Source organism: Chitinophagales bacterium, assembly GCA_017303835.1.
GTDB lineage: Bacteria > Bacteroidota > Bacteroidia > Chitinophagales > Chitinophagaceae > JAFLBI01.
The window spans coordinates 2,650,343-2,765,685 of record JAFLBI010000001.1; the positions used below are offsets into that span (position 1 = coordinate 2,650,343).

The 115,343-nt window shown below is 42.9% G+C and carries 109 protein-coding genes (2 of these 109 running past the window's edge); 56 read left to right on the forward strand and 53 right to left on the reverse strand.

Annotation, left to right across the window (positions count from 1 at the left end):
* The 6 genes from tatC to J0L83_12065 form a co-directional block, all read right to left on the reverse strand.
* On the reverse strand, positions 1 to 453 hold the 5' portion of the coding sequence (tatC, locus tag J0L83_12040) for a twin-arginine translocase subunit TatC (GenBank protein MBN8665302.1). It extends 402 nt beyond the left edge of the window; the window shows 453 of its 855 coding nt (coding positions 1–453); its start codon is at positions 451 to 453; the stop codon falls past the left edge of the window.
* Between the two features lie 54 nt (positions 454 to 507).
* Entirely contained in the window at positions 508 to 1,767 is a 1,260-nt protein-coding gene (locus tag J0L83_12045) for an HlyC/CorC family transporter (GenBank protein ID MBN8665303.1), read from the reverse strand.
* A gap of 121 nt (positions 1,768 to 1,888) precedes the next feature.
* The gene (locus tag J0L83_12050; protein ID MBN8665304.1) at positions 1,889 to 3,142 is read right to left on the reverse strand and encodes a hypothetical protein; all 1,254 of its coding nucleotides are present in this window, start codon (positions 3,140 to 3,142) and stop codon (positions 1,889 to 1,891) included.
* 13 nt (positions 3,143 to 3,155) lie between these two features.
* Positions 3,156 to 3,887 carry a hypothetical protein gene (locus J0L83_12055; GenBank protein ID MBN8665305.1) on the reverse strand — a complete coding sequence of 244 codons (732 nt, stop codon included), beginning with the start codon at positions 3,885 to 3,887 and terminating at the stop codon, positions 3,156 to 3,158.
* Positions 3,880 to 4,431 (reverse strand): sigma-70 family RNA polymerase sigma factor, encoded by a 552-nt coding sequence (locus J0L83_12060; protein MBN8665306.1) that lies wholly within the window; start codon positions 4,429 to 4,431, stop codon positions 3,880 to 3,882. Before J0L83_12060 ends, J0L83_12055 begins: the two co-directional genes overlap by 8 nt.
* A gap of 127 nt (positions 4,432 to 4,558) precedes the next feature.
* Positions 4,559 to 5,863, reverse strand: a complete 1,305-nt coding sequence (locus tag J0L83_12065) for an aminotransferase class V-fold PLP-dependent enzyme (protein MBN8665307.1) — start codon at positions 5,861 to 5,863, stop codon at positions 4,559 to 4,561.
* 76 nt (positions 5,864 to 5,939) lie between these two features.
* Here J0L83_12065 and J0L83_12070 point away from each other — a divergent pair, with 76 nt between their 5' ends.
* Positions 5,940 to 6,170, forward strand: a complete 231-nt coding sequence (locus tag J0L83_12070) for a hypothetical protein (GenBank protein MBN8665308.1) — start codon at positions 5,940 to 5,942, stop codon at positions 6,168 to 6,170.
* Here J0L83_12070 and J0L83_12075 read toward each other — a convergent pair.
* From J0L83_12075 to meaB, 6 genes are all read right to left on the reverse strand, one after another.
* Positions 6,167 to 6,814, reverse strand: a complete 648-nt coding sequence (locus tag J0L83_12075; GenBank protein MBN8665309.1) for a response regulator transcription factor — start codon at positions 6,812 to 6,814, stop codon at positions 6,167 to 6,169. The two genes, J0L83_12070 and J0L83_12075, sit on opposite strands and share 4 nt — an antisense overlap.
* Positions 6,815 to 6,816: 2 nt before the next feature.
* Complete coding sequence (locus J0L83_12080; GenBank protein ID MBN8665310.1) at positions 6,817 to 7,560, reverse strand: hypothetical protein; 744 nt, start codon at positions 7,558 to 7,560, stop codon at positions 6,817 to 6,819.
* A gap of 10 nt (positions 7,561 to 7,570) precedes the next feature.
* Positions 7,571 to 8,215, reverse strand: a complete 645-nt coding sequence (locus J0L83_12085; protein ID MBN8665311.1) for a hypothetical protein — start codon at positions 8,213 to 8,215, stop codon at positions 7,571 to 7,573.
* Positions 8,215 to 8,688, reverse strand: a complete 474-nt coding sequence (locus J0L83_12090) for a hypothetical protein (GenBank protein ID MBN8665312.1) — start codon at positions 8,686 to 8,688, stop codon at positions 8,215 to 8,217. Before J0L83_12090 ends, J0L83_12085 begins: the two co-directional genes overlap by 1 nt.
* Positions 8,689 to 8,983: 295 nt before the next feature.
* Positions 8,984 to 9,253 carry a CDGSH iron-sulfur domain-containing protein gene (locus J0L83_12095; GenBank protein MBN8665313.1) on the reverse strand — a complete coding sequence of 90 codons (270 nt, stop codon included), beginning with the start codon at positions 9,251 to 9,253 and terminating at the stop codon, positions 8,984 to 8,986.
* Positions 9,254 to 9,270: 17 nt separating this feature from the next.
* Positions 9,271 to 10,167, reverse strand: a complete 897-nt coding sequence (meaB, locus tag J0L83_12100; protein MBN8665314.1) for a methylmalonyl Co-A mutase-associated GTPase MeaB — start codon at positions 10,165 to 10,167, stop codon at positions 9,271 to 9,273.
* 41 nt (positions 10,168 to 10,208) lie between these two features.
* On the opposite strand from meaB, the gene J0L83_12105 reads away from it, so the two are divergent.
* Positions 10,209 to 11,405: an O-antigen ligase family protein gene (locus J0L83_12105; protein MBN8665315.1), complete on the forward strand. Its 1,197-nt coding sequence runs from the start codon at positions 10,209 to 10,211 to the stop codon at positions 11,403 to 11,405.
* On the opposite strand, the gene J0L83_12110 is transcribed toward J0L83_12105, so the two are convergent.
* Positions 11,371 to 12,135, reverse strand: a complete 765-nt coding sequence (locus J0L83_12110; GenBank protein MBN8665316.1) for a glycosyltransferase family 2 protein — start codon at positions 12,133 to 12,135, stop codon at positions 11,371 to 11,373. The genes J0L83_12105 and J0L83_12110 overlap by 35 nt on opposite strands.
* Positions 12,136 to 12,202: 67 nt before the next feature.
* Between J0L83_12110 and J0L83_12115 the strand changes: the two genes are divergently transcribed.
* The 5 genes from J0L83_12115 to J0L83_12135 are packed head-to-tail and all read left to right on the forward strand — an operon-like array spanning position 12,203 to position 16,539.
* Positions 12,203 to 12,844 carry an LON peptidase substrate-binding domain-containing protein gene (locus J0L83_12115; protein MBN8665317.1) on the forward strand — a complete coding sequence of 214 codons (642 nt, stop codon included), beginning with the start codon at positions 12,203 to 12,205 and terminating at the stop codon, positions 12,842 to 12,844.
* A 7-nt stretch (positions 12,845 to 12,851) separates the two neighbouring features.
* Positions 12,852 to 13,580 (forward strand): type III pantothenate kinase, encoded by a 729-nt coding sequence (locus J0L83_12120; protein MBN8665318.1) that lies wholly within the window; start codon positions 12,852 to 12,854, stop codon positions 13,578 to 13,580.
* Positions 13,552 to 14,931: a hypothetical protein gene (locus tag J0L83_12125; GenBank protein MBN8665319.1), complete on the forward strand. Its 1,380-nt coding sequence runs from the start codon at positions 13,552 to 13,554 to the stop codon at positions 14,929 to 14,931. Before J0L83_12120 ends, J0L83_12125 begins: the two co-directional genes overlap by 29 nt.
* A complete protein-coding gene (gene lptC / locus J0L83_12130) occupies positions 14,924 to 15,499 on the forward strand; it encodes an LPS export ABC transporter periplasmic protein LptC (GenBank protein ID MBN8665320.1) in 576 nt (191 codons plus the stop codon). The genes J0L83_12125 and lptC overlap by 8 nt, the downstream gene beginning before the upstream one ends.
* A gap of 50 nt (positions 15,500 to 15,549) precedes the next feature.
* Positions 15,550 to 16,539: an aldo/keto reductase gene (locus tag J0L83_12135; protein ID MBN8665321.1), complete on the forward strand. Its 990-nt coding sequence runs from the start codon at positions 15,550 to 15,552 to the stop codon at positions 16,537 to 16,539.
* A 71-nt stretch (positions 16,540 to 16,610) separates the two neighbouring features.
* Here J0L83_12135 and J0L83_12140 read toward each other — a convergent pair whose 3' ends face one another.
* The 5 genes from J0L83_12140 to J0L83_12160 all read right to left on the reverse strand — a co-directional run bounded on the left by J0L83_12140 (position 16,611) and on the right by J0L83_12160 (position 19,850).
* The gene (locus J0L83_12140; protein ID MBN8665322.1) at positions 16,611 to 16,724 is read right to left on the reverse strand and encodes a 30S ribosomal protein THX; all 114 of its coding nucleotides are present in this window, start codon (positions 16,722 to 16,724) and stop codon (positions 16,611 to 16,613) included.
* Positions 16,725 to 16,809: 85 nt separating this feature from the next.
* Positions 16,810 to 17,079: an HU family DNA-binding protein gene (locus J0L83_12145; GenBank protein MBN8665323.1), complete on the reverse strand. Its 270-nt coding sequence runs from the start codon at positions 17,077 to 17,079 to the stop codon at positions 16,810 to 16,812.
* Positions 17,080 to 17,375: 296 nt separating this feature from the next.
* Positions 17,376 to 17,681, reverse strand: coding sequence for a DUF4286 family protein (locus tag J0L83_12150; protein ID MBN8665324.1), 306 nt, complete (start codon positions 17,679 to 17,681; stop codon positions 17,376 to 17,378).
* 2 nt (positions 17,682 to 17,683) lie between these two features.
* Positions 17,684 to 18,454: an exodeoxyribonuclease III gene (xth, locus tag J0L83_12155; GenBank protein MBN8665325.1), complete on the reverse strand. Its 771-nt coding sequence runs from the start codon at positions 18,452 to 18,454 to the stop codon at positions 17,684 to 17,686.
* A gap of 1 nt (position 18,455) precedes the next feature.
* Positions 18,456 to 19,850 carry a hypothetical protein gene (locus tag J0L83_12160; protein ID MBN8665326.1) on the reverse strand — a complete coding sequence of 465 codons (1,395 nt, stop codon included), beginning with the start codon at positions 19,848 to 19,850 and terminating at the stop codon, positions 18,456 to 18,458.
* A 56-nt stretch (positions 19,851 to 19,906) separates the two neighbouring features.
* Between J0L83_12160 and J0L83_12165 the strand changes: the two genes are divergently transcribed.
* Positions 19,907 to 20,647 carry a TIGR00730 family Rossman fold protein gene (locus J0L83_12165; GenBank protein ID MBN8665327.1) on the forward strand — a complete coding sequence of 247 codons (741 nt, stop codon included), beginning with the start codon at positions 19,907 to 19,909 and terminating at the stop codon, positions 20,645 to 20,647.
* A gap of 64 nt (positions 20,648 to 20,711) precedes the next feature.
* Entirely contained in the window at positions 20,712 to 23,819 is a 3,108-nt protein-coding gene (locus J0L83_12170) for an AsmA family protein (GenBank protein MBN8665328.1), read from the forward strand.
* 42 nt (positions 23,820 to 23,861) lie between these two features.
* Here the strand turns inward: J0L83_12170 and metH are convergent, their stop codons facing one another.
* From metH to J0L83_12230, 12 genes are all read right to left on the reverse strand, one after another.
* A complete protein-coding gene (gene metH / locus J0L83_12175) occupies positions 23,862 to 26,573 on the reverse strand; it encodes a methionine synthase (protein ID MBN8665329.1) in 2,712 nt (903 codons plus the stop codon).
* Between the two features lies 1 nt (position 26,574).
* Positions 26,575 to 27,594: a homocysteine S-methyltransferase family protein gene (locus J0L83_12180; GenBank protein MBN8665330.1), complete on the reverse strand. Its 1,020-nt coding sequence runs from the start codon at positions 27,592 to 27,594 to the stop codon at positions 26,575 to 26,577.
* 254 nt (positions 27,595 to 27,848) lie between these two features.
* Positions 27,849 to 28,367, reverse strand: coding sequence for a YceI family protein (locus J0L83_12185; protein MBN8665331.1), 519 nt, complete (start codon positions 28,365 to 28,367; stop codon positions 27,849 to 27,851).
* 26 nt (positions 28,368 to 28,393) lie between these two features.
* Positions 28,394 to 28,810, reverse strand: a complete 417-nt coding sequence (locus tag J0L83_12190; protein ID MBN8665332.1) for a hypothetical protein — start codon at positions 28,808 to 28,810, stop codon at positions 28,394 to 28,396.
* Positions 28,811 to 28,896: 86 nt separating this feature from the next.
* Positions 28,897 to 29,802: a hypothetical protein gene (locus J0L83_12195; protein ID MBN8665333.1), complete on the reverse strand. Its 906-nt coding sequence runs from the start codon at positions 29,800 to 29,802 to the stop codon at positions 28,897 to 28,899.
* Between the two features lie 11 nt (positions 29,803 to 29,813).
* A complete protein-coding gene (locus tag J0L83_12200) occupies positions 29,814 to 30,356 on the reverse strand; it encodes a YceI family protein (GenBank protein MBN8665334.1) in 543 nt (180 codons plus the stop codon).
* 424 nt (positions 30,357 to 30,780) lie between these two features.
* Entirely contained in the window at positions 30,781 to 31,629 is an 849-nt protein-coding gene (locus J0L83_12205; protein ID MBN8665335.1) for a c-type cytochrome, read from the reverse strand.
* Between the two features lie 12 nt (positions 31,630 to 31,641).
* Entirely contained in the window at positions 31,642 to 32,970 is a 1,329-nt protein-coding gene (locus tag J0L83_12210) for an outer membrane beta-barrel protein (protein MBN8665336.1), read from the reverse strand.
* A complete protein-coding gene (locus J0L83_12215; protein MBN8665337.1) occupies positions 32,963 to 33,541 on the reverse strand; it encodes a sigma-70 family RNA polymerase sigma factor in 579 nt (192 codons plus the stop codon). The genes J0L83_12210 and J0L83_12215 overlap by 8 nt, the downstream gene beginning before the upstream one ends.
* An 88-nt stretch (positions 33,542 to 33,629) precedes the next feature.
* Complete coding sequence (gene recR / locus J0L83_12220) at positions 33,630 to 34,244, reverse strand: recombination protein RecR (GenBank protein ID MBN8665338.1); 615 nt, start codon at positions 34,242 to 34,244, stop codon at positions 33,630 to 33,632.
* Between the two features lie 53 nt (positions 34,245 to 34,297).
* Positions 34,298 to 35,734: an Ig-like domain-containing protein gene (locus J0L83_12225; GenBank protein ID MBN8665339.1), complete on the reverse strand. Its 1,437-nt coding sequence runs from the start codon at positions 35,732 to 35,734 to the stop codon at positions 34,298 to 34,300.
* 53 nt (positions 35,735 to 35,787) lie between these two features.
* Positions 35,788 to 38,940 (reverse strand): ATP-dependent helicase, encoded by a 3,153-nt coding sequence (locus tag J0L83_12230; GenBank protein ID MBN8665340.1) that lies wholly within the window; start codon positions 38,938 to 38,940, stop codon positions 35,788 to 35,790.
* A gap of 62 nt (positions 38,941 to 39,002) precedes the next feature.
* Between J0L83_12230 and J0L83_12235 the strand changes: the two genes are divergently transcribed.
* Positions 39,003 to 39,500 (forward strand): SRPBCC family protein, encoded by a 498-nt coding sequence (locus J0L83_12235; GenBank protein MBN8665341.1) that lies wholly within the window; start codon positions 39,003 to 39,005, stop codon positions 39,498 to 39,500.
* Here J0L83_12235 and J0L83_12240 read toward each other — a convergent pair.
* The 4 genes from J0L83_12240 to J0L83_12255 form a co-directional block, all read right to left on the reverse strand.
* A complete protein-coding gene (locus tag J0L83_12240; GenBank protein ID MBN8665342.1) occupies positions 39,497 to 40,546 on the reverse strand; it encodes a porin in 1,050 nt (349 codons plus the stop codon). The two genes, J0L83_12235 and J0L83_12240, sit on opposite strands and share 4 nt — an antisense overlap.
* Positions 40,547 to 40,575: 29 nt before the next feature.
* Positions 40,576 to 42,036, reverse strand: a complete 1,461-nt coding sequence (locus J0L83_12245; GenBank protein MBN8665343.1) for a family 10 glycosylhydrolase — start codon at positions 42,034 to 42,036, stop codon at positions 40,576 to 40,578.
* A 75-nt stretch (positions 42,037 to 42,111) separates the two neighbouring features.
* On the reverse strand, positions 42,112 to 42,606 hold the full coding sequence (locus tag J0L83_12250; GenBank protein MBN8665344.1) for a DinB family protein: 495 nt from the start codon (positions 42,604 to 42,606) through the stop codon (positions 42,112 to 42,114).
* Positions 42,607 to 42,702: 96 nt separating this feature from the next.
* Complete coding sequence (locus J0L83_12255) at positions 42,703 to 43,734, reverse strand: SPASM domain-containing protein (GenBank protein MBN8665345.1); 1,032 nt, start codon at positions 43,732 to 43,734, stop codon at positions 42,703 to 42,705.
* 91 nt (positions 43,735 to 43,825) lie between these two features.
* Here J0L83_12255 and J0L83_12260 point away from each other — a divergent pair, with 91 nt between their 5' ends.
* From J0L83_12260 to J0L83_12310, 11 genes are all read left to right on the forward strand, one after another.
* The gene (locus tag J0L83_12260) at positions 43,826 to 44,650 is read left to right on the forward strand and encodes a glycoside hydrolase family 25 protein (GenBank protein MBN8665346.1); all 825 of its coding nucleotides are present in this window, start codon (positions 43,826 to 43,828) and stop codon (positions 44,648 to 44,650) included.
* 261 nt (positions 44,651 to 44,911) lie between these two features.
* Positions 44,912 to 45,622, forward strand: coding sequence for a Crp/Fnr family transcriptional regulator (locus J0L83_12265; protein MBN8665347.1), 711 nt, complete (start codon positions 44,912 to 44,914; stop codon positions 45,620 to 45,622).
* A gap of 105 nt (positions 45,623 to 45,727) precedes the next feature.
* Entirely contained in the window at positions 45,728 to 46,279 is a 552-nt protein-coding gene (locus tag J0L83_12270; GenBank protein ID MBN8665348.1) for a hypothetical protein, read from the forward strand.
* 8 nt (positions 46,280 to 46,287) lie between these two features.
* Positions 46,288 to 48,687 carry a heavy metal translocating P-type ATPase metal-binding domain-containing protein gene (locus J0L83_12275; protein ID MBN8665349.1) on the forward strand — a complete coding sequence of 800 codons (2,400 nt, stop codon included), beginning with the start codon at positions 46,288 to 46,290 and terminating at the stop codon, positions 48,685 to 48,687.
* A gap of 141 nt (positions 48,688 to 48,828) precedes the next feature.
* Positions 48,829 to 48,981, forward strand: coding sequence for a cbb3-type cytochrome oxidase assembly protein CcoS (gene ccoS / locus J0L83_12280; protein ID MBN8665350.1), 153 nt, complete (start codon positions 48,829 to 48,831; stop codon positions 48,979 to 48,981).
* A 47-nt stretch (positions 48,982 to 49,028) separates the two neighbouring features.
* Entirely contained in the window at positions 49,029 to 51,164 is a 2,136-nt protein-coding gene (ccoN, locus tag J0L83_12285) for a cytochrome-c oxidase, cbb3-type subunit I (GenBank protein ID MBN8665351.1), read from the forward strand.
* Between the two features lie 10 nt (positions 51,165 to 51,174).
* The gene (locus tag J0L83_12290) at positions 51,175 to 51,351 is read left to right on the forward strand and encodes a CcoQ/FixQ family Cbb3-type cytochrome c oxidase assembly chaperone (protein ID MBN8665352.1); all 177 of its coding nucleotides are present in this window, start codon (positions 51,175 to 51,177) and stop codon (positions 51,349 to 51,351) included.
* A gap of 21 nt (positions 51,352 to 51,372) precedes the next feature.
* On the forward strand, positions 51,373 to 52,551 hold the full coding sequence (locus tag J0L83_12295; protein MBN8665353.1) for a c-type cytochrome: 1,179 nt from the start codon (positions 51,373 to 51,375) through the stop codon (positions 52,549 to 52,551).
* A gap of 52 nt (positions 52,552 to 52,603) precedes the next feature.
* Positions 52,604 to 54,022, forward strand: a complete 1,419-nt coding sequence (gene ccoG / locus J0L83_12300) for a cytochrome c oxidase accessory protein CcoG (protein MBN8665354.1) — start codon at positions 52,604 to 52,606, stop codon at positions 54,020 to 54,022.
* 13 nt (positions 54,023 to 54,035) lie between these two features.
* Entirely contained in the window at positions 54,036 to 54,476 is a 441-nt protein-coding gene (locus J0L83_12305) for a FixH family protein (GenBank protein MBN8665355.1), read from the forward strand.
* Complete coding sequence (locus J0L83_12310) at positions 54,476 to 55,186, forward strand: sulfite exporter TauE/SafE family protein (GenBank protein ID MBN8665356.1); 711 nt, start codon at positions 54,476 to 54,478, stop codon at positions 55,184 to 55,186. The genes J0L83_12305 and J0L83_12310 overlap by 1 nt, the downstream gene beginning before the upstream one ends.
* Before the next feature lie 217 nt (positions 55,187 to 55,403).
* Here the strand turns inward: J0L83_12310 and J0L83_12315 are convergent, their stop codons facing one another.
* The 5 genes from J0L83_12315 to J0L83_12335 all read right to left on the reverse strand — a co-directional run bounded on the left by J0L83_12315 (position 55,404) and on the right by J0L83_12335 (position 58,094).
* Positions 55,404 to 55,808, reverse strand: coding sequence for a VanZ family protein (locus J0L83_12315; GenBank protein MBN8665357.1), 405 nt, complete (start codon positions 55,806 to 55,808; stop codon positions 55,404 to 55,406).
* Between the two features lie 102 nt (positions 55,809 to 55,910).
* Positions 55,911 to 56,687, reverse strand: a complete 777-nt coding sequence (locus tag J0L83_12320) for an anti-sigma factor (GenBank protein MBN8665358.1) — start codon at positions 56,685 to 56,687, stop codon at positions 55,911 to 55,913.
* Complete coding sequence (locus J0L83_12325) at positions 56,687 to 57,184, reverse strand: sigma-70 family RNA polymerase sigma factor (protein ID MBN8665359.1); 498 nt, start codon at positions 57,182 to 57,184, stop codon at positions 56,687 to 56,689. The genes J0L83_12320 and J0L83_12325 overlap by 1 nt, the downstream gene beginning before the upstream one ends.
* A 120-nt stretch (positions 57,185 to 57,304) precedes the next feature.
* Complete coding sequence (gene gcvH / locus J0L83_12330; GenBank protein ID MBN8665360.1) at positions 57,305 to 57,682, reverse strand: glycine cleavage system protein GcvH; 378 nt, start codon at positions 57,680 to 57,682, stop codon at positions 57,305 to 57,307.
* 67 nt (positions 57,683 to 57,749) lie between these two features.
* On the reverse strand, positions 57,750 to 58,094 hold the full coding sequence (locus J0L83_12335) for a hypothetical protein (GenBank protein ID MBN8665361.1): 345 nt from the start codon (positions 58,092 to 58,094) through the stop codon (positions 57,750 to 57,752).
* A gap of 58 nt (positions 58,095 to 58,152) precedes the next feature.
* Here J0L83_12335 and serS point away from each other — a divergent pair, with 58 nt between their 5' ends.
* Entirely contained in the window at positions 58,153 to 59,424 is a 1,272-nt protein-coding gene (gene serS / locus J0L83_12340) for a serine--tRNA ligase (protein MBN8665362.1), read from the forward strand.
* 62 nt (positions 59,425 to 59,486) lie between these two features.
* Here the strand turns inward: serS and J0L83_12345 are convergent, their stop codons facing one another.
* The 6 genes from J0L83_12345 to mqnC form a co-directional block, all read right to left on the reverse strand.
* Positions 59,487 to 60,005 carry a L,D-transpeptidase gene (locus J0L83_12345; GenBank protein MBN8665363.1) on the reverse strand — a complete coding sequence of 173 codons (519 nt, stop codon included), beginning with the start codon at positions 60,003 to 60,005 and terminating at the stop codon, positions 59,487 to 59,489.
* 157 nt (positions 60,006 to 60,162) lie between these two features.
* The gene (locus tag J0L83_12350; protein ID MBN8665364.1) at positions 60,163 to 61,032 is read right to left on the reverse strand and encodes a hypothetical protein; all 870 of its coding nucleotides are present in this window, start codon (positions 61,030 to 61,032) and stop codon (positions 60,163 to 60,165) included.
* Positions 61,033 to 61,050: 18 nt separating this feature from the next.
* On the reverse strand, positions 61,051 to 62,160 hold the full coding sequence (locus J0L83_12355; GenBank protein ID MBN8665365.1) for a hypothetical protein: 1,110 nt from the start codon (positions 62,158 to 62,160) through the stop codon (positions 61,051 to 61,053).
* Positions 62,161 to 62,162: 2 nt separating this feature from the next.
* On the reverse strand, positions 62,163 to 62,648 hold the full coding sequence (locus J0L83_12360; GenBank protein MBN8665366.1) for an RNA polymerase sigma factor: 486 nt from the start codon (positions 62,646 to 62,648) through the stop codon (positions 62,163 to 62,165).
* A 146-nt stretch (positions 62,649 to 62,794) separates the two neighbouring features.
* Positions 62,795 to 63,232 (reverse strand): hypothetical protein, encoded by a 438-nt coding sequence (locus J0L83_12365; GenBank protein MBN8665367.1) that lies wholly within the window; start codon positions 63,230 to 63,232, stop codon positions 62,795 to 62,797.
* Between the two features lie 169 nt (positions 63,233 to 63,401).
* Positions 63,402 to 64,526 carry a dehypoxanthine futalosine cyclase gene (mqnC, locus tag J0L83_12370; protein MBN8665368.1) on the reverse strand — a complete coding sequence of 375 codons (1,125 nt, stop codon included), beginning with the start codon at positions 64,524 to 64,526 and terminating at the stop codon, positions 63,402 to 63,404.
* Positions 64,527 to 64,704: 178 nt separating this feature from the next.
* On the opposite strand from mqnC, the gene J0L83_12375 reads away from it, so the two are divergent.
* The 4 genes from J0L83_12375 to J0L83_12390 are packed head-to-tail and all read left to right on the forward strand — an operon-like array spanning position 64,705 to position 68,844.
* Complete coding sequence (locus tag J0L83_12375) at positions 64,705 to 65,904, forward strand: aspartyl protease family protein (protein ID MBN8665369.1); 1,200 nt, start codon at positions 64,705 to 64,707, stop codon at positions 65,902 to 65,904.
* A 45-nt stretch (positions 65,905 to 65,949) separates the two neighbouring features.
* Positions 65,950 to 67,188, forward strand: coding sequence for an insulinase family protein (locus tag J0L83_12380; protein MBN8665370.1), 1,239 nt, complete (start codon positions 65,950 to 65,952; stop codon positions 67,186 to 67,188).
* A gap of 14 nt (positions 67,189 to 67,202) precedes the next feature.
* Entirely contained in the window at positions 67,203 to 68,483 is a 1,281-nt protein-coding gene (locus tag J0L83_12385; GenBank protein ID MBN8665371.1) for an insulinase family protein, read from the forward strand.
* Between the two features lies 1 nt (position 68,484).
* Complete coding sequence (locus tag J0L83_12390) at positions 68,485 to 68,844, forward strand: phage holin family protein (protein MBN8665372.1); 360 nt, start codon at positions 68,485 to 68,487, stop codon at positions 68,842 to 68,844.
* A 5-nt stretch (positions 68,845 to 68,849) separates the two neighbouring features.
* Here the strand turns inward: J0L83_12390 and J0L83_12395 are convergent, their stop codons facing one another.
* Positions 68,850 to 69,269 carry an EamA family transporter gene (locus J0L83_12395; protein MBN8665373.1) on the reverse strand — a complete coding sequence of 140 codons (420 nt, stop codon included), beginning with the start codon at positions 69,267 to 69,269 and terminating at the stop codon, positions 68,850 to 68,852.
* A gap of 283 nt (positions 69,270 to 69,552) precedes the next feature.
* On the opposite strand from J0L83_12395, the gene J0L83_12400 reads away from it, so the two are divergent.
* The 19 genes from J0L83_12400 to J0L83_12490 all read left to right on the forward strand — a co-directional run bounded on the left by J0L83_12400 (position 69,553) and on the right by J0L83_12490 (position 94,479).
* On the forward strand, positions 69,553 to 69,738 hold the full coding sequence (locus J0L83_12400; protein ID MBN8665374.1) for a hypothetical protein: 186 nt from the start codon (positions 69,553 to 69,555) through the stop codon (positions 69,736 to 69,738).
* A gap of 45 nt (positions 69,739 to 69,783) precedes the next feature.
* Positions 69,784 to 70,152 carry a PadR family transcriptional regulator gene (locus J0L83_12405; GenBank protein ID MBN8665375.1) on the forward strand — a complete coding sequence of 123 codons (369 nt, stop codon included), beginning with the start codon at positions 69,784 to 69,786 and terminating at the stop codon, positions 70,150 to 70,152.
* Positions 70,153 to 70,170: 18 nt separating this feature from the next.
* Positions 70,171 to 72,360: a PspC domain-containing protein gene (locus J0L83_12410; GenBank protein MBN8665376.1), complete on the forward strand. Its 2,190-nt coding sequence runs from the start codon at positions 70,171 to 70,173 to the stop codon at positions 72,358 to 72,360.
* Positions 72,361 to 72,439: 79 nt separating this feature from the next.
* Positions 72,440 to 72,823: a hypothetical protein gene (locus J0L83_12415; protein MBN8665377.1), complete on the forward strand. Its 384-nt coding sequence runs from the start codon at positions 72,440 to 72,442 to the stop codon at positions 72,821 to 72,823.
* A 105-nt stretch (positions 72,824 to 72,928) separates the two neighbouring features.
* Entirely contained in the window at positions 72,929 to 74,014 is a 1,086-nt protein-coding gene (gcvT, locus tag J0L83_12420; GenBank protein ID MBN8665378.1) for a glycine cleavage system aminomethyltransferase GcvT, read from the forward strand.
* A 52-nt stretch (positions 74,015 to 74,066) separates the two neighbouring features.
* On the forward strand, positions 74,067 to 74,432 hold the full coding sequence (locus J0L83_12425; GenBank protein MBN8665379.1) for a septal ring lytic transglycosylase RlpA family protein: 366 nt from the start codon (positions 74,067 to 74,069) through the stop codon (positions 74,430 to 74,432).
* Positions 74,433 to 74,460: 28 nt separating this feature from the next.
* Positions 74,461 to 75,180, forward strand: coding sequence for a 2-phosphosulfolactate phosphatase (locus J0L83_12430; protein MBN8665380.1), 720 nt, complete (start codon positions 74,461 to 74,463; stop codon positions 75,178 to 75,180).
* Positions 75,181 to 75,312: 132 nt separating this feature from the next.
* Positions 75,313 to 79,086 (forward strand): SNF2 helicase associated domain-containing protein, encoded by a 3,774-nt coding sequence (locus J0L83_12435; protein ID MBN8665381.1) that lies wholly within the window; start codon positions 75,313 to 75,315, stop codon positions 79,084 to 79,086.
* A 113-nt stretch (positions 79,087 to 79,199) separates the two neighbouring features.
* Positions 79,200 to 82,142, forward strand: coding sequence for an outer membrane beta-barrel protein (locus J0L83_12440; protein ID MBN8665382.1), 2,943 nt, complete (start codon positions 79,200 to 79,202; stop codon positions 82,140 to 82,142).
* 388 nt (positions 82,143 to 82,530) lie between these two features.
* Complete coding sequence (locus tag J0L83_12445; GenBank protein ID MBN8665383.1) at positions 82,531 to 83,163, forward strand: GNAT family N-acetyltransferase; 633 nt, start codon at positions 82,531 to 82,533, stop codon at positions 83,161 to 83,163.
* 16 nt (positions 83,164 to 83,179) lie between these two features.
* Positions 83,180 to 84,379 (forward strand): argininosuccinate synthase, encoded by a 1,200-nt coding sequence (locus tag J0L83_12450; GenBank protein ID MBN8665384.1) that lies wholly within the window; start codon positions 83,180 to 83,182, stop codon positions 84,377 to 84,379.
* Positions 84,372 to 85,352, forward strand: a complete 981-nt coding sequence (locus J0L83_12455; GenBank protein ID MBN8665385.1) for an N-acetyl-gamma-glutamyl-phosphate reductase — start codon at positions 84,372 to 84,374, stop codon at positions 85,350 to 85,352. Before J0L83_12450 ends, J0L83_12455 begins: the two co-directional genes overlap by 8 nt.
* Positions 85,353 to 85,388: 36 nt before the next feature.
* On the forward strand, positions 85,389 to 86,534 hold the full coding sequence (locus J0L83_12460) for an aspartate aminotransferase family protein (GenBank protein MBN8665386.1): 1,146 nt from the start codon (positions 85,389 to 85,391) through the stop codon (positions 86,532 to 86,534).
* 2 nt (positions 86,535 to 86,536) lie between these two features.
* The gene (locus J0L83_12465; GenBank protein ID MBN8665387.1) at positions 86,537 to 87,505 is read left to right on the forward strand and encodes an N-acetylornithine carbamoyltransferase; all 969 of its coding nucleotides are present in this window, start codon (positions 86,537 to 86,539) and stop codon (positions 87,503 to 87,505) included.
* Positions 87,498 to 88,286, forward strand: a complete 789-nt coding sequence (gene argB / locus J0L83_12470; GenBank protein ID MBN8665388.1) for an acetylglutamate kinase — start codon at positions 87,498 to 87,500, stop codon at positions 88,284 to 88,286. Before J0L83_12465 ends, argB begins: the two co-directional genes overlap by 8 nt.
* Positions 88,279 to 89,400 (forward strand): M20 family metallo-hydrolase, encoded by a 1,122-nt coding sequence (locus J0L83_12475; protein ID MBN8665389.1) that lies wholly within the window; start codon positions 88,279 to 88,281, stop codon positions 89,398 to 89,400. Before argB ends, J0L83_12475 begins: the two co-directional genes overlap by 8 nt.
* On the forward strand, positions 89,397 to 90,737 hold the full coding sequence (gene argH / locus J0L83_12480) for an argininosuccinate lyase (protein MBN8665390.1): 1,341 nt from the start codon (positions 89,397 to 89,399) through the stop codon (positions 90,735 to 90,737). The genes J0L83_12475 and argH overlap by 4 nt, the downstream gene beginning before the upstream one ends.
* A 99-nt stretch (positions 90,738 to 90,836) precedes the next feature.
* Complete coding sequence (locus tag J0L83_12485) at positions 90,837 to 93,644, forward strand: outer membrane beta-barrel protein (protein MBN8665391.1); 2,808 nt, start codon at positions 90,837 to 90,839, stop codon at positions 93,642 to 93,644.
* A 121-nt stretch (positions 93,645 to 93,765) separates the two neighbouring features.
* Entirely contained in the window at positions 93,766 to 94,479 is a 714-nt protein-coding gene (locus tag J0L83_12490) for an FKBP-type peptidyl-prolyl cis-trans isomerase (GenBank protein MBN8665392.1), read from the forward strand.
* 41 nt (positions 94,480 to 94,520) lie between these two features.
* Here J0L83_12490 and J0L83_12495 read toward each other — a convergent pair whose 3' ends face one another.
* A complete protein-coding gene (locus J0L83_12495; protein ID MBN8665393.1) occupies positions 94,521 to 95,315 on the reverse strand; it encodes a GLPGLI family protein in 795 nt (264 codons plus the stop codon).
* A 144-nt stretch (positions 95,316 to 95,459) separates the two neighbouring features.
* Here J0L83_12495 and J0L83_12500 point away from each other — a divergent pair, with 144 nt between their 5' ends.
* From J0L83_12500 to J0L83_12530, 7 genes are all read left to right on the forward strand, one after another.
* Positions 95,460 to 97,184 carry a HAMP domain-containing histidine kinase gene (locus J0L83_12500; protein MBN8665394.1) on the forward strand — a complete coding sequence of 575 codons (1,725 nt, stop codon included), beginning with the start codon at positions 95,460 to 95,462 and terminating at the stop codon, positions 97,182 to 97,184.
* Entirely contained in the window at positions 97,181 to 97,867 is a 687-nt protein-coding gene (locus tag J0L83_12505; GenBank protein MBN8665395.1) for a response regulator transcription factor, read from the forward strand. Before J0L83_12500 ends, J0L83_12505 begins: the two co-directional genes overlap by 4 nt.
* Positions 97,868 to 97,956: 89 nt before the next feature.
* A complete protein-coding gene (gene kbl / locus J0L83_12510) occupies positions 97,957 to 99,144 on the forward strand; it encodes a glycine C-acetyltransferase (protein MBN8665396.1) in 1,188 nt (395 codons plus the stop codon).
* Between the two features lie 8 nt (positions 99,145 to 99,152).
* Positions 99,153 to 99,989, forward strand: coding sequence for a class D beta-lactamase (locus J0L83_12515; protein MBN8665397.1), 837 nt, complete (start codon positions 99,153 to 99,155; stop codon positions 99,987 to 99,989).
* A 50-nt stretch (positions 99,990 to 100,039) separates the two neighbouring features.
* Positions 100,040 to 102,052: a (E)-4-hydroxy-3-methylbut-2-enyl-diphosphate synthase gene (ispG, locus tag J0L83_12520; protein MBN8665398.1), complete on the forward strand. Its 2,013-nt coding sequence runs from the start codon at positions 100,040 to 100,042 to the stop codon at positions 102,050 to 102,052.
* Positions 102,053 to 102,066: 14 nt separating this feature from the next.
* On the forward strand, positions 102,067 to 103,671 hold the full coding sequence (gene nadB, locus J0L83_12525) for an L-aspartate oxidase (protein MBN8665399.1): 1,605 nt from the start codon (positions 102,067 to 102,069) through the stop codon (positions 103,669 to 103,671).
* A 37-nt stretch (positions 103,672 to 103,708) separates the two neighbouring features.
* Entirely contained in the window at positions 103,709 to 104,593 is an 885-nt protein-coding gene (locus tag J0L83_12530; GenBank protein ID MBN8665400.1) for a lysophospholipid acyltransferase family protein, read from the forward strand.
* A 37-nt stretch (positions 104,594 to 104,630) separates the two neighbouring features.
* Here the strand turns inward: J0L83_12530 and J0L83_12535 are convergent, their stop codons facing one another.
* From J0L83_12535 to J0L83_12550, 4 genes are all read right to left on the reverse strand, one after another.
* Positions 104,631 to 106,046 carry an MBL fold metallo-hydrolase gene (locus J0L83_12535; GenBank protein ID MBN8665401.1) on the reverse strand — a complete coding sequence of 472 codons (1,416 nt, stop codon included), beginning with the start codon at positions 106,044 to 106,046 and terminating at the stop codon, positions 104,631 to 104,633.
* Positions 106,047 to 106,135: 89 nt separating this feature from the next.
* Positions 106,136 to 106,471 (reverse strand): helix-turn-helix transcriptional regulator, encoded by a 336-nt coding sequence (locus J0L83_12540; protein ID MBN8665402.1) that lies wholly within the window; start codon positions 106,469 to 106,471, stop codon positions 106,136 to 106,138.
* Positions 106,472 to 106,573: 102 nt separating this feature from the next.
* Complete coding sequence (tsaB, locus tag J0L83_12545; protein ID MBN8665403.1) at positions 106,574 to 107,248, reverse strand: tRNA (adenosine(37)-N6)-threonylcarbamoyltransferase complex dimerization subunit type 1 TsaB; 675 nt, start codon at positions 107,246 to 107,248, stop codon at positions 106,574 to 106,576.
* Entirely contained in the window at positions 107,248 to 107,856 is a 609-nt protein-coding gene (locus J0L83_12550; GenBank protein MBN8665404.1) for a hypothetical protein, read from the reverse strand. The genes tsaB and J0L83_12550 overlap by 1 nt, the downstream gene beginning before the upstream one ends.
* 72 nt (positions 107,857 to 107,928) lie before the next feature.
* On the opposite strand from J0L83_12550, the gene J0L83_12555 reads away from it, so the two are divergent.
* The 3 genes from J0L83_12555 to J0L83_12565 all read left to right on the forward strand — a co-directional run bounded on the left by J0L83_12555 (position 107,929) and on the right by J0L83_12565 (position 109,707).
* Positions 107,929 to 108,315: a RidA family protein gene (locus J0L83_12555; protein MBN8665405.1), complete on the forward strand. Its 387-nt coding sequence runs from the start codon at positions 107,929 to 107,931 to the stop codon at positions 108,313 to 108,315.
* A 317-nt stretch (positions 108,316 to 108,632) separates the two neighbouring features.
* Entirely contained in the window at positions 108,633 to 109,517 is an 885-nt protein-coding gene (locus J0L83_12560) for a hypothetical protein (protein MBN8665406.1), read from the forward strand.
* Positions 109,518 to 109,524: 7 nt separating this feature from the next.
* Positions 109,525 to 109,707, forward strand: coding sequence for a hypothetical protein (locus tag J0L83_12565; protein ID MBN8665407.1), 183 nt, complete (start codon positions 109,525 to 109,527; stop codon positions 109,705 to 109,707).
* Positions 109,708 to 109,787: 80 nt separating this feature from the next.
* On the opposite strand, the gene J0L83_12570 is transcribed toward J0L83_12565, so the two are convergent.
* Both J0L83_12570 and J0L83_12575 read right to left on the reverse strand, forming a co-directional pair.
* Complete coding sequence (locus tag J0L83_12570) at positions 109,788 to 111,158, reverse strand: Gfo/Idh/MocA family oxidoreductase (GenBank protein ID MBN8665408.1); 1,371 nt, start codon at positions 111,156 to 111,158, stop codon at positions 109,788 to 109,790.
* Positions 111,159 to 111,183: 25 nt separating this feature from the next.
* Positions 111,184 to 112,125, reverse strand: coding sequence for an aldose 1-epimerase (locus J0L83_12575; GenBank protein ID MBN8665409.1), 942 nt, complete (start codon positions 112,123 to 112,125; stop codon positions 111,184 to 111,186).
* Positions 112,126 to 112,229: 104 nt separating this feature from the next.
* On the opposite strand from J0L83_12575, the gene J0L83_12580 reads away from it, so the two are divergent.
* Positions 112,230 to 115,343, forward strand: the 5' portion of a protein-coding gene (locus J0L83_12580) for a methylmalonyl-CoA mutase family protein (GenBank protein MBN8665410.1). The gene runs 216 nt beyond the window's last position; 3,114 of the gene's 3,330 nt are visible here — the first part of the coding sequence; it begins with the start codon at positions 112,230 to 112,232; its stop codon lies beyond the right edge, outside the window.

The following is a 115,343-nucleotide window of genomic DNA, read 5'->3' on the forward strand; positions in this document are numbered from 1 at the left end:
CAAGAAAAAGAAGGTAACCCAGAAGATCACAAAGCGTGTGCCCTTGAGTTCATTATCCTTCAAAGCAGGTTTTACAAAACGCCAGAACTCCCAAAACACATAAGGGAAGGCAATGATGAAACCGCCTACAATAGCCACGGTGATGCTGCTAACAAATTGGCCGCCAAAAGTGGTGGTCTGCATGCTTACACTTACCGGTGGCATGCAGAGTGCATCTCCTAAATGCAGCCAATGGCTTAAATCGCAGAAGAATTTGTAGCTAACGAAATCGGGGTTAACCGGTCCAAAGATGATATTGTCAAAAATCCAGTCGCGGTAAACAAAAATTACCCCACCCATGAAAAAAACAGCCAAAACAGAGCGGATGACGTGCCAACGCAGCTCTTCCAGATGATCCACAAAGGTCATCTCTGCTTTAGGTTCTTCCTGTTTTTTGCGAAAGGGTAATGCCATCCAGTGCTGCTTTTGCGGTGCCAAAGTTAATGGCTTAAGCCTGCTTGCTGCAAATTATCTTAACAGCTTCATTTTCACCATCTCTATGCGTGTGTCGCTTACGCTGAGCACATCAAACTTGTAATGGTCAATAATGATTGAGGCCTTGGCTTCTGGTATGCTGCCATGTTCATTAATGATATAGCCAGATAGGGTCTCTGATTCATGCTCAGGGAAATCAAGCTGGTATTTCTCATTCAGGTAATCTAGTTCCAGTCGGCCGCTAAAGATGTATTCGTCTTCAGCCAATTGCTTGTCTACAAACTCTTCTGTATCATATTCATCCTGAATTTCCCCAAAAATTTCTTCCAATACATCCTCCATGGTCACTATTCCTGCAGTGCCGCCAAACTCGTCTACTACCCAGGCAATGCTCTTACGCTCTTTGGTAAATTTATTCATCAGATCTGTTGCACTCATGCTTTCGGGCACGGCAATCAAGGGTTTGATGATGGACTTAACATCAGTAGGTTTTTTGAAAAAATCCAATTGGTGAATATAGCCCTGTAAATCATCGATACTGTCTTTGTATACAATGAGTTTGCTGAGTTTGGTTTGAATAAATTTCTGTCGGATGGTTTCCAGTGGCGTATCCAGCTCTACTGCTTCAATTTCAGTTCTGGGCACCAGACACTGACGAATTTTTACCATCGGCAGGCTGAGCGCATTTTCAAACAGCTCTGTATTCAATTCTGTGTTTTCCTCGTCTTGATTACGGGTTTGCTGAAAGAAATGCTCCAGATCTACTTTGCTGAAAGCTTCACTTTTATCATCCAATCGTACGTTGAAGAGATATTTCAATACCCATTGTGAAATGTTTACAAAGAATCTTGCCAGTGGCTGGAACAGCGTATGAAACAAATTAGCCAATGGTGCAAAGAAGTGAAGCAGGGTATCATTCTTTCCCCTGAAAATAGCTTTTGGTATAAACTCGCCCAGCACCAAAACAATCAATGTTGAAAATAAAGTAGCAACAAACAGTTTCAGGTATTCATTTTGAATTTGGAATGGATTCCACAAAGTTTTCTTGAGCAATTCATCTACCAGTAAGCCGTAAATAACTAGAAAGAAATTGAGGCCAATTAAGCAAGTGCCGATAAAACGTGCAGGATGTTCCAAAAATCCGGCAATGATGATGCCGCTGCGTTTGCCTTGCTTTTTGCGCAACTCAATGTTCAGTCTGTTACCGCTCACAAAAGCAATTTCATAGCCCGCAAAAAAGGCAATGAACAATAATGTCACGAAAATCCAGCCAATGGTATACAACTCACTCATAGTACTAACTTACGAAATCTGTGCAAAGCTACAGAAATAAAGAGGTCCCGCTAAAGAGCGGGACCGTGCAGTCATTGCACAAACAACAACTGTGTGAGATATATGCACATGAGAAATATGCTTATTTCAGGTCAACCGTACAGTTCTGGCACTTCAGTACCAGTTTGGCGCCACCGTCACCTACTTTAGCTGTAAAGCTGCTTGGGTTGCTACTTTCTGCGGCAAGTTGATTGAGTTGAGCAATTGTAGTATTTTCAGTCTCTTTCATTGTATCCACTTTATACTTCTTCTCAAAATTGCCGTACACCGTGCTATATGGTCCGGTAAAGTCTATGGCATAATTTTTAACATTACGCATAGGGATGCGGATATCAGCATATTTGTTATCGACGGTAATATTGTCAACAGAAGCGCTCACGTTGCGCACTTTGATATCAGCATTGGTGCCATCCATTTCCAATGAAGTGTTCAGCTTCGTAATACGCAGGTTGCCATAATTTTTTCTGCCACTTAAACTACCAACTTCTTCTAATTCATATTCATCGTTGGTGCTGCGCATGGTAATTTTCTTGCTGCTTCCTACTTCAATAGTTGCGTACTTACTGTCAATATCTAATTCATCAGCGCCAGCCATAGTAAGTCTACCATTGGTAAACTCTACTTCAGCATACTTGCTGTTACCAAAGTTGGCATTGCCGTAGCGTGCACGCAATTTCAGTTCATTCACATTGCCACCTTCCACATTACCATTGGTGATGTCCAGATTAAGACTTGCCATATCGCCCAATTCAATATCTGCATAGCGGGTTTCAATATCCATTTTGCTGTTGGCAGGTATATACACTGTTACAATACGACGGGTATTGCTCTTGGTACCGATATTTTGGCCTTGTCCGTTAAATACGGCCACACCTTCTCCACCCCAGTTCCAGCCATAAGTATTGCCCAATACCGTATAGCTGCCACCGCTTACGTTACCAGATTTTATTTTTACGGAATTACCCAAAGTGCGTAGTGAGAGATTGAGTTTTTCGAACCATTCTTCATCGCTCAGTTTGCCTTCGCCTTCAAAGAAAACAGTGGTGACAACTTTTACTTTTTGTTCTGCCCAAGTCTTCACTACAATGGGACGATTGTTATTCTCCAGAAAAATCTCTCCACCCTTGGGTGCAATTACTTCCTGGCTCACTTCCTTGCTCTTCAGGTCCTTAATGTCTTCCCTATACAGTTGTTCACCATTTACCGTTACGGCACCACGTGCATTTTGAGGAACTCCGGCAGCTCTTGGCGCAGTAGCGCGATATTGTTGTGCAGTAGCAGCAGTGCTGAATAGTAAACCTGTGCAGGCAATAAGGGTTTTGATTGATGTATACATGATCATGCTGATTTTAAATATTGATGAAATAGGTTTTGGTGGTGTCTATCGGACCACGATTTTGTTTGTAACGGTTATTGAGTTTGTTCATTTCTAATTGCAATTGTTTCAGTACATCCAGTTTTTGCTGATATACATTAATGAGTTGCTCAATCATTTCAGGTTGTAATCCCTGCTTGCGGATATCTGTTCTGATTTGCTTCTCATCTTTGTCCATCTGGCTCAGCTGTTTGGTGAAATCATCGAAATACGCAGGACTTTCAGCAAACAATGGGGTAGTGCTGATGCGGCTGCGCTGTAGGTTGATGACTTGTACAAAACTGCCCGATAATTGATCCAAGACCTGCATAGGATCTACAGCTGGTGTACTATTGACTGCCTTATTTCTGTAGGCAGGCTTTTTATTTGCAGCATATAGCGGCTCAGTAGTTACATGATTGATAGCAGGCTTTTGCTCGGAAGCTTTGCTGTCTGTTGTATCATTTTTTACTGCTGGCGGAATAGCTTTTGGTGAATTGATGGCTGTTTGTTCAGGAATTGTATCATGATGAGTCATGCTCCAGATGCCCACACCAGCAAGAGCTACCACACAGGCAGCAGCTGCCCATTTGATTAGGGTTGTCATCGTCAGCACTTTGCCAGCTGGTTTTACTTCGGCCTGTATGGCTTTCCATACTTTAGGCCTGGGTGTATCCGCATCTAATGCTTCGCGATTGTCTTGCAGGTATTTTTTTAACTCATCCATGTGTGTGCATTTCCTGAGTGATACGTTCTCTCAACAGTTGTTTAGCGCGATGGTATTGGCTTTTGCTAGTGCTTTCGCTGATACCGAGGTTTTCTGCAATTTGTTTGTGGCTGAAATCTTCCAGTACAAACAAGGTGAATACTTGTCGGCAACCATCAGGCAGATTTTTGATGGCTTTGTGTACCAGTTGCAGGTCAACCGTTTTCCACCAAGCCACTTGATTGTCCTCTGCTACATCATGCCATTGCTCATCCCATTCACTCCAGTAAAAACTTTTTTTACTGTGTTGTATGCAGGCATTCACTACAATCCTTTTCAACCATCCGCCAAACTGCGGTTCTTCCTTCAGCTGGTGCAGATTCTTGAAAGCCTGAATGAAAGCTTCCTGTAACAAATCCTCTGCATCGCTTCTGTTGCCCGTCATCCGTATGCAGGTGTTAAACATGGCTGTACTGAACTGCTCATAGAGCCATGCCTGCGCAGCACCATCGCCGTGGCGGGCTTTTCTCACTACAGCCGTCAGTATGTGGTTTGCCTGTTCCAAAAGCTGATTCCGGTATTAAGAGTGTTGCAGCAGCAAAAGGTTGGAAGATTGGCGCAAAAAAATGTCCATCCTGGCCGGATGGCATCGGCTTGCCCAGCTTAAAACGCTGAAAAACAGCAATACTTGCCTAAACTTTGCTCTTTTTTGTAGTAGCGATCTCCGTAATGGCTTTTACCAGTCGGTCCAGATCAATGGTTCTGGTATAAACATGAGGGGTAATGCGTACGCAGCTGATATTCTCCCATACGATGCCTACTGTGTGAATCTTGTATTTGCTGAACAGGGCACTATCCAGTTCGCCGGGAGTCATGCCATCAATGCTAACGCCACAGATAGAACAGGCATAATCAGGTTTAAAGGAGGTATGAATCTTAACGCCTGGTACATCTTTCACTTTGGTTGCCCAATAATCTTTGAGGTAGCGAATACGGGCTTCTTTCCTTTTGCTGCCAATGGCTTCGTGGAAATTGATGGCTTCGCCGATACCCTGTTCAATCGGAAAACTGCGTGTGCCCAATGTCTCAAACTTTCGGATATCAGTACTGCGCGGCTTGTCATTACATACTAATGGCCAGATATTGGCAATCTTGTCTTTACGAATCCAGAGCATGCCACTACCGATGGGTGCACTCAGGAATTTATGTAAGCTGGTTCCAAAGTAGTCGCAACCCAGTTCCGGTATCTTGAAATCCAATAGTCCAAAGGAATGCGCTCCATCCACAATGGTGGTAATGCCTTTGCTGCGGGCCATATCGCAGATCTTGCGTACCGGTAGAATTTGTCCTACCCAGTTGATAACATGTGTGATGTGCAGCACTTTGGTTTTGGGTGTGATGGCTTTGGCAAAAGCATCTACAATGGCTGCATCCTCTTCTATCGGGAAATTGAAACTGATTTGTGTGTACTTGATGCCTTCCCGCATTTCGCGCTGGCGCCATGCCTGGATCATGTTGGGATAATCTTGCTTGGTGCCGATGACTTCATCGCCTGCTTTCAGGTCTAAGCCAAAAATGACCGTATTGAGTGCTTCGGTAGCATTTCTGTTCACAGCAATTTCTTCTGGGTCAGCACCAGCCAAATTGGCGAGCTTCATGCGCAAGGGTTCACGTCCCTGATCCAGAATACGCCACATATAGTAGGAAGGCGCTTGATTAGACAGTTGATTAAATCGTTCCACAGCATCCTGCACCACTTTAGGTGAGGGAGAAACACCGCCATTATTCAGGTTAATGATACTTGGGTTAACGGTATATGCCTGGCTAATCACCGACCAAAAATCCTCATCGGCAGCAGCTTGTTCTGGGCTGAAACCAGAAATGGCCTGTTGTGCACGTTCAATATCTGCTGCATAAGCCTGCTGAAACAGGTTGTTGGCAGTAAAAGCACTGGTCATCAGACCCAATTGCTTCAGGAAAACTCTTCTCTGACTCACATGTGGTATTTAAGAGCTATTAAGGTAAAACTTTTCAGGCCGGATTCGGTTATATATTTGCGTAGAAATTTTGTGTATGAAGCAACTGTGGATGGTGATAATCGTTTTGTGTCTTATTGCTCCTCTTTCGAGTGAAGCGCAGTGTTCCATCTGTACAAAGACAGCGTCTCAGCTGGGTGAGGGTCCTGCTAAGGGCATGAATTCAGGGATTGTTTACCTGATGATTGCGCCACTAGCGTTGATTGGCGTGGTAGGCTGGCGCTGGTGGAAGCGCGAAAAGGAACTGGCTGATGCCGGAGAAATTTAAAGCGAGTAGATTTTTCTTCTTACGGCTTCTAAAGCCATACCTGTGCGGGTATTAACACCCAGCTTCTCAAATACTTTTTCCCGGTACATATCTACCGAACGTTCAGACACGCTCATTTTTACAGCAATCTCCCGATATGTATTATCGCTGCAAGCCATTCGAATAAACTGTAACTCTTTTTCAGAGAAAAGATCATTCGTGTTTTGAGTAATCAGCTTATGCATGTTCAGCTGCATGGTATCCGTGTTGTAATAGCCTTTTTCGTGTACTTCGTGTAAGGCTTTTTGCAATTCAGCTGGACTGATATCTTTCATTAAATAAGAACAACAGCCATTGCGAATCATACCAATCAGACTCATATCATCTGTATTCATGCTCAATGCCACAAGTTTTAACAAGGGATAGTCTTTGAGCAATGCTGCAGCTGTTTCCATCCCATTCATGATGGGCATATTCACATCCAGTAAAATGATATCAGGAAGATCTTTGGTTCGACTGAGTTGTTGTAGTAAGTCTTTGCCGTTAGCTGCTTCCAATACCACTTCAAAGCCACCAATAGCACTAAGTAAAGAGGAGACAGATTTAACAAAAAGCTGGTGATCGTCTGCAATACCGATACGGATAGTAGATTTCTTTGGTTTCATGGTCAACGCAGGGGGATGTCTAACTCCACAATCGTACCCGAAGGTACATTGTTCTGCCATTGAATATTGCCTTTTAACAAAGCAATTCTTTCACGCATGTGTAATAAACCACTTCCTGTTCCGGATTTTACGGAATCTGTCATTCCTTTACCATTGTCTGCAATACGGATGACCAAAGAGCCAGTTTTTTCCATGCATTCGAGCGTCATCACGGTAGCTGCTGCATGCTTCATAGCATTCTGCATGGCTTCTTGTGCTACACGGAAAATGATAAGTTGCTGGTCATTGTGTAAACTGATTGTTTCAAGTGCATCAAGATCTGCTTGTACTGCTACCACATGCTGAAGTCTGGAAATTTCCTGTTGCAAGTTTTCCCTAAGACTGAATTGTTCCAGCCATTTTGCATTCATCATTTTGCTGAGGCTGCGCACTTCCTGAATGGCTTTGCCTAAGGTAGCTTGCGCTTCATCTAGGGATTGGGCTGTTTCAGGCGACTGCAGCATTGCAGCATTGATCATCATTTTGCTACTGCTGAGTAATTGGCCAACATTGTCGTGCAATTCCATCGCAATAGCCTGATAGGTTTGTTCTTGTACTTCGTGACGGATAGTAGCTAACTGTGCTTGATAAGCTTGTTCTAATAATGTTTGTTTCTTTCTGCTGGTTGATATAATCAGCAACAGTACAAATCCCAGAAAAATAATCAGGAACCCAATTGCGCCTACGATTTGTGGTAAGAAACCCATAATTGCAACTTTACGATTTTCTGGAATTCAGAAAAACGGTAATTATAGCTGCGTAGTAGATAAGATTGGCCGAGAGCTGTAATAACTGAAAAATTAGCATGGCTGAAGGCAATTCCCAATAGCCGGGTATACTTACGGTAGTGAAATTGATGAACAATAAAGCATGGTAAACAAACAAGCCGGTACAAAAAATGAAAACAGTGTCTTTTCTCAGAGAAAGTTTGTGCTCAAGAATCACTTTCCTGAAATAATACAGGCAAATCAGCATATTGCTGATATTGTATAGACGAAAGCTTTGCGCATGCATTTGCAGCCATCCTGCGTAAAGTTGTGCTTCAAGAAAATTAGCGATTAGGTTGATCGCAATTGAAAAAAGGATAAAGCGCCGGATTTTGTGAAAGGCTTCAATTTGATAAAATATCCATTGCAAAACAAGCATGTCTATAATGGCATATGTATTATAAAGCAGGTTATTGTTTAGCCTTAAAGAAGGGATGCGATGATCCGTTAAAATGCTTTCATTCAATACAGTTAAGAAAAGCAATAGAATCAACCAGCGAAAAGCAGCAGGCTTTGTTCTTCTCCAATAGAATGCTCCCACAGCCAATGCGCTGATCTGAAGAAAATGAAGTGCTTGAGAATAATCCGGTAACATTAGTTGCAAATAAAAGGTGGACAGGGCTTCCCGAAGTTTTCAATGTTAACTGCTTCTCCGTTGTTATTACGAATTATAGTTTTACCCATTGATTTTCCTTCTATAGGTTGTTTGGCACCCCAAAGAATGATGGTGTATTGGTTATTATAAATATGTTTCGGGTCTTTATTGGGTGAATCATATTTCGCAAAATACGCCCACATGCCGTCTATTTGTCCGGTTTTCACCAAGTCTGCCATATTATTAATGGTTGCCGCATCAAAGTAAATGGCTTTGGTAGCATCTTTATCAACTTCATTCATGGCTTTATAGGCTGCGGATTGTTGAAAATTTTGAATATAACGATCTGCTGCTTCAGGGCTGATTGGACTTACTTTTTCGCTAGTGTGTTGAGGGCGTTCAATAAAACTGGTTAAGCCGTAGTGAATACTAAAGAATGCCAAAAGCATGAGTATTGGGGAGAGTCTGCGCATAAGTGGGGTTTTTGGCAATCTCCGTTCTTTTACTGGCTTTGCCTATGGGAAATTTCCCGTAAAAAAATGGGAAATTTCCCATTGTTTGATATTCCCACCTTGTACATATTTGTTGTACAAATCCTGATTGCAAAATCACTCACGATAACGACCCTGGGAGTTTTCTCAGCGAGGGATTCACAGGCGAAAGCCGGCGCGGTCAAACGGGGGTAGGGCCGCGCTTTTGAATCCTGATTTAAAAAAATTATGGGGGCTTCAAAAAAACAAACCGGTTCCATTTGGAGCCGGTTTCGTTTTAAAGTGTTTTATGTGATCCATCGCAAAACGGCGGATTCTTAGTATGCTTACATTGGCAGAGCCATACTTCACCATCTTCTTCTGCTGTAAACTTTAAACTCTTGAAAGGCATAATGGTTTCACCATTTTCTTCGCGGGCCAAGGTTTTGTGTTTGCCATCACATAAAGGCTGTTTCTCACTGAGGCCGCAGGTACACCAGGCATAAGTTTTGCCTTTCTCTACTTTTACAGCTGCGGGAAATTTTTGTGCAATTGTTGGTTCGGTCATAACATAAAAACATTGGTTTATTGAAATTGTTCTATCAGTGCATACAAGTTGAACTGATCATTGTATTGGGCAGCAATACTTTTCTTTAATACAGCTTTGTCAATATCCTTCATTCGATCCTGCTGAATAATGTGGTAGGCGCGCTCTGCTAATAACCAGAATTTACGTTCGTTTTGTTTGGCTAGGTGCTGATGTGCCAATAATGCAGCATACAATTCATTCGTTCCTTCCTTCCTAGATGCCACTGTTTTTACAATCGCAATCTCATGCTTTGCTGTCTGAAAAGCTGGGGCCATCATCAAGCGAAGATTGCGGACAAACATATCCGCATCGGGCCTGTCGGCCTTGTTCACCACAAAGATGTCGGCTATCTCCATCAGGCCAGCCTTCATGGTCTGCACTTCATCGCCTGCTTCAGGTACCACTACCACCACTGTTGTATCCGCAAGGCCGGCAATTTCAATCTCACTTTGCCCTACACCAACCGTTTCTACGATGATGTGATCAAAACCAGCTGCTTTCATCACATCAGTGATCTCAATAATCTTGGGATGTAATCCACCCAAACTGCCTCTGGTAGCTAAGGAACGTATAAATACATCCGGATGGGTATACCATTCATTCATGCGAATACGATCGCCGAGCAAAGCGCCGAGATTAAATGGAGAAGAGGGGTCTACACAGAGTACACCCACTTTTTTCGATTGCGCTGTGAGTTCTGCAATCAACGCATCCACTAAAGTGCTCTTGCCAGCACCCGGCGGACCAGTAATGCCGATTACATTGGTATGGGCATTGGGTAATTGCTTCAGAAAATCATAATAACCTTCATGCGCATTTTCTACCAGAGAAATGGCGCGTGCCAGTGCTTTTCTGTTGCCTGCCTGCAGTTCAATCAATAGTTCCTGCCACATACTTTGCTAAAGTAGTGCTGAAGTACGAATTTCGGGACCACATGGCCCAGCTGTTGAAAAATAAATCCGCTGATTACTGGCTGCTTAGCTGCACAATACTGCTCTGTGCAGGTTTGTTATACAGCAGGGCACTTTTATCTGTTGGTAGTATCTTGATTGTGCTTCCATTGGTTTTTCAATTGCGAGCGTATAAATATTGGCTAATTGGTGGGTTACTGCTAATCCTGCCAGTGGTGATTTCATTGATTTGGACAACACATACAGACCTGCTCTGGCGCAGCGTGGAAGTGAAACTACCTATATTGAGTATTGGATTGGCTTTTGCAGCTGTATCACTGAATAAGCAGCAGCTACTCCAGTTGATTTGGGTCATGCATGGCTTTCTGCTGAGTGCGATTGTGTACACCTTGATTCAGTATGCGGCTGATCCTGCTGCTATCAATGCCAGTTATCAGTTTGCCAAAGTGATGCCCGTACCAATGGATAGCGATCACATTCGCCTGAGCTGGTGGATGGTGTTGTGTATGTTGGCTTTGCTCTACAGTGTACATCAATTGGCCTCTATGCAACAGCGTTATCTGGCTTATGCAGTTGTTGCGATTGAAACTATCTTCTTACATTTTCTGGCTGCAAAGACCGGCTTGTTAGCCTTGTATCTTGCTGCGGGTGTTTGGATTGTACAAGCACTCTTGCAAAAAACGTATCGCAAACAAGCGGTTCAGTTATTGGTGTTCTTAATATTCATCGCAGTTGCAGCTTATGCATTTTTGCCTACACTGCAGATGCGTGTACAATATGTATTGTACGATTTGAGTCATTACACCAATGGTATTTTTCAGCAAGGTTCCTCAGATGGTGCCAGGGTATTATCTTGGAAAGCAGGCTGGGCTATTGGCAGCGAAAATCCTTTGCTGGGTGTGGGTTTTGGTGATATTCGATTTGCTATCGATGCCTGGCATCAGCAATACTTTCCACATACATTGCAGGCAGAACGTTTCCTGCCCACCAATCAATGGTTGATCTATTTTGCCGGCGCGGGTTTATTGGGTGTATTGAGTTGTACACTTGGTCTGGTATTCCTGTTGCGTCAGCTATCGCTTCGGTATTTACCAGCGATACTCGTGTTAATATTACCTCTGATCACAGATGATAGTTTGGAAGGGCAGTTTGGTGTGGTGATTTTCGCACTTAGCGCATCAGTCTTCATACAGCTTTCTGCTGCAGATCGTAAAGCTTGATGTATTTGAGAAATGTATGGTAAGCGACAGCTCGCGCGATAAAGAATCCATTCATACCATCTAAAAAACCCAGCTTGAAAAAATAGCCTGATACAAATGCAACGAGCGGGCTGAATAAAATCTTGAACCAATTAGAACGCTTACCTCTTTCAAACATGGCTTTCGCCTGAATCGTAGTAAATCGATTATTCTGCGCCACAACTTCATCCATGCTGTTATAACTGTAATGCAGAATATCGCCTTTTAGTTTACTTGTGCGAATACCTTGATTTAGAACAATACTGTCATGCGGATTGATGCTACCCCATTTACCTGCATCTTTTCGTATCAGCCTGATTTTGGTATCGGGATACCAAGTGCCATGTTTGATCCATGTACCGTTAAAATGTGTACAACGATTCATAGCATAGGCCGCAGATGGAAAGCCCTGTTGCTTTTCTGCAACAATGGATTGCAATAACGCATCACTCAATGCCTCGTCTGCATCCAGCATCAGTACATGTGTATGTGTTGCCAGACTGAGTGCCAGATTTTTTTGTTCAATATACCCCAGAAATGCCTGATCAATGATGCGCACATTAGGAAAGCCAGCTGCAATAGTCTTGGTCGCATCCGTTGATAGCGAATCAACCACTACAATTTCATCTGCAATAGACTGCACCGACTGCAAACTACGTGCAATATTTTTTTCTTCGTTGAAGGTGATGATCACAATCGAGAGTGCAGACATGAACAAGATTTCGAATCGAAGATAACAAGGCTCTTGCACAAATGCAGTCAAAGACTACATTTGTTGCATGATGAATTTTGTTCCCATTTTTCCTTTGGGCATCGTGGTTTACCCCGGTGAAACATTGAACCTGCACATCTTTGAACCCCGCTATAAACAACTCATTCAGGAATCTTATGCTGAAGCCAAGCCCTTTGGTATGCCAGTTGTTTTAGCGAATGGTATTGCTGAGTTGGGTACATTGGTAGAAGTGTCTGAGATTGTAGAAGTGTACGAAGATGGTAAGATGGATATTCGCTGCAAAGGGCTGCGCATCTTTAGGGCATTGGAATACATCAAGCAGATTCCGGATAAATTATACAGCGGTGCCATTGTAGATTATATGCCCTATCAAACAGCACAGTTTGCGGCTATGATGCAGCAGGTATTGAATCAGGTACGTGAATTGCATCGTCTCTTGCAAGTACAGAAAGATTTCAAGAAGCCGGATGCGGACTTAATCAGTTATGATGTTGCCCATCATACCGGCCTTACTTTAGAAGAAGAGTATGAGTTGCTAGGCTTGATGCGGGAAGAGCAGCGACTGGAATACCTGAAGCGACATTTGCAAAAAACCATTCAGGTGGTAGCTGGTACCGAAAGCCTGAAAGAGAAAATTCAGCTAAACGGGCATTTTCGTGAGCTGAAAGGTTTCAACTTTGACCTATAATTGTGCTATGGAAGTAACCCTTTGTTTTGATTTTGGCAATTCCAGAAAGAAATGTGCGGTTTTCGCAGGGCGCGAAGTGCATGAAGTGGTGGTATTGGCAGATGATCATACAGATACGATTCAGGATCTAATCACCCGCTTTCAGCCGCAAAAATCGATTCTCTCTTCCGTGATTGCCCATAATCCGGAAATAGAAATATTGTTGGCCAAAACAACAAGATTTCACCTGCTGAGCGCTTCCAGTAAACTACCCATTACCACACCAGTGGGAAAGCCTGAAACCATTGGGGCAGACCGTTTAGCCATCTGTTCTGCAGCTGTAGATCAATTTCCGGGCACACATACCCTGGCCATTGGTTTGGGCACTTGTATTACCTACAATTACACCAATAATCGCCACGAATTCCTCGGTGGTAGCATTTCTCCCGGTATGCAAATGCGTTTCCGGGCCATGCACGAACAAACAGCTCTGCTGCCATTGGTGGAAGCTGCCAGCGATTTTCCGCTGATTGGTTACGATACCCGAACCAACCTCCTGAGTGGGGTAATCCTGGGTGTGGCCAAGGAAATCGATGGTATTATTGATGCTTACGCATTGAAATACAGCAACTTTAACGTGCTGTTAACCGGGGGGGATATGCCTTTTTTTGTGCCTCACCTGAAAAACAAGATATTTGCCGACCCTTATTTAATCTTCAAGGGTTTGTATGCGATCAGTGAGCAAAACAACCATTAGAACAACTGCACTTTTCCTGTCATTGTTGGCTGTTGCCTCCCTGACTGCCCAGGAGAACTCTCCTTACTCTCGTTACGGTATTGGCGACTATTTCTACGGCCAGCATTTTATCCATAAAGCCATGGGTGGCATGTCGGCTGCTTATGCAGATGGGTTAACCAATAACAATGGCCAGACCATCAACTTTAATAACCCTGCTTCATACAGTAATTTCTTTGTTACCTCCTATGACTTGGGTTTGTCAATTGATAGCAGAACATTGCGTAGCCAGGGTGGTGCAAGCTCATTTAATTCAGTCAACTTCACTCCAGCATATGTTGCTTTGGGTGTTCCATTGAGCAAGAAGAAGAAAATCGGCTTTGCTTTTGGTATGCGTCAATTAAGCCGTATTAATTACGATATACAGAATGGAGAAAAAGTAGGTGGCATCGATAGCCTGATCACCACATACAAAGGCAGTGGCGGTTTAAACCAGGCGTTTATTGGTATTGGCAAGCGCTGGGGCAAGTTTAGTTTGGGTGTAAATACCGGATACAATTTCGGTCGTAAAGAAACCAATACGCGTAAAGATTTTGTGAACGATACTGCTTTCTACTATTCATCCAACTCTCAGTCACTTATCTCATTCTCTGCTCCATTTGTAAATGCTGGTACACAGTACGAAACGAATATCAGCAGTAAGGATGATACCAAAGCTGGTCTCACACAAACTGTTGCTTTAAGGTTTGGTGCAACAGTCTCACTGGGTCAATCGCTTTCCGGCACACAGGATATCAGAAAGGAAACCATATTGTACGATAATAACGGCGGCTTCAGCAGATTGGATAGTGTTTTAGGTGTTACCGGCGTTAGAGGTAAGATTGCTTTACCAGTGAGTTATGCTGCAGGCTTTATGTTGATAGGCAGATCATCCAACTCACGTGGCCTTTTTGAAAGATGGAGCTTCGGTGCAGAGTATAGCAGCACACAGTGGAGCAGTTACCGTTCAGATTTCGAACCCAATGACCGTCCCTTTAATAGTTGGATGGCAAGAATGGGCGGACAGTTTTGTCCTGATCCCGTTACAGGTCGTTCTTACTGGAGTTCAGTAAACTATCGTTTAGGGTTTAATTTCGGTAAGGATTATATCAATGCCAACGGAAACCAGTTGAATCTTTGGTCTGTAAGCATGGGTGCAGGTATGCCGATCAGAAAATGGCGTTCTTATGATTATCAGTTCACTATTTTGAATACTACTTTGGAATATGGCAGACGTGGTGGCAACAACAGTGTTGTAACAGAGAATTTTTTCCGTTTTGCTTTAGGTGTTAGCTTAAGCGATATTTGGTTTATCAAGCGTAAGTATGATTAATGCATGCTTCCATAGCAAAAGATTTCTGGCAGCTCTGATTATGGGCTGCTTTTTTCTTTACAGTTGTGAGAATGATATCAATGAGGTTCGGGGATTGAGTACAGCCAGGCTTGGTGTAGAAGAAGGGAAGCAAATAGAGAGTTTTATGAGCCAAGGTGGCCGAATCAAAGCCCGGCTTACAGCACCATTGATGTTGCGATATCAGCTGGATTCCACCATGGTGGAGTTTCCTAAAACTTTGCATGTCGATTTTTACGATAGCTTAAAACAAGTAGAGAGTCAGTTGAACGCCCGCTATGGCCGCTATGTAGAAAATCAAAGCAAAGTCTTCTTGCGCGATAGCGTAGTGGTATTTAACCGTATGGGTGATACGCTATGGTGTAAAGAGTTATGGTGGGATCAAAATCGGCAATTGTTTTATACAGACAAGCCTGTCAAGATTAAATATGCCAACCCTTGGCAATTAAAATATGGTACCAATGGTATGCAGGCTGATCAGTCTTTCAGCAACATTACCATCTTCCAATCCAGCGGTACCATGATTCTGCCTGACAGCACTTACTATTAGTGAACAAGCGGGCTTTTTGTTGGTAATATTGCAGTACTAAATCACACAACATGGAATATAGAAGAATGGGCAGAACGGGCCTGCAATTGAGCGTACTCAGCTATGGTAGCTGGGTTACTTTTCACAAGCAGATTGATGACAGCATAGCCGATGAATTAATGGGTGTGGCTTATGACAGCGGTATTAATTTCTTCGACAATGCAGAAGTATACGCATTGGGTGAAAGTGAGAAAATGATGGGGCGTGTGTTGAAGAAGAAAGGATGGGACCGTACATCCTATACAGTTTCTTCCAAAGCCTTCTTTGGTTGGCGAGGTAAGAACAATAAGCCCAACCAGACCGGCTTAAGCCGTAAACATCTCACAGAAGCCTGTCATGAAGCTTTGCAGCGTTTGCAAACAGATTACCTGGATTTGTATTTCTGTCACAGACCTGATAAAAACACGCCGATTGAAGAAGTGGTGTTAACTATGAATACCTTGATTCAGCAGGGTAAGATTTTGTATTGGGGTACGAGTGAGTGGAGTGGTGTGGAAATCATGGAAGCACATCGCGTAGCGGCTGATTATAGATTAATTGGCCCGTCTGTAGAACAACCCGAATACAACTTGTTTAACAGGCATAAACTGGAGAATGATTACCTGCAGGTGTTTAAGAATGTGGGTTTAGGCACTACTATTTGGAGCCCGCTGGCCAGTGGCTTACTTACCGGTAAATACAATAACGGCATTCCTGAAGATGCACGCTTATCGATTCCTGGTTTTGAATGGCTGAAGGATAGAACATTTGTAGAGGAGAAGCTGAATAAGGTTCGCGCATACCAACAGTTGGCAGATGAACTGGGTTGCAGTATGGCTGCCCTTAGCATTGCTTGGTGTGTGAAGAATCCCAATGTAACAACAGCAATTTTGGGTGCTACCAAACGTCACCAGTTGGAAGAGAACCTGAAGGCATTAAATGTATTGCCTTTGCTGACTGAAGAGATTATGACCAAGATTGATAGCATTTTCGGTACAAAGCCGGTTTTGCCTGAGTATTAATCTGCTGGTACATAAAGCAAAAAAGTCCCGTACAAATTGTACGGGACTTTCTATTGCTAGAAAGATCTTGATTAAGCAGCTTTTTCTGCTTTCTTGGTTGCTTTTTTGGTTTTAGCAGGTCTGCTTTTACCGAAAGAACCTTTGAATCTTTTTCCTTTTGCAGTCTTTTTATCGCCTCTGCCCATGGTTGTAGATTTATTTGTGAAGGGCAAAAATAAAAAAATCCCGCTCAACATCAGCTGAGACGGGACTTTTTAATTCTTTAAAGCCTTAGAGCTTGGCGCTTAATTCTTTACCAGCCTTGAAGCGAGCAACCTTCTTAGCCTTGATCTTGATAGTTTCACCAGTCTGAGGATTGCGGCCTGTACGGGCAGCACGCTTAGAAACTGAGAAAGTACCGAAACCAACCAGGGTTACTTTGTCACCTTTCTTCAGGGTCTTGGTTACTGCATCAACAAAAGAATCCAGAGCGGCGTTAGCCTGTGTCTTGGTGATGCCTGCATCGTCAGCGATCTGGGCGATCAATTCAGCTTTGTTCATAGATGATTTTTTAATTGTTTGAATTAACGTCAACAAATTTATTCGCTTTCGCTTACCAGCAAAATATTTTTTGTCATTTTTCTGTTTGGCATGATTGGCTGAAAACCTTGTACAGAAAGGGTTTTACACGAAATCGTCATTTTGTGAAAAAATCAAATTTTGAATGCAAATCGCTGAAATCCTTTGCTGTAAAGGGTTTCAGGGCATATTCGCTGAAATGCAGGCAGGATAAGCGTTTGAAAGGAATATAGGGAAGTTTTTGATAGCACTGTGTGAAGATTCAAAACTATCCACAATCAATTCACAACTTGCATTAAAGAGCGGAATCCTACAAAATTATCACCCCATGTATCAGTGCCGTCTTTGCGCAAAACTTGCGCATGTTGCGCTATGTAGCGATTATAATCTGCTTTTGATGCTGCATAATACTGCGTAGCATAAGTGGGCCCTTCAGTTTCATCTGTATCTAAAAGACGTACAAATTGAAACTTTTCGAAACATCCTGTGGCCATTACATCGGGAATATGTTTTTCCTGCATCCATTTTACCCATCCATCATGGATGCTCCATTTGACCATTATTGTAACATTATAGATAAACATGACTAAGCTTTTAATTCGCAATAAATTGGGCAGTGATCACTGTGTTTTACATCAGGATAGATGCTCGCTGCCACCAGTTTTTTGGCCAGGGTGTCGGTTACGCTGATATAGTCAATGCGCCAGCCCTTGTTTTGCAATCGTACACTCGGGAAGCGCTGACTCCACCAGCTGTAAGCGCCTGTAGCATCCGGGTTAAGGTAGCGGAAACTATCTACCCAACCATTGGCAACCCATTTGTCCATCCAGGCTCTTTCATCAGGTAAGAAGCCAGATGATTTTTTATTGCCTTTTGGATCATGAATATCTACTTCTTTGTGTGCTATGTTATAGTCGCCTGTTACAATAATTTGTGGTCTGGTTTTACGCAGTTCCTGTACAAAATCGAAGAACTCATCCAGCCATTGGTATTTATAGGTTTGCCTTTCATCGCCACTGGTTCCAGATGGGAAATAGGCATTGATCAGGGTTGTCTTTCCAAAATCAAGGCGAATTACTCTGCCCTCCTGATCACTCATCGCATGGCCTGTGCCCATAATCACCTGATCTGGTTTCTGCTTCGTAAGCACACCTACGCCACTATAGCCTTTCTTTTCTGCAGAAAACCAATAAGTATGAAATCCTAATGCTTCAAAAGCTGCAGCATCAATATCTGATACGTGTGCTTTTGTTTCTTGAATACAAATAATATCAGCAGGATCAGTCTTCAGCCAATCAAGTAAACCTTTGTTAATAGCTGCACGAATACCATTGGTATTGTAGGAGATGATGCGCATCTTATAAGTTTTTAAAACCCATCATGGGCTCTGTTTCTATAAAAGCCAAAACTAATAAAGCTTCAACGATTGAGGCGGGAAGTGTTGTATCCATGATAATCATGGATTCAGGGTATCTGTTCCCCTTAGCTAGTATTACCAAGTGATTATTAAAATAGATTTCACGATACGCAAAAGTCGGTGCTGCAATAATCTTGAAGGCTTGACCGAAAACCAATCCCTCAAATTCCTGTGGCGCTTCGTATTGTGTGTTACGGATATTGGGCATATCCACTTCCAGCATGGTATTGCTATCCACACCATTGTAAACGCGGTTAAAATAAAATTTTCTTTCGGGGTAGGCTTTCCAGACTGTTATTTGAAATCTTGCAATGGTATCATTGTTGCGCAATAGTACATGATCGTTTCCCGGCATATACTTCAGATAGCTGCTATAGCCATCTAAATATGCCGGATCAGCCATTTCGATGATTGAGCTAACATAATTATTGTCAGCAAGTACACTTCTGAATTCTTGTTGTCGAACCGCAAATTGGTAACTCCTGTTTTTTCTGCCCAGCTCAATTGCTTTTCTAATTTGCTGAGGGAAACGAGTTGTATTTTTTGCTTCCAGATTAATTCCAAAAAATCTACTGCTGTCAAATCGCATCATTACTGTAGTGTCCGCGGTAAGATTAAAGCGGAAATATGCATTGTTGGCCATTGTCTGAATTCGGCCTCTACCCACCTGATATTGCATCATGAAGTTATCTGCATAAACAGCAGGTTGAGCGCCAACAACTTGAATCGTACCATTCGCAGATGCAGTGTCGAGTAATACCTGTACAGCCCTTTGCAGCATGCTTTGAAAACCTGTAGGAGATGTGTCATATTCAGGGCTATACAAGCCAAAGCCTACACCAGGCCTGCGTTGCACCAGAAAAAAGCCTGTTTTGAATGAAGCAGATCCCTCAACCGGCGCATATTGTACGATTACTTGGTAGGTAGCTGTGGTGGCAGCCAGTAAACCATTAATCTTTTGTACATCTTCTGCATCTTCAGCAGCTTTTTGAAGAAGTTCTGAGGCGGTGAGTTCGGTAATTGTAATGTTAACTGAATGCTGCTTATTCGCCGTGCGTGTTGGTGCTGGTTTGTCGCCTCTTTTGAGTAATTGAAAATTTGTAGGGTAGCTGGAATCAGGTTGTACATCCCATCGTTTGCTGCATATTCTATAGAGTTCTTTCAGCATTTTTTGCTGAACTTTTTCATACTTCAGGTATTCAAGGGTTTTGTTGGGGGTGCCAACATAATTTTCATCACGAAAACTGATACCTGTTATTTCAGTAATAACGAGTGATTGAGCAGTTGCGTAATTGCAGAATAAAATGATAAAAGCCAGAAATCGTAATAGCCGCATTGTATAAACATATCTTATTAACAAGATACAATCAAATTTTGTGCTACTTTTTCACTATGGGTAAGAAACATAAGATTAAGCGGATTATTCCGTCAAGCGAGTCAGTTTATTTAGATGGTCCAAAACCCAGAATTAATGAACTGGGATTTGCCTGGGAGATTTTCCGGCAATTCATTAAGGGCTTCAGAAACCTGCACTTTACCGGACCCTGTATTACGGTCTTTGGTTCTGCAAGATTTAAGGAGGAACATAAATATTATCAGGCTGCCATGCAGTTTGGTAAGCGTATTGCTGAGTTGGGCTTCACTACCATGACAGGTGGCGGTCCTGGCATTATGGAAGCGGCAAACAGAGGTGCATTTGAGCATGGCGGACAATCCGTAGGCGTGAATATTCAACTGCCTTTTGAACAACATGCCAATCCATGGGTGCACAAGTCATTTACACTCAATTATTTCTTCATTAGAAAAGTATTGCTTGTAAAGTATTCTTATGCATTCATCATCATGCCGGGTGGCTGGGGTACCATGGATGAATTGTTCGAAACACTCACCCTGATTCAAACCAAGGTGATTAACGATTTTCCGGTAGTCATTTATGGAAGAGAATACCATAAGCCATTGTTGGACTATATCCATTTAATGGAGAAAGAGGGTACAATCTCTCCAGAGGATATGAACTTACTCTTGGTTACTGATAATATTGATGAGGCCATGCTGCACATTCAGAAATACGTACGCAAGAATTATCAAGTTAAGCCAAGGCGAAAGCTCTGGTGGCTATTTGAAAAGCGCTGATAATCTGTTTCGCATAAAGCATGCTGCCTGATTCTTAATTATCTTTAAAGGGTAATACCGTTTTATGCCCAATCTCATCAAGAGATTGGTAAGAATAGCCAAATGGTTTCTTGGTATCATTGTAGGCCTCTTACTAATCTTAGTTTTAATCCCTTATCTCTTTCCCGAACGTGTTTCTCGGGAAGTGAAGCAGCTGGCTAATCAGCATATCGAAGGCAAGTTTGATTTTGGAAAAGTACGGCTGTCTTTTTTCAGCCATTTTCCTGCACTCACTTTGTCTTTGTATGATTTCAGTCTGAAAGGTTCTGCACCATTTGAAAAAGATACCCTGATAGCCGGGCATGAATTGGCTTTCGGTATTCACCTAATGGATCTGCTGCGCAGCAAAGTAACCGTTGATCAGTTCTTTATTACCAAAGCAGATATCCATGTTCAGGTAAATGAAGCCGGTGCTGCTAATTACAATGTCTATAAATCAGGGAGCGATACAAGTAAAACCAGTTCAGACAGTAGTTCTGCCAGGCTGGAAATAGAGCATATCGTGATTCAGGATAGTAAGCTGGTATATGATGACCGTTCTATCCCCATCCGCATTGCTGCTGAAGGGCTGAATTATTCCGGTAAAGGCGACCTGAGTAAAGCCATTTTCGATCTGCACACATCGATTGATATCGCCAATTTTGATCTCAACTACGATGGAACCGATTATATGAAAGATAAGCGGGTGCGGGGTAACCTGATTACACAAATCAATACCAATTCACTGGCTTTCATATTTCAGGAAAACAAATTACGCATCAATAAGCTACCTGTTGAGTTCAATGGCAAATTTGAATTTTTGAAGAATGGGTATGCTATGGATTTCAGTCTTAAATCGCTGGAAACAGATCTGGAAGATGTACTCACAGCTTTGCCGCCGGCATACAAGCAATGGCTGGAAGATACCCGTGTAAAGGGTTATGTGGACATGAATGCTTCACTAAAAGGTTTGTATAGTACTGCAGACAATAAAGCACCAGATCTTGCTTTTAATCTGAAAGTGCGCGACGGCTATATCCGTTATGCAGATGCACCCATGCCTTTGAGTAAACTATTTGTCAATCTGGAAACAGCCCTGCCTTCACTCAACACAGATAGCTTTCGCGTACAACTGGATTCCATTTCTTTTCAGTTAGAGAAAGACTATTTCGGTGGAAGGATCAAAACAATTGGTATCGATAACCCCTTTGTGGATATGCGTATCCGCTCAAATATTGATCTGGGCAACTGGGATAAAGCATTGGGTATACAACAGTTTGATGTGAGCGGGCAATTGAAGTTGGCTATTGATGCCCAAGGTCAATTTATGCGCAGACCCGATTACAAAAAAATACATCCTGATACCATCATTACCAGTATTCCCGCATTCAATGCATTAGCAGTTCTGGAAAATGGTAGTTTCCATTACAATACATTACCCGGTAAGGTGGAGCAGATTCAACTGAATCTTGCAGTCAACTGTGCCGATAGTCTTTACCAACACACACGTATCGCGCTCAATAATTTGTCTGTGAAAGCGGGTAAAAATTATCTCAAGGCAAAGGCTGTTATTGGCAATCTGGCTCAAACACCGGTAGATGCCAGTCTGGATGCACAAATTCAATTACAGGAATTGCAACAGTTTTATCCGCTTGAGCAAATACAGCTGAAAGGGAAACTGCAAGCGAATGGATTGGTCAAAGGCAACTATCAGCCTGAAAAAAAGCAATTCCCGCTCACAACACTTGAGGCAAAGCTTACAGACGGCTGGATTAAAACACCTTATTATCCCAACCCAATTGAGCAAATACAGGTAACAACTAAAGTGGCATGCCCTACTACCAATACCAAAGACCTCAGTATCGATATTCCTACTGCAAGTATGCTGTTTGAGCAATCACCCTTCCAGCTGAAAGCAAACTTTGCAGATCTTACAGATATCCGTTATTTACTTGATGCAAATGGGGTATTGAATATTGGTAAGATCTATCAGGTTTTTGCTATCAAGGGCTATGATGTTAATGGAACAGTGATTGCTGATGTGCATTTACAAGGCAGGCAAAGTGATGTACTCAAGAAGCGCTATACGCAATTGAATAATTCGGGTAGTATTCGTGTGAAGGAACTGGACTTGCGTACTGATTTATATCCGATGCCTTTACACATACGTAATGGCGTCTTCAGTTTTGTACAAGATAAATTACGCTTCGATGCTTTTCAGGCTGATTATGGACAAAGCGATATTCAGCTAAATGGATCAGTCTCAAATTTGTTTGCTTATATCTTGGATCAAGGTGCATTAAAAGGGCAATTCAATTTCACCTCTAACAAGCTCTTGCTAGATGAATTGATGGCCTATCAAGGCGATACAACTGCTACACAAACCGAGTCAACTGGCGTTATCATGCTTCCTAAGAATCTGGAGCTTCAGTTGAATGCATTGGTACAGAAGGCCTCCATACAAGACATTCCTTTGGCACAAATCAAAGGGGCAGTGTTATTGAAAAATGGGATACTGCAAATGAAAGATGCTGGCTTTATAATGGCTGGCGGACAAACTACGATGAATGCTAGCTACACACCAGTTACCCCACTAAGTGCCAATTTCGATTACCATATACAAACGGCAGATTTGGATGTACAAAAAGCATACAAAGATATTGGACTGCTGCGCGAAATGATGCCTGCAGCTAAGAAAGCACAAGGATTGATTTCGCTCGACTATCAACTAGCTGGTAGACTTGGTGCAGATATGTTTCCAGTAATGCCCTCACTGAAAGGTGCTGGTGTGTTGTCTGTGAAGCAGGTGAAAGTATATGGCTTTAAACTATTCAATGCTGCTGCGAAAGCTAGTGGCAAGAATGATATCAAAGACCCTGATCTGAAAGATATTCAGTTAAAGTCAACCATTCGCAACAATATCCTCACGATTGAGCGTACGCGTATGCGTGTTGCCGGTTTCAGACCAAGAGTTGAAGGACAGGTATCATTGGATGGTAAACTCAACCTTAAGTTCAGGCTTGGATTACCACCGCTCGGCATTTTTGGTATTCCTATGACAGTAACAGGAACCAAGGACAATCCCATCATTAAAATGAAGCGCGATAAATCCGGTCAGGTTTTGCAAGAAACTTCAGATGAAACGGAACAATAAAAAATCCCCACATCCCGATGTATTGGGCTATGGGGATTGAATTTATTCGATGTTTGAACTTAACCAGCGTTCAACTAATTCTAGTGGCATGCCTTTTCGCTTAGCATAATCTTCCAGCTGATCGCGTTGAATTTTACCAATACCAAAATACTGGCTTTGTGGATGTGCAAAATACCAACCGCACACCGAAGAAGCGGGGAACATAGCCAATGATTCTGTTAATGAAATACCTGTTTGGTTAGTAGCATCCAGTAAAGCAAAGAGTTTGTATTTCTCTGTATGATCAGGACAGGCAGGATAACCCGGTGCCGGACGAATACCCTGATATGCTTCTTTGATCAAAGCTTCATTGCTCAGCGCTTCGTCAGGTACATAACCCCAGTATTGCTTACGCACAGCTTCGTGCAGGTATTCTGCAAAAGCTTCTGCCAAACGATCAGCCAATGCTTGCAACATGATTTTATTGTAATCATCATGCTGTGCTTCAAATGCTTTTACATGTGGTTCAATGCCATGAATGGTTACAGCAAATGCACCAATATAATCTTGTTTGTTTGCAGCTGCAGGTGCAATGAAATCTGCCAATGATAAATTGGGTTGATCTGCCGCTTTCTGAATCTGCTGGCGCAGGAACTGCAGGGTAGTAGTTTCACTACCATTTTTCACTAGTACAGAATCCCCATCGCTGGCTGCCTGCCAGAAACCAATCACACCTTTGGGTGTTAACCAGTTTTCTTTGCTGATTCTATCCAATAAAGCATTGGCATCATTGTACAATTTGGTTGCTTCTGCGCCAACAACTGCATCATTCAGGATATCAGGGAAATTGCCATGCATTTCCCAAGCGATAAAAAATGGCTTCCAATCGATGTATGGGCGCAGTGTTTCTACACTAACACCTTCCATTAATTTGGTGCCGGTAAATTGCGGCTGCACTGGTTGAAAGTTCGCCCAATCAATCGCAACTTTCTTTTGCAAAGCATCTGCGTAGGGCAGATAGTTCTTAACAGACTTCTTGTTATCGAAACTTTCTTTGAGTTTGGTGTATTCTGTTTTCAGTTCAGTTAGAAATCCACCTTTCTGTTCCTTATTCAGCAATGAACCAGCAACGGTTACGCTACGGCTGGCGTCCAATACATGTATCACGCCATTGGCGTATTCAGGTGCAATTTTCACTGCAGTGTGCATGCGTGAAGTAGTAGCGCCACCAATCAACAAAGGCTGCTTCATGTTGCGGCGCTTCATCTCTTTGGCAATATGGACCATTTCATCCAGCGAAGGTGTAATCAAACCACTCAGGCCAATGATATCTACATTTTCTTTTTCTGCTGTATCCAAAATCTTATCGGCAGGCACCATCACACCCATATCGATGATATCGTAGCCATTACAGCCCAATACCACACCTACGATGTTCTTACCAATATCGTGTACATCACCTTTTACGGTGGCGAGCAGAATCTTAGCTGCACCTGCACTTTCTGTATTGGTGGTTCCTGCAGCTTCGTGTGCAGCGCGACGTTCTTCTTTCTCAGCCTCGATAAAAGGTGTTAAGACAGCAACAGCTTTCTTCATTACACGTGCACTCTTCACTACCTGCGGCAGAAACATTTTACCACTGCCGAAGAGATCACCCACGATATTCATACCATCCATGAGCGGACCTTCAATCACGTCTAATGGTCTGGGGTATTTGAGTCTGGCTTCTTCTGTATCAGCATCAATATGTTCAGTAATACCATTGATGAGTGCGTGTGCTAATCGTTTTTCAACAGGCTCACTACGCCAAGCTTCATCTTTCTTTTCTTCCTTGCCTTTTGCTTTTACGGTTTCAGCAAAAGCAATCAGTTTCTCAGTGGCTTCGTTGTTGTCGTTATTGCGGTTGAGGATCACATCTTCGCAGAGATTGCGCAGCTGTGGTTCAATTTCATCATAAACCTGGAGTTGACCCGCATTCACAATACCCATATCCATGCCGGCTTTGATGGCATGGAAGAGAAATACCGCATGCATGGCTTCGCGTACATGGTCGTTACCACGGAAAGAGAAAGAAAGATTGCTGACACCACCGCTTACTTTGGTCAGCGGCATCAATTGTTTGATCTCGCGGGTAGCTTCAATAAAATCAACACCATAGTTGTTGTGCTCTTCCAAGCCTGTGGCAACAGCGAAAATATTGGGGTCGAAAATGATGTCTTGCGGATCGTAGCCAACTTGCTCCGTCAGAATTTTATACGCCCTGTGGCAGATTTCTACTTTTCTTTCTTTGGTATCTGCCTGGCCTTTTTCATCAAAAGCCATCACGATCACCGATGCGCCAAATGCTTTACAGATAAATGCTTGCTCAATGAATTTGGCTTCACCTTCCTTCATGGAGATGGAGTTCACGATACATTTACCCTGCACGCATTTCAATCCTGCTTCAATGATCTCAAACTTAGAGCTATCGATCATGATCGGAATACGGGCAATATCCGGTTCGCTCTGCAAGAGGTTCAGAAATGTGGTCATGGCTTGTACACCATCCAGTAGTGCATCATCCATGTTCACATCTAATACCTGTGCACCGTTCTCTACTTGTTGGCGGGCAACAGATAAAGCTTCTTCGTATTTATTCTCTTTAATGAGGCGTGCAAATTTCTTGGAACCGGTTACATTGGTTCTTTCACCTACGTTTACAAAATTGGTCTCCGGGCGAACAATTAGTGGTTCAAGTCCGGAAAGGCGCAGGTATGGTTTGATTGTTGTTGGCATACTAATAAGCAGTTTCTACAACAGGTAATGGTCTTGGTGTAATGGTGCGCACATGCTGTGCGATGTGGCGAATATGGTCGGGCGTAGTACCGCAGCAACCACCTACAATATTTACAAAGCCTTCTTTGGCCCATTCTTCTAAGAAATGACCAGTTTGATGCGGTTCTTCATCATATTCGCCCATGGCGTTAGGTAAACCGGCATTGGGATAAGCAGATACATAGCATGATGCGATCTGCGAGAGTTCCTCAATATGGCTGCGCATTTCCTTGGCACCGAGTGCACAGTTGAGACCAACACTCAATGGTTTGGCGTGCATCACAGATACATAGAAAGCTTCAAGTGTTTGTCCGCTCAATGTTCTACCCGATGCATCGGTGATGGTACCGCTGATCATGATCGGCAGCTCAGGCTTACCTGTTTCGCGGAAGAATTGCTTGATAGCGAAGATGGCTGCTTTGGCGTTGAGGGTATCGAAGATGGTTTCAATCAATAAAATATCTGCACCACCGTCAACCAGTCCGCGAATTTGTTCTGTATAAGCTTTTACTACTTCATCAAAAGTAACTGCACGGAAGCCGGGATTGTTGACGTCTGGTGAAAGGCTCAGTGTTTTGTTGAGCGGACCGATAGCACCTGCTACATAAGCGTGGGTTCTGCCTTCAACTGGACCATTAGCAAAGAATTCAGCCACAGCAGTTTTTGCACATTGTGCAGCAGCTACATTGAGTTCATAAGCCAGCTCCTGCATATCATAATCTGCTTGCGCGATGAAGGTGCTGCTGAAGGTGTTGGTTTCGATGATATCGGCACCTGCAGACAAGTATTGCTTATGGATATCGATGATGATGCGCGGATTGGTGATGCAGAGCAAGTCGTTATTGCCTTTTACATCGCAATGCCAATTTTGGAAACGCTCGCCGCGGTAATCGGCTTCTTCCAGTTTGTGCCGCTGGATCATAGTGCCCATGGCACCATCTATGACCAGGATGCGTTTACTCAGTTCTTCTCTGATGTTCATTCGTTTGTATTTAGCTGGGCTGGTTGTTGCCGATGCAGTGAGTGACACAACAGGTGTTGGGCCATGCTGTTCAGCCGGCAACCAAATAGAACCTAATTAACGCAGGAAACTGACGGGGGGGCAGTAGTCGGGCGTTTATTAGTTCTGTTGGTTGCGGTACAACCATGAAAAACCGGAAGGCCGAACAATAAACAAATCCGCCTTCCGGTTGCGAAATTAGGCTGTTTGTACAGAACAGCCAATACTTGGGGGTATTAATATGCTGCTGTAACAGTGATTTCCAGCTCTTTGGCGATGGCTTTGCCGATCTCGCTGCCGCTGATATTGAAATCTGTTATCTTAATCTTGAACACACTCTTGAGGGAAACTTTACCCTTGGTAATGGTAATGCTACCGGTTGCTTTGGTTTTCTTGGTTACACCATGGATAATCAAATCACCTTCTGCAGTGGCAGGATAAGTACCGTCTTTCGCGAAATTGATGGCAGCGATATTGGTGATCTTGCCTTTGAACTCACCCTTGGGGAACTTACTGCTCTCCAGGTAATCATCGTTGAAGTGCTGCTGCATCAATTCATTTTCAAAGCGAAAACCTTTAATGAGCACCATAAACTGCATGGCGCCGGTCTTTGTATCCAGCTTGGATACGGCTTGGTTATTAGTGGCTTCAATGTCTTCAGTTGGGGTAGAAGAAAAGAAGCGGATTTGTCCGGCTTTCGTCTGTAAAACCTGTGCCTGAACGGTTGTTGTAGCGGCCATCAGTAGCAGGCCCATCCAGAATTGCTTGTACATACTTGATCTTATTGTTTGGTTACTATCGCATCAATTACAACTACATCACTCAAGAAGCCTGTACAAACCCCTTTGATGGTGATTGTTTTACCCGTTTCAATACCGGGTGTTTCTTGCTTTAATGTGCAGTACACATTAGAGAATTCATCCTCACTTTTAAGTGTAATCGTTGGTTTGCCTTCCGCATCAGGCTTTACTTCACTTACTGTTCCGGTGATTTCAAGTGCTTTGTTGAGGTACTGCACATTGGCATTGGGCTCATTCTCCTGATAGGCTTTTACCAGTGCTGCCGCGGTAACAGCTATCCCTTTTTCATCAGCCACATCTCTTTTAAAGTGTGTAGGACGGTAGAAGATAAAATACCAGATACCAAGAATACCTAATGCTACAACAGCCAGGAATCCCAGAATTAGTTTCTTTTTCATGTGAGCGGTTTGCGGTGTAAAGATACGAATACAATAATTACATGTATGTACATGAATTGTTCGAAATCCGGAAAATTAACAGGGTATTACCAGTTCTGCTTGAGTTCTTTGGATTTTACCAAAGTGAATACTCTGGAAATATTGAAGCCAAAATGGATATCGCCTTTGCCCCAGCGGCCGGTAGTTTCTGTAATAAACGTACGTTCTGTCATACCCGTTGAGTTGGTAAGTTGCAATTGGAAAACATGGCCCCCAGTTTCTATATCAAAGCCGAAAGAGAGCGAATTGTAATAGCCGCTGAGTTGATTGATTTGATGGTAATACTCACTGGTGAGATGCACTCTTTTAGAAAGTCTTTGTCTGCCGGCGATGCCTATTGAGAAAAGGTCGTTTGGATCGTTGCTTTGCGGTACATAATTATAGTGTATGATGGTTGGCATCAATTGTATGGCAGTGGCTTCTGAAAACTTTCTGGCAATGATTAACTGGTGGGCATAATAGAGTCGATCTGAAAAACTCCATTTCACGGCTGGATCTGGTTCCTTAAGCGTTTTCAGCATACCTGTGAATACATAGCTCAAAGAGATAGGCATGGCATGTTCGCCTGTGGTTTGGCGAAGAATCTTGTATTTCAGAAAAGCATCAAACTGTTTTTCAAAAGTGCTTCTGCCAAAGCCAACCATGAGCCTATCTGATATTCCATAATCTAGCCCCATACGCATACTGGCATTGTCTAAACCAAAGAGATCATATGCGCCTTGGTTCAGTCTGCCGAAACGGTGGCTGATTTTAAAATCCAGAATACCCTTGCCCACATTTTCAATGGTATGTCCGTTAACCAATCGAGTTGTTTTAAATGTAGCAATAACCAGTTCTTTTGGTTGGTTGGACTTTTGCGCTTCATCCATCTCTTTAAAAAGATCGCGCTCCTGCGCTATCAGCGGAGCTGTGATGCCAGAATAGAATAACAATAGTGTTATGATTTGCTTCATAATAGGTTTGTTTAGTCGAATTTGCATTTTACGCTCACTTCTACTTCGCGTGCAATTTTATCGCCGATATAGGAACCGTTAATGTTGTAATCTCTCAAAGCAACTTTAAATATGCTTTCAATGGTTACTCCGCCGCTGTTCACCATGACATTACCTTTTGTGATCACACGCTGGCTTACGCCGTGTAGGGTAAGTGTGCCATCTGCTGTGATTGGATAAATGCCATTTTTAGAAAGATCAATTTCTTGCATCTTATTAATGTATCCCTTGAAAACTGCACTTGGATACTTAGTGCTTTCCAGATAGTTTTCATTGAAATGGTCTTGCATCAATTGATTGTCGAATTTGAATCCTTTAATCAAAACAGATACCACCAATTGACCGGTTTTCTCAGCTAGTTTACTTTCAGCCTGTAGATTAATGGCACGTATAGTTTCAACTGGTGTACTCGCGTTGAATTTAATTATGCCATTTTTAGAGCTGAGTACCCTTTGGGCTGATAATCCTAAACAGTTAGTTAGCAATAGTATGCTCAATAATATTCGTGTGATCATACAAGTTTTGATGGTTAATTATTTAAGCTGCCTCTATTGATCCATGCGCGAATCTTATTGATAGAGCAGTCTGGTAATTTGCTTGTATTTTTGGGCATATTCGATGCTAGGCCGTTGTGTAGAATCGAATTAAGTAGCAAACCATTGGTTGCGTAAGTACGAACACTAGTATAAGTATCCAGCTTAATGCCTGCTCCAAGACTGGCACTTCCACTGTGGCAGCTATAGCAGCTGGCTTGTAGAATCGGAACAATATTCGTCTGATAACTTATGCTGGTTGTGTCGCAGCTATTATTTCCTGGCAAGCTAATTGCGCCCTTCTTGTACGTGCAGGCATAGATCGCCGTAAAAAACAAAAATGTCGCGCATTTTAAAAGATCAGCAGTCCTCATAGTTATGTTGATTGTTAGTCTAGCTGGATTGATTAGTCAATGAATCTACCTCCTGCATTAACCCAGGCGGTAATTTTATTCTTGTCTGCTGCTGAGAGTTGTCCGCCTGTAGGCATGAATGAGGGGTTACCATCAACTGCCCTTGCTTTAATGCGGTCTTTTTGTTGCACAATTACACAGTCTTTGCTAAAGTCAATACCATTTTGCGGACTGGAGCCTCCATGACAGCTCACACAGTTTGTCTGAATGATTTGTCTTACGTCTGTAAAACGAGTTCCTGCAGCAACTGAGCTTACGGTGAAACTATTTGTCTTCAAGCAGCCATCAGCATCCTTAACACCAATTGTGTGTGTGCCAGCAGCAATATTGCTGAATACATTGCTCGATTGAAAAGTGCCATTATTCACGTTATAAGTGAAGCCGGTACTTCCACTTGCTGAAACAGTGATACTGCCCGTTCCTGCACAGGGGTCTGAATTGGTTGTATTGGCAGTTATCGTAATAGTCTTACCAGTACATACATCTGGCGCAGTAATGGTAAATGAACCAGTTCCGGTACAGCCATTACTGTTACGTGCCGTAATTGTGTACACACCTGCTGTGAGATTGCTAAAAGTACCGGATGACTGGAAACTGCCATTGTTGATACTAAAGCTGAATCCGCTGCCACCGGTAGCGCTTGCTGCAATACTGCCGTTATTTCCATTTATGGTTGTCACATTCGAAACTGTTGCTGTAACTGTAACGGTAATACCAGCACACGGGTTTGGTGTTGGTGCTGGGGTACTGTCTCCGCCAGATTTTGAACAGCTGTACACTAGACATACGATGAGTATGGGCAATAAGGTTTTGTATAACCTTTTCGGGTTATTCATCTTCATGGTTAGTTGGTTTTATTGTTTCTTACTTTGGTTGAATGGTCGAATGATCAGGCTGGTGTAAACGCCTAAGCTCATCAGTTTGATATTGCCGGAACCTACACCTCCGAGTGGCAGTCGTGCAAAAGGCTCTACTTCAAAAAACAATCTTTCATGAATTCGTGCACGTAAGCCTGCTGAGAAAGATGCTATCCCCATCGGATAATTCCTGCTTGTATCATACGCAACATGTCGTAGGTATGGTTGCCCGTTATTGACAGATAAATAATAATTGTAGTTTTCTTTTTTCATCAAATAACTACTTAAGCCTGCTGCTGTAAACCAGCTCCATTTTTTCTCGGGCTGAGCGGTATATCTAAATTGTATTGGAATTTCCCACATATCGCAGAAGCCATTTACCCAATAAAGTTTAGCATTGGGCCAGTAGGCTTTCAAAGTGTAGTCTTCACCTGCAACTTTGTATTGCTTTCTCGTCATGATAGCACCTGTTCTTAAGCTCCAGTGATTGTTGAGCGGAATACCTATAACAATACCTGCGTTGGTTCCAGGTTGGTCCCAATACTTAAACTTTACAGTGCTGGCATCCATTCCATAAACAAGCCCGATTTCCCATTTGGAAGGAGTTTTCTTGGTTGTTTTTGGTTCAATCTTTTTTGGTGATGAAGGCGTTGTGTCTAAGTTATTAGCTGGGTTTTCTAAGGCACTCTTTTGTAAAGTGCTACTTGCAATAGAAGTGTCAGTACTTTGCTCAGTGCTCGTACTTTTTTCCTCAACCTTATTGTTTAGTTTAGACGGTTTTGTATCGTCCATAAATACTGAGCTATTTCGGGATATGCCTTTAACTGAAACTGCGGTAGTGTTCGTGTTTGTTTTTCTACTGCTGTATGAAGCATCAGAAACTTGTGCTTCAGGGGTTATGTTTTTTCGGATATTGATTGAAAAGACTTTTTTACTTGTGCTATTTTTATCCGGCTGAGCGGTGATAAAAGTTGAAGCTTGCGTTTGTGCAGTATTGTTCTGTGTTATTGAAGTTCTGACTTTTTCTATGTTGACAGATTTAGTAGGTGTCGTATTCTGTGTCTCTGCAGCTTTGCTTGCCGCAGGCTGTGCATCAGGAAGTACCGTAGTTGGATTCAGTTCATAAATACCATAAGCAATGCAAAGGCTGATACCGGCGAATAACCAGAAAAAGATGGCTCTTCTGCGTTTCTTTTTCTCTACCGGCATAACCAGGTCAAGCTTTTGCTCAATCAATTGCCAATCGGGTGCAGCCGCATCCGGATGATAGTGCTCGGCAGCTTGTCTGCCCAGACGTTCTATATCGTCATTCCATGCTTCAGGCATATGCTTGGCGATTAAATTTTTTTTTCAAAATAGCCCTCAGCGCTTCCCGGGCTTTAAACAAGTTGGATTTAGATGTACCAATAGAAATCCCCAGCATGCTTCCTATTTCCTCATGTGTATGACCTTCAATCACAAACAGGTTGAATACGGTTCTGTACATCGGCGATAATTCCCGCACTGCTTCGATGATTTCTTTGTAACTCAGCTGGTCAAGTGCATCAGCAGTCTTATCTGCACGATCAACCAGCTCCAACTCTGTAAACTGACTTGCAGGCGGATGCTTTTTACGTAGCCAGTCGATGCAATTATTGATCAAAACCCGTTTAAACCAGCCTTTGAAGGAGGCTTCGCTTAAGCCGTACAAACTTGCATCATACAGATGGATATTCTTATAAACCTTGATGAAACCTTCGCTCACCAATTCTTCCAGGTCCTGCTGATTGGATGCGTAACGGTAGCAAATATTCACGGCATACACTTTCAGCCATTCATAAAATCGCTGTTGTGCCTTCCGGTTATTGCTTTTGCAACCTTCCAGCAGTTCGTGTATTTCTTGTAAGCTCAGCTCCAATTTGATTCAGCAGCAGTTGGTGGTACAGTTAATACGTATTTTGTTAAAGGCTGGTTGCCTTTTGTAAGCTACAACTTAATCAGCAAGCTTATTTTACGTACTGCTGCACGGGCAGGCGGTTGGCAATGCTACGTGCCAGGGTCATTTCATCAGCAAATTCCAGTTCGCCACCAAAAGCAATGCCTCGGGCAATTGTCGTAATCCTGCATGGCAGGTGTTGAATCTTTTTCTGGATATAATAGATAGTCGTATCGCCCTGAATGGTTGGATTTAAAGCAAAAAGCAATTCTTCTGTACCTTCTTTACTGATCCGGTTCACCAAGCTTTCTATGTTCAACTGATCTGGTCCAACTCCATCCAATGGAGAGATAATCCCCCCGAGCACGTGGTAAATACCATTGTATTGCTGGGTGCTTTCAATAGCAATAACATCGCGTATGTTCTCCACCACACAAATCAGCTTTTGATTACGCATGGTATTGGCACAAGTGGCACAAATATCTCCGTCAGATATATTGTGGCAGCGATTACAAAAACGGATATCGCGACGCATTTTGGCAATAGTTTCACCAAAATGCTGTACTTCTTCCACCTCAGTTTTCAGCAGATGCAATACCAGTCTTAAGGCTGTTTTTTTACCAATACCCGGCAGTTTGGCAAACTCGGCTACGGCATTTTCCAGAAGGGTGGAGGGTAATTGCATGCCGCGAAGATATTATGATGGTTGCTGAATGAAAAGGGAATACAGAAATGTTTTTACTCATTGCTGAGTGAGAGATCCACTTCGTTATCCCAATTGGGCCTTACTGCTAATCGCTTTGCAAGCTGTATCACGATTTCAGGTTGTTGTTTGGTTCGGTAGTTGCCACTATCCCAAACACCATTTTGGTTGCGGTCAGAAAGTATCCGCAGCTCGTATTCTCCGGGTTTGTAGAGTTTGCGAACCAATTCTTTGCTGCGCATGGGTATTGCCTCAACGATTTTATCGTTTTGAACAAATTGAAGAACCGGGTTTGTATTCAGATCGAGATTGGTGATTCGAAGACGGATGGCGCCATATTCACTTTCTTTTTTAGTTCTAAAGCGGATAGTATCTGTCTTGGCTAAAGTATTACCCAAACTGTCTTTTAGCGCTTCCTTGGTGATAAGTAAGATCATCTGCTGATCTGTCTTCCAGGGATATTTCAGCGTGATGCTGCTTTTATTGCTATCGAGCTGTAGTTGATACCCTGTGTAGGATTTGAATAATGTATCCGTCAGGCGAATACCATTGGTATCCATAGATACGATGCGCTTACTGAGATTAATCTGCATGTTGCTCAATACATCTTGTGCTCCATTTTCCAGATTAGGCAGTGTGCGGATATAAGGACTTGGCTTTCTTTCTGTGTTATTGCCCTTTGCGGCTGGTTCTGCAGCATTAGCAGCAGGTTTGGGTTTTTCTTTGCGCTTGGTTTCTTCAAACGCATACAGGTTAACTGGCTTGGTGCCTGTACTTAGAATATCTACCGGTTCTGGCAGAAAGGCAAACATTTTGGTACTGTCGTCATATTTTTTACCATAATCATTAGGTAGTACAAATACATTGAATCTACCTGATGGCAGGTAGCGAAACGTAAATTCCCCTTTACCGTTGATCTTGGAATAGTAGAGTGGGCGCTCTTTTACAACAGCCGTATCATTCAGGTTACGATGCAGCACCACAATCAATGTGCTGTCTATTTTACCTGTTTCGGCAAGTTTCACTTTTCCGCTAAATGTATTATCGTCTAATACTCTACCCGTGGTGAATGCATAGGTAAAGCCTCTGGCCGGATTACCCTCATTCACATCCACAATCGCATTCCCGAAATTGAATGCATATGTGGTATTTGGTTGCAAACTGTCTTTGAGTCTTATATAGACATTACGCAAGCGATAATCTACTATCGGCTGTGTTTTAGGGTTTGGCGATACAATCAAGTTTTCGTTCAGTTGCTTGATGTCTACAAACTCATCAAAAGTGAGGGTGATGCGGTCAGTAGTAACACCAGTAGCAGAGTCTTTTGGTACAGCCATCACTAACTTTGGGGCTATGGAATCTCTCGGTCCGCCACCGGGAGGAATGATATTGGCACAACTGCTGAATAGTAATAAACAGATGCTTGTGCAAATAATCTGTGTCAATCCTAGCTGAAATATTCTCTGATACATGCGTGTGCAAACTTAGTGTGTTTCACCAGCAAGCCTGTGAAATTGTTCTTAAATCAATCTGTTTCTGCATCCGGCTCTTGAGCATCATGCAGGGCAATTGCCAGTTCATTGGTCTTTACGAAATTGCACCAATCGCAATCCTTCTTGCCGCAACCTGTGTAAAACTCCCTTGCCTGAATCTTATTCCAAACTGTTACAATCTGCTCACTAACAGTGGTGGTATCTTCAGGGGTAATCACCACTTTGGCTTTTTGGTATTGCTTTTTCTTATCAGGTTCAATAAAATCGAACTCCGTACTCACCACCTGCCAGTCCTTCTGCTGGTAATTATCTACCAATAATTTATAGAACACCGCCTGGCGCCAGTAATCGCCGCCGTTTGGATCTTTATCGTGAGGTGGCTTGAGTTTGTTTTTTGCTTTATCAATATCTCCGGTTTTATAATCAACCACATTCACTTGCTTACCGTTGAATTCCAGCTTATCCAACTTGCCCTTGATGGGCACGCCCTTCACCACTACATTACGAATGCTTCTTTCCACAGCAACTATCTTGTTCCATTGGTTGATATAGGTGTCGTAATAGTTACTCAATACCTCGTGGCCATATTCGATACGACGATCAAATTGCTCTTTGGTGAAATTTTCACGATGGCGATGCATATACCAATCAAAGCCTTCGATGAATGCTGCTTTATCTGCAAATACATTGTTGTGCTGCTGCATATTTTCAAACAGCTTTTGCAATGCGTGGTGTACTGCCGAGCCAAATTCTGTGGCTTCTGATTTACCGGATGGAACACGAACGAGATTATTGAAATAGAAGTTAAGTGGGCACTTCAAATAGTTATTCAGTGCCGTTACGTTCATGACAAACTTATCCAGCAATGGTGCCACAAATGCTTCTTCTGCTGCGCTGATTTCCGGTCTGGCTTGTTCCATAAACTGCAATGCGCGGAAAGTGTCCAATGTTGCAGTTGGTAATACAATTGTTTCAGGCGTATACCCATGTTGATCCTGTAGCTCGGCAACAAACATACTTGGTTCAATCTCTTTGCCTTCTGTATTGAATCTGCTGAATGATAAAGTCAGGCTCTGCTCTGCCCTTGTTAATGCAACATAAAATAAACGTCGAAGTTCTTCTGCATCTGCCTGAGCAGAGCTCACGCTTGTGCCTAATAATGTATCCGGAAGTCTGAACCCGCTTCCTGGTTTTTTCTTTTTCTCCCAAGCGCCTGCATTACAACCCGCAAAGAATACATATTGAAATTCAAGTCCTTTAGAGCCATGTGCTGTTAAGAGATTCACGCCACTGTCATTGCCATTAATTTGTACCAATGGTAATGGGAGGTCTTCTTCTTCCATTAATTCCAAGATGCTCACCAATTGAGCCAGCGAAAGCATTGGGTTCCTACGGGTTTCTTCTTTGATAAAGTCAAATAAACCCGTCAGTATGCGTAACAACCAATGCTTTTCAGCATGCTGCATGATGTGTTTCAAAACACCTGTTTGCTGAATCACTAACTCGAACAACTGTTGTAAAGTATTATTCGGTACAGCGGCAATCAGGTTTTCCAACACAGCACTGGCTTGTTTGAGTGCGGGGTCAAGGGCCTGACTGAAAAGATCTTTAGCCGGCTGTTGTGCTTTGGTGTAAAGTAGTTCGCGTAATGAGGTTTTTTGATCACTGAACTGCTTAGCAGCCACTTCCACAGATAGTCTGGCAATATCCATGGGCTTGGCTTTGAACCATTCGAAATGCAGGATTTCAAATAACATTTCATCGCCTCCATAAGGTGTATCGTGCTCTGCAGCCAGAAATTGCAGCATCAATACCAGTTGCCTGCCGAGTGGTTGCTCAAGTATGTTGACGTTTCTTTTACTGTAAAATGGTATTTGCTTTAGCCTGAAGTATCGAGCCAGCTCCTCGCCATATTTATTTTCTTTGTAAATGACTGCAATCTTACCAGGTGCAATGCCTTGCTGTAGTAATTGTTCAATGGCTTGAGTAATGCCCATCATCTCTTCATGCTGGTTGTTGTATAATACCAGCTTTGGCGTATGGGTTAGGTGATTGATCTTGGTATTAGCAGATGCTAATTCCTTGCTCAATCCCGGCATTTGTTTCACCAATCGCTCCTCATTTTTATCAATGATGGTTTTGGAGGCATCCAGAATCGGCTGCGTAGAACGATAGTTCTGCGTTAGCACCACGGTCAATAAATCTTTCTGGTATTGCTGCGCGAAGGAGAGCATATTGGCCACGTTGGCACCCTGAAAGCGATAGATACTCTGATCATCATCACCTACCACAAACACATTTGGTGCATCCCAGAAACTGATCAATAACTGTACTAACTTGTTTTGTGTGCCACTAGTATCCTGATATTCATCCACCAGTATATACTGGAATTGCTCTTGATATCGTGAAAGCAAACTGCTGTTCGTTTCAAAAGCACGAATCACCCAGTTAATCATGTCGTCAAAATCATAGCGATTTCGCCTGCGCATCAGTTCCTGAAAGCGATCAAATTCTTTCACTGCAGCACGAAGCTTTTCCATGCGCTCTTTTTCTTCATTGATCTTGTCTTCTTTCAGGTCACCAGCTTGTTTGTCCCGATACTTTTTCTTGTAAACAAATTCATCTCTATTCGGTAGATCATTGATGTAAGCATCAATTGCTGTTTCAATTTGCTGACTGCTCCAGCCCTCACGTTTCATGGTGCTGAATAAGTTCTGCAAGTGGCCAATCTCATAGTAGACGTCGCCCCTGTATCTTTTGAGCGGGTGATTTTTGGGGAAAGCATTGATCAGTTCTTTGAAGAGGGCAATTCTTTCCAGATCAGAAATAGGGTCAAGAGTGTTCTTTTCAAAAAGCGAAAGATTCTCCTGAATGATATCATTACAAAAAGCATGGAAAGTGTAAATGTTCACTTTGTATGCGTCGGGCCCGATGAATTGTTGCAGACGTTTGCGCATGGCTACCACACCGGCATCGGTATAGGTAAGGCAAAGAATATTTTCCGGTAATGCATCTGTTTCCAGCAAAATTTTACCAATTCTCGCCGAAAGAATCTGTGTTTTACCGGTGCCGGGGCCTGCAATCACCATTACTGGCCCCTCAATGGTATCTACTGCTTTCTGCTGTTGTGGGTTTAAACCCGCATAAATGGAACGAAAATTTGCTTCTTGTTCTGCCCTTGTCATGCTTTCAAAGCTACAGTATCCCAACCTTTTAATTGCAGATGTGTTGTATAGAAAACATCGCCATGAGCAGGGTTTATTCCATCAAGACAGTTCAGCGTATGCCCATTGATTTGGAGCGCGCCTGGGACTTTTTCAGCAAGCCGGATAATTTAAAAGACATTACCCCTTCTAATTTGGGTTTCAATATCATTTCCAAGCATCATGGTGAAAGAATGTATGCCGGACAAGTGATTGAATACAAAGTGAGCCCTGTATTGGGTATCCCCTTGTATTGGATGACAGAGATAACCCATGTGGCCGATAAGCAATTTTTTGTAGATGAGCAGCGATTTGGTCCTTACAGTCTATGGCATCACCAGCACCATTTCAAAGCCATAGAGGGTGGGGTGGAAATGACAGATATTGTGCATTACAAACTGCCGCTTTTCTTTTTGGGTGATATTGCCAATACAGTTTTTGTGAAAGCCCAGCTGAAAGGCATTTTCACACATCGTTTCAAAGCTGTTCAGGAGCGATTTGGTGTTTGGCAGGGAGATGTTAATGAAGTCATCTTTGGTTAACGTGCCAGTATCAGCGCAAAAGCTAGATTGCTGTTGCGATTACTGCTGTTAACATCCTTCAGGAAAATTGCATTTTGGTCGTTGAAGTGCTTCCACTCTCCACGCAGTGTTAAGTAATGATTCACTTTGTAGTCGGCATTCAAACTGTAGCCGCTCGTTTGTAGTTTACCGTAACCAAGTGCATCTTTAGTGTCTGCAAAGTATTCATAGCGCGTTGCCAACAACCATTTGGAGTTGAGTTGATAGCGCATGATGGCTACCGGTGTTATCCAGCTGCGCTGGTGATTGCTGTAATGGTCTACACCCAGATCCAAGCCAAGAATCCAACTCAAGGTATTGGTAGTATGCATCCAGTACCAGTTATGATATTGCCTGAAAGTGCGATAATTACTTAAGCCCATTCTGCCAAAGAAATTGCTGTAATTAAAAAGATTCTTCCCTTTTGTATAACTGATTTGAAAAGCGGGTGTTAATGCTGCATTCGCTGAGGGTTGTTGCACATTCTGCCAACCGCGAACCAGTAGCGCAGTTAGTTGCCATGCACCGTTTACACTGATGTAGCCAAGTTTGATGCCCGACTCATAGTAAGGTGAATTTTCTGCAACCCTGCTGCGCGTGAGTGTCCAGCAATTGAGCCCTTCTGCACTTTCAAAGCCAATATGCGAGGCAAATACGCCTGCATCCAACCATAGATTCGATTGCTTACTGAGTTTGATACCGGCATTCAGCTCATATATGTGTTGCCAGAAATTTGCTTCGGCAGCCAGATTGTATTTGCTATAATCTCCTGCCATCAATGCCAGATTGCTTCGGAAATTATTCGATTGATATGTGCCTTTTACAAAAAAGAGATTCAATGCTGGCGTAGCTGTTTGCTTGTGGTTATATGTGAAGGGAGGTCTTTCTTTGTTGAATGGCTGATTGAAGTCGTGGTTGTAGTAAAAGCCTGCATACGCATCCCAGCTAAACTTTGGTTTTGTGGAATCTATTTGAGCGCTTATAGTAAAAGCGTTGATGCAGCATAATATGGTTAAAACAAAGCGCATAAAAAAGAGGAGTTGCCTCCTCTTGATACTTAGTTCAGTTCAATCAGGTTACTCATATTGTTATTCTTATCCACTGCTGCCACAAAGAGTGTGTGACCGTTTTGTCTGTGGTGGCTTACCTGGATATCTGTTTTCCCCGTTTGCATGATCCATTGCACAATCACAGGATTGCCACCTTTTACACCTTTATCAGAAAGTAGCACATATTGCTTAATCTGTTCTTTGCCGTCATAGATTAGGGTGTATTGGTCCGTATCTCTTTTTCTGGCACTAGGTGGTGCGGGTTTCACATCATCCAACCATGGCATGGTTGGTACCAATGCAGGTATTGCATAATAGTTATTGCGCAGACTATCATTCCAGCCATTCGGATTTTTTACAAAACTCTTACTGCTGAAATACACGCTACCCTGTGTGGTATTGTAATTACGCAGCAAGCGAATTTGTTCCGGTAACTGATCAAGGCTTTTCCATGCGGGAGAAGTTCCGGCGCGATAGATACCCTGGCCAATATACAAATGCTTGCCGTAGGTATGTTTGTTCCACCACTCTAGTAATACATCATAATCTGCTACTTTAAAACCTCTTTCCCAGTACAACTGCGGCACCACATAATCCATCCAGCCTTTTTCTAACCAGAGCAGAATATCTGCATAGAGATCGTCGTAGTTAGTCTGACCTGCTTTTGTGGCACTACCCTTGGGATCTTGATCCAGATTGCGCCAAACGCCAAACGGACTAATTCCAAACTTTACCCTTGCATTGGTTTGCTTGATGGTTTCATACAATTGCTTGATGATGGTATCACAATTGCTTCTGCGCCAATCGTCTTTATTCATCCCCTTGCCATAAGCAGCAAAGCTTTTTGCATCAGGAAATTCTTTCCCCGCAATTCGGTAAGGATAGAAATAATCATCCATGTGAATGCCATCCAGATCATATCTGCTCACCAGATCCTTAACAACACGGTTTACATGCGCGCGTGCTTCTGGTACACCGGGATCGAAATATCTTTTATCGCCATAATCCACAAACCATTCCGGATGTACTTTGGTGATATGTGATGGTGCTATTTTGGATTTGTTGATATTGAACACAGCGCGATAAGGATTCAGCCAAGCATGAAACTCCATACCTCGCTTGTGTGTTTCCTCAATCATAAAAGCCAGTGGATCATAATAGGGTGAAGGTGGTTGTCCCTGAACGCCCGTGAGATACTCACTCCATGGTTCATATTGTGAGGGATAAAAAGCATCGGCGGCAGGGCGCACCTGAAATACAATGACATTCATGCCATTGCGTTGGTGCATCTCCAGCATGCGGATATACTCTGCTTTTTGTTCTTCTACAGACAGGCCTTTTTTGCTTGGCCAGTCAATATTTTCTACAGTAGCAACCCAGACACCACGAAATTCATAGTTGGGATTTTGCTGTGCGCTTAAGGCTGTCAGTAACAGCGAAAAAAGGGTAGATAGTAACAGCTGCTTCATCTGTCGAAGATAAGTTAGTCAGCTGTAAACTGCGTGTATGTGGATGATTCAAGACGATTGTCTCAATAATGCACATCAGGCATTCACCTGTTTCTGTTGCGCAATGGGATTGTGTTCCAGTTTCAACATAAGCATGCGGTACATGTGATGCGCTTCATGCAGTAGGAAAAAGTCAATCCAGTCGCCAACAGACATACTGCCGTATAATGCATGGGTGCCTGTTTTGCTCAGTTGTGCATCAGTCAGGGCTTCAGCAATGCTGATCAGGTCTTCTCTTCTTTCCTGAATACGATCCCAAATATCCATCACTTCTAATTGTTGATATTCCTGGAAAAGGGGATCTTTTTTGGTATCGTAGGCAGAGAAAACGGAAGCCTGATTTTGAACAATATCATTCAGGCGATGAATGAATCTTGGTTGGTAAACAGCCAGATGAATCAGGTGCTCGTAAATACTCCAGGATTGATCCTGTTTCTTATGTAAAGCTTCTGTAGATACATCAGCTAATATTTTGCGCAAATCGAGGTGTTGCGTTTGTAAACGGGTGATGATGGATGCAGATAGTGCCATTGGGGTTTTCTTTCTAAGAACAAGGTAGGAAAGTGTTGCGCAGAAAAAAAAACCTGTTTACAACCAAATCGTTTAATACAATAGCTTCAGGGGGTACTAATCCTGCCAAATGCGCAAGCCTTCGCTGCAGTTGGAGCAGATGTCAATATTTTTTCTGCTGCTCATCAATTCCTTTCTGAATTGCTGGTAATTGGCATTATGCCATACATCTTTAAAACTTTGCATTTTCAGATTGCCCAGGTGGTGCATGGCGTCTTTATCAAAGCAGCAGGGCACAACAATACCATCCCAGGTGATTACATTGGCATGCCAGAGCTTCCAGCAATGGTTTTGTAAGCCACTTTTTACCCGAATTTGCCCTTTTCGGTCTTTTTTATACCTGCTGTATTTGTCAATGCTTGGAATAAGTTGGTTAGGGTCGTTTTCGTAATCATAAACCTGGGCGGTTTTTAGCCTTACCTGATCCACGCCGATTTCCTTGCCTAATTGCTTAACTGCTTCTATCTGATGTTCATTTGGTTTTACAACCAGAAACTGAAAGAAAACAAAGGGTGTTTTGCTGTTCAGCGCTTTTTTCCATTTAACAATATTTCTGGCACCTTCCAGCACTTTCTCCAGCTTACCACCCACGCGGTATTGTTCATAAACATCCTGTGTAGTACCATCAATGGAGATGATTAGTCTGTCCAATCCACTTTCAACTGTTTTCCGTGCTTTTTCATCCGTCAAGTAATGGGCATTGGTAGAAGTAGCGGTGTATATACCCTTATCATGCGCATATTTCACCATATCCAGAAAGTCCGGATTTAAATATGGCTCACCCTGAAAATAAAAAATCAGGTAGATCAATTCCTTATGAATATCATCAATTGTTTGCCGAAAGAAATCTTTCTGCAACATGCCGGTTGGTCGGGTGAATTCCCTTAAACCGCTGGGGCATTCAGGGCAGCGCAGGTTACAACTGGTGGTTGGCTCAAAAGAAATGGAGATAGGTAAACCCCACTGTGTGGGTTTACCGGTAAGCTTACTGATTTGATAGCTGGTCCATACTTTACCCGCATTCCAAACTTTTGCAAACCTGAGTTTGGAAATCAAATTGAGCGAGTCATTCCAGTTAAAATATGGCATGCGCCAAAAATAAGCGAGTAATTCAGAATCGCAGAGCTTTGTGTATGCGCAATCGCTAATCGCGCTATATTTTCAGCATTTTTGCGTACAGATGGCAAAGCATAAGGTAGTTAAGCAAAAAACCATAAAATCAAAAGCTCGTACAAAAAAGCCAGCTTGGAAATTATGGCTTCCGGTAGGCATATTGGCGGTTTTATTGATCGGAAATGGTTGGTTTGTTTACCAGAAATGGAAAGCAGATCAGCAGGAAGTAGTTGCTAAGCGTACCAGTTTTGAAGCGTTTGGTATAAGTATGCCTGCAGACTATAGCATTCATGGCATTGATGTAAGTAGTTATCAGGGGGCAATTTATTGGCCTGGGGTAAAGCAAATGAAAGCCGATACCTCTTCACTCAGCTTTGCATTTATCAAAGCCACCGAGGGTTTGAATGATGTTGACAAACGATTTGCCTACAATTGGGCTGAAGCACGTAAAGCTGGACTTGTGCGAGGCGCATATCACTATTTTTTGGCTACCAAAAGCGGTAAAAAGCAAGCAGAAAATTTCTTGAAAAATGTGCCCTTATTACCGGGCGATCTACCACCTGTTGTAGATATTGAAAAGTTGCATCGCGTGCCAAGAACACTGATGCGTAAGCGTTTGCAGGAATGGCTGGACCATGTAGAGCAGGCAACTGGCAGAAAGCCGATTATTTACACTTTTGCTGATTTTTATGAAAAGGAACTTGGCCCGGATTTCAATGCTTACCCCTTATGGGTAGCGCATTATTTTCAGCCTGAGCGGCCGAGAATCAACCGGCCCTGGTCTTTTTGGCAGCACAGCGATCAGGGTCAGGTAAGTGGTATTACCATGCGGGTTGATTTCAATGTTTTTTCAGGAAACCAGGAAGCATTAAGACAGCTCTTATTACCTTGAGCGCAAACGTTTGATGACTTTTCTGTTGAGGGAATGGTACAAGTATATTAAACCAAATTAGGTGTTCATTTAAAGCTTAATTCATTGATTTACATTTGATTAGTTGTAGTTTCGCCGCGTTTTGGATAAAATGTGTTCTTTTTTTGTTACAAGATGCCCCTTGATTTCTTTCACAAAAGATTGTAAATCAATAATTTAAACAAGAAAAATTCACAGAGATAGCGTTGAAATACTTAGATTTGAATTAACAACTGTTCTTATATGAAAGCCGAAGTTGATCACTCACAATGCCAGTACTGCGCACATCGCTTTACCTCTGTTCTCTGTAAAGCGAAAAGCGAGTTTTTAGAAGAGATCAACATGCAGAAAGTCTGTAACACCTACAAGAAAGGACAGGTGATATTTCATGAAGGTGCATATCCATTCGGCGTGTATTGTATCAATGAAGGAAAGATTAAATTATCCCATCTCGGCGATGATGGAAAAGAGCATATCACCAGATTATTGAAGGGTGGCGATATTATGGGTTATCGCGCATTATTGAGTGGAGACCGTTATGGTTCTTCTGCTATTGCGCTGGAAGATACACAGGTGTGTTTTGTTCCAAAGGATTTGTTTGTGCATGCGCTGAAACATGATGCTGGCTTGGCTTTCGAGATGATGAAGATGCTGAGTGATGAGCTGCATAAAGCTGAGGTAAAGATTACGCATCTGGCACAAAAACCAGTTCGTGAACGTTTGGCTGAAACCTTGCTCTTCATCAAAGAAACCTACGGTTTTGAGCAGGATGGTACAACCTTGAATGTGCGTTTATCGAGAGAAGAAATTGCCAACCTTGTTGGTACTGCTACAGAATCTACCATACGTCTCTTATCAGAATTTAAAAAAGATGGCATCATCGATCTTGACGGAAAGCGAATCCGTATAATGAAAGTTAAGGATCTGGTGCGCACAGCCAATTTACAGGATTAAGCCTCGCACAACTCCAGTTAAACATGACAAAAATCATGTGTTACAATGAGTTGAGTCATAGTTAAGCGTAGAGCAGGAAGATACCTTGCACGTAAATTGTGTTGTATGTTCCTGCATCGATTGGAAACCCGTTCACAAGAAGCGCTCACACCTGAAGGTCTCTGTAATCTCATTCAATTTGAGTTTCAGCCGGAGATTAATGCCTCTTGTCAGAAAATAGAGTCTTATCTGCTGTCCAATCCTCAAATCAAAGAACTCCCTGTTTCAGTTGCAGAACTGGTACAATTGGTTTTCTCAAAATTAGAAGACGAAATCAAGCATTTGTTTTTGAAGCAATCCGGAATTGTTTATCCCTGCATAAAGCGAAACTATAAAGGAACTGTGAAGATGGATGGTTCTGGCCCTTGTCTGGAACACAAGGTTTTTGAGAACATTCACAATACCCATCAAGTCATCATTAACCTCATGCAAAGATTGCGTCAGTTACTGAATAATTTCAGTCCAACGCCAAATGCATCAATGGAGTGGCGTGAGTGCTTGAACGAACTATTCACGCTGGAGACAAAAGTCTTGCAATGGATTCACGTAGAGCAAAATCTGTTGTATCCAAAGGTTACCGGTAAATCTGCAAAATCACATCACGGACATCATCATTGATCTAGCACATGCTTACATCTACAACGGCACAACATACCAGTTGTTACCACTGCGGAGAAGACTGCGGTACAGCACCAATTCATGCCCATGAAAAAGCTTTCTGTTGCGAAGGCTGTAAAATGGTGTATGAAATCCTGAATAAAAGCGGGATGTGTGATTATTATACCATCAGCAATAATCCAGGCAATAGCCAAAAGATTAAAGTAAGGGAAGGCAAGTTTGCGTTTCTGGATGATGCTGGTATCAAACAATCACTTACCAGTTTTCGCGATGAGCAACAAACACATGTAACATTTTATCTGCCACAAATGCACTGTAGCAGCTGTTTGTGGCTTTTGGAAAATCTGCATCGTATCAACCCGGCAGTTATTAGCAGTAAGGTGAACTTTACCCGAAAAGAAGCTGAAATTGTTTTCAACCACAATAGCGTTAGCATGCGTCAAGTGGCTGAATTGCTTACCAGTATTGGTTATGAGCCCTATATCAGCCTGCAGAATCTTTCAAAACGAAAGCAGTTCTTTGATAAGTCAAAGATCTTTAAACTCGGTGTTGCTGGTTTCTGCTTTGCCAATATCATGCTAATGAGTTTCCCTGAGTACTTAGGGATTGATGCAAAGGAACAACACTTGGTAAATCTCTTCCGCTATCTGAATCTGCTTCTCAGTCTGCCTGTATTTTTCTACAGTGCTACTGAGTTTTACAGCAGTGCCTGGAAAAGTTTAAAACATCGTTTTCTCAATATTGATGCGCCCATTGTGTTGGCGATATGGGTAACCTTTGGCAGAAGTATTTATGAAGTGCTCTCTGATACAGGCAGTGGGTATTTCGACAGCATGAGCGGGATTGTTTTCTTTATGCTGGTGGGTAGGGTGTTGCAAGACAAAACTTATGAGCAGCTTTCTTTTGAAAGAGACTATACTTCGTATTTCCCAATTGCTGTTACACGCTTGCGCGATGGTAATGAAGAAACAGCCAGCCTGCCTGCTGTGCAATTAGACGATACTTTATTGATACACCATCAGGAATTGATTCCTGCCGATGGTATTCTTACACGTGGTAAGGCCCTGATTGATTACAGTTTTGTAACCGGTGAGAGCGTGCCTGTTGAGAAAGAAATGGGCGAGATTGTTTATGCAGGAGGTAAACAAATTGGCGGCAATATTGAGATACTGGTTATTAAAGAAGTATCACAGAGTTATCTTACGCGCTTATGGAACAGAGATGAGTTAAAACAAGAAAAGCAGTATGAGGAAAGATCCTTTGTGCATCTGCTCAGTCGCTATTTTACATGGATTGTGTTTGCAATCGCTGCAAGTGCTGCTGCTTACTGGTATTTGAATAATCCAGCCAATATCTGGCCAGCTGTAACAGCTGTGCTCATTGTAGCTTGCCCATGTGCGCTGTTGTTGAGTAATACATTTACAAACGGGCATATTCTCCGCATTCTTGGTCGCAAGCATGTTTACATGCGTAATGCACAGGCTATTGAAGAAATGGCAGATGCTAATTATATCGTTTTTGATAAGACAGGTACTTTAACCACAGGCACAGGTCAGGATATACGCTTTGATGGTAAGTCTTTAACCAAGGAACAAAAGCAACTGGTTGTTTCGCTGGCTGCACAATCTACACACCCCATGAGCAAGGCCATAGTCTCAAGTTTGGGTGAAGTACGCAAGTTGGAAGTAGTTGCTTTCAATGAGCAAACAGGTAAAGGCATTGAGGGTTTTGTGAACGGTGTATTGGTAACTATTGGCTCAAAAGCATTTGTTACACATCAGCAGGGCCGCGAATTTGATACGGCGGTATACATTGCTATTGAGGAGGAAGTCTTAGGAAGATTCACCGTCCGAAATCATTATCGCGAGCAGGTGCCTGCAATGATCAGGCATTTACGTAAGCGTTATGATTTGGCTGTGCTGAGTGGTGATAATGCGGGTGAACAGCAGTATTTACAAGACCTTCTGGGTTTTCAGGCACATATTCTTTTCAACCAGAAACCCGAGGATAAGCTGGAGGTAGTAAAACAATTGCAGCGTGCCGGACATAAAGTGATGATGATTGGGGATGGTTTAAATGATGCTGGGGCTTTGAAGCAGGCAGATATTGGTGTAGCCGTTACTGAGAACAGCAACAATTTTACTCCAGCCAGTGATGCCATTATGGAAGCAGCGCAATTACCTAGGTTACTGCAGATAATCCGTTTGTGCCGTGCCAATAAGTATGTGGTGATGGCTGCATTTGTGGTATCAATCATTTATAACATCATTGGGGTGTATTTCGCGGTTACCGCTCAATTATCGCCAATGATTGCTGCAATACTGATGCCTGCAAGTACCATCAGTATTCTCTTTATTACTTATGGACTGAGTAATTTCTTCTCATGGAAGCTGCGCTTAAATCCGTAAAGTGTTTATACTCCTAAGCGATTGAAAAGCATTTGGTTAAACAGTTGACAAAAACATGACAAAAATCATCTGGGTGGTTGAGTTATATCATTTACCCTGCTTTGGTGACGAAATATTTTTGGCCTCAGTATATAACCAATCATGAGTGTAATCATTGTTCTGCTAATCGCAAGTATTTCTGTTGCCGGTCTGTTCCTGGCAGCTTTTATCTGGAGCGTTAAAAACGGGCAGTTTGATGATGAGGCAAGTCCCCCGGTAAGAATCCTTTTTGATGACAAAAAGCCATCAGCATAATATCTCAACACAAACATTCATTCAGCACCTTAAATCAACCAACTGATATGCAAGTAGAGCAATTTCACTACGACAACCGCACGGTCAGAAATTTTGCATACGCTACTGTACTTTGGGGTATAGTGGGTATGCTTGCCGGTTTACTGGTAGCCATCCAGTTTTATCTGCCAGCGGCCAGTTTCAATTTTGCGCCAACTACTTTTGGCCGATTGAGACCTGTACACACCAATGCGGTGATTTTCGCATTTGTGGGTAACTGCATTTTTGCAGGTATTTATTATTCTTTGCAGCGTTTGTGCAAAGCACGTATGTTCAGCGATCTGCTCAGTAAGATCCATTTCTGGGGCTGGCAGTTGATCATTGTTGCAGCAGCAGTAACCCTTTTCCTGGGTTATACTACGGGTAAAGAATATGCAGAATTAGAATGGCCAATCGATATCGCCATCACCCTTATTTGGGTAGTATTCGGTATCAATATGTTTGGTACCATTTTAACCCGTCGCGAAAGCCATTTGTATGTCGCTATCTGGTTTTATATCGCAACCTGGGTTACAGTAGCTATGCTGCATATTGTGAACTCTTTTGAAATTCCTTTCTCTCCACTGAAAAGCTATAGCTGGTATGCCGGTGTGCAAGATGCATTGGTACAGTGGTGGTATGGTCACAATGCGGTGGCATTCTTCTTAACAACACCTGTGTTGGGTTTGATGTATTACTTCATGCCAAAAGCTGCCAACAGACCTGTATATAGTTATCGTTTATCTATTATTCACTTCTGGGCTTTGATCTTCATTTATATCTGGGCTGGTCCGCACCACTTGTTATATACAGCTTTGCCTGATTGGGCACAGAGCCTTGGTACAGTATTCAGTGTGATGCTGATTGCACCGAGTTGGGGTGGTATGTTGAATGGTTTATTCACCCTGCGTGGTGCATGGGATAAGGTAAGAGAGGATCCCGTTTTGAAATTCATGGTAGTGGCAGTTACCTGTTATGGTATGTCCACTTTCGAAGGACCGATGCTGAGTCTGAAAAATGTAAATGCCATTTCACACTTTACAGACTGGACAATTGCGCACGTGCATATTGGTGCTATGGGCTGGAATGGTTTCATCGCATTCGGTATGCTGTATTGGATGATTCCACGCATTTTCGGTACACAATTGTACTCTAAGAAACTGGCCACAACGCATTTCTGGATTGGTACATTGGGTATTGTGTTGTACGCATTGCCAATGTATTGGGCAGGCTTTACACAAGCAATGATGTGGAAGCAGTTCACAGAAGAAGGTCAGCTGAAATTCCAGTTCTTAGAAACAGTTACCCATATCATACCCATGTATGTAACCAGAAGTTTGGGTGGTTTACTGTATATCTCAGGCGTTTTTGTGATGGTATATAACCTGGTAAAAACTGTTAAGAGTGGTAGTTTGATTGCTGATGAAGCAGCTGAAGCAGCACCATTGCCTAAGGTTATTGAAACACATGGTAAGGAATACTGGCACCGTTGGATTGAGCGTAAGCCTGTGCAGATGCTGGTATGGAGTTTTGTACTGGTAGCCATTGGCGGTTTACTGGAAATGATTCCAACTTTCCTGGTGAAGAGTAATATCCCAACCATTGCTTCTGTAAAACCTTATACACCGTTAGAACTTCAGGGTAGAGATATCTATGTGAAAGAAGGTTGTTATACCTGTCACTCACAAATGGTTCGTCCATTCAGAGATGAAGTAGCCCGTTATGGCGAATACAGCAAAGCAGGAGAGTTTGTGTATGATCATCCATTCCAGTGGGGTAGTAAGCGTACTGGTCCGGATCTCGCTCGTATCGGCGGTAAGTATCCAGACAGCTGGCACTATAACCACATGCTGGATCCACGCACTATGTCTCCGGGTTCTATCATGCCGCAATATCCTTGGTTACTGGATACCAAGATTGATACTTCTTTGACTCCTGCTAAGATCAGAGCAATGCAAACCTTGGGTGTACCATATCCTGAAGGATACGATGCACAAGCCAATGCTGAATTGATGGCTCAGGCCAATAAAATCAAGGATAATCTGAAGAAGGATAAAATTGAGACAGCTGCTGATGCAGAAATCGTGGCACTGATTGCTTACCTGCAACGTGTTGGTGTTGATATCAAAGGCGAGCAGAAATCACAAGTAGCTTCACTGAAGTAAATCAAGACACATGAAATTCATCAATTATCTGGAATCAATAACAGGAGTGAGTATTTACGGATTAGGCTCTTTCATGCTTTTCTTCACCTTTTTTGTCTTCATGGCAATCTGGGTATTTAAAGCAGACAAAAAGTTGATCGCTCACTTGAGTGAAATTCCATTTGATCATTCCGAAGTCAAATCATAACCCAACCTTAAAACAACCAATATGAAATCTTTTCTTCATACAGTGTACAGTTGGTTACAAAAAGCAGTAGTGGTTACTGCGGCCTTGTTAGCCCCTGCAGGTGCATTTGCGGCTGGCCCGCCAAAGCAATCAGAATTATCCAATCCAGTAGCTATTGTGATGCTGGTAGTGATTTTTGGTTTGCTACTGGCGATCGCATTGCTTGCCAATGTGGTAATTGGTGCAGCCAAAATGTATCTGCAGCGCTACAAGGATACAAACCCAACTGTAAAAATCCTTTCTGTGATTGCGCTGATGGTATTAAGCACCAGCAGTTTTGCACAAGATGCCGCTGCAACTGATGCAACTGCTGAGCAGGTTACCCTGATCGCAGGCTTATCACAAGTTTCTTTTTATTCTTTGCTTGCAGTTATCCTGTTAGAATTAGCCATTATTCTTGGTTTGTTGTATAACCTCAAACTCTTACTTGCCAAAGAAGCAGCTTTGAATGCAGCTACAGCAGGTGTTGCCGCTGAGCAAGTTGCAGAAGAGAATATGTGGGTGAAGTGGTGGGACAAGTTCAATAGTTTCCGTCCAATTAAAGAAGAAGCTAAGATAGATCTGGGTCACAATTATGATGGCATTCGTGAACTGGATAATCGCCTGCCGCCATGGTGGTTATATGGTTTCTACATCACAATCGTTTTTGCAGGTATTTATTTGTGGCGTTACCATGTATCACATACAGCACCTTTGAGTGGCGAAGAGTATTCCATCGCTATGGCAAAAGCTGAAGCAGAAAAAGAAGCATACCTGAAAAAGTCGGCCAATAATGTAGATGAGAATACGGTTGTCTTATTAACTGATGCATCTGCTCTTGCTGCTGGTAAAAATGTGTTTGCAACAAACTGTGCAGCTTGTCACCTTGCAGATGGTGGGGGTAGTGTTGGCCCTAACCTTACCGATGATTATTGGTTGCATGGTGGTAGTGTGAAGGATATATTCAAAACCGTTAAGTATGGTGTACCTGAAAAAGGCATGCGCAGCTGGAAGGAAGATCTTTCTCCGGTGCAGATGTCTCAGGTAACAAGTTATATCAAGAGTTTGAGGGGAACCAAGCCTGCCAATCCCAAGGAGCCACAGGGAAGTTTGTATCAGGAAGGCGCTCCTGAAGGCGCAGCAGCTGATTCAGCTAAACCTAAGATTGCTTCGCTTCAATAAGAATAATGCCTGTGGACTACCACAGGCATTTTAAACTTTAAATACAGTGGTTATGTTTAGTGAGATTGATCACCTGAATGAGATTCAGACAGAGGCTTTCAGAGACAGAATTGGTACGGTTGATGAGCATGGCAAGCGTAAGTGGATTTATGCACACAAGCCTAAGGGTAAGTTCTATAACATCAGAACGGTATTAAGTATTTTCTACTTCGTTGTGTTTTTCGGTTTACCATTTGTGCACATTGATGGCAGACCATTGTTTTTGTTCAACATACCTAATGCACGTTTTATTCTGTTTGGGAAAGTATTCTGGCCTCAGGACTTTTTCATCTTCGGTCTCACGATGATCACTTTTGTGCTGTTCATTATTTTATTTACAGCCGCATTCGGAAGATTGTTTTGCGGATGGGCCTGTCCGCAGACCAATTTTATGGAAATGATGTTCCGTAAAGTAGAGTACTGGATATTGGGCGATGCGCCAGCACAACGTTTATTGAAAAATGCACCTTGGACAAGTAAGAAAATAGCAAAAGTTGGTTTAAAGCACCTCGCTTTTTACTTATTGTCTTTCATTATTGCCAATTTCTTTTTGGCATACATCATCGGTATCAAGGAACTGGAAAAGATCATTACTGAACCAATAAGTCAGCACGTCGTAGGTTTTTCTGCTATTCTGGTATTCAGCGCTGTTTTTTATGCAGTATATGCTTTCTTCAGAGAACAGGCTTGTATTGTTGTTTGCCCATACGGAAGACTGCAAAGTGTTTTGTTGGATAAGAATTCCATGATTGTGGCTTACGACTATAAGCGTGGTGAGCCTCGTGGTCATGCCAGAAAAAATCAGGATGTGCAATTGGGCGATTGTGTGGATTGTCATCAATGCGTACGTGTTTGTCCAACAGGCATTGATATCCGCAACGGCGTTCAGATGGAGTGTGTAGGTTGTACAGCCTGTATCGATGCTTGTGATACGGTAATGGATAAAGTGGGAAAACCCAGAGGTTTGATTCGTTATGCTTCTGAGAACTCTATTGCAAATGGAGAACCACTTCGTTATACAACCCGGATGAAACTGTATACTGCTTTGCTTGCAGTAGTAGTAACTGTTTTATCTGTACTATTGGCAACCAGAGCCGATATTGATGCTACTGTAATGAGAACACCCGGCATTCTTTTCCAGGAAAGAGGTACAGATAGTATTTCTAATTTGTACAATATCAAAATGGTGAATAAAACAACAGATGATATTCAACTCTCTGTTCGTTTAGAAGAAATGCCAGGAAAGATAGAGGTGATTGGTAAACCAACTATTCATGTCATAAAAGAAGGACAAGGTTCAGGTTCCTTCTTCGTAATACTGCCGAAAACCAGTATTAAAGAGCGGAAAACAAAAATTCGTTTGGCACTATATGAGGGTGATAGGAAGATTGCAACATCAAGTTCCAGCTTTCTTGGCCCGGTAGCCAACTAAACTTTACAATGCTATGAAGATGAACTGGGGTAATAAACTCGTACTCGTATTTATTGGTTTTGCACTGCTCATGGGTACATTGGTATACAAAGCAGTGAATACCAATTTTGAACTGGTTAGTAAAGACTACTACAAAGAAGAGCTTCGCTATCAGGAAAAAATTGATGGAAAACAGAATGCATCGGCTATCAGTAAGATAAGCATTAATCAAAATGCTGATTATGTACTGATTCAGTATCCAAAAGAACTGCAGGGTCAGCCACTAAAGGGCGAAGTTTATTTTTACTGTCCTACTAACAGTAAACTGGATTATCGTACCGCTGTGCAAACAGATGCAAATGGGGTGCAGCAGATTAGTAAAAAGGATGTTGCCAATACCCGTTTCGTGGTAAAAATCAACTGGGCATCTGGTGATAAAGCATATTACATGGAAGAAAATCTTGCTGTTGAATAATGTTACTCTGGCAAACCATATTATCTGGTCTCGCACTTGGTGCACTTAGCAGTTTTCATTGTGTTGGTATGTGTGGTCCGATTGCTTTTGCATTACCCGTACATTTTTTACCCAAGCAACAAAAGCTGATTGGTATTCTGTTGTACAATATTGGGCGGGTATTTACTTACGCCCTGATGGGATTGCTTTTTGGCATTGCCGGCAGATCTGTGTATCTCGGGGGTTTTCAACAATGGTTCTCCATTGTTTTAGGGATCATGGTCTTGATGATCCTGATTCAGACTTCAGTTGGTAAAAACTATCTGCATATCCGCAGCTTTGATAAGTTGCAACAGGCTGTTCAGGATTTTATTGCTGCACGTTTACAGCAACAAAGTATACCGGGGCTGTTTGTATTGGGTATGGCCAACGGTTTATTGCCTTGTGGTATGGTGTATTTGGCTATCACAGGTGCATTGGCAGCAGGAAGTGTTGAAGGTGGTGTTGGATTTATGGCAGCGTATGGTTTAGGCACCTTGCCTGCAATGTTTCTACTGTCATATTTCGGCATGATGGTTGGTATCAGCACAAGAAACATGATTAAAAAAGCCATGCCTTTTGTAGTGGCTTTCATGGCTGTCATGTTGATTTTACGAGGTATGAATCTGGGTATTCCATATATCAGCCCACTGATACAGAATACAGGCGCTACAGCAGTTTCCTGCCATTAACGGGTGTTTAACAGAAATGTGTTAAACCGGTGACAGAGAAGTTTGTCTTAAATAGGAAGTTTGCATTAGGCAACGGGAATAATACGAACAGTATCTATTAAGAGGGTTTTAACAAAGCAGTGAAGAGTTTGGCACCCGGTTTGCACTACATACTTTAGAAAACAACAATCAAGTTATTTTTCTCATAAGCAGTTAGTTTTGGTTGCGGCCCCTGTTTCTACAGGGGCTTTCTTTTTTGAAATCTGTACCAGTATTTTTTACTGATCAGCCATCCCAATAGAGCTCCAGCACTATCTGCAAGCATATCGGCTGCTTCAAATGATCTATTGGGCACCCAATGCTCCTGAACAAATTCCATGGCAATGCCGTAACAAATGGCCATAACAACCATACTCATATTCCAGCTACTTCTCTTACTAAGCGCATAGCCGGCATACGCGGCAGGAAGCGTCCATAAAAGAATAAGTCCTGTAAACAAAACAATATGTACCCACTTATCAATTTGTAACATTTCAAACCATGGATGTTTGGGCATGGTAGAACCCGGAATAAGTAATAAAATGGTCAGCGTAATAAACCAGATAAGCGCAGGAATATAGAATCGATAAGGTACTTGCGGCATTATACAAAAATAAGGGAGCCGGCATTGCCAGCTCCCTCCATCTGTATACAATCTGCCGAAGGCAGCGTACACAGGATATACGATTTATTCCTGTATTCAGATTCAGACCTTACCTGCTACCAGCATTTGTGTTAAAGTAGGTACAGGACTACCACCTGCTTTTTCCAATGTAATGGCAAACATTTCTGCTTTTGGTATATTCTTCATTCTGCAAAGCCCTGCACAGTTATCCATAACACCGGCATCAACAGGCTTGCCATCTACAATTGCCCAGAGTTGATAAGAGAAACCAGCTGGAGCAGCAGGCATATTGTTGCTAAACACATACACATCCTTACTTCTGCTATCCCAATACACAGTTGTCAGCATTTGTTCCTTGCCTTTTACGCCAGGCATCATTACTTTCTTCATTGCAGGGTCATTCATCATCTGCAGGCTATTCAACATATCCTGCATTTTTGTTTGGTATACTTTATTGTCTGCAATGATGGAGTTCTTCTCGACCAATAATGCCTGATATTTTCCTTTTGTTTCGTTTACTTCATTGTATAAGTAGAGATTCAAGCTTGCACTGCCGATTAGCAGGATAATGGATGCAGCTGCTGCATAACGCAGCCACGATTGTAAAGGCTTAACCACAGCCGGCTTACGAAACTCAGGTGCCAATTCCTGCATTAATGCTGCTTTCAGGGCGGGAGAAGGTGGCGGTGCACTGTTTTCCAGTTGTTGCTTTAATTCGGCTTCAAATTGTACAATCGCCGCTGCAACTTCGGGATACTGATCGCGCATGCGCAGCAATTCTGCTACCTCATCCGCATCAGCCAGGCCAAGCACGTAGCTTTCAATGATGCCGCTTTGTATGTATGCCTGTATATCCATTATGCTTTGATAGATGATCTCAATTGGGTTAATGCTGCGCGAAGACGTGTTTTCACGGTGCCCAGCGGAATATTTAACAGCTGTGCTATTTCATCCTGAGTATAGCCCTGAAAGTAAGCGAGCTCCACCAAAATGCGTTGCTCTTCTTTCAGTTGATACACCAGTTTGCGCAGGCCGATATGATCCGTTGCTACCTGGCTGGAACCTGCAGATTCCGCATTGCGGTCTGTTAACTCGCCACTCTGCTGTTGTTTTCGATAGCCTTTACTACGCACCAGGTCAATGGCGGCATTGCGGGCTATGTTCAGCATCCAGGTGAACAATCTGCCTTTCTGTGCATCGTAGCTTTCTATCTGCTTCCAGATCTTGACAAATACTTCCTGCAGTACGTCCTGCACGAGGTCATGATCGGGCACAATATTGAGAATCACTGCATTGAGTGCCTGTGCGTAATTATCGTACAGGTAGCTGAATGCGGACTCACTGCGTTGTTTCAGCAGATAGACCAGCTCTGTTTCGCTGTATTGTTGTACTGCTTCCAATCGGTTGGGGTTGTATATTCAGATGTTACACTGATATACGCAAAAGCATAAGGTCCGGTTTTATCACCGGAAAAATTAACCAACCAGGGCCTGATAAGCGGCGCTGTCCATAAGGGCGGCTACTTCTGCAGGGTCATTTACAGTCATTTTAATCATCCAGCCATCGCCATATGGATCGTTGTTTACCAACTCTGGCTGCTTTTCCAAAAGACTGTTTACCTCAGCAATCGTACCACTAACGGGGAGGAAAAGATCACTAACTGTTTTCACCGCTTCTACTGTGCCAAACACTTCATGCGCATTCATGGCTTTACCAACGCTGGAAATGTCTACATACACGATATCGCCCAGCTCGTGCTGTGCAAAATCAGTGATACCAATGGTAGCAACATTGCCATCCAGCTTAATCCACTCGTGGTCTTTGGTGTAGCGTACGTCAGAAGGAAAGTTCATGATCTTGTTTTTTGGTCCTGCAAATATTGAATAAAAATCGCGTATCTGAATGTAAAATCCGGCTTCTTTAAAAACCCTGCTGCTGAAAGTAAAGCAGCACATGGTCTTTAATGAAATTCTCCTGCTCAGGCATTGGCATATCCGGCAGGGCTTTTACTTGGTGGAAATGTGGCCAGCCTTCTTCGTCCTTGCCTTCCAATTGGTAATACCCACTTGCAGATAAAACTGTACATACCGCTACATGCATTAGGTCCTGTTTCTGCTCTTTGGAGATTTTCTCCTGAATAAAACCGGTTTCCTGCATCCCAATCAAGAATAATACGGCTTCCAGATCGGGCTTTTTACCAAACCGCTCCATCATCTTGGCTTCCAGCGCCCACCATCTTTGCTGTAAATCATCTGATACAAACATGCGGGCAAAGGTAAAGGGTTGTGCTGCACGTGGGTTATCTTTGCGCAAAATTGTCGATATGTTACAGGTAGCGGTGCTGCGGAATGATCCGGAAGGCGTTAAAAAAAGACTGGCTAAGAAGCATGTACAAAACCTCGGGTTGGTAGATACTATTATTGAGGTGGATGATCAGCGAAAGAAAATCCAGGCAGAATTTGATGCAATTCAAGCCAAAGTGAATAGTTCTTCCAAAGATATTGGTATGCTGATGGGCAAGGGTGAAAAGGATGCTGCAGAGGCGCTCAAGGCACAAGTGGCCGCATGGAAAGCTGAGTTGGAGCCATTGAAAGCAAAGATGGCTGAAACCGAAGAACAACTGCAGCAAACCTTGGTACAATTGCCTAATCTACCAGCAGACATCGTTCCGGAAGGCCGTGCTGCGGAAGACAACCTAACGGTAAAAACAGGAGGTCCTCAGCCACAATTACCTATCAACGCCAAACCACACTGGGATATTGCCAAACAGTTTAACCTGATTGATTTTGAATTAGGCAATAAAGTAACGGGTAGCGGCTTCCCTTTTTATATTGGTAAGGGCGCTCGCTTACAAAGAGCATTGATTCAATATTTTCTTGATTTCAATACCCAGGCTGGTTATTTGGAATATTTACCTCCGTTTATGGTAAATGAAGCTAGTGGTTATGGTACAGGACAGCTGCCTGATAAGGAAGGTCAGATGTACCATATGCCGGTAGATAATTTCTACATGATCCCAACCGCCGAAGTACCGGTAACCAATGTGTACCGTGATGTGATTTTGAAAGAAGCAGATCTTCCTGTGAAGATGACAGCTTACTCACCTTGTTTCAGAAGAGAGGCGGGTAGTTATGGAAAGGATGTGCGTGGCTTAAATCGCTTACACCAGTTTGAAAAAGTAGAGATCATTCAAATGGTGCAACCTGAAAATAGTTATGCAGCTTTAGATGAAATGGTGGCACATGTGGAAGCCCTTGTTACAAGTTTGGAATTGCCATACCGCATTCTGCGCTTGTGTGGTGGTGATATGAGTTTTGCTTCTGCACTTACCTATGATTTTGAAGTGTATAGCGCTGCGCAGGAGCGTTGGCTGGAAGTGAGCAGCGTAAGTAATTTCGAAAGTTTCCAGGCAAATAGAATGAAATGCCGCTTTAAGGGAGGCGATGGTAAAACACAATTGGTGCATAGTCTGAACGGTAGTTCATTAGCCCTGCCTAGAATCTATGCCGCTTTGTTAGAGAACCATCAAACAGAAAACGGTATTCGCATACCGAAAGTTTTGCAGCCTTATTTTGGTGCAGCAACAATTGAATAAACGAGTTTGAATAAAAAGAAAGTCCCGCCATTGAGCGGGACTTTTCATCTATCTTGGTTCTTCTATTGCTGAATAATTACAGTAGTACCCACTGGAATCACCTCGAATAATTTTTCAATGTAGAGGTTCTTGGTACTTACGCAACCTTCTGTCCAGTTTACTTTATTGTCAATCGCAAAATCTTCATGTGGCCAGGTACCGTGAATACCAATGGCACCACCAATTTGTGCATTGGGTGGAATCAATCCCTGTGCTTTGCGTTGATTAAATTTTTCGAAGCTTTCCTTGTTGGGATAATCAATCATCATGAAACGGCTCCACTTGGCGTGCTTGTATTTGTTCATGATGTGGAAAGTACCTTCCGGCGTGCGGCGATCGCCCTGCATCAGTTTGTCGCCTCTGTCGCTATTACCAAATACAACCGGATAGCTAACCAGCCATTGATCGCCTTCATAGACTTTCAGCTGACCGTCGCTCTTATCTACGAGGATAAAATAGGTATCCTTATCAGCCAGCTTGGTATAAGATGCATGGCTGAAAAAAATGATGGCCAAAACCAGTATGCGAATCATTTTTTTCATACGGACAATTTTGCCTTATAGGAACGCAAATTAATTGGGGAAATTGTGTGACAGACAAGGTTTTACCTAAAATTTGCTTAATAAAACGGTGGGGAAACGTTAAATAAAACACCCCCTGAAAAGGGGGCGTTGCATGAGAAATGGTTCTGAGAAAATCTTACCAGTTGCTGAAGCGTACACCTACAGCGTAAGGGTATTGCTCCAAACGGGTGTTGTTCTTTTGTAATGTATTGAGGCTATAGCTGCCGTAAAGTCTTACCGGTCCAAGGCCAACCTCAGCAATTGCAGCCAGGCGCCAAGGCTCCATATCAAAGTTTTGCTTGAATTTTTGTTTGCCACGCTCACCACTTACCTGCTTATTGCGAGAGGCGATCAGGTAACCGGCACTTACACCAGCACTCAGGTTAAATCCTTTTCTGCTATTAGGCGTGAAATCAATGTTCAGCATAACAGGTACTGTAAGGTAGCCGGCATAGAGCTTATTCTTTTCAAATGAAACTGTATCATTAAAAACATAGGGCATATTGTTGATATCCTTTCTGTAGCTGATACGAGAATCGTAGCGGAAATTATACATCTCCAAACCAGCACCATATTTCAGGTTCAGCACATGGTTGGCTACATTCAGCTTCTGCATGAAAAACCACAGGTTTACGTTTGATGATTTACCTGTATTGAGGCGATAACTATTGCTGTTAACCGGACCAGCTGCAGTACTCAGTTGTCTGAAATATGCGTTACCGGGCACAGCTGTACCATAATTGGTTTCATCACGATAATTGGCAAAACCGAGGTCCATGATCCACCAGTTGGTGCTGATGTTTCGCTTCTTCTTTTTCTTGTCGGTATTGATCTTGATGTTGATGATTCTGTCATCATTCTGGATGCGTGTTTCCTTGCTGTCTGAGCCGGAAGCATTTTTCTTGATGATTACAAAATTGCCCACTTTAACGGTGTCTGTTTTTTCCTGAGCGAAGCCTGTAGATACAGCGAGGATGGCTGCCAGGGCGATGACTGCATGTTTCATATATCTCTCTTTAAAAAATTAATCTAATGATGTTCTGGTAGGAGAACTGTTTACAGTAGATGTGCTGGTTTCTTCTTCTTCAGCTTCGGCCTGCTTCACTTTAGATTTAAAAAGTGAAGAAGCTTTTCTGAAAATACCACGGAGCTTGTCTTTGTTAATTTCTACAGCGCCGAGATACAAGGTTTTTCTGTCATCATCTGTATCCAGTTCGCGGTAAACAGCCTGTTGAATATTATTGTTTTTAGCAACAGGATTGTCTTCCGTTTTTGCTGCCACCATTACCGGATCCATGGTGATGGTAGCTGGTCTGTTAACCGTGTTGTTGATGTTGGCTTGGGTACCTTTCCTGCTTTCATCTACAACACTGGCAATCACATCTTCCTGACGATTGAGTAAATCGTTTGTTACAGGGAGTTCATTATTTTTTTCTTCCGCATTATTGGCGAAGCGTGTTGGCTGCTGTTTAGCTACTTTATTTGGGCTGTTAACTGCAGCGAAAGTTTGATCATCAGTAATCACCTGATTGGTTGCACTAGATGATGCGTCTGTTTTGGTATCAACTGCATTTTTAGATGAGGGCAAACTTGTTTCATTATCGGCTAATGAAGTTGGCGTTGTTTGATCTTGTGGAACTACTGTCCAAACCAGAACAGCTATACCAATTAATGCAGCGGCTACTGCCAGTTTGCGCCATTGCATGAAAACAACAGGTCTTTCTTTCTTTTCTTCTCTGTAAAGGGATGCTTTATCAGGGAAGATAACTTGCTCTGGCTGCAGTTTGGTCTGCTTCAGCCATGTAAACGCATCCTGTTTTTCCGGGTGTTGTAAAACAAAGGTTTCAACGGCCGCTTTTTCTATCGCATCAAGTTCTTCGTCTACGTATAAGAGGAATTGCTCTTCGTAATTGTTGGTATTGATAGCGGCTTGTTCACTGCGCAGCAGGATCGATTTATCGAAAGCGATAGGTGCATCATCAATCAACCGGGTATCAAGCAGTAAATCCAGTTCTGCTTTCAGATCTGGATTGGCAGTTACAAAAGCTTCAAGCTCCTGCTGTTCTTCAGCAGAAAGTTCTGCATCTATATAGAGCAGAAACCAGCTTTCGTAATTATCGCGGTTGATGTTCATGTTTACAATACGTTTTCTTTACTTACCAGATAGTTTCTTAAGGTTAATCTGGCTCTGTGCAGGTACACTTTTACCTGGCTTTCATTCAGGCCGGTGATTTTACCAATCTCCTCATAGCTATAGCCTTCATAATCCTTCAGCATCACCAGGCTTCTTTGTGTTTCGTTCAATCTGTCCAAAGCTTCCATCAAGGCCTTTCTCAGGTTGTTCACAGGTTTGTGTTCCACGCGAACTTCCTCTCTAAACTCATCCTTTAATTGTATCCGCTTGTGTTTGCGGATATGATCAATCATCTGGTTGTAGGCAACTGTGAACAGATAACTCTTAGACTTATCCGATTCAACCGATTCCCTGTTGCGCCAAAGTTTTTCGAAAGCAGTTTGTACAATATCGCGTGCGTCTTCTTCATGCCTGAGGTTCTTCAGGATGAAGCGGTACACATTGTCTGCGTACTGGTTTACACACTCATTGTATTCTCTTTCTGTCATGCAGCAGGGTTGATCTTTTGGTTTGCCTTAGGTATTACGTTTTGCGGGCAATGATGTTACAGTACAAAGGAAAAAAAAATTGATGGGCGGGTGAAACCGTCCATCAATCATGTAATAGGAAAAATAAAGTATGTGTAACTAATTGATTATAATATGTATATGCCGTAAGCTACGATAACTGAGATAATAGCCAGGAACATAGAACCGTAGAAATAATTCGCCCCTTTTTTACTCAGACTTTTCTTATCGTCTTCGTTAAGGTGGGTGTATTTCTTAGCTACATAAGCCATTTTCTGTTTGCCGCCATAAATCAGGTAGGCAACCATATACAGTGAGCAAAGCACGAGGATGGATCCGGCTCTGATCAAAACCACATTGCTTTGAAGCCAAGTCCAGGTATCTTCTAAATCGTAGGGGTTAACCGTATATTTCAGATAAACAAACCACAGCGATAAAACGGATATGGCATTGAATACCCATGCCAGAAAAATCATCTGCGCACCAGCGCTGCCGGCTTTATCCAGCCTGTGCTGATCGCGCAGCACATAATAATCATGATACAGTACAGCTTCAAACAAGTTCATATCCTTTAAATGTCAGAAAAGGTGGATGATTTTTTCGAAGGATATGAAGGAAGGAATAGGAGGGAGACCTGTGTTATACACAGATTTCATTTTGTAATACTACAGAATATCGCCCAAAAATCAGGTCAGGCAACTTGAATTTAATCGAGGTTTAAGCCATGAGCGGGGATTAGTAGTTGATAACCTGCTCTTCTATCGCAGCCGGCAGGGTTCTCCACTCGTACTGCTGGTTTCTGAGTTGGGGCTCAAAACCGGCTTCGCGGATGGCATCCTGCATGGTTTTGTAGGTAAAGCGGTGTGGCGCTCCGGCAGCACTCACTACATTTTCCTCAATCATGATTGAGCCAAAATCATTGGCCCCGCCATGCAGACAAAGCTGGGCAGTTTGTTTACCTACCGTTAACCAGCTGGCTTGGATGTTCAACACATTCGGCAGCATGATGCGGCTGATGGCAATCATACGGATGTATTCTTCAGCAGTAATCAGGTTTTGAACACCCCTGATTCTGGCCAATAAGGTATCAACGTCCTGGAAAGTCCAGGGTATAAAAGCAAGGAAACCTTTTGCATCCGCAGGTTTTTTGGCCTGCACTTCACGAATGCGGGTAAGGTGAATAAAGCGTTCCTCCAGTGTTTCCACATGACCAAACATCATGGTTGCAGAAGTTGTGATATTCAGTTTATGTGCTTCGTGCATGATATCCAACCACTCATCCGCACCACATTTACCCTTACTGATCAGTCGGCGCACACGGTCTACAAGAATTTCCGCACCGGCACCTGGTAAGCTGTCGAGCCCAGATTCCTTCAGTGCTTTTAGCACATCATGATGGCTCATTTTCTCCAGTTTGCAGATATGCGCAACTTCTGGGGGGCCTAATGCGTGCAACTTGATGTCAGGGAACTCTTGTTTGATCTCGCGAAAGGTGTTGGTATAGAAGTCCAGACCAAGTTCAGGATGGTGCCCACCTTGCAATAGCAGTTGGTCGCCACCATATTTGATGGTTTCACTGATTTTCTTGCGATAAGTAGCCATATCAGTGATATAAGCATCTGCATGGCCAGGAATGCGATAGAAATTACAAAACTTACAATTGGCAATGCACACATTGGTTGTATTCACATTGCGGTCGATCTGCCAGGTTACTTTTCCATGTGGCACATGATGCTTTCGCATCTGGTCTGCCACATACATGAGTTCTGATAATGGAGCTTCCTGAAACAAAAAGATACCTTCCTCAATACTCAGGAACTCAAAATTCAATGCCTTCTGGTATAAATCTGCCAACTGCATATGCGTACGCTTAATGTTGCAAATGTAATCAAGCCCTGCTTAGCAGCAGGCTTTTGTTCTGTCTTTTGTAAGTATCTGCTTGATAGACCCTAACAAGGGGTAGCTGTATACAAAAGCAACGCTGCAACTAACTCGGCTGTCTAATTGTTTAAATAGACCTAATTTGGGTATTCCATTGATGTTAAGGTTTATCATATCTGTTTTACTCCTGCTGCAAGTACTGCCAAGTCTGGCACAGGAGGAGTTTGTACCGCCACAAGCCAAATTGCTTACCCGATTTCGCTTTCAGCAGTATAGCGGTGGTGTTATTATGCTTAGAGGCACGCTTGATCAGCATACGGACTCGCTCAACTTTATCCTGGATACAGGTAGTGGAGGTATTTCGCTTGATTCAGCAACAGCCACCAGACTGGGCGTGCAAATGGAAATGTCTGACAGAACTATTCGAGGCATTGCCGGCTTGAAACGTGTGGCTTTCGCCTATAACCATAGCTTACACTTGCCGGGCCTTGTGGTAGAAAAACTGGATTTTCATATTAACGATTACGAACTACTCACGAGTGTATATGGTATTCAGATTGATGGAATTATTGGATATAGTTTCTTCAGAAGATTTATCGTGCATATTGATTTCGACAAAGAAATGCTTGAGGTGTATGCGCCCGGTTCTTACCGTTATCCCAAAGGTGGCTATTTACTTAAACCCAGTTTCAGCACTTTACCCCTGCCTTATCTGGAAGTGGAAGACAGTAGAACGGTGAATGCCCGTTTTATTTTTGATACCGGTGCAGCCATGTGTTTTCTAATGTCGAGTGATTTTGCGCAGGACAGTACATTGATGCGTAAAAGTCGCAAGCGTTATCTCACACAGGTAGAAGGATTGGGCGGCAAAAAAAGAATGGAGTACACCATCGTTAAATCGCTGAAAATCGGCCCATACAAGTTCAGGCGAGTACCTGCGCATATATTTGAAGACGATTTCAATGTAACATCATATCCGCAGCTGGGTGGATTGATTGGAAATGATTTATTACGCCGGTTTAATATGGTCATCAATTATCCGGAGCAAAGTATCTACCTGAAACCAAATGAACATTTTGCAGAGTCTTTTGATTATTCTTACACAGGACTCGGTGTGTATATGGTGGAAGGGGAGATCAAAGTAATTGATGTGATTCCCGGTACGCCCGGGCATAAAGCCGGCTTTGAAGCTGGTGATGTTATTTTCGCCGTAGATAATAATTACAGTAAAAACATTAAGACGCTCAAGACCTTGTTGCAAAATGCGGGTGCTACCATGCAGGTAGTGGTTTTCCGCAATGGCGTCCCTAAAGTACTTACCCTGAAGATTGGCGATATACGGAGGAAAAGGGGCTGAGCTGCCTGCCTATCCGTTCAATCCTGTACATTGCAGCCGAATATTATGATCCAGTTTGAGCGATTTGTATTAGACAACGGACTTCGTGTTTTGGTGCATGAAGATCCATCCACCCCCATGGCAGTGGTAAATGTATTGTATGATGTAGGTGCTAGGGATGAAGACCCAAACAAGACCGGCTTTGCGCATTTGTTTGAACACCTGATGTTTGGTGGCAGCATCCATATCCCTGATTACGATGAGCCATTACAACGTGCAGGCGGAGAGAATAATGCTTACACCACCAATGATTTAACCAATTACTATTGTCAGGTGCCAGCACAGAATCTGGAAACAGCTTTTTGGCTGGAGAGCGATCGTATGCTGAGCCTTGCGTTTAGTGAGAAGAGTTTGGATGTACAGCGCAAAGTAGTTTGTGAGGAGTTCAAAGAACATTATATCAATAAACCTTATGGCGATATCTGGCACAAGATGCGCGAGCTGGCATATAAAGTGCACCCGTATCGCTGGATGACCATTGGTAAGGAGTTAAGCCATGTAGAGAAAGCGCATATTGATGATGTAAAAGCTTTCTTCTTCAAACATTACCGTCCGGTAAATGCAATCTTGGTTGTTGCAGGCAATGTACAGGTTGAGCAAGTGAAGCAATTGGCAGCAAAATGGTTTGGTCCCATTCCTATGGGCGATCAATATGTGCGTAATCTGCCGCAAGAGCCTGTGCAAACAGCAGCTAGAAGACAAGTGGTAGAAGCAGATGTACCTGTGGATGCTTTTCTCGCTGCCTGGCATATGGATGCAAGATTGGATAAGGGCTATTACATCGCAGACCTCATCACGGAAGTTTTGGGTGGCGGTGCTTCTTCCCGCTTATATCAGCAATTGGTTAAGGAGCAGCGCTTGTTTGCTTCTATTGATTGTTATCACTTCGGTACTATTGAAAAGGGATTGGTGGCTGTAGATGGAAAATTAGCGGAAGGGGTTGCTATCGAAACGGCTGAAGCTGCTGTGCAGGCGGTATTGCAGCAAGTAAAAGAAGCAGCCATCAGTGAGCAGGAGCTACAAAAAGTAAAGAACAAGACAGAAAGCGTCATTGCTTTTGAGGATATGAATGTGATGAGCAGAGCCAATAGTCTGGCTTTTTACGAGTTGCTCGGCGATGCACAATTGATGAACGATGAGTTGCAACGGTATCAGGAGATTACTGCTGCGGATATACGTTCTTACAGCCAGCAATTATTTGCTCAAACCAACAGTAACGTGCTGCATTATCTGCGGAAAAAATAAATCGTGTGAACATGGTGTTGAACAGGAAGCAAGCCCCCGGTATTACAGACCCCGCAGCATTTGAACTGCAACTGCGTAAGCATGACTATTTCGAATTAGATAATGGTACACCTGTCTATGCTGTGAATGCAGGTGCGCAGGATGTACTCATGATTGATATGGTTTTTTACGCAGGTAATTGGTTTGAAGAAAAAAACATTGTAGCGGCTACCACCAATTTTCTGCTGAAGAATGGAACAAGCAAGCGCACAGCTTTTGAGATCAATGAGCATTTTGAATTTTATGGAGCTTATCTCAATAGAAACTGTTATACAGATGAAACTGCTTCTCTCTCGCTGCATACATTAACCAAGCATCTTCCAGAACTGCTGCCAGTGATGAGTGAGTTGCTGACAGATGCAATTTTTCCTGAACAAGAGTTACAGATATACAAGCAGAACCAGCAGCAAAGACTGCGTGTAAATTTGAAGAAGTGTGATTTTGTCGCCAACAGATTGATTGACGAATACCTCTATGGCTTTGATCATCCCTACGGGCGATATTCTTCTGCTGCAGATTTTGATGCGGTGCAAAGAGAAGACTTAGTACAATTTTATCAGGACTATTACACCAAAGGACATTGTAAAATATTTGTTGCAGGAAAACTGCCTGCTGATATTCAGCAACAGCTAAATACTGCTTTTGGTCATTTACCTTTTAGAAAGGATAAACCTGCAAAAGCACATCAGATTCAGCCTGCCGATAAGAAAGTGCAGGAGATCATCAATGATGCTGCAGGTGTGCAGGGAGCTATACGTATGGCAGCACCTGCAATCAACAGACACCATCCTGATTTTCCTAAACTGCAGGTGGTGAATAATATCTTCGGTGGTTTCTTTGGGTCCAGATTAATGGCAAACATTCGAGAGGACAAGGGCTACACTTATGGTATTTACAGTTATCTGCAGAATCACTTACACGAAACAGCATTGATGATTAGTACTGAGGCGGGCAGAGATGTTTGTGCTGCTACGATTACAGAAGTGTATAAGGAAATGCAATTGCTGCGCGATGAGTTGGTTGATGATGAAGAACTGAGTTTGGTGAAGAACTATATGATGGGTACCATACTGGGAGATCTGGATGGTCCTTTCCAAATCATCAATCGCTGGAAGAACTATGTGTTACATGGTTTGAATGAACAATATTTCTATCAAAGTATTGAAGCCATCAAAACCATTACTGCAGAAGAAGTGCAGGCACTGGCCAAGCAATATTTGCAGGAAGATCAATTCTACGCATTAACTGTTGTGTAATATGGGAAGATTCTTTACCAGAATGGTTGCAACAGCACTGGCTGTATTAATTGCAGCTTACTTGCTGAAGGGCGTGAGCATCGACTCAACGCTTACTGCTTTGATTGTTGCTGCAGTATTGGGCTTACTCAATACTTTCATTAAGCCTGTACTTATCTTGTTAACAATACCCATCACCATTTTTACACTGGGTATTTTTTTATTGTTCATCAATGTATGGATGATTCGCTGGGCAGCTGAACTGGTGCCGGGCTTTAAAGTTGATGGTTGGTGGACAGCCTTATTCTTCAGTTTTATTGTGTCTTTCGCCACGTCAGTGATTGAGTCTATTATCGGCGTGCCCAAAGATGAAAAGCAATAGTTTCTTTATTTAATCAGGATAACTGTTCCTGCAATGATCAGTGCAGCACCAATCAAGAGTTTTGGTGTGATGGGCTCATTCAGTAATAAATAAGAGAGTAGAAACGTAATTAGGATACTGCCCTTATCAATAGTAGATACCACAGATACATTCGCAGTCTTCATCGCTTTGAAAAAGAATATCCAATAAACTGCTGTTGATACGCCCGCCAGTACAAACCAGAACAAAGCTTTTTGTGGAATGGCTTTAGCATCCTTGAATCCACCTGCAATCCATGCATTCATTACTACAATAAAAAACAGAACCCCTGTTCTGATGGTCAGTGCCAAGTGTTCATTGGCTTGTTTCATACCCATTTTAGCGAAAACCAATGCTGCACCACCGGTGAGCGTAGATAAAATGGCATAATATACCCAGGTCTGCATAAGCAAATTTGTATGGCAAAGTAGGCATTTGTGCCAAATCCTGTGTATTAGCCCTTGGTCGCCAATCATCACAAAATAAAGCCGTTGATCATTTTGGAATCTGGTATTATTTTTTTAAGTAGTTGAAAAACAACGATTTATATTCTGTACAATATCTGAGGTCGCACATTACCTAAAAAAACTTGGTACTATGTGTTGCATAGTACCAAATAAATCCCCATCTTTGTGTTGTCAATGGGAGACAACCAAAAGACAGCATTCAAAAACATTTAAACATATTATCATGAAAACGAACAACAACAACCTGCTCATCCAACTGGATAAATCATCCATGGAGCAACTGACTGCCGAAGTAAGAGAAACTTTGGCCAAAGAAGTGAAAACTGCTGCCAAGCAATTCAGTGCTGCTGATTTGTGGAAGATCCGCAACATGCGCCGCATTTCTGCTCAGCGTCTTCACTTAGCTTAAGTCACGTCAATTCTGCCGAAAGGCCCAACCAATAAAAACAAGGTTATGGATATACAAAACACACAAAGTCAGATGCGAAAGGGGGTACTGGAATTCTGTATCCTGTCCATCATACGTCAGGGCGAAGTGTATCCGAGTGATATTGTAGACAGAATGAAGGTAGCCAACCTGCACATTCTGGAAGGAACACTCTATCCCCTGCTGACCAGATTGAAAAACGCAGAACTCCTGACTTACCGCTGGGTAGAAAGCAACAGCGGCCCCCCGAGAAAATATTTCTCCATGACTGAAAAAGGTATTGCATTCTATGGAGAGCTGGAGCGTACATGGAAGGAACTGGCCGATGCGGTAGCCGCACTTACCCAGCCTTTCGAGGTAACTGCAGCCAATACCGAAAACCAAACCCAACTCTAACCGCAAACTAGACAAATCATGAAAAAGGTAATCAATATCAACTTCCAGGGCAGGGTTGTTCCCATCGAGGAATCTGCCTATGACATACTGAAGCAGTATGTGGAAAGTCTGAGACGTTTCTTTGCCAATGAGGAAGGTCGTGATGAGATCATCAACGACATCGAAAGCCGCATCGCTGAATTATTTGGCGAGATCCTCAAGAAAGGCAGTACCTGCATCACTGATGATGATGTAAACCAGGTAATCGCCAGCATGGGTCGCCCCGAAGAATTTGAAGGTGAAGAAAGCAAAGTGCAATCACAGCTTGGCTCTGAGCAAACTAGCAGCAGCCAGCAGCAATCCATTCCACAGGATGGTCCACGCCGCTTGTACCGCGATGAGAACAACAAAGTACTCGGTGGTGTGTGTGCTGGTTTTGCCAACTATTTCGGGATCGATCCATTGATTGTGCGCATACTCGCTATCGTAACCATTGGTGTGGTGCTTATTCCTTACATCATACTTTGGGTAGCATTACCCAGCAGCGCATCTCAGGTAATTGGTGCCACACGTAAGCGCCTCTTCAGAGATACTGAAAGCAAGATTATTGCAGGTGTGTGTAGTGGTTTGGGCCATTATTTTGGTGTAAATGCCTGGATTCCCCGTGCATTGTTCCTGATACCCTTTATTTCTTTCGCTTTCAAGTGGTTCTCTTATGGTCCTTTTGATGTACCACATTTTGTAAGCTTCTCATTTAGCCCCGGTGCTACCATTATCTATATCATTCTCTGGTTGGTATTACCTGAAGCAGTAACTGCAGCAGACAAACTGGAGATGAAGGGTGAGAAAGTAGACTTGAATAATATCAAGCAAACTGTGCAGGGTGATCTGGAAGGTTTCAGAGAGCGTGCTGAAAAATTTGGTACAGAGGTAAAAGATAAAGCTGTGCAGTTTGGTCAGGAAGTTTCTGATCGTGCTAAAGCCGCAGCCCCTGAAGTAGCAGCTGTTGCCAAGAAAAGTAGTCGCGGTATTGCAGGCATATTTATTCTGCTCTTTAAAATATTTGCATACTTCATTGTAGGTGTTGTACTCTTCACTATCGTAGTATCTCTGTTTGCAGTAGCAACTGTATTCACTTCACTGTTGCCAGTTAAAACCTACCTGATTCGTGGAGATTCACAAAGCCTGATGGTATGGGGTACATTGATCTTCTTTGTGTGGGTGCCTGTTATTGGTGTCATCACCTGGATCATCCGCCGCATTGCCAATATTCGCAAGAATGGTAATACCATGGCTTTTGCCTTCACTGCTCTGTGGATTATTGGATGGTTCTTCTTTGTGAGCCTGCTGGCTTCGCTGAGTAAGGATTTCAGATACAGAAATATTCCTCTTGAAGAAACTGTAGTGCTGAGTAATGCCAAAGTAGATAAGCTTGAATTGAAGACTTTACCTCCTACGGTATACTATGGTACAGATGATTGGTTTAAGCTGGAGCCTTTTGCTTCTTTTGATGAAGACACTGTGTATGTGAGAAATATCCGTGTGCGCATCATCAAATCAAATACGGATAGCTTCCGTGTAACCACTACCAGACTGGCGCAGGGTAGAACAAGAAATGAAGCCGATAGCCGTGCAGCACGCATTCGCTTTAATCTTACACAAAACGACACACTACTTTTGCTGGATAAGGGTATTCAGATTACTCCTCAGGAGAAATTCCGTAATCAGCGTGTGGTAATTACAGTGGCCGTTCCGGTTGGTAAGCGTATCAAGATCAGAGAAAGTGTGGGTTGGGGTAATGATGTACGTGTAGATTTTGGTCGTGGCTATGATGATGGCTGGAATTTCGAAAGAGATGATGAGTGGAATGGTTATAACAGCTGGAGACATGATGTGGAATATGTGATGACGAATGACGGACTCAAGCGTGTAGACAATAAAGATGATGAAGACCGTAATAGTGAAGATGCTGTAGAAGAGTACCGTAAGAGCCGTGAGCAGTTAGAGCGTGAGATTGAAGAGCAGCGTCTTGAACTGGAGCGTAAACAAAACGAGCTGAAAGAAAAGGAAAAAGAACTGGCTAAGCCTGTTGATAGCATCCCAGTAAAGAAAGAAGTGAAAGAGAAGTATCGCTATCAGCGTTCTACAGCTGCAGGTTATTTGAACAGAAAAGAAACCATCAGCTATCAGCATCAGGAAAATCCTTTGTTAGAAAGATTCTCTCTTTGATAAACTCGGTTGAAGTTGGGAATAAAGCGTCCCGCGCTGGTCGCGGTGTGGGACGCTCCCTTTTTTAAAACCTTTTGCTATGAGAAAAACATACCTGATTATTGGCGCTTTGGCTATTGTATCTATAAGTATTGTTGCTTATTGTGCGTATGATCAATACTGTGAAGCGAGAATGCACAGAATGGTGAAGAAGCAATTGATACAAATGCCGGTTTTCGCGGAAATAAACAGAATGGCAGATTCAATGGCCAACAGTACAGGAAATACCACAAACGTGGTTGTGAACTTTGATGGCAGTAATTATGCGACTATAGGTATTAAGGAAAAAGCATCGAGTTTCTTCAAGAAAAGCAAAAATGGCCGCGAGGTAAGGTATCAGTACAACCTGAAAAATTATGCAGTGGTCATGTTCGATGAATCTTCCGGAAAGATTCTTGGTGTTGACCGTATGGGTCGTCCGTAAAGAACAGTTGGTTTTTATTCAGATATACAGCAGGTTTGAGCAGCCTGCTGTTTTTATTTTTTCACCCCCCTTGCTTCACCTATTTTTGCGCCTCAATCGATTGCCATGAAGCAAACACCTTTTACACATAAGCATATTGCACTGGGCGCCAAAATGGCTGCTTTTGCTGGATACAATATGCCGATCAGTTATTCCGGTATTAATGATGAACATGCAGCAGTGAGAAACAATGCAGGTGTGTTTGATGTAAGCCATATGGGCGAATTCATCCTGAAAGGCCCAGATGCGCTTGACTTGATTCAGCGTGTTACCAGCAATGATGCGTCCAAACTTACCAATGGTAAAGCACAGTATTCTTGTTTGCCCAATGAAGAGGGTGGTATTGTAGATGATTTGCTGGTATACTGTGTGGAGGAAAACAATGTATACATGCTGGTGGTGAATGCTTCCAATATTGAAAAAGACTGGAACTGGATTAGTGCGCGCAACACAAAGGGTGTTGAAATGCACAATATCAGCGATAAAACAGCTTTATTGGCCGTACAGGGTCCTAATGCAACAAAGATTCTGCAAACACTAACAGCAATGGATATTATGAACCTCAAATACTACACTTTCGCTAAGGGTGTATTTGCAGGCGTAGAAAATGTGCTGGTAAGTGCAACCGGCTATACCGGTGCGGGTGGTGTAGAAATTTATTTTGAAGACAAGGACGGTAACGCCGATAAAATCTGGGATGCCATTTTTGAAGCGGGTGCATCTGCTGGTATCAAACCAATTGGTTTGGGGGCACGTGATACATTACGTCTTGAAATGGGCTATTGTTTATACGGTAACGATATTGATGATACTACTTCTCCATTAGAAGCAGGACTCGGTTGGGTAACCAAGTTTACCAAGGATTTTACTGCACGCCCGATACTGGAAGCACAGAAAGCAGCGGGCCTTGCGCGTAAGCTGGTTGGTTTTGAAATGATCGAGCGTGGAATCCCTCGCCATGACTATGCAATCAAAGATGCTGCTGGTAATGTAATCGGTAAGGTTACTTCTGGTACGCAAGCGCCTTCGCTGGGTAAGGCGGTTGGTCTTGGTTATGTGGCTTTATCGCATGCAGCGATTGATAGTGAGCTATTCATTGATATTCGCAATACTCCGGTGAAAGCCAAGGTTGTTAAATTTCCTTTTGCCTAATGCCGGCTGAAATAAAAAGACAGAAGCTCCGTTTTTACACGGAGCTTTTTTTATGAAACAATACTGCTGCTTACTCATACTTTTTGCCCTGCTCTCAGCATCCTGTGGGCGTTATGTAACAAAAACAGGGAAAGCCTCTTATTACGGAAATGAATATGATGGCCGTAAAACGGCCAATGGCGAAGTATTTCGGCAGAGTAAGCTTACTGCTGCGCACAAAAAATTGCCTTTTGGTACTCAGGTTCGTGTAACCAATCTATCTAATGGCAAAACTGTTGACGTAAGAATTAATGACCGCGGTCCTTTTGTGGCTGGAAGAATTATTGATCTCAGTAGATCTGCTGCAGAGGAAATTGGCATGGTTCGTCAGGGTGTGGCCAAAGTAAAAATTCGCTATAAGCGGAAAAAAGACCGTTAAGCCTTTTCAGGGATTATCTTTGCGGCCCATGAGTAAGCCCTATCTGCATACTGTTTTATCGCCCAAGTTGCTGGATATCTATGATGTGCAAGATGCTGTTGTCGTGATTATCGATGTGTTTCGTGCTACATCAACCATTGCAACTGCCTTATACAATGGCGCAACCAGGGTGATTCCGGTAGATGCTGTAGATAAGTGTATCGAAATCGGCAAAAAAACTGGCGGTATCACAGCGGGTGAAAGAGATGGTAAAATCATTCCCGGTCTGGCGCATGGCAATTCTCCTGCAGAATACCCACGCGAATTCATTGAAGGCAAAACCTTGGTGCTAACTACAACCAATGGTACCAAATTGCTGCACATGGCTTTGAACAAAGGCGCTGCAGAAGTGATCACAGGTTCATTCCCTAATCTAACTGCGGTTTGTGATTATCTGGCTTCCTGCAATAAGCATGTATTATTGGGATGTTCAGCCTGGAAGGATCGTTTCAATCTGGAGGACACATTGTTTGCAGGTGCGGTTATCAATCGTATTCAGCAAAATTTTACGATTCACTGCGATAGTAGCTTGATGGCTGCCGACATGTACAACCTGCACAAAGACCACATGTACGAATTCATCCGCAAAACCACCCATTGGCATAGGCTATCTGCATTTGGTTTGGAAAAGGATTTAGAGTACTGTGCTACCCCTGATTTGGCACCTGTGTTGCCCATCTACCGCAACGGTGATCTTGTTTGCGGATAGAATGCCCACATTTCATACACATTTCATAGGATTTGCTTTTTTCAGCAGCCAACATTTCTTTATTTTACAGATTCACCTTTTCTGAAACGAAATTGTTCGTGGTTAAGGTGTTAAAGCAAGTCCTGAGTTTTTATGGCACTACCTTACCTGATCAAACATATATACAACAGTGGAACCGATGAAGTCATCCGCAGAGGGAAAAAGATTCACGCGCTGGGCAATGTGGAATTAACAGATTACGATGATTTGATGAGCGCAGCTACCATGCGCGTGAAAGACGATAGTTACAGCACGTATTACAAAGTATACATCACCCAGTTCCGCGATCCAAAAACAGTTTCACTTCGTTGTACTTGTCCGTATAACCTGGGCGAAATTTGTCGCCACAAAGCAGGCGCATTATTTGCACTGCAGGAGATGATTGATAAGAATCTGCTGGGTGATCGTGACACAGTTTACGATCAAAAGCATACTGTTGTAAAGATGAAGCATATTGACCTGAAGATGATCCGTATGATCACTAGTCAGGATGTCTATGCTGCAGCAGAAGAATATTTACGTAGCAATAAAGCCAATATTCTTTTCGCAAAAGATGAAACAGTAAAAGCGGAATTGGATTGGGAAGGCAATACCTACACACTTGTTTTACATAAAAACGAAGAGCGCAATTTTGATACCAGTTGTAATTGTGCCAGTGATGATAAGCATCCCTTATGTGTACATAAAACCATTTTGTTTTTGCAATTGGTGAATGCACATGGTGCCAATTACTTCGATTCTATCCGTAACTGGGATAAGGAGAAGAATAAACTGCTGGCCCTCTACGGTTATTCACTAGATGATGATCTCACCGGAAAATTTGACTTTACCTATACTGATGGAAAGCCATTCCTGCGTGTGTTGGATACCAGTATTAAGCGGGTGGGACAAATTGCCAATGCTTCAGACTTCAAGAACAGACCAGAGCCAGCTGTAACGCCGGTGCTTACAGAAACACAGGAGGAAGAGATAGAAAGAACCCAGTTGAAATTGGGTATTGTCTTCGCAACCAATGAGCATCAATATCCTTATGTTCAGATAGAGGCAGTACAAGGTGAGCCTAATGATAGCTTGCAGGCTTACGCAGGCAAGACCGAAAAGATAGACTTGGCGAAGTTTGTGAATACCGAAGTGTTTGATGAAAATGATAAGGGACTGATTCAGCAGTTACGCAAACTCATGCCTAATGAAGTGAGTCGTTACCTGAACAGGAATTCCCCCTTCAGTGGTATCTGGGAAAATATTATTCAACAGCACGATGATGAGTTGCCGGAAGAAACACGTCACCTGATTGTTGAATACCTCTTCCCCAAGTACAAGAAATTGTTTACTGAACTGGCTGATAGTGGCTTTGTATTCTATCTGCCGGAGAAAAAACCATTCACTACTGCCAATCTAAAGCAAGCTACTGTTGCTGCAGCAGCTATTGCGCCAGAGTTTCAGGTGAGTGCTACTAAAGAAGGCTATCAGATTCGATGCTTTGTGAAGTTGCCATTGGCTACACCGGCTTTGGAAGAAAATGAAAGCACTGCTTCGCTTTTGTTCAAATGGCAGCATCAATTTTATCTGTGGCAACGCGTAGAAGACGTAATGGTGACAGAAAAATTCCTGCCTTCAGGGAAAATTACCGTTGCCAAAGAGGACTGGCCTAAATACTTGCGCGAAGTAGTATTGCCATTAACCAAGGAGTACCATGTGCAGTTTGCCAATGTGCAGAAAGAAGAACTCAAGGATGTAAAACCTGAAGTGAAGGTTTTGCTGAAAGAAAAAGGTGAGTACCTCATCTTCCAACCCATCTATACTTATCGCGGATATGAAGTGCGCAGTACAGATAAGGAGCGCATTGTAATTCCTGAGATGGATAAGCTGCTGATCATTCAGCGCAATATTCCAGCAGAGAAAATGGCGATGGAGAAGATTGCCTCGCTGCATTCTTCTTTTGTACAAATCAATGATTCGGATGCATTGGCTTTGAAAGGAACCGATGTATTAAAGAATAACTGGTTCTTTCTTTTTGTAGATGCGGTAAAGGACATGAACCTGCCGGTATATGGTTTTGAAGCGTTGAAACATTTCCGTTTTAACACAGCCAAACCTTCTACCAAGATTTATATCAGCAGTCATACCGATTGGTTCGATGCCAAAGTGGAAATTCATTTCGGCGAACAGAAAGTAACGGTGGCTGATGTAAAGAAAGCATTAGCCAATAAGCAACAATATGTGCAGCTGGATGATGGCACACTCGGTATTTTACCGGAAGAGTGGATTCGCAAATACTCTTTACTCTTTAAAGTGGGTGAGGGTAAAGCATCTCACTTGAAACTGAGTAAGTATCAGTTCAGTGTTATTGAAGAATTGTATCAGCAGCGTGATGAAGAAGAATTGTTCTTTAAGCTGGAGGAGAAATACGAGAAGCTGAAAGAATTTCATGAGATTAAATCAATTCCAGCTCCTCAACACCTCGAACCTATTCTTCGACCTTACCAGATTAGTGGTTTTCAATGGTTGAATTACTTACGCGAAGTAGAATGGGGCGGTATTCTGGCTGATGATATGGGTTTGGGTAAAACCGTTCAGGCCCTTGCTTTTTTACATCATTTAAAGCAGCAAAACAAAACGCTGAAAGCATTGGTTGTTTGCCCCACAACACTGATGTTCAACTGGAGTAATGAAATTCGAAAATTCACGCCAGAGCTGCGCTTCTATGTGCATCATGGAGGTGCAAGAACCAAGGAAGACCTGCATCAAAATGAAGTGGATGTGATCATCACCACTTACGGCACACTGCGTAGTGATATCAAACATTTTCTGGAAATGGATTTTGATTATGTAGTGCTGGATGAAAGTCAGGCCATCAAAAATCCATCCAGTAAAGTAGCAAAAGCGGCCTGCTTATTAAAAGCAAAGAACCGTTTGTGCTTAAGTGGTACGCCATTACAGAATAATACCTTCGACATTTTTGCCCAGATGAATTTCCTTAACCCGGGTATGCTGGGTTCAATGGAATTCTTCAAGCAAGAATTTGCTGTACCTATTGATAAGTTTGGCGAGAAGGAACAGAAAGAACATTTGCGTAAACTCTTGTATCCATTCATTCTCAGAAGAACAAAAGAGCAAGTAGCGCAGGATTTACCTGAGAAGCAAGAAATGATTTTATTCTGCGAAATGGCGGAAGAACAGCGCAAGATTTATGATGCGTACAGAAATGATTATCGTGATCGCATCATGGGTGTGGTGGAAGATCAGGGAATACAGAAATCACAACTGACCATCTTGCAAGGCTTGATGAAGCTGAGACAGATATGCGACAGCCCTGCCATTATGCGTGAACAGGACGGTGAAAAATATCCCAATGTCTCTGTGAAATTGGAAGAATTGGGTCGTGAAATCACTGAGAATATCAGTAACCACAAAGCACTGGTGTTTTCTCAGTTCCTAGGTATGCTGGCATTGATTCGTGAGAAAATGAAAGAGCTGGGTGTTGACTATGAATATTTTGATGGTAGTACCACGGCTGCCGATAGAGAGAAAGCTATTAAACGTTTTCAGGAAGAAGATAATTGTCGGGTATTCCTCATCTCACTCAAAGCTGGTGGTGTGGGTTTGAACTTAACTGCGGCCGACTATGTATACATCGTTGATCCTTGGTGGAATCCGGCTGTAGAACAGCAGGCTATTGACAGAACCCATCGTATAGGTCAGACTAAAAACATCTTCGCCTACAGAATGATTTGTACGGATACAGTGGAGGATAAAATTCTGAAACTGCAGGAGCGTAAGCGCGCTTTGGCCAAAGACCTGATTACGGATGATGAAGGATTTGTGAAGAGCCTGACTAAAGAGGATGTTGAGTATCTGTTTAGCTAAGAAAAGCATCTATCCCAGCTATTTGCCGCTCATCCAATCGGAGCTTGTTAAATTTAAACAAAAGGGTATACCAGGGGTCTTATCAAGGTAATTTTGCCAACCGAAATGCCGTTATGAGATCAATTATACTTTTTGTTAGTTTTTTCATTCTTAGTGCTTTTGCCGTTCAGGCACAAAAAACCAGTGGTTCTGTACAGGGCCGTATCACAGATACGCTGAATAAGCAATCGCTGAAAGATGCATCTGTTACGGTGCTGAATAAAGCAGATTCTTCCTTGATCAAGTTTACATTGGCCAAAGCAGATGGCAGTTTTGAGATTGCTGACCTGCCTTTCGGCACCCATTTATTACTTGTGAGTTTCCAGAGCTATGGTTCTGTGTATGAAACCTTTACTATCGATCGTAACAATCCTGATAAGCGTTTTACGACAATCTATCTGCAACCTGTTGCCAATCAGTTGGGTGATGTTGTAGTAAAAGCTTCACCAATTGTGGTGAAAAAGGACACGATTGATTTCAACGCGAATATGTTTAAGACCAAACCCAATGCCAATACAGAAGATTTGTTGAAAAAGCTGCCGGGTATGGAAGTTGACAGAGATGGTAATGTAAAAGCACAGGGACAAAATGTAACAAGGGTTCTGGTTGACGGTAAGCGTTTCTTTGGTGACGATCCCAAATTAGCAACACGTAACCTGCCAACAGATGTGATTGATCGTATTCAGGTAATTGATGCATTGAGCGATCAAGCAGCATTTTCCGGCTTTGATGATGGTAATCGTGAGAAGACAATCAATATCATCACCAAAAAAGACAGACGTAAGGGTTGGTTTGGTAAAGCTTCTATCGGTGCGGGTTCAGATGGACGTTATGAGAACAGTTTAAGTGTGAACAGATTCAACGGCAATCAACAAATTTCATTTATCGGTCAGGGTAACAATACCAATAAGCAAAGCTTTTCTGTACAGGATATCCTCGGTTCTTTTGGTGGTGGTAATCTTGGTGGCGGCGGAAGAGGCGGTGCAGGTGGTGGCGCAGTTGCTATTGGTGGTTTGGGTGGTGGCGCTTTTCGTCAGGCAGGAAATTTTGTCAGCAACTTAGGTAATGGTGGTAATGGAATCATCGAAACATGGGCCGGTGGTTTAAACTATCGCGATGTGTGGAGCAAAAAGACGGAAGCTTACGGAAGCTATTTCTATAACAATACACAGGTAAATCGTGTGCAGGATAGAATTACGCAAAACGTATTAAGTGATACTGCTTCATTGTTCAATAATCAGAATAGTCTAACGAATAATCGTAACCAAAACCATCGTTTCAATTTTAATATTGAAACCAGGTTGGACTCATTTACATCAATCATCTTCCGTCCAAATGTTTCATTTCAGGAAAGTGAAAACAATGTAACTACGAACACACTTGGTACACGCAATAAACTCACAAACGTAAACAACGCATCATACACCGGTAATAGTAAGAATAAGGGTATGAGTGGTGGTGGTGAATTATTGTTCAGACACCGTTTTAAAACTGCTGGCAGAAGCGTTAGTGTTAGTGCAAACCTCACTGCTTCCAGTAATGATGGTTCTGGAAGTTCTTATACAACGCAAATCATCTTCAGAGATCCGATGCCAGCCCGATTCGATACATTGGATCAGCGTTTTACCAGTTATTCAGATAGTCGCAATTTCAGTACCAACGTGTCTTATACAGAGCCTATTGCTAAAGGGCAATTACTGGAGTTTAGCTATAATTATGGGAATAATGAGAGTAAGTCTGGCAGGGAAACCTTCCGTTTCAATAAAGCCAATGGCTTGTATGATATCAAGGATACTACACAGACTAACTTATTCCGAAATACTTTTGAATCGCATCGTGCAGGTTTAAACTATCGCATTCAAAAGAATCAGCTCAACTTCAGTTTTGGTGGTGCAGTGCAGTGGGCATCTTTGACCAGCATCAATGATAGCCGCTCTACTACCATTAGTCAGAATGTGGTGAACTTCTTCCCTAACGCGAACTTGACTTGGAATAAGAACAGAACCAAAAATCTTCGTATCAATTATCGGGGGGCTACCAATCAGCCTAATGCTAATCAGTTGCAGCCGGTGTTTGATTTAACTAACCCACTTAGTGTGAGTGGTGGTAATCCATCGCTTAAGCCTGAGTTCAGACATAATTTCAATATGTTCTGGTCTTCTTTTGATGTGATGAAGCAAACCAATTTCTTCACTTCATTGAATTTCAGCGCTACGCAGAATCGTATTGCAAATTCAACCATTGTGTATCTGCCCGGCACAGCTTTGCCTCCAGGTATTCCAACAGGTAGCGTACAGCCCGGTGCCATCATCAATATTCCGCTTAACCTTAATGGACAGTATAGCCTGAGTGGTTTTATGAATTTTGGTTTCCCATTGAAGAAGCCAAAGAGTAATCTGAACTTTGGAACGAATGGTAGCTATAATCAAGATGTGAGTTTGATCAACAGCAAGAAAAACTATAACCGCAATCTGAATATCACACAAAGTATTACATGGGTGATGAATATCAAGGAGCGTTTTGATTTCAACCTCACCAGCCGTTCTTCTTTTAATGCCGTTCGTAACACGGTAAATAGTTCTCAAAACCAGAACTTCTTCACCCAGAGTCTCGACTGGGATATGACCTGGTCGTCTAAATCAGGTTGGATGCTGATTAGTGATTTTACACTAACAGCGTATATGGGCAGAACAGATGGCTTCAATAGAACCATTCCCTTGTGGACACCTTCTATCGCGAAGCAAGTGTTTAAGAACAAGAGTGGTGAAGTGCGTTTGAGTGTGTTTGATATCCTGAATAAAAACGTATTTATCGATCGTACGGTGAGTGGCAATACCATCACCGATGTGCAAACTGTAGTACTGAAGCAATACTTCATGTTGAGCTTTACTTATAACCTTCGTCGCTTTGGAGCAGGGCAGGGTCCTGGTAACCCATTCATGAATATGATGCGTCAGGGAGGTGGAGGCAATATGATGATGATGCGCCCACCCGGCTCAGGAAGAGGTGGAAACTAACAAGTGTAAGTCCCTGCAATGATTGCAGGGATTTTTATTTTAACCGCTTAAGGAAATTTTAGGCCATCGTTCATGAAAACTATGCTACTTTTACGCCCTCATTTGAAAAAGTGATCAAAGTATCCTCACATATCGAAACGTTTGAGTCTGTCTTCTCTATGGAAGCAGCATTCAATTTTTTACCGAGACCCCGACGTGGTTGCTGATAGGACGAGCAACTGGCACTTGCCCCTATCAGTGAAAACTCTCCGCTTCTTCTTCACACCCGCAGGGTGTTTTGCCAAAGCCTTTTTCACTCTTTAATTGATCTAAGTTGGAATCTGCAGATATCATTATTCGTGTGGCTACACACCTGGATACGCATTATGCTGTAAGGATTACAGATGAAATGGCTGCTTCAGCCAAAGCCCGTGGTACAGGTATTGCCAAGCGTACACCAGAATATGTGGCGGAAAAGATTCTGGAAGGCAAGGCCGTTATTGCTGTTACTAAAACCGGTGAATGGGTTGGTTTCTGCTATATAGAAACATGGAGCCACGGTGAGTATGTTGCAAATAGCGGCTTAATTGTTGCGCCTGAGTATCGCAAAAGCGGTATGGCCAAAGCCATTAAGAAGAAAATCTTTGAACTGAGCCGCGAGAAATACCCCAACGCTAAATTGTTTGGATTAACAACCGGACTTGCTGTGATGAAAATCAACAGCGAATTGGGTTATGAACCGGTGACCTATTCTGAGTTAACACAAGATGAAGCTTTTTGGGCAGGGTGCAAGAGTTGCGTGAATTATGATATTTTGATGAGCAAAGAGCGTAAGAACTGCATGTGTACAGCTATGCTCTATGATCCCAAAGATCATTATGAGCCTGAGGAAACCAAGCAATACTTTGAAAAGAAGAAAAAGGTTTTTGAACGTTTGTTACATGCTAAGCAAGTGAAATTGCTTAAGAATTTGCTGAAGCGTGATAAGTCAGAAGGTGGCGGTGGCTCTAAAACCTTCCTGAGAAGTTTGTTTCATTTATAATCCTTAAACATCCAATATGAGCAAGAAAGTTGTTTTGGGTTTCAGTGGCGGACTGGATACCTCTTACTGCGTGAAATACCTGTCTGAAGAGAAGGGCTATGAAGTGCATAGCATCATTGTAAATACTGGTGGTTTTTCTGCTGCTGAACTGGAAGAAATTGAAAAGCATGCGTATAAGCTGGGTGTAAAAACCCATGTGGCGATTGATGCAGTACAAGGTTATTACGATAGCATTATTAAATACCTCATTTACGGAAACGTACTAAAGAATAATACATATCCGCTAAGTGTAAGTGCTGAGCGTTTGAGTCAGGCCCTGCATATTGCGGAACATGCAAAAAAGCTGAATGCAGATGCAGTAGCTCATGGCAGTACCGGTGCCGGTAATGATCAGGTGCGTTTTGATATGGTGTTTCATATCATGATTCCCGGCGTTGAGATTATTACACCCATTCGAGATCTGAAATTGAGTCGCGAAGAAGAGATTGCTTACCTGCAATCAAAAGGTGTGGAGATGAATTTTGCAAAAGCTGCTTACTCTATTAATAAAGGCCTTTGGGGTACCAGTGTGGGCGGTAGAGAAACATTGAACAGCAAAGGCATGTTACCTGAAACTGCCTGGCCTACACAGCTTACTGCTACAGCAGATGCGGAAGTAGTGCTGCATTTTCAAAAAGGAGAATTGGTAGCTGTGAATGACGAATGTTTTGATCACCCTAGCAAAGCCATTCAATATTTGCAAACCATTGCTGGTACTTATGCGATCGGTAGAGATATCCATGTAGGCGATACGATTATTGGCATCAAAGGTCGCGTTGGTTTTGAAGCCGCAGCGCCCATGGTGATTCTGAAAGCACACCATGCACTTGAAAAACATGTGTTAACCAAGTGGCAATTGCAATGGAAAGACCAGTTGGCTTCATTTTATGGTAATTGGTTGCACGAAGGTCAGATACAGGATCCTGTGATGCGTGACATTGAAGCTTTCTTGGAAAGTTCTCAGCAGCAGGTTACTGGAAAAGTGTTTGTACAGTTGATGCCTTACCGCTTCCAGATCATTGGTATTGAAAGCAAATTTGATTTGATGAGCAGCAAGTTTGGAAAGTACGGTGAGATGAATAACGGTTGGAGTGGCGATGATGTGAGAGGCTTCAGCAAAATCTTCGGTAATCAAACAGCAATCTATCATCAGGTAAAATCTGCAGCTAATGATTAAAGCAGGTATCATCGGTGGAGCCGGATATACCGGCGGTGAACTCATCAGAATTCTGTTGGGTCATCCGGAAGTGGAGATTGCTTTTGTACACAGCAGAAGCAATGCAGGTAAGCCCTTACATACAGTACATGCCGACTTAATTGGCGAAACGGACTTACTTTTTGCAGATTCAATCAGTCAGGGTATTGATGTGTTATTTCTTTGTCTTGGTCATGGTGAATCGAAAAAGTTTCTTACAGAAAATACTATTGATGCGCGTATTCGTGTGATTGATCTGGCCAACGATTTTCGTTTAGCCGAAAATGCACAGTTGGGCGAGCGACAATTTGTGTACGGACTTCCTGAATTGAACAGAGAGGCTATTCGGGCAGCAAAAAATATTGCCAACCCGGGTTGTTTTGCAACAGCCATTCAGTTGGGCTTATTACCATTGGCACAAGCAGGCTTACTTAAGGAAGCTTATGTAACAGGTATTACAGGTTCTACAGGTGCGGGACAATCACTCAGTGCCACTAGTCATTTTAGCTGGCGTACCAACAATATTCAAGCATACAAAACCTTGACGCATCAGCACCTGGGGGAGATTGTGCAAAGCTTACAGCAATTATCCACGCAGCCACTTGTGGAAGCACCTGTGCACTTTGTGCCCTGGCGTGGTGATTTTGCTAGAGGAATTTTCGCCAGTGCTACAGTAGATACAGGGGAATCGCTGAAAAACTTGTATCAGTTGTATCGCGACTATTATCAGTCGCATCCATTCACAGTAGTTACAGATCAGGCAGTTTTCCTGAAGCAGGCTTTGAACACCAACAAGTGTGTGATTCAATTAGAAAAATCAGGCAATAAGCTGGTCGTACATTCCGTGATTGATAACCTCATCAAAGGCGCGTCGGGCCAGGCAGTACAAAACATGAACCTGCTCTTTGGTTTGGAAGAAACAACAGGTTTGCACTTAAAATCAATTGGCTTTTAAAAACATCATCAACCATTCTCATCCCCAAATTCGCTCATGAAACTTTTCGACGTTTATCCCATCAATGATATTACCATCACCAAGGCACAGGGCAGTTATGTTTGGGACAATGATGGTGTGCAATACCTCGATATGTATGGTGGCCATGCGGTTATCAGCATTGGTCATACTCACCCACATTGGGTAAAGCGCATTGAAGATCAGTTAGCGCAGATCGCTTTCTATTCTAATTCTATCCGTATTCCTATTCAGCAGCAACTAGCTGATAAGCTGGGACAGCTGAGTGGTAAAACCGATTATCAACTCTTTCTCTGCAACAGTGGCGCAGAAGCCAATGAGAATGCCTTAAAGCTGGCGTCATTTCATACAGGAAGAAAGAAAGTAATTGCTTTCAGCAAAGCTTTTCATGGCAGAACTTCTTTGGCTGTTGCAGTAACTGACAATAAAAATTATGTAGCACCGGTTAACGAAACTGATAATGTGATTTTTCTGCCATTCAATGACCAAGTTGCATTGAAAGCTTGCTTTGAAGCCAATGGAAAAGAAATTGCCGCAGTCATTATTGAAGGTATACAAGGTGTAGGCGGTATCAATGTTGCGGATGATGATTTTCTGCGCTTGATTCGCTCACTGTGCGATCAGTACGGCGCAGTCTATATCGCAGACAGTGTGCAGTGTGGTTATGGCAGAAGCGGTCTATTCTTCGCACACGATTATGCAGGTGTCAACGCAGACATCTATACCATGGCCAAGGGTATGGGTAATGGATTTCCTGTTGCAGGCATCCTTATTGCGCCACATATCCAGCCTAAGCATTTCATGTTGGGTACTACTTTTGGAGGCAATCATCTGGCATGTGCTGCAGCATTAGCGGTATTGGAAGTGATGGAACAAGAGAATCTGATTGAGATGGCCAAACAGCGTGGCATGTACCTGATGAATAAACTAAAAGCGATTGATGGCTTACAGCATGTACGTGGCCGCGGTCTCATGATTGGTTTTGATGTACCAGAACAGTTAAAAGACTTGAAAAAGCAGTTGCTCTTCTCACATAAAGTATTTACAGGTGAAGCTAAACCTAATGTGATACGCTTATTGCCCTCACTGGCATTGAGCAGAAAGCAAGCGGATGAGTTCTTAGAGGCCTTGCATGATTCCATCAACGACTTAACCCAAGCATAGACATGAGAAATTTTTTGTCAACAAAAGATGTGGCCAATATCAATGCACTTGTACAACAAGCGCTGCAGTATAAAGCCAATCCATTAAAGGATCAGCAGCTGGGAGAAAATAAGCGTATTGGCTTATTGTTCTTGAATCCAAGCTTGCGAACCCGCTTGAGTACACAGGTGGCTGCGCGTAATTTGGGTATGGAAGCTGTTGTATTTAATGTTGACAAAGAAGGTTGGGCTTTAGAGTTTGAAGAAGGTGCTATCATGAGTGGGAATACCGTAGAACATGTGAAAGATGCTGCACCTGTATTGGGACAATACTTTGATATTCTTGCCATCAGAACATTTCCATCTCTAAAAAATAGAGAAGATGATTACAGCGAAATGTTCATTAATCAGTTTGTAAAATATGCGGGTGTGCCTGTAGTGAGTTTGGAAAGTGCAACACTGCATCCATTACAATCATTGACGGACATTATTTCAATTCAAGAATCATTAATAGCTAAGCCCATAACTAAAGCCAAACCTAAAGTTGTGCTCACATGGGCGCCGCATGTAAAACCTTTACCACAGTGTGTGGCCAATAGTTTTGCACAATGGATCAATGCTTGGGGTGAAGCAGATTTTGTGGTTACGCATCCGGCAGATTATGAATTGTCTGAGGAATTTACCAAAGGTGCTGCCATCACGCATGACCAAGATGCAGCATTAAAGGATGCGGATTTTGTGTACGTAAAAAACTGGAGTACTTTCCATGATTATGGTAAAGTGTACGAGAACGATCCTGCTTGGATGATGACCAATGAGAAACTGGCGCTGACAAATCAAGCGAAAGTGATGCATTGTTTGCCGGTACGGAGAAATGTAGAATTGAGTGATGAAATTCTTGATGGTCCGAACAGTTTGGTGACAACGCAAGCGGGTAATCGCGTATGGGCAGCGCAAGCAGTATTGGCTTCAATTTTACGCAATAATGGATAAGCTTTATATCATCAAAATAGGCGGCAATATTGTAGATGATCCAGCCAAGCTGGCTGCATTTCTACAGTCCTTTGCATTGTTGCAAGGGAATAAAATATTGGTGCACGGTGGTGGTAAATTGGCAACACGTGTTGCAGAAGGCATGGGTATAGAACAGCAAATGGTGGATGGAAGAAGGATTACCGATGCGGAGACGCTGAAAGTGGTTACTATGGTCTATGCGGGCCATATCAATAAGTCTATTGTGGCCAGTTTGCAACAGCATGGTTGTAATGCAGCGGGATTGACAGGTGCAGATGGCAATTTTATTCAGGCAGCTAAACGTCCTTTAAAGAACGGTGTGGATTATGGTTATGTGGGCGATGTGCAGCAAGTAAATGCCGTGCTGGTGAAAGATCTTTTGCAGAGAAACATCACGCCGGTAGTGGCCCCTATTACACATGATGGGAAAGGCCAACTACTCAATACCAATGCGGATACCATTGCACAGGAAGTGGCTAAAGCTTTGTCCGCCTACTATGAAACAGCCCTGATCTATTCATTTGAAAAGCCAGGTGTTTTGCTCAATGCAGATGATGATAGTACAGTAATTCCTGTCATCAATGCTGCGTATTATACTGAGCTAAAAGAAAAACAACTGGTTTTCGCAGGTATGTTGCCTAAATTAGACAATGCATTTGCTGCCATTGATAGTGGTGTGCGCAAAGTGATTATTGGTAAGGCTGAAGAATTACCCTTGCTCATTAGCGGAAATGCAGGAACACAAATTATTCATGACTGATCAAGTACATATTGATGCATTATATGAAAAGGCAGTAAGCTTACTGAAAGGTTTGATTGCCATTCCCTCTTTTTCCAGAGAAGAAGACAAGACTGCTGATTTAATTGAAAGCTTTTTCCAGCAAGAAGGTATTCCTGCCTATCGCTTTCTTAATAATGTTTGGGCGCTGAACAAATATTTTGATCCGGCCAAGCCTATCATACTCCTGAATTCGCATCACGATACCGTAAAACCGAATCCACAATACACCAAACATCCCTTTCAGCCAATTGTGGAAGACGGCAAGCTCTATGGTTTGGGTAGTAATGATGCCGGTGGTTGTTTGGTGAGTTTGATTGCCACTTTTGTGCATTTCTACGCTCAAGAAAATCTTCCCTTCAATCTAGTATTGGCTGCGACAGCTGAAGAGGAAATTACCGGCCATTATGGTATTGAAGCTTTGTTGTTGCATCAGGAGTTTTTGCAATCAGTTGGACAGCAGTCCGCGCCTATGCAAGCACTTGCTGCTATTGTAGGAGAACCTACACAAATGGAATTGGCTATCGCCGAGAAAGGATTACTGGTCTTAGATTGTACGGTTCACGGCAAAGCTGGCCACGCAGCACGTGAAGAAGGAGAAAACGCTATCTATAAAGCATTGCATGACATTCAGTGGTTTCAGCAATATCGTTTTGATAAAGTATCAGAATGGTTGGGGCCGGTGAAAATGAGTGTGACTGTGGTGAACACGGAAAATAAAGCCCACAATGTGGTGCCGGCTGTTTGTCAGTTTGTGGTAGATATCCGCATCAATGATTTTTATACGCACGAAGAAGTGCTGAGTATTATTCGTCAGCATCTAAAGGCTGAAGTAAAGCCGCGCTCAGCGCGCTTACGTTCTTCACGTATTGCATTAGATCATCCTTTGGTGCAAGCTGGTGTAGCTTTGGGCAGAAAACCTTATGGTTCGCCTACCTGTTCTGATAAAGCCCTGATGCCTTTTCCCGCATTGAAAATGGGGCCGGGTAATAGTGCCCGTAGCCATACAGCTGATGAATATATTTTCTTAGATGAGATCAAGCAAGGAATAGAGGGCTATATACAATTGCTTCAGCATACAAAAACGCAGGCATGAAACTCTGGCAAAAAGATACCGCAGTCGACAAAGCAGTAGAGCAATTTACTGTAGGTAGGGATAAGGAATTTGATCAACTGCTAGCACCGTTTGATGTGTTGGGTAATATTGCCCATGCCAAAATGTTGGCGTCTGTTGGACTGCTGACAGCAGAGGAAGCGGATCAATTGGTCAAGCGTCTGCAGAAAATCTATCCTACAACACTGGACACAGATTTTGTAATTCCTGAAGGAATGGAAGACATCCATTCTTATGTAGAGTATCTGCTGACGCAGGAACTCGGCGATACAGGCAAAAAAATTCACGCGGCAAGAAGTAGAAACGATCAGGTTTTAGTGGATATCAAATTGTTTCTGCGTTACGAGTTACAGCAATTGGTTCGCTCCATAGAACCTTTTTTCGCATTACTGCAGGAGCAAAGTGAAGCCTATAAGGACCATTTACTACCGGGTTATACGCATTTGCAATTAGCCATGCCTTCTTCTTTTGGTTTGTGGTTTGGCGCTTATGCGGAGAGTTTGGTAGATGATCTACAGACTTTACAAGCTGCATACAAAGTAGTGAACAAAAATCCACTCGGTTCTGCAGCAGGCTATGGTTCTTCTTTTCCCATCAATAGAACCTTGACTACTGAGTTGCTCGGATTCGAGCACCTGAACTACAATGTAGTGTATGCGCAAATGGGCCGTGGTAAGGCCGAGCGCATCGTGGCGCAAGCCATGGCTAACTTAGCTGATACTTTGTCCAAGCTCAGTATGGATATGTGCATCTATCTCAATCAGCATTTTGATTTTATCTCTTTCCCTGCTGAGCTCACTACCGGCAGCAGCATTATGCCTCATAAAAAAAATCCGGACGTGTTTGAATTGATCCGTTCTCATTGCAATCGCATCAAGGCTTTACCGAATGAGATCACTATGATGACGACTAACTTGCCCAGCGGTTACCACAGAGATTTGCAATTATTGAAGGAACATTTATTCCCCGCTTTCCAAACCCTGCAGCAATGCATCCAGATGGCAGCACTGATGTTGAGTAATATTCATATCAAGCCAGATATTCTGAAGGACGAGAAATTCAAATACCTCTTTACTGTAGATGCAGTGAATGAACTGGTAAAACAAGGAACCCCTTTCCGCGATGCCTATAAAATCATCGGTAAGCAGGTAGAAGATGGCAGCTTCAACATGCCTGATGCGCCTGCACCTACCACACATGAAGGCAGCATAGGCAATCTCTGTAATGCTGAAATTGCTGCTATGATGCAGCAGGTATTGAATGGCTTTGGTTTCGAGCAGGCCGAACAGGCGGTTTCTCGTTTATTGAATCCAGCATAGTTGCCGTTCATACCAGATTAACCTAGATTAACTTTTCCGTCAACTTAGTTAACCGGTTGCGCAGTTTAGGCCAGATAGATTTGTGCCGAAATCAATTTTATGCGCACAGTTTATACGATTCTCTTTCTGCTGACAATTTCCTTTTCTATTCAGGCTCAGCAACCTGCTGTATCCGGTAGGGTTTATGATACGGTGCTGAAAAAGGGCTTGGCCTATACCACGGTTTCGCTTGTTGATCATAAGGATTCTACTCTTGTGGCATTTTCCAGAGCAGACTCAACAGGAAAATTTATCATTCGCGAAATCCCCAAACCAGGTAAATACCTGCTGTCCACTTCATATGTTGGTTATCTGCCTGTTTGGTTACCTGTAGAATTGAAGCAGGGAGAGCATCTGCAAGTAGGTAATGTGGTTGTGAGTGATCTGGCAAGTATGAGCAGTGTAACGGTTAATGCACGCAGGCCACCTGTGGAGATGAAGAATGATACACTTGAGTTCAATACTGAGAATTTCAAAACACAGCCCAATGCTGTTGTGGAAGACATGTTGAAGCGATTACCTGGCGTAACAGTTGACAGAGATGGTGCTGTGCGTGTAAATGGTCAGCAAGTGCGTAGTGTATTGGTGAATGGGAAGGAGTTTTTTACTGGAGATCCGAAGTTGGCTACAAAGAACCTGAATGCAGATTGGGTAGATAAAGTACAGGTATACGATAGAAAATCAGATCGTGCACAGTTTACCGGTATGGATGATGGTCAAAGTGAAAAAGCCATCAACCTGAAATTGAAGAAGGATAAGAATAAGGCAACTTTCGGTAGGGTGACTGCCGCAGCAGGTACAGAAGGTCGTTTCGATGCGCAGGCCAATGTCAATAGATTCAATGGAGAAAAGCAATTATCATTTATCGGTATGGGTAACAATACCAATCGTCAGGGCTTTTCTCTTGGTGATATCCTGAATTTCAATGGAGAATTACAGCGCGGCATGCGTAGTGGTGGCGGTGGTGTCTCCATTCGTATCGGTGCCGGTGAGGATTATGGATTGCCTGTAACAGGTATGGGACAAAATCAGCAAGGTGTAGCGAATACCTATGCAGGAGGTTTGAACTTCAACGATAAGTGGAATAAGAAAACAGATGTGAATGCCAATGCACTTATCAGTGATACAAGACTGTTCACCGAGCGCAATACCAATCGACAGAATTTATTCCCGGGAAATAACTTCAATTATCAGTCGAATTCCAAAACCAATCGAGACGCCCAGCAGCAACGTTTTGGTATGACAATAGATCATCAGTTCGATAGTTCCCACTCTTTGCGTGTTGTTCCTCAGCTCACTTTTCAACAGGGCAGAACCCAAACGCTGAATACTTATCGTTCTGATGCATTGAATGGTCAGCCTATCAATAATGGTTTCTCCGATAATAGAAATCAGACCGAAGCCATGAATTTCAGTAACAATATGTTGTTAAGAAAGAAGTTTAAAAAGAAGGGTAGAACCTTCTCTGCAACTGTGAATATGGCCTATAATGAGAGTTCACTGGAAGGCAGTTTGTATACCAAAAACACTTTTTATGCTGCAGGAATTCCTGTAAAGGATTCGATTTTAAACCAACGTGCTATCAGAGATGCTGTGGCGCGTTCAATAACCAGTTCCGCAACATTCACTGAACAATTGGGTAAGCGCTCTTTGCTGGAACTGACAGGTTATTACAACGCCAGTTCAGGTAATAGTGATAGGAAGACCAGAGATTTTAATGCGGGCACAGGCAAGTATGATGTAGATAACCTGATTTTATCAAATGCATTTGCCAACCGTAATACGGTAGCTGGTGGTACCATCGGCTTACGCACCAATTACAAAAAGATCAATGCCGGTATTTCAGCTTCTGCGCAGCAAACCAACCTAATTAGTGAGAATAAAACCACTGCGACAACTATAGAACAGAATTTCTCAGATATTCTTCCATCGGCAAATCTGCGCTATACTGTGAATTCTAAGGCAAGCGTTAACATCAATTACAATACGTCTACACAACAGCCTTCTACTACACAGTTGCAGCCCGTTCCTGATGTATCTGATCCTTTGAATGTATCTGCAGGTAATCCCGATTTGCGTCGTTCCTATATTCATAGTCTTACAGCTTCATTCACTAATCTGAATATTGCCAGAGGTCATAACCTGTTCTTTGTGGCATCACTGAATAAGACCAATAATGCGATTGTGAATTCAGATATCATTCAGGCCAATGGTAGTCGCTTCAGCAGACCGGTGAATGCAGATGGGGTATTCTTCGCATTTGCCAACCTGAATACAGGTTTTAACCTGAAGAAGCTGAAATCGAGATTGGATATTGGCCTCGGTGCGAATCATAGCAACAATATTTCTTTTGTGAACAATCAGCGCAATGAAATTGCAAACACTTCTATTAGCCCAAATTTGAGTTGGACCTTCTCATTGGAGAATAAGATTGATGTTTTTGCATCTGGTCGGTTGAATATCAGTAAAGCGGCTTATTCACTGCAGCCACAGCTGAACAATCGTTTCTTGCAGCAGGTATACACGATTGAAATGGTGAATTATCTGCCCGGTAATTTGATCTTCAACAACAATCTTACTTACACAGTGAACAGCGGTCGTGCAGATGGTTTCAACACCAAAGTGCCTTATTGGACTGCTTCTATTGCCAAGAGCTTCCTGAAGAATAAGCGTGCAGAAGTAAAGCTGAGTGCATTTGATCTCTTAAATCAGAACGTAGGTATTACACGTAACGCCAATCAGAACTATGTGGAAGATGTACGCTACAATGTACTGCAACGATATTTTACCCTTGGCTTCACGTTTATCCTGAATAAGAGCGGTACTGCCAGTGCCGGACCAAGAATGGTTTTCAGGACTATGAACTAGTTTTTCCTATCACAGTTTAGTCCCGGCCTTTCCAGGCTGGGATTTTCTTTTCCTCTATTTACTGATTTTAGCACTTGATTTCATCTGGCTTGCCCTACATTTGAAGCCCTAATACAAGAATATGAAGCAAGTATTGATCGCACTTAGTTTGTTTACTGCGGTACAAGCAACTGCCCAGCAAAAGCCTGTAGCAAAGCCTAAGCCCGTTGCAAAACCTGCAGCACCTGTCTTGAAAAACTTAAACGATAGTGCAGCTTATGCATTGGGTTTATCAATCGGACAAAGTCTGCAACAGCAACCTAAATTGTCTACACTGAATGTATCGTTGGTGCAGCGTGCTATTGCAGATGTTTTGCAAAAGAAGCCTACACTGTGTGCGCCCGAGTCTGTGAATGATATCATGGAGACCTATATGAATAAAGACAATGCAGTAAAGATCAAGGCCAATAAAGCAGCCGGTGCAGCATTCTTAGCGAATAATGCCAAGCGTCAGGGTGTGATTACCATGCCGGAAGGTTGGCAATATGAGGTGATCAAGAAAGGTACAGATACAACTAAGCCAAGTTTGGAATCAACCATTCGTTGCCATTATCATGGTACACTAATAGACGGTACTGTATTCGATAGTTCAGTGGATAGAGGCGAACCAATCAGTTTCCCTTTAGGTAATGTGATACGTGGCTGGCAATTGGCATTACAACAAATGACTGTAGGAAGTAAGTGGAAGATTTACCTGCCTTCAGATTTGGCATATGGCGATAGGGCTGCCGGAGAGAAAATTGGTCCGGGTGCCACACTGGTTTTTGAAGTAGAACTACTTGGTATCGAGAAATAAAAAAAGGCACTCAAGCGAGTGCCTTTTTTTATAGGGATTGCTTAACGACCACCGCCAAAGCGCATACCGCCTGGTCCCATATTTTGCATGATTTCGGTAACTGCTTTTCTAAATCCTTCTGGAGTCACTTTTTTACCCTTCTTAGGTTCTTTCAGCATTTTAGCATCTGCTTTAGTTTGCACTTCTAAAGCGCTGAAAACTGTTCCACCATTGTCAATATCTAATTCCAGAATCACGCCGGGCAAGCCATTAAAGTTTTCAGGTCCAGCAGGTGCAAGAATATCATCTGCAAACCAAGCAATCACATCTACTTCTTTTTCTTGCGAAGCTTGTGTTTGCTGATTTCCTGCGGGAGCACCACCACCAATCGACATACGCATAGTAGGGTTAGCAATCTTGGTACGCAAACTTGCTTTTCTACATAGATGACCAGCAATGGTTTTGGTTTCTTCAGAAAGTTTCCATTTCTCTTTTCTTACAGAATCTGTGATTAAGAACTGCTCGCCTAGTATTTCTCTGGAAGAAAGTTTTTTCCCTTCGATAAAATGAAAATAGGTTTCATCGTTACCTCCTCCACCAATCCGCATAACAAAACCGCCACCTCCAGTTGAAGGTTGTGGTGCTTCGTCTTCCGGAACAGTTTTATAGATCGAACTCACTTCATTGAAAATCAGCATCTGCTTAGTAGTCCTGAACTCAGGCATAAATGCCTTCATTTCCTCACTTGCGTTTCGATGCATATTCTGTTTTCTCTCATAAATAATAGTACCCTCTTTTTGTTGGGCAAATAAACTGGTGCTTAACAATACGCCAGCGATTAACCATACACTTTTCATACAAATTTTTTTATGCAGCAAATCTACCCGTGGCTTTGGTTAAGGGGGGTTGGAATGAGGTTAATTAAGGTTAAGGGTGAATTGCTGGCTGCCAGAGGGTTGTACATTTGTTTTGTGAAGCGAATAAGGATTTCATTACTGCTCATGCTGTTAACAATTCTGTTGGTGGCGCTCGGTCAGGTATACTGGCTGCGTAAACTCTATGCAGATGAGTACACCAATCTGAAGCGGGGTATCGATGCCAGTTTCCGAACCAGTTTTTTTCAGTTACAGCGTAATCGCTTTTTACAAGACACCCTGCTTTTTACTGCAACTGACACCAATAAAGTAGCACAAATCATTTCTACTGTAAAGCCAAGAAAATCCTTTGCTAAGAATTTCAAGTATGAAATGCGGGTAAGTGAGGAGCGTGATAGCGGTAAAGTAGCTTCAGCACTGGCAAAAACATTGAATAAAATCTCTCCTGATCAAATACAGGCCATCAATATATTTAAAGCAGGCGATAAAGCTGTTCCTCCGCCTGAGTTAATGGAAGTATTCATCCGTCAAGCCCAGCAAAGAGATACCAGCACTAAAGTAAGCGTTGACACAAGTGGTGGTATCAAACGAATCATCCTTAATGGAGGTTCAACGCTTCAAGTAAGTTCGAATTCTGGACAGGTTGATAGCTTATTGAAAAAAGCTATGAGCAATATGCGCATGTCTTTTTTGATGAAGCATACCGACAGTGGATCAAAGAAACAGTCTGATACCATTTTGCATATTGTTACACCACCAACTGCAAGTATTCAGACGACTCCATTTAATCAACCTGTTGTTACACTCTTCAAGAATAATAAAACACTGAATGATTCTATTCCTCCGGCACAGGTGGATAGTGCTTTTAGAAAAGTATTGGCCGAGAAGCACCCAAAACTGCCCTATACCATTGTGTTTAAGAAGTGGCAAAGGGACAGTTTGCCCCTAATGACCGAGCCAAGGGATACACTCAGCGGATTTATTACTGCAGCCATGATCACCGGCTTTACAGTACCTTATTCGTATCAAGCTGTGTTCAGTGATACGGGCAGCTATCTCTTGCAGCAAATGCGTTGGCAGGTTATTGGTTCGCTGGCATTAATTGTCTTATTGATCACTGCATTCGTATTCATGTATCAGAACTTACGAAGGCAGCAACGTTTGGCTGATATCAAGAATGAATTCATCAGTAATATCACCCATGAGCTTAAAACGCCTATTGCAACGGTAAATGTGGCGATTGAGGCATTGCGCAATTTCAATGCGATTCAAAATCCCGAGAAAACAAAAGAGTATCTGGATATTTCCGGTGCTGAATTACAAAGGTTGGGACTCTTGGTAGATAAGGTGCTCAAGTTGTCGATGTTTGAGAAAGATGCAGTGCACATGCAGCTGGAAATGCTTGATCTGCAGCAACTGATTCAGGAAGTGGAGCAAACCATGCGCTTGCAGTTTGATAAAGTGCATGCTGCCGTGCAGGTGGAAACAGAAGGTCAGTACTTCACTATTCAAGCAGATCGGATGCACATGATCAGTGTGGTGTATAACCTGCTGGATAATGCGCTGAAGTATAGCGAAGGAAAACCAGTAATTACCATCAAGCTTATCAGTAAGTCCCCCCATATTTATTTGCAAATAGCTGATCAAGGTATTGGTATTCCAAGAGCGTATCAGCAAAAAGTGTTTGAGAAATTCTTCCGTGTGCCGAGCAATGACAGACATAATGCCAAGGGCTATGGTTTGGGATTGAGTTATGTGGCCCATATTGTGCAACAGCATGGCGGACAAATTACTGTTACCGATAATCAACCCAAGGGTAGTGTATTCACCGTTCAATTACCGATTGCATGAGCATCAAAGTACTATATGTAGAGGATGAAGTCTTTCTCGGCAAAATCGTGAAAGAAACCTTGGAGAGCCGTGGCTTTGAGGTGGTGATGGAAACCGATGGTGCCAATGTGGTGCGTCTATTTGAAGATGCCCAACCCGATATCTGTATTCTGGATGTGATGCTGCCCAATCGCAATGGATTTGAGCTAGCAGAAGATATCCGCAAGCTGAATGAGGATATGCCCATCATCTTCTTAACTGCTAAAACACAAACAGAAGATGTGGTGCGTGGTTTCAAGCTGGGCGGCAACGATTATATCCGTAAGCCTTTCAGCATGGAAGAATTGATCGTGCGAATTGAAAATGCACTTCGTGTAAAGCAGGCAACTCAGATCACCATTAGCGGTGATAGCTTGGCTATTGGTCGCTATCAATTCTACCTTAACCGACAAGTTCTCGCCATCGGCAGCCAGGAGAAAAAACTGTCATATCGCGAAGCAGAACTGCTCAAGTATCTCTGGCAGCATCGCAATGATGTGATCGACCGCCGAGAACTCCTCAACCATATCTGGGGCAATGATTCCTTCTTCAATAGCCGCAACCTGGATGTTTATATCACCAAACTGCGCGGCTACCTCAAAGAAGACACCGCCGTGGAGATACTCACCATCAAGGGTGTTGGGTACCGGTTTGTTATCAGCTAATCACTTAACAATCAATTAATTGCATTGTTCCTGATTCCCTTCGGGGCTTCCCGTCCTGCTCCTTACCTTTGCAGCCAAAAGTTTGCAATATGAACGAACAATTTGTGGCACGTATCGCAACGGAACTGAAGGAAATAGAAGCGGCCGGATTGCTGAAAAGAGAGCGCATCATTACCAGTGAGCAGGGACCAGAAATCACGGTTAACGGTAAGCAGGTACTGAATTTTTGTGCCAACAATTATCTCGGTTTATCTTCTCACCCCAAGGTGATTGAAGCTGCCCACAAAGCCATTGATACCCATGGTTATGGTATGAGCAGTGTGCGTTTTATCTGTGGCACACAGGATATTCACAAAGAACTCGAACAAAAGATTGCCCAATTTCTGGGTACAGAAGATACCATCTTATATGCTGCGGCTTTTGATGCCAATGGCGGTGTATTTGAACCGCTGTTCAATGAGGAAGATGCCATCATTTCTGATGCATTGAACCATGCTTCTATCATTGATGGCGTGCGTTTGTGTAAAGCACAGCGTTTCCGTTATGAGCACAACAATATGGAAGATTTGGAAGCCAAACTGAAAGAAAGTGCAGGCTGCAGAAGTCGCATCATCGTTACAGATGGTTCATTCAGTATGGATGGTACCATCGCACAATTGGATAAAATATGTGACCTCGCCGATAAATACAACGCTATTGTGATGATTGATGAATGTCATTCATCCGGCTTTTTGGGCAAGACTGGTCGCGGTACACATGAGCACCGTGGTGTGATGGGTAGAATTGATATCATCACAGGTACATTAGGTAAGGCCTTGGGTGGTGCATCAGGTGGTTTCACATCCGGCAGAAAAGAAATCATTGAAATGTTGCGCCAGCGTTCACGTCCGTATCTCTTTTCTAATACAGTTGCACCTAGTATTGTAGGGGCTTCTATTGCTGTATTGGATATGCTGACTGAAACAACGGCACTGCGCGATAAACTGGAATTCAATACCAAATACTTCCGCACTAAGATGACGGAAGCAGGCTTTGATATCAAGCCGGGCGAGCATCCAATCGTGCCCATCATGCTCTATGATGCAGTTATTGCACAGCAATTTGCAGCTGCGTTACTGGAAGAAGGTGTGTATGTGATTGGTTTCTTCTTCCCTGTGGTGCCCAAAGGGCAAGCACGTATTCGTGTGCAGCTGAGTGCAGCACATGAGCAGGCGCATCTGGACAAAGCCATTGCGGCATTCACCAAAGTAGGTAAACAACTGGGCGTTATTAAATAATTGATTGTATGAATTGGACTAAGCAGACAGCAGGATGGTTATTGGGATTGGCGTTGACGTTTTCAACTTGTAGTCCCAATAATGTGACAGTAGACGATAGCCTCAAAACACATTTTGATAAGCAAAACGTAACAGGCACATTCGCTATGTTCGATAATAGCTTGGGTCAGTTCACTATCTACGCATTGCCCAAGTACAAAGACTCTGCTTATACACCGGCTTCTACTTTCAAAATCGTGAATTCTCTCATTGGTCTGGAAACAGGCGTGATTGAAAACGAAAAAATGGTGATTCGCTGGGATGGTGTAGTGAGAACTGGTCCTGCCGGCGATACCATGCATGCATGGAACAAAGACCTCACCATGGAAGAAGCGTTCAAAGCTTCTGCTGTGACTTATTATCAGGAAGTAGCTCGTCGTATTGGTAGAGATACTATGCAGCGTTGGTTGGATAGTTTGAAATATGGCAATCATGTGATTGGTAAAGAGATTGATCAGTTTTGGTTGGATGGCAGCCTGAAAGTGCGCCCTGATGAACAACTGGGTTTGGTTAAACGATTGTATTTCGGTGAACTGCCTTTCCAAAAGCGTACACAGGAAATTGTGCGTAACGTAATGTTGCAGGAGGCGAATTCAAATTACAAACTCGCTTACAAAACAGGTTGGGCGAATCCCGGAACTGATCAACAGAAAGGCTGGATACTGGGTTGGATAGAAGAGAACAAGCATCCTTATTTTTTTGTGTTGCTGGTAGAAGCCAAGGCTGGAACGGATATGCAAACTGTGCGCAAGCAAATACTCATGGATATCCTGAAGCAGCTGGGTTTTCTGGAAGGCAAACGCTAACAAACAATCCTCACCTACAGCTGTTTGGCTGTAGATAATAGAATCTGATTATGCAGGCTTATTGTCATTCACTGACGCAATACAAAAGATTGATCACCCGTGAGGTGAAGATTGGTGATTTGTTACTGGGTAATGGTCACCCCATACGTGTGCAAACCATGACCACCACCGATACCATGGATACCATGGCTACTGTGGAGCAAACCATTCGTTGTATTGAAGCAGGTGCTGAGCTAGTGCGTATTACAGCACCTTCCAAAAAAGAGGCAGAGAACCTGCAAAACATTAAAGACGAATTGCGCAAGCGTGGGTACAGCACGCCGCTGGTGGCTGATATCCATTTCACGCCCAATGCTGCTGAGATTGCCGCACGTATTGTCGAGAAAGTGCGTGTGAACCCGGGCAATTACGTTGATAAAAAGAAATTTGAAACCATTGATTATACTGATGCGGAATATCAGGAAGAGATTGAACGCATTGTGGAGCGTTTCACTCCGTTGGTGAAGATTTGTAAAGAGTATGGTACTGCCATGCGCATTGGCACCAACCATGGATCACTTAGTGATCGTATCATGAGTCGTTATGGCGATACACCCATGGGTATGGTAGAAAGTGCCATGGAATTTTTGCGTATTGCACGTGCAGAAAGCTTTCACAATATTGTGTTGAGCATGAAAGCATCCAATCCGCAGGTGATGGTGCAGGCCTACCGTTTGCTGATTCAAACCATGGATCAGGAATTTGGTGAGTGCTATCCTTTACACCTCGGTGTTACTGAAGCTGGTGATGGAGAAGATGGCCGTATCAAAAGTGCTGCAGGTATTGGCACTTTATTAGAAGATGGTATTGGCGATACAGTTCGCGTGTCATTAACAGAAGATCCTGAGTTTGAAATTCCTGTCTGCCGCGATCTCGTGAAGCGTTACAATACACGCAGCGAGCATCTAGCAATACCTGCCATTGAGCACCTGAATTATTCACCTTTTCAATACAAACGCAGACAAAGTATTTCGATTGAAAATATTGGTGGCACGCAAGTGCCTGTGGTGGTGGCAGATATGAGTCGTATTGACAATCTGGAGCCACAAGATTTGCAATCTGTCGGCTATCAGTATGATGCAGCTACCGATAAATGGAGCATCAATGATGCTGCTGCAGATTATGTGTTTACCGGCAAAGCCTTGCCTGATTTTGCATTGCCAGGCACGCTGAAGATTATCACATGGCCCAATCATTGGGAAGCAGCAACAGATAAAACATCTTGCTTCCCCATTTTTGATGCAAAGGGCTTTGCTGAAGCGGAGCAGATTAGTGAGCGCATCAATTTTGTGATGGTGGATTGTTTTAGTGATGAGACAAATGTGAATGATTTTACAGATTTGGATGTGTTGCAAGATGCTGGCAGACTCAATGAAACAGTTGTACTTTGTCTGAGCAGCAAGAATGCACATGCCATGCCTGCTATTCGCAGAATGATGGTAGAACTAACTGCGAGAAAGATTGGCAATCCGGTGGTTTTTGTGAATGATAGTAACTGGCGCACGGCTGATGAGCATTTGATTCATTATGCAACTGAAGCAGGGGCATTATTGCTGGATGGATTTGGTGATGGTGTTTGTTTTGGTATGACAAAAGAGTCTTACACTGCAGCAACTGAGCTGAATGCATCTGGCAGAAACTATGTGCAGAATCAAACACCAGAAGCGTTTATTAATACAACGGCTTTCGGTATTCTGCAGGCAACCAGAACAAGAATTTCCAAGACTGAATATATTTCCTGCCCATCCTGCGGCAGAACCTTGTTTGATTTGCAGGAGACTACTGCTAAGATTCGCGCAGTCACCAATCACCTCAAGGGCGTTAAAATTGCCATCATGGGTTGTATCGTGAATGGACCTGGTGAAATGGCGGATGCCGACTTTGGTTATGTAGGCAGTGGCGTTGGTAAGATTACTTTATACAAAGGCAAGGAAGTGGTGAAGCGCAGTGTAGATAGTGAGGTGGCTGTGGATGAATTAATCCAGCTGCTGAAAGACAACGGCGCCTGGGTAGAACCTGCCTAATTGAATAAATGCGTATGCAAACGGATTTCTTAGTCATCGGTTCTGGTATTGCAGGACTTACCTATGCCCTGAAAATGGCACAGCGATTTCCTGATAAAGAAATCACTGTTATTACCAAGACCATTGCGGATGAAACCAATACCAAATACGCACAGGGTGGTATTGCAGGTGTATGGGATGCAGCCAACGATAGTTTTCAAAAACATATTGATGATACTTTAACCGCAGGCGATGGCTTGTGCAATACAGCCATTGTTGAACTAGTGGTGAAAGAAGGTCCTGAGCGCATTCGCGAACTGATTGAATACGGTGCACAGTTTGATAAAGATGCTGATGGTGATTATGCTTTGGGTAAAGAGGGCGGACATAGTGCGCATCGCATCCTGCACCACAAAGATGTTACCGGTAAAGAAATGGAGCGTGCTTTATTGGAGCAGGCCCAGCTGCAAAAAAATATTCGCTTCATCCATCACTGCTTTGTAATTGATATCATTACCCAACACCACTTGGGTTTTCTGGTTACCAAATCCACCAATGATATTACTTGCTATGGTGTCTATGTGTTGAATCTGCAAACGAATCAGATAGAAAAGATTACGGCTGCATTCACCTTGTTGGCAACAGGTGGTTGCGGACAAGCGTACAGAACCACCACCAATCCGCGCATTGCAACGGGTGATGGTATTGCGATGGTCTACCGTGCTAAGGGCAGAATTGAAAACATGGAGTTTATTCAGTTTCACCCTACGGCTTTGTATGAGCCGGGACAGTCACCTTCTTTCTTAATCACTGAAGCAGTGAGAGGTGATGGTGGTATTCTGCGTAACAAAGATGGCGAAGCCTTCATGGAGCGCTATGATGCAAGAAAAGATTTGGCACCTCGTGATATTGTTGCACGTGCCATCGATAATGAAATGAAGCGCGCCGGTACAGAGCATGTGTATCTGGACTGCCGACACATGGATAAGGATGCGTTCATTCATCACTTCCCGAATATTTATGAGAAATGCCTCAGCATTGGCATTGATGTTACCAAGCACATGATTCCGGTTGCGCCTGCAGCGCATTATAGTTGTGGTGGTATCAAAACTGATGAGTGGGGTAGAAGCTCTATTCGCAGATTGTATGCTTGTGGCGAATGTGCTAGCACAGGTTTGCATGGGGCCAATCGTTTGGCAAGTAATTCTTTGTTAGAAGCCATGGTTTTTGCGCATCGCGCTTATTTGGATGTGGTTTGTGCAGCGGAAGAAAATATCGCTATGCCTCCTGCCAATGAGATTCCAGATTGGGATGCCAAGGGTACATCTGATCCAAAAGAAATGATCCTCATTACGCAGAGTTTAAAAGAACTACAGCAGATCATGAGTGATTATGTAGGTATCGTAAGAACTGATGTGCGTTTGGACAGGGCCATGAAGCGTTTGGATCTCTTGTTTGCAGAAACAGAGCAATTGTATCGTTCTACCAAGGTGTCGCCACAATTGTGTGAGTTGCGTAACCTGATTTCTGTTGGTTATCTCATTGTAAAAGGTGCACAGTTCCGCAAGGAAAGCAGAGGTCTGCATTATAATACCGATTATCCCGGTAAAACCGCTTTGCTGCAGAACATCATTCTGTAGTGTGCAGGTTGATTATCTTTACCCCTTAAGACATTGCATGTATTACCTGATTTATTCTCTTTTCTATCTTTTGTCCTTACTGCCTTGGCGGGTGCTGTATCTGTTAAGCGATGGTATTTATCTTCTGATCTATTATGTAATTGGTTATCGCAAGAAAGTGGTATTTGATAATATCGCTGTGGCATTTCCGGAAAAATCACTAGCTGAGCGAACTGCTATTGCAAAAGCTTTCTATAGAAATTTTGTTGACACATTTATTGAAACCATCAAACTGGTATCTATTTCTGAGCAAGCATTTCGAAAAAGATTACGCATTAATCGGGATGTATTGGATCAGGTTTATGCCAGTGGTAAGAGTATCCAGATTCATTCAGCGCATTTCTTCAATTGGGAGTTTTTAAACCTTGGTATTGCTGCCAATACGCCTTATCGTTGGTTGGGCGTTTTCACACCTATCAGCAGCAAAGCATTCAGCCGCATCATGTGGGATTTGCGCAGTAAGTTCGGAACAGTGTTGATTCCGGCTACTGAATTCAGAACGCAGTTTCATCAGTATGCACGTGGACAATATTCATTGGGTTTGGTAGCTGATCAAAGTCCGGGCAGCCCGATGAATGCTTTCTGGACAAAGTTCTTCGGTCGTATGACACCATTTGTAAAAGGGCCGGAAAAGGGTGCCAAGAATATGGATACGGCTATAGTAATGGCGGATATTTATAAAATTAAGCGTGGGTATTATCAAATTGATTTGAGCTTACTCACGATGGAGCCACGCGAAACGCCTGATGGATATATTACGAAGTCGCTGATCAATTTTACAGAAGACTGTATTAGAAAACGTCCGGATAATTATTTATGGAGTCACCGCAGATGGAAATTTCCATACGATGAAGAGAAATACCAACATTTAGTTGTTGATTAAAATGAATCGCCCCCGCAATACTGCAGGGGCGATTCATTTAGTTGAGTACTTCAGCAGAAGTTTCTGTAGGAATTTTATCGCCTTGTTCTTTGATCTTATTCCATCCACCCAATACATTACGCAGGTTATGAATACCCTGACGCTTGATGAGTGAAGCTGCTATTACAGAACGATAGCCACCCGCACAGTGTACATAAATATTTTGGTGCTCTTCCAGATTGGCCATACTGCCCGGGTCCATCATTTCATTCAATGGAATATTGACCGCATCTTTCACATGGCCATTGCCAAATTCGGTTTCCTTTCTAACATCTACCACTACTAGGTTTTCATCGAATGGCAGGTCCATCGCCAACTCATCTGCTTCAACATCTACAATCATATCAATTCGCTCACCAGCATTTACCCATGCTTCATAACCACCATCAAGATAGCCGATGATTTTTTCAAAACCCACGCGAGCCAAGCGAATAATGCTTTCTTTCTCTTTACCGGGTTCTGTTACTAAGATGATGTTTTGATCGAATGGCAGTAAGCTGCCTGCCCATTCTGCAAAGCGACCCTCCAAACCAATGCTGATACTACCTGGAATAAAGCCTTGTGTAAACGCAGTTGCATGTCTGGTATCTAGAATGAAGGTATTGCTTTGTTTCGCTGCAAGCTTAAATCCCGGAATATCCAAAGCTTGTAAACCTTTTTCCAGCACACTGTTCAAACTGCTATAGCCTTGTTTATTGATAGCTGCATTGATGGGGAAGTATTGCGGTGGAGCCGCTAAACCTTCTGTTACAGCCTTGATAAAATCTTCCTTACTCTGTGGTTGCAATGCATAATTGCTTTGCTTCTGCGCACCGATGGTACTGTATGTTTCAGGGCCGAGATTCTTACCACAGCTACTGCCTGCGCCATGTGCAGGATAAAGTATGACATCATCAGCCAGCGGCATGATTTTTTGCTGCAAGCTTTCATACAACATGCCTGCAAGGTCTTCCATTGTTAGCTCAGCACCTTTTTGCGCTAAATCTGGTCGACCAACATCGCCTACAAACAATGTGTCGCCAGTGAAGATGGCGTGTGCTTTACCTGCTTCGTCATGCAACAGATAGCAAGAACTTTCTAAAGTATGGCCGGGTGTATGCAGCACGTCTATGCGGAGTTTACCTATTTGAAAACTTTCGCCATCCTTGGCTACGTGTACAGGAAATTCTGTAACAGTGTTTGGTCCGTATACAATAGTGCCCCCTGTTGCAGCCGCGAGGTCTAAATGCCCACTCACAAAGTCTGCATGGAAGTGCGTTTCAAAAATATATTGGATACGGGCGTTTCTTTTGGATGCGAGTTCCAGATAAGCATCAATATCGCGAAGGGGGTCAATTACTGCTGCTACACCATCACTTTCGATATAGTATGCAGCTTCACTAATACAACCTGTGTAGAGTTGTTCTATATACATGGAACTTGTTTTTACAAATATACTGGCAAGGATCAGGCCGAAACGGTCTGTCGGTTAGTATGTCAGGCTTATTTTGCTGAATTCGACAATTAGCCAACCAATTCTTCTACAAAGCGGATCACTTCTGTCAGCCTGTTGTAATTCACCGCATAATAGATGAATTTTCCTTCTCGCTGTGTGGCAACAATACCTGCTCTTCTCAAAATGGCGAGGTGTTGTGATGCAACAGATTGCTCAAGTCTGAGTTTGATGTAAATTTCAGTCACTGTCATCTTCTTGTGCTCATCAATCAACTTCAACATTTGCTGTCTCAGTTTATGGTTGATTGCTCTAAGAATCAATGCAGCTTTCTTGGTGTGTAAGAAATCTATCTTAATCGGAGCTTTTCCGTTCAACAAAGAAACCGATAACATGGACTGTGTCATACCTCGGATAATTTAGGGGGTAAACCGGGCATTATAGCTTGGTGCTATAAAATTAGACATATTTATTATGTATTGACCGTTAAAAATTGATGAGCGTGCTGATTATTTTTTCTGCTGTGTAGTGTAAAAAGCTTTGCTGTAAAAGGGTTCAGCGTAAGCTAAATCCGCAAACTGTTGATTTACAAATGCTTGCTCCGCAAGCGGCAGTATGTCTGTAACATCGTGTTCTAAAGCAGCGAAGCGGGCATTCTGATGCTTGCAGATTTGTCCGAATTTTTCCTGCCCGGGACCGGTAAAAACTACCACTTGTTCGTTTAGAATATCTGTGAAGCTGTTCGCTTCTAAAATCATCGCTTGAACGGGCAAAACAGTATTCAGTTGCTGATCATATACACCCGTAAATACTTCCATTCTCCTGGCATCAATCATGGGACAAAAGCAACCGGCTTCAGGAAATACTTTTCGCGAAGCATGTGCCATTACCTGCAAGGTGTTCAGCGTAATTAATGGTTTTGCTAACGCAAAACAAATGCCTTTGGCAGATGCAAGCCCCACACGTAAACCAGTGTAACTTCCCGGGCCATTACTCACTACCACTGCATCAATTTCGTGTAGTGATAAGTCTAACTCATTAGAGAGGCTTTGAATACTTGGCTGCAAAAATGATGCGTGTTGTTGTTGCTCGGCATTCTTTTTTTGCCCCAAGAGCTTACCATCCTTGCTGAAACCCACAACAGCAAATTCAGTGGCTGTATCAATATGCAGTAGGGTAGCCATTAGAATTGGGGTAATAATGCTTGTTTCAATGCTGGTGCTGCTGTGTAGCGAATATTGCTTTCGGCTAATTGCGCCAATAATTGATACACATTCAATAAACCAATTTTCTCGCCCCATTCAAATGGGCCGTATGGATAATTGGTGCCAAGCTTCATGGCTGTATCAATCTCTGCTGGGGTGCTTATTGCATCACCTAATGCATAATAGGCTTCGTTGATGATCATTGCAATTACCCTGGCTGCAATCAATCCCGCTTGGTCTGGAACTGATGCAAAAGCAATGCCCAGTTGGTTCAGGGCTTGCTGCGCTTTTTCAGCTTCGGCCGCATCAGTTGAAAAAGCTATTTCCATAACTGGTCGTTCTAAAAAACCCGGCCATGCAATGATGCGATGACAATTGATTGGTAATGCATCCAGACTAGTGAGAGGTGCATGCACAAATACGGGTGTATTGGTTGGTAATGCTAAGGGGGCATCTTCATACAAGAGATCGAAACAAATATCACCACCCATGCATTGTGGTACAAAAGCGCTGCTGTGTTCGCCTGCAAAGACTTTGCTTTGCCAGGCCTCCTGCTGTAGGGTATTTGCTCTTACCTGAATAACCATATTGCTGATTCTGCTGCAAATGTATTGGTTGAATCATGGAATTGCTGCAATTTGCTGCTTCAATTCAGCAGCATGTCCAAACAAATCATTCAAACCGCACAGGCGCCTGCGCCAATTGGTCCGTATAGTCAGGCAGTAAAAGCCAATGGTATGTTATTCATCAGTGGTCAGGTGGCTTTTGATCCTGCCAGCGGCGAACTGAAAATGGGCAGCATTCAGGAAGAAACCCATCAGGTAATGAAAAACCTGCAGGCTGTTTTATCTGAAGCCAAGCTCACATTTGAACATGTGGTGAAGACGAGTATTTTCCTGAGCGATATGGGTCTGTTTGCACAGGTAAATGAAGTGTACGGTCAGTACTTTAATGGCGATTATCCTGCACGTGAAACCGTAGCAGTAAAAACCCTACCCCGTAATGTGAACGTGGAGATTAGTATGATTGCGGTGGTAGAATTATAACACATAAGATTTGAAAGGATACACCAACGATAATCTCGCGAATACTTGATTGCACCATCGCCCCCTCAACCTATAGTTGAAGCATATTCCTGAAAGTATTAATTCGGCAACTTATTTTTTTGCATTTCTTGCCAAGTTATTTTTATTTGCCATACATCATGATGTTGCCAACCGGCAAAGTTTACATCCCCACTGAAATCAATTAAGCCCCTTTTGGAAGCAGGTTTGGCCTGATCTGATGATAAAGTCAGGCGCTATGCGCTTGTCGGGCTACGGCTAATTCCGAAACCGGTAAAAAAGTAGGGAAAAGTAATAAAATGAAAAAGTCATTATTAGCTTTCATCATCTTTTTGGCTGTGTCTTGTCAAAAGAAATCAATTGATAATCAAAAAATATCTGCTGTCGAACACATCGAGTTGGCCAAGATGGCTAATGAGGTAGGTATCATGCATAATAAAATACTTGCCGATATGATTAACAATGTAAGAAGAAGGTCACTGAGTATTCCAGCCGGTGGTAATAGCAGCCAACATTCAGTAAATAGTGAAGTTTTTGGGGTAGAGGACTTTTGCATATACTCTACTCAAGCAACGTCTAATTATTACTCAATTGAGTTTTCTTCATCTTACCAAGGAGTAAATACTGCAGGAGGGCATTGGCTTGTAAATCAGTTAAACACAGTATCTAGTCCTATGGATGCTATTGAGTTTGAATGTAAAAATCTTGTAAATCAAACCAATAATCAGGGATTTTTAACTAACCAAGAGACTCAAATTCTAAATCAGGCTTTTGCAATTTTTGATAATATAGACCCTAATCAACCTGAAGAAGCAATTGTATCACAGATTAATAATTCAATCGATGCAATTATTGCTCAGAAGAATTCAATGTACTGGCAGCCAGGTACAGGGTATTTAATAAGCGGTTACTTGTCAGTTTTAAAGAGTTCATTTGAGTTTTGGGGTTCTAACCTATCTGAGGGGGTAAGCTCTACGAATAGTTTGAGTAAAGAAGGCTTTTGGGAGGGAGTTGGCCTTTGGGCTAGGCGATTAAATTTAGCACAAGTAGATGCAGCTGGATATATTTATGGATGGGGAAAGGCTGTCATTGAAGGTGGTAATACTGAAAGACAAAGGATTGCTGCTGGTGGAGACAATGCTTTGGATTGGAGTGGTATTAAGCACTTTTTTGGAAAAAAATAAAAACCATATGAAACAAGTATTGATTTATTTCTTTGCAGGTGTCGGTTTTATGTCTGTTCTTCGAGAGTTATCAGAACAGTTCGATCTGCCTTTTTTTCAGAGCAAAGTGGATTATTTAAGCGCTTTCTTGATTACAGGACTACTTTATTTTCAAAACAAGGAAACTAATGATGCAAAGGATCTTGCTTAATAGATCAGTGCTTTGTAAACGCATGCCTTCACCACCGAAAGGTGCGTATACAAGAACACCGGCTTAGCCGGTGTTTCTTTTTATAATTGAATCTTTTCTACAGTACTGTTCAATCGACTCTTTTCTGCTGCAAAGCCCATTACATGACTTTCAATAGATGCGTCAATGGTTGAGCTGAGCAGTGAAGGATTTTGTTGTGCCACCGCTTGTACCCAGTCTTTGGCCAGTCGCCAGTCGCCACCACCATGTCCATCTGTTTTGGATTCCCATTGTGTGGTCTTGCCTGTTGCAAAATCGGTATAAGTAAAGCTATTCATATCACCCACCACATCGCCCAAGCTACCCATTACACGGGTTCTGCGGCCTTCATAAGATGTGCATGCTTCCATGGAGAAGGAGGCTGTAATATCATCGGCGAAGCGAATATTGGTAGTGTAATGATCTGGTTGATCGTTATCCATTTGGTACACGCACCTGCCATAATTGGTTTCACGCAATGCTTTATTGATGGCCTCTGTCCACTGTGTTTTGTCTTCCGGTAAATCAAACACATGTAACCAGGAGCGATTGCGCTGATAAATTTTCAATGCGGAGTAAGGACAGCTCGCTTCTACAGCACAACCATCGATGCATCTTGCTGTGCTGCCTTTAGGCGCATTTTCTTTCTTGAACCAATTCAGGTTACCAAATGCTTGTATCTGCTGGGTTTGTTTGCCAATCATCCAACGAAGAATATCCAAGTCATGACAACTCTTGGCTAGAATGATTGGTGTTGTTTTTTTACTGTTGTGCCAATTGCCGCGTACATAAGAATGACTCATGTGTACATGACCAATCGGCTCCAAATGTTGTACGCTCATGATGCGGCCCAGCTTACCGCTATCCATCAGAGCTTTCAGTTCCTGGAAATAGGGTGCATAGCGTAACACATGGCAAACTGCTACGATACGATTGGTTTTCTTAGCTAATGCAAGAATATCTCTGCATTCTTTTTCTGTTGGGGCAATGGGTTTTTCCAGCAACACATCATAACCCATGGCCAATGCTTTCATACAAGGGCCATAATGCAAATCATCCGGCGTAGTAATAATGATGGCATCAGCAAACTTGGGTCTTTCAAACACCTGCTCCCATGTAGTGAAGCGGTTTTCCTTCGCAATATTGTGTTTCTGCGCATAGCGTTCATTACGGATGGCAATGGGTTCTGCAACGCCGATAATATCTAACTGATCTCCATTGGCTACAGCAAAATTACCATACACATTTCCTCTGTTGCCTGCACCCAAAGTGATTGCCGTAACAGGCTTGGCCAAGGGTTTGTGTAAAGGGTTGTGGTCAAGGTCTTGCGGTAAATTGTGTTCTGCAGCAAATGCTTTCCAATCAAATACAAAAGCACCGGCAGCCAGACCAAATGTTTTGAGGAGCTGACGGCGAGAAGCGTTTTGAGCCATGGCAAGTGTTTTAAGGTAGCGGAAGTTACAATATCTGGAGGTGATAACCAGTGGTAAATGAGCGATGTTCTTTTGGCGCCAACAAGACTAATCCCATCCCATTGTTGAATGCATCCGGTGCTGCACTGAGGTTCTCTATGGCAATACTCTTGCGATGATCGGGTGTGTAGAGTTGCAGGTAAGGATAATGTGCGCCAGGCTGTACGGTTAAGCGATAATGCTGATTCTCTAAAGTGCAAGCACTATGTCCGGGATTATTGAGCAAGAAACAATTATCGAGGAAGATGTCCTTCAGTAAAGCACCTTCAGTAAAGCGATGATCGGCTTTGAGTTTGCCTGTTGGAATCAATGTTTCATCAAATACCACCTGTGTATGGCTTTCGAAGCGTAATGTGCAATCATCAATACTGCCACCCAGCGTAAAATAAGGGTGCCAGCCATCCGTCATAGGGATAGCACGATCTGATAAATTCTGCACCGTAGTAGTTACAGATAATTGCGCATGCGCGGATAATTGCCAGCGCACTTCAATGCTGTATTCAAAAGGATAGCCTGCGTCTTCCTGCTTATAAATGTATTGTAACCTCACTACCGCATGGTGTGTGTCTGCATGTAATTCAAGCACATCATAGACTGCGTCATATACGAGTCCATGAATCGCATGTGGGGGTAGAAAAAATTTGCTTACCTGATAGATATCTTGATCTAACTGGTACTGCCCGTGTTGGAGCCGGCACACATAAGGATTGATCTTTGCACCATTGAAGCCTTTGGTGATATTGGCAATAGCAGCTGCTGCATCGGCAAAGCCATCCACAATATTGATTCTGCCATTCACTGTTGGCAGACTAAATGCATTTAGTAATGCACCAAATCGGAAAATAGTGGCGGAACAACCAGTACTGCTATCTCTGAGCACAATGCTTTGCGCGGCACCCTCGCCCTGTGTTTCTACCAGAAATGACATGCTTGCTTTTTACGTAAGGTACTGATTAATAGGCCATCACGAGCCAAACTAACGAATGTTAACTTTTGTAAGTAAAACAGTAATTTTGCAGCCAATTTTGTGCTATGGCTTACACTCCGAATAATAAGGTCAGAATTGTTACAGCAGCCAGTTTGTTTGATGGGCACGATGCTGCCATCAATATCATGCGCCGCATCATGCAGAGCAAGGGTGCTGAAATCATTCACCTGGGGCATAACCGCAGTGTGAAAGAAATCGTAGAAGCGGCAATTGAAGAAGATGTGCAGGGTATTGCCATTACATCTTATCAGGGCGGACACGTAGAGTTTTTCAAATACATGAAAGACCTGCTGGAAGAAAACGGTTGTGGCCATATTAAGATCTTCGGTGGTGGTGGTGGCACCATTTTGCCGGAAGAAATTCGTGAGTTGCACAAATATGGCATCACTAGAATCTATTCGCCGGATGATGGTCGTCAGATGGGATTGGAAGGCATGATTGAAGATGTGATTCGTCAGTGCGATTTTCAACTGAACGGTCAGGGTAATTATGCAGTGCCCATGGGTTTGGGTGAAGTGAAAGATGTGCGCAAAGTAGCACGACTCATCACCAATGCAGAAAATGGGCTAGGAGCAGAGAAAGTGCAAGCCAAAATTCCAGTGCTAGGTATTACTGGTACAGGTGGTGCAGGTAAATCATCTGTTACAGATGAGATCGTGCGTCGTTATCTCCAGAATTTTCAGGATAAAACCATTGCGGTTGTTTCAGTAGATCCATCCAAGAAAAAAACGGGTGGTGCTTTATTGGGCGATCGTATTCGTATGAATGCCATCGCACATCCCAGAGCCTATATGCGTTCTCTTGCTACACGCGATGACAATACTGCTTTGAGTGCGCATGTGCTGGAAGCATTGGATATCTGTAAAGCCGCAGGCTTTGATTTCATCATACTGGAAAGTGCCGGTGTAGGTCAGAGCGATGCGTCTATTCTGGAATTTTGTGATGTGAGCATGTATGTGATGACGCCGGAATATGGTGCAGCATCACAGTTAGAGAAGATCAATATGTTGGATTATGCAGATTTGGTCTGCATTAACAAGTTCGATAAAGCCGGTGCATTGGATGCATTAGCCGATGTGCGCAAGCAATACAAACGCAACCACGGTTTGTGGACAGCCAAAGATGAAGAACTGCCTATCATGGGTACCATGGCCAGCAAGTTCAATGATGATGGGGTGAATCACCTCTTCACTTTACTGTTGCAAAAGATTACCGAGAAGACAGGGGTGAATTTCGGCGAATCCCGTTTTTCGATAACAGCGAAAGTGAGTCAGGCTGTGATCCCACCTGCACGCGTCCGCTATCTCTCAGAGATTGCAGACAATAACCGCAATTACGATAACTGGGCGAAAGAGCAGTGTGCGATTGCGTCCAAGTTGGGACATATCACCGCAGTGATTGGTGAAAAATCACTCAGCAATATTCCTGAACTGCAGGAACTGAAAAAACAATACGAGCAGCAATTGCATCCAGAATGCAAAGCCTTAATTGAAAATTGGCCTGCTATCCAAGCACAGTATGCGGCTGATTTCTTTGAATACAAAGTGCGCGATAAAGTGATTCGTCAGCCTTTGACAAGCACATCCCTAAGCGGCACAAGAATTCCTAAAGTGGTATTACCTAAGTACAAAGACTGGGGCGATATCCTGCATTGGCAATTGCAGGAAAACCTGCCTGGTAGTTTCCCTTATACTGCTGGCGTATTTCCGCTGAAGCGCGATGGAGAAGATCCTACACGCATGTTCGCTGGTGAAGGTGGTCCTGAGCGTACCAATAAGCGTTTTCATTATGTGAGCTTGGGTCAGCCTGCACATCGTTTGTCAACTGCGTTTGATAGCGTGACTTTATACGGAGAAGATCCGGATTATCGTCCTGATATCTACGGTAAAATCGGAAACAGTGGTGTAAGTATTGCTACCGTTGATGATGCGAAGAAACTCTATAGCGGTTTTGATCTCTGCAATCCCAAGACTTCTGTGAGTATGACGATTAATGGTCCGGCACCAATCATCTTAGCCTTCTTCATGAATGCAGCGATTGATCAGCAGTGCGAATTGTATATCACAGAAAATAAGCTGTGGGATAAAGTAGAAGCTTACGCGAATAAAAAATATCAGCAATTACCCAAACCTGTTTACTACAATCCTTCAGCACCGGAGCGTTTGCCGGAAGGGAATAGTGGTCTTGGTTTACGTTTATTAGGTATTAGCGGCGATGAAGTATTGCCCGCAGATGTGTACGCACAGTGCAAAGCAACAGCATTACAATCAGTGCGTGGTACAGTACAGGCAGATATCCTGAAAGAAGATCAGGCACAGAATACTTGTATCTTCTCTACTGAGTTTGCATTGAAGCTGATGGGCGATGTACAGCAGTATTTCATTGAACAGAAAGTGCGCAATTTCTACAGCGTATCTATCAGCGGTTATCATATTGCAGAAGCAGGTGCCAATCCGATTACACAGTTGGCTTTCACGCTGGCCAATGGCTTCACTTATGTAGAATATTATTTGAGCCGTGGTATGCAGATAGATGATTTTGCACCCAATCTCTCATTCTTCTTCAGCAATGGTATGGATCCCGAGTATAGTGTGATTGGTCGCGTGGCCAGACGCATCTGGGCCAAAGCCATGAAGCATAAGTATAAGGCCAATCAGCGCAGCCAGATGTTGAAATACCATATTCAAACATCAGGTCGTTCTTTGCATGCACAGGAAATTGATTTCAACGATATCCGTACTACGCTGCAAGCTTTGTATGCGATTTACGATAACTGTAATTCGCTACACACCAACGCTTATGATGAAGCCATCACCACACCAACGGAAGAAAGTGTGCGCAGGGCGATGGCCATTCAGCTCATCATCAACAGGGAATTGGGTTCTGCGAAAACAGAAAACTTTATTCAGGGTTCTTTCCTGATTGAAGAGATGACTGATCTGGTAGAAGAAGCGGTGTTGGCTGAATTTGATCGCATCACGGAACGTGGTGGTGTATTAGGTGCCATGGAACGCATGTACCAGCGTAACAAGATTCAGGAAGAGAGTCTGCACTACGAACATTTGAAACACACAGGTGAATTACCGATTGTTGGCGTGAATACTTTCCTAGGTAAGAATGGTAGTCCAACTACCGTACCTAACGAAGTCATTCGTTCT

Coding starts and splice junctions, on each gene's coding strand:
- J0L83_12535 (MBN8665401.1), bottom strand. CDS start 106,046: ATGTATATAGAACAACTCTACACAGGTTGTATTAGTGAAGCTGCATAC.
- J0L83_12230 (MBN8665340.1), bottom strand. CDS start 38,940: ATGACAAGGGCAGAACAAGAAGCAAATTTTCGTTCCATTTATGCGGGT.
- ccoS (MBN8665350.1), top strand. CDS start 48,829: ATGAGTGTAATCATTGTTCTGCTAATCGCAAGTATTTCTGTTGCCGGT.
- J0L83_12455 (MBN8665385.1), top strand. CDS start 84,372: ATGATTAAAGCAGGTATCATCGGTGGAGCCGGATATACCGGCGGTGAA.
- J0L83_12255 (MBN8665345.1), bottom strand. CDS start 43,734: ATGCCATATTTTAACTGGAATGACTCGCTCAATTTGATTTCCAAACTC.
- gcvT (MBN8665378.1), top strand. CDS start 72,929: ATGAAGCAAACACCTTTTACACATAAGCATATTGCACTGGGCGCCAAA.
- J0L83_12050 (MBN8665304.1), bottom strand. CDS start 3,142: ATGTATACATCAATCAAAACCCTTATTGCCTGCACAGGTTTACTATTC.
- meaB (MBN8665314.1), bottom strand. CDS start 10,167: ATGTGGCAGGAACTATTGATTGAACTGCAGGCAGGCAACAGAAAAGCA.
- J0L83_12075 (MBN8665309.1), bottom strand. CDS start 6,814: ATGAAACCAAAGAAATCTACTATCCGTATCGGTATTGCAGACGATCAC.
- J0L83_12565 (MBN8665407.1), top strand. CDS start 109,525: ATGAAACAAGTATTGATTTATTTCTTTGCAGGTGTCGGTTTTATGTCT.
- J0L83_12185 (MBN8665331.1), bottom strand. CDS start 28,367: ATGGGCCTGCTACTGATGGCCGCTACAACAACCGTTCAGGCACAGGTT.
- J0L83_12490 (MBN8665392.1), top strand. CDS start 93,766: ATGAAGCAAGTATTGATCGCACTTAGTTTGTTTACTGCGGTACAAGCA.
- J0L83_12200 (MBN8665334.1), bottom strand. CDS start 30,356: ATGATCACACGAATATTATTGAGCATACTATTGCTAACTAACTGTTTA.
- J0L83_12210 (MBN8665336.1), bottom strand. CDS start 32,970: ATGCCTGAAGCATGGAATGACGATATAGAACGTCTGGGCAGACAAGCT.
- nadB (MBN8665399.1), top strand. CDS start 102,067: ATGCAAACGGATTTCTTAGTCATCGGTTCTGGTATTGCAGGACTTACC.
- J0L83_12085 (MBN8665311.1), bottom strand. CDS start 8,215: ATGTTACCGGATTATTCTCAAGCACTTCATTTTCTTCAGATCAGCGCA.
- J0L83_12515 (MBN8665397.1), top strand. CDS start 99,153: ATGAATTGGACTAAGCAGACAGCAGGATGGTTATTGGGATTGGCGTTG.
- J0L83_12360 (MBN8665366.1), bottom strand. CDS start 62,648: ATGACAGAAAGAGAATACAATGAGTGTGTAAACCAGTACGCAGACAAT.
- J0L83_12445 (MBN8665383.1), top strand. CDS start 82,531: ATGGCTGCTTCAGCCAAAGCCCGTGGTACAGGTATTGCCAAGCGTACA.
- kbl (MBN8665396.1), top strand. CDS start 97,957: ATGAACGAACAATTTGTGGCACGTATCGCAACGGAACTGAAGGAAATA.
- mqnC (MBN8665368.1), bottom strand. CDS start 64,526: ATGCAGTTGGCAGATTTATACCAGAAGGCATTGAATTTTGAGTTCCTG.
- J0L83_12165 (MBN8665327.1), top strand. CDS start 19,907: ATGGGTAAGAAACATAAGATTAAGCGGATTATTCCGTCAAGCGAGTCA.
- J0L83_12250 (MBN8665344.1), bottom strand. CDS start 42,606: ATGGCACTATCTGCATCCATCATCACCCGTTTACAAACGCAACACCTC.
- J0L83_12225 (MBN8665339.1), bottom strand. CDS start 35,734: ATGTATCAGAGAATATTTCAGCTAGGATTGACACAGATTATTTGCACA.
- J0L83_12160 (MBN8665326.1), bottom strand. CDS start 19,850: ATGCGGCTATTACGATTTCTGGCTTTTATCATTTTATTCTGCAATTAC.
- J0L83_12290 (MBN8665352.1), top strand. CDS start 51,175: ATGAAATTCATCAATTATCTGGAATCAATAACAGGAGTGAGTATTTAC.
- J0L83_12260 (MBN8665346.1), top strand. CDS start 43,826: ATGGCAAAGCATAAGGTAGTTAAGCAAAAAACCATAAAATCAAAAGCT.
- J0L83_12335 (MBN8665361.1), bottom strand. CDS start 58,094: ATGTTTGTATCAGATGATTTACAGCAAAGATGGTGGGCGCTGGAAGCC.
- argB (MBN8665388.1), top strand. CDS start 87,498: ATGGATAAGCTTTATATCATCAAAATAGGCGGCAATATTGTAGATGAT.
- ccoN (MBN8665351.1), top strand. CDS start 49,029: ATGCAAGTAGAGCAATTTCACTACGACAACCGCACGGTCAGAAATTTT.
- J0L83_12405 (MBN8665375.1), top strand. CDS start 69,784: ATGGATATACAAAACACACAAAGTCAGATGCGAAAGGGGGTACTGGAA.
- lptC (MBN8665320.1), top strand. CDS start 14,924: ATGATTAATGCATGCTTCCATAGCAAAAGATTTCTGGCAGCTCTGATT.
- J0L83_12410 (MBN8665376.1), top strand. CDS start 70,171: ATGAAAAAGGTAATCAATATCAACTTCCAGGGCAGGGTTGTTCCCATC.
- serS (MBN8665362.1), top strand. CDS start 58,153: ATGTTACAGGTAGCGGTGCTGCGGAATGATCCGGAAGGCGTTAAAAAA.
- J0L83_12120 (MBN8665318.1), top strand. CDS start 12,852: ATGGAAGTAACCCTTTGTTTTGATTTTGGCAATTCCAGAAAGAAATGT.
- J0L83_12315 (MBN8665357.1), bottom strand. CDS start 55,808: ATGCCGCAAGTACCTTATCGATTCTATATTCCTGCGCTTATCTGGTTT.
- J0L83_12485 (MBN8665391.1), top strand. CDS start 90,837: ATGCGCACAGTTTATACGATTCTCTTTCTGCTGACAATTTCCTTTTCT.
- J0L83_12095 (MBN8665313.1), bottom strand. CDS start 9,253: ATGACCGAACCAACAATTGCACAAAAATTTCCCGCAGCTGTAAAAGTA.
- J0L83_12435 (MBN8665381.1), top strand. CDS start 75,313: ATGGCACTACCTTACCTGATCAAACATATATACAACAGTGGAACCGAT.
- J0L83_12495 (MBN8665393.1), bottom strand. CDS start 95,315: ATGAAAAGTGTATGGTTAATCGCTGGCGTATTGTTAAGCACCAGTTTA.
- J0L83_12540 (MBN8665402.1), bottom strand. CDS start 106,471: ATGACACAGTCCATGTTATCGGTTTCTTTGTTGAACGGAAAAGCTCCG.
- metH (MBN8665329.1), bottom strand. CDS start 26,573: ATGCCAACAACAATCAAACCATACCTGCGCCTTTCCGGACTTGAACCA.
- J0L83_12460 (MBN8665386.1), top strand. CDS start 85,389: ATGAAACTTTTCGACGTTTATCCCATCAATGATATTACCATCACCAAG.
- J0L83_12295 (MBN8665353.1), top strand. CDS start 51,373: ATGAAATCTTTTCTTCATACAGTGTACAGTTGGTTACAAAAAGCAGTA.
- J0L83_12555 (MBN8665405.1), top strand. CDS start 107,929: ATGTCCAAACAAATCATTCAAACCGCACAGGCGCCTGCGCCAATTGGT.
- J0L83_12390 (MBN8665372.1), top strand. CDS start 68,485: ATGGGAAGATTCTTTACCAGAATGGTTGCAACAGCACTGGCTGTATTA.
- J0L83_12560 (MBN8665406.1), top strand. CDS start 108,633: ATGAAAAAGTCATTATTAGCTTTCATCATCTTTTTGGCTGTGTCTTGT.
- J0L83_12055 (MBN8665305.1), bottom strand. CDS start 3,887: ATGGATGAGTTAAAAAAATACCTGCAAGACAATCGCGAAGCATTAGAT.
- J0L83_12240 (MBN8665342.1), bottom strand. CDS start 40,546: ATGCGCTTTGTTTTAACCATATTATGCTGCATCAACGCTTTTACTATA.
- J0L83_12190 (MBN8665332.1), bottom strand. CDS start 28,810: ATGAAAAAGAAACTAATTCTGGGATTCCTGGCTGTTGTAGCATTAGGT.
- J0L83_12575 (MBN8665409.1), bottom strand. CDS start 112,125: ATGTCATTTCTGGTAGAAACACAGGGCGAGGGTGCCGCGCAAAGCATT.
- J0L83_12430 (MBN8665380.1), top strand. CDS start 74,461: ATGAGTAAGCCCTATCTGCATACTGTTTTATCGCCCAAGTTGCTGGAT.
- J0L83_12105 (MBN8665315.1), top strand. CDS start 10,209: ATGGCCCAGCTGTTGAAAAATAAATCCGCTGATTACTGGCTGCTTAGC.
- J0L83_12475 (MBN8665389.1), top strand. CDS start 88,279: ATGACTGATCAAGTACATATTGATGCATTATATGAAAAGGCAGTAAGC.
- J0L83_12345 (MBN8665363.1), bottom strand. CDS start 60,005: ATGAAAAAAATGATTCGCATACTGGTTTTGGCCATCATTTTTTTCAGC.
- J0L83_12320 (MBN8665358.1), bottom strand. CDS start 56,687: ATGGATATACAGGCATACATACAAAGCGGCATCATTGAAAGCTACGTG.
- ispG (MBN8665398.1), top strand. CDS start 100,040: ATGCAGGCTTATTGTCATTCACTGACGCAATACAAAAGATTGATCACC.
- J0L83_12570 (MBN8665408.1), bottom strand. CDS start 111,158: ATGGCTCAAAACGCTTCTCGCCGTCAGCTCCTCAAAACATTTGGTCTG.
- J0L83_12395 (MBN8665373.1), bottom strand. CDS start 69,269: ATGCAGACCTGGGTATATTATGCCATTTTATCTACGCTCACCGGTGGT.
- J0L83_12070 (MBN8665308.1), top strand. CDS start 5,940: ATGAAGCAACTGTGGATGGTGATAATCGTTTTGTGTCTTATTGCTCCT.
- J0L83_12440 (MBN8665382.1), top strand. CDS start 79,200: ATGAGATCAATTATACTTTTTGTTAGTTTTTTCATTCTTAGTGCTTTT.
- J0L83_12465 (MBN8665387.1), top strand. CDS start 86,537: ATGAGAAATTTTTTGTCAACAAAAGATGTGGCCAATATCAATGCACTT.
- J0L83_12235 (MBN8665341.1), top strand. CDS start 39,003: ATGAGCAGGGTTTATTCCATCAAGACAGTTCAGCGTATGCCCATTGAT.
- J0L83_12265 (MBN8665347.1), top strand. CDS start 44,912: ATGAAAGCCGAAGTTGATCACTCACAATGCCAGTACTGCGCACATCGC.
- J0L83_12145 (MBN8665323.1), bottom strand. CDS start 17,079: ATGAACAAAGCTGAATTGATCGCCCAGATCGCTGACGATGCAGGCATC.
- J0L83_12275 (MBN8665349.1), top strand. CDS start 46,288: ATGCTTACATCTACAACGGCACAACATACCAGTTGTTACCACTGCGGA.
- J0L83_12380 (MBN8665370.1), top strand. CDS start 65,950: ATGATCCAGTTTGAGCGATTTGTATTAGACAACGGACTTCGTGTTTTG.
- J0L83_12195 (MBN8665333.1), bottom strand. CDS start 29,802: ATGAAGCAAATCATAACACTATTGTTATTCTATTCTGGCATCACAGCT.
- J0L83_12350 (MBN8665364.1), bottom strand. CDS start 61,032: ATGAAACATGCAGTCATCGCCCTGGCAGCCATCCTCGCTGTATCTACA.
- J0L83_12125 (MBN8665319.1), top strand. CDS start 13,552: ATGCGATCAGTGAGCAAAACAACCATTAGAACAACTGCACTTTTCCTG.
- J0L83_12090 (MBN8665312.1), bottom strand. CDS start 8,688: ATGCGCAGACTCTCCCCAATACTCATGCTTTTGGCATTCTTTAGTATT.
- J0L83_12355 (MBN8665365.1), bottom strand. CDS start 62,160: ATGAACATCAACCGCGATAATTACGAAAGCTGGTTTCTGCTCTATATA.
- J0L83_12310 (MBN8665356.1), top strand. CDS start 54,476: ATGTTACTCTGGCAAACCATATTATCTGGTCTCGCACTTGGTGCACTT.
- J0L83_12110 (MBN8665316.1), bottom strand. CDS start 12,135: ATGTCTGCACTCTCGATTGTGATCATCACCTTCAACGAAGAAAAAAAT.
- ccoG (MBN8665354.1), top strand. CDS start 52,604: ATGTTTAGTGAGATTGATCACCTGAATGAGATTCAGACAGAGGCTTTC.
- recR (MBN8665338.1), bottom strand. CDS start 34,244: ATGCAATTACCCTCCACCCTTCTGGAAAATGCCGTAGCCGAGTTTGCC.
- J0L83_12270 (MBN8665348.1), top strand. CDS start 45,728: ATGTTCCTGCATCGATTGGAAACCCGTTCACAAGAAGCGCTCACACCT.
- J0L83_12140 (MBN8665322.1), bottom strand. CDS start 16,724: ATGGGCAGAGGCGATAAAAAGACTGCAAAAGGAAAAAGATTCAAAGGT.
- J0L83_12180 (MBN8665330.1), bottom strand. CDS start 27,594: ATGAACATCAGAGAAGAACTGAGTAAACGCATCCTGGTCATAGATGGT.
- tsaB (MBN8665403.1), bottom strand. CDS start 107,248: ATGGCTACCCTACTGCATATTGATACAGCCACTGAATTTGCTGTTGTG.
- J0L83_12500 (MBN8665394.1), top strand. CDS start 95,460: ATGCTGTTAACAATTCTGTTGGTGGCGCTCGGTCAGGTATACTGGCTG.
- J0L83_12135 (MBN8665321.1), top strand. CDS start 15,550: ATGGAATATAGAAGAATGGGCAGAACGGGCCTGCAATTGAGCGTACTC.
- J0L83_12365 (MBN8665367.1), bottom strand. CDS start 63,232: ATGAACTTGTTTGAAGCTGTACTGTATCATGATTATTATGTGCTGCGC.
- argH (MBN8665390.1), top strand. CDS start 89,397: ATGAAACTCTGGCAAAAAGATACCGCAGTCGACAAAGCAGTAGAGCAA.
- J0L83_12400 (MBN8665374.1), top strand. CDS start 69,553: ATGAAAACGAACAACAACAACCTGCTCATCCAACTGGATAAATCATCC.
- J0L83_12375 (MBN8665369.1), top strand. CDS start 64,705: ATGTTAAGGTTTATCATATCTGTTTTACTCCTGCTGCAAGTACTGCCA.
- J0L83_12150 (MBN8665324.1), bottom strand. CDS start 17,681: ATGTTTATCTATAATGTTACAATAATGGTCAAATGGAGCATCCATGAT.
- J0L83_12550 (MBN8665404.1), bottom strand. CDS start 107,856: ATGGTTATTCAGGTAAGAGCAAATACCCTACAGCAGGAGGCCTGGCAA.
- J0L83_12115 (MBN8665317.1), top strand. CDS start 12,203: ATGATGAATTTTGTTCCCATTTTTCCTTTGGGCATCGTGGTTTACCCC.
- J0L83_12205 (MBN8665335.1), bottom strand. CDS start 31,629: ATGAAGATGAATAACCCGAAAAGGTTATACAAAACCTTATTGCCCATA.
- J0L83_12425 (MBN8665379.1), top strand. CDS start 74,067: ATGAAACAATACTGCTGCTTACTCATACTTTTTGCCCTGCTCTCAGCA.
- J0L83_12415 (MBN8665377.1), top strand. CDS start 72,440: ATGAGAAAAACATACCTGATTATTGGCGCTTTGGCTATTGTATCTATA.
- J0L83_12305 (MBN8665355.1), top strand. CDS start 54,036: ATGAAGATGAACTGGGGTAATAAACTCGTACTCGTATTTATTGGTTTT.
- J0L83_12450 (MBN8665384.1), top strand. CDS start 83,180: ATGAGCAAGAAAGTTGTTTTGGGTTTCAGTGGCGGACTGGATACCTCT.
- J0L83_12170 (MBN8665328.1), top strand. CDS start 20,712: ATGCCCAATCTCATCAAGAGATTGGTAAGAATAGCCAAATGGTTTCTT.
- J0L83_12045 (MBN8665303.1), bottom strand. CDS start 1,767: ATGAGTGAGTTGTATACCATTGGCTGGATTTTCGTGACATTATTGTTC.
- J0L83_12505 (MBN8665395.1), top strand. CDS start 97,181: ATGAGCATCAAAGTACTATATGTAGAGGATGAAGTCTTTCTCGGCAAA.
- xth (MBN8665325.1), bottom strand. CDS start 18,454: ATGCGCATCATCTCCTACAATACCAATGGTATTCGTGCAGCTATTAAC.
- J0L83_12530 (MBN8665400.1), top strand. CDS start 103,709: ATGTATTACCTGATTTATTCTCTTTTCTATCTTTTGTCCTTACTGCCT.
- J0L83_12245 (MBN8665343.1), bottom strand. CDS start 42,036: ATGAAGCAGCTGTTACTATCTACCCTTTTTTCGCTGTTACTGACAGCC.
- gcvH (MBN8665360.1), bottom strand. CDS start 57,682: ATGAACTTTCCTTCTGACGTACGCTACACCAAAGACCACGAGTGGATT.
- J0L83_12080 (MBN8665310.1), bottom strand. CDS start 7,560: ATGGGTTTCTTACCACAAATCGTAGGCGCAATTGGGTTCCTGATTATT.